Genomic DNA, 111541 nt, shown 5'->3' on the forward strand with positions numbered 1-111541 from the left:
CCCCGTCTGGGCCGCCACCCAGACCGTCACGCTGTCCGTACCGGGCATGACCTGCTCCGCCTGCCCGATCACTGTCAAGAAGGCGATTTCCAAGGTCGAAGGCGTCAGCAAAGTTGACGTGACTTTCGAGACACGCCAAGCGGTCGTCACCTTCGACGATGCCAAGACCAGCGTGCAGAAGCTGACCAAGGCAACCGCAGACGCGGGCTATCCGTCCAGCGTCAAGCAGTGAGTCACTGAAAACGGCACCGCAGCACAACGGACGTCATTGTCTGGCGCCACAAACGATAAAGGATCTGTTGCATGACCCATCTAAAAATCACCGGCATGACTTGCGACTCGTGCGCGGCGCACGTCAAGGAAGCGCTGGAAAAAGTGCCAGGCGTGCAGTCGGCGCTGGTGTCCTATCCGAAGGGCACAGCGCAACTCGCCATCGTGCCGGGCACATCGCCGGACGCGCTGACTGCCGCCGTGGCCGGACTGGGCTACAAGGCAACGCTAGCCGATGCGCCACTGGCGGACAACCGCGTCGGACTGCTCGACAAGGTGCGGGGATGGATGGCCGCCGCCGAAAAGCACAGTGGCAACGAGCCCCCGGTGCAGGTAGCGGTCATTGGCAGCGGTGGAGCCGCGATGGCGGCGGCGCTGAAAGCCGTCGAGCAAGGCGCGCAGGTCACGCTGATCGAGCGCGGCACCATCGGCGGCACCTGCGTCAATGTCGGCTGTGTGCCGTCCAAGATCATGATCCGCGCCGCCCACATCGCCCATCTGCGCCGGGAAAGCCCGTTCGATGGCGGTATTGCGGCAACTGTGCCTACGATTGACCGCAGTAAGCTGCTGGCCCAGCAGCAGGCCCGCGTCGACGAACTGCGGCACGCCAAGTACGAAGGCATCCTGGGCGGTAATCCGGCCATCACCGTTGTGCACGGTGAGGCGCGCTTCAAGGACGACCAGAGCCTTACCGTCCGTTTGAACGAGGGTGGCGAGCGCGTCGTGATGTTCGACCGCTGCCTGGTCGCCACGGGTGCCAGCCCGGCGGTCCCGCCGATTCCGGGCTTGAAAGAGTCACCCTACTGGACTTCCACCGAGGCCCTGGCGAGCGACACCATTCCCGAACGCCTTGCCGTAATCGGCTCGTCGGTGGTGGCGCTGGAGCTGGCGCAAGCCTTTGCCCGGCTGGGCAGCAAGGTCACGGTCCTGGCGCGCAATACCTTGTTCTTCCGTGAAGACCCGGCCATCGGCGAGGCGGTGACAGCCGCTTTCCGTGCCGAGGGCATCGAGGTGCTGGAGCACACGCAAGCCAGCCAGGTCGCCCATATGGACGGTGAATTCGTGCTGACCACCACGCACGGTGAATTGCGCGCCGACAAACTGCTGGTTGCCACCGGTCGGACACCGAACACGCGCAGCCTCGCGCTGGACGCAGCGGGGGTCACTGTCAATGCGCAAGGTGCCATCGCCATCGACCAAGGCATGCGCACGAGCAACCCGAACATCTACGCGGCCGGCGACTGCACCGACCAGCCGCAGTTCGTCTATGTGGCGGCAGCGGCCGGCACCCGTGCCGCGATCAACATGACCGGCGGCGATGCGGCGCTCGACCTGACCGCAATGCCGGCCGTGGTGTTCACCGATCCGCAAGTGGCGACCGTGGGCTACAGCGAGGCGGAAGCCCACCACGACGGGATCGAGACCGACAGCCGCACCTTGACCTTGGACAACGTGCCGCGTGCGCTCGCCAACTTCGACACACGCGGCTTCATCAAGTTGGTTATCGAGGAAGGCAGCCATCGGCTGATCGGCGTACAGGCGGTCGCGCCGGAAGCGGGTGAACTGATCCAGACGGCGGCTCTGGCCATTCGCAACCGCATGACGGTGCAGGAACTGGCCGACCAGTTGTTCCCCTACCTGACGATGGTCGAGGGGTTGAAGCTCGCGGCGCAGACCTTCAACAAGGATGTGAAGCAGCTTTCCTGCTGCGCCGGGTGAGAAAAAGGAGGTGTTCAATGAACGCCTACACGGTGTCCCGGCTGGCTCTTGATGCCGGGGTGAGCGTGCATATCGTGCGCGACTACCTGCTGCGCGGATTGCTGCGCCCGGTGGCGTGCACACCAGGCGGCTACGGCTTGTTCGATGACGCCGCCTTGCAACGGCTGTGCTTCGTGCGGGCGGCCTTCGAGGCGGGCATCGGCCTCGACGCGCTGGCGCGGCTGTGCCGGGCGCTGGATGCGGCGGACGGCGACGAAGCGGCCGCGCAGCTTGCCCTGCTGCGTCAGTTCGTCGAGCGTCGGCGCGAAGCGTTGGCCGATCTGGAAGTGCAGTTGGCCACCCTGCCGACCGAGCCGGCACAGCACGCGGAGAGTCTGCCATGAACAACCCCGAGCGCTTGCCGTCCGAGACGCACAAACCGATCACCGGCTACCTGTGGGGCGGACTGGCTGTGCTGACTTGCCCCTGCCACCTGCCCATCCTCGCTGTCGTGCTGGCCGGCACAACCGCCGGTGCTTTCCTCGGCGAGCATTGGGTCATCGCGGCGCTCGGTTTGACCGGCCTGTTCCTTCTGTCCCTGTCGCGGGCGTTGCGGGCATTCAGGGAAAGAGAATGAGCGCTTTCCGGCCGGATGGATGGACGACGCCGGAACTGGCCCAAGCGGTCGAGCGCGGGCAGCTTGAACTGCACTACCAGCCCGTCGTCGATCTGCGCAGTGGTGGGATTGTCGGCGCGGAAGCCCTGTTGCGCTGGCGTCATCCGACGCTTGGACTATTGCCACCGGGCCAGTTCCTGCCCGTGGTCGAATCGTCCGGCCTGATGCCTGAAATCGGCGCTTGGGTGCTGGGCGAAGCCTGCCGCCAGATGCGTGACTGGCGAATGCTGGCATGGCGACCGTTCCGGCTGGCCGTCAATGTTTCGGCGAGCCAAGTGGGACCGGACTTCGACGGGTGGGTAAAGGGCGTGCTGGCTGATGCCGAGTTGCCCGCCGAGTATCTCGAAATCGAGCTGACCGAATCGGTCGCGTTTGGTGATCCGGCGATCTTCCCCGCCCTGGACGCCTTGCGGCAGATCGGTGTGCGCTTCGCCGCCGATGACTTCGGGACGGGGTATTCCTGTCTGCAACATCTGAAGTGCTGCCCAATCAGCACGCTCAAGATCGACCAATCGTTTGTCGCCGGGCTCGCCAACGACCGCCGCGACCAAACCATCGTGCACACCGTGATTCAGCTTGCGCACGGGCTGGGCATGGATGTGGTGGCTGAAGGCGTGGAAACATCGGCGAGTCTTGATCTATTGCGACAAGCGGACTGCGACACAGGACAAGGCTTCCTGTTCGCGAAGCCAATGCCGGCGGCGGCATTCGCCGTCTTCGTCAGTCAATGGAGGGGTGCCACCATGAATGCAAGTGACTCGACCACCACCAGTTGCTGCGTGTGCTGCAAGGAAATCCCGCTCGATGCCGCCTTCACCCCGGAAGGCGCGGAATACGTCGAGCACTTCTGCGGGTTGGAGTGTTATCAACGCTTCGAAGCGCGTGCCAAGACAGGGAACGAAACCGATGCCGATCCGAACGCGGGGTTTGGGGAGCAATGGAACCAAAAACCAACGTAAGCCCTACCAACGCTTTTCGGTGTCTTCTTCCCAGGCGCCCATCTCGACAAAACAGTTGCGCATGTCGGCCTCCTGGCTGATCTCGGTCAGCAGGTCATGCACGCTCTTGTCCAGCTCATCGTCGCTCCGATACGGAATGGTCAACTCATAGTGGCCGGCATCCAGCCGCTTCATGCCATAGGGCTCCAGGCAGTAGCGCTCAATGTTCTCCGTGGCCCGCTTCCGGCCGCGCACGAACTTGCTGTTATTCACCACCGCGAGGCGCAGGGTGACGGTGGCCACCCGCTCGGCGGCGGGCGGCTCTGCCGGCGACGCGGCCGAAGGCTGCTGGTCGCGTGACCTGGCGCTCTTCTGGTACGCGCCGATCTCGACACCACGGTGGCGCAGGTAGCTGTACAGCGTGCTCTTGGAGATGTGCAGCTTCTCGCCGATCGCGCTGACGCTCAGGCGACCTTCGCGGTAGAGGGTTTCGGCCGCCATGGCGGTGGCCTCAGCCTTGGCTGGCAGGCCCTTGGGACGGCCACCGATCCGGCCACGCGCCCGTGCGGCCGACAGACCCGCCTGAGTCCGCTCGCGGATCAGCTCGCGCTCGAACTCCGCCAGCGAGGCGAACAGGTTGAACACCAGGCGGCCTTGGGCGTGGGTGGTGTCGATGGGGTCATTCAGGCTCTGTAAGCCGACCTTGCGCTCTGCCAGCTCGCCGACCAACTCGACCAGGTGCTTGAGGGAACGCCCAAGGCGATCCAGCTTCCAGATCACCACGGCATCACCCGGCCGCACGTTGGCCAGCAGTTTGTCCAACTCCGGCCGGGCGCTTTTCGCGCCGCTGGCGATGTCTTGGTAGATGCGTTCGCACCCGGCCTGTTTCAGGGCATCGACTTGTAGGTCGGCTTTCTGATCCCGAGTGCTCACTCGCGCATAACCGATCTTCATCAAAAGTACTGTTTACTCGACTACGTTAGTAATAGTTGAACTTTGATTAAGCGTACCAGTTATTTGAACCGTAGCGCGGGGAGCTTAACGAACCGAGCCATTCCTCGATAGAGTTCGGCAAAACCTTCGTTTTGTCGAACCATTGCATCGCCCTTTGTGATTGGCGTATAAACACACAAACACCTATTAGCGGAGAACGCTATGAATACCATTCGCTGGAATGTCGCCGTCTCGGCCGACACCGACCAGTCGCTTCGGATGTTTCTGGCCAGCCAGGGCGGCGGCCGTAAGGGCGACCTGTCGCGCTTCATCGAAGAAGCGGTACGGGCACACATCCTGGAGCTGAGCGCTGAGCAGGCCAAGGCCGCTAACGCCCATCTGAGTGAGGCAGAATTGACCAACGCGGTTGACGAAGCGCTCGACTGGGCACGTAAGCGCTGATGCGGGTCGTGTTGGATACCAACATCCTGTTCAGCGCCCTGATCTCGCCACATGGCGCGCCCGATGCGATCTACCGTGCCTGGCGGGCGGCGCGTTTCGAGGTGGTGACCTCGCGGATGCAACTCGATGAAATTCGTCGAGCCAGCCGCTATCCCAAGCTTCAGGCCATCCTACAGCCCGCCAAGGTGGGCGCCATGATCAATAACCTGCAACGGGCTGTGGTACTGGAGCGCCTGACCATCGAGGTCGAAGCCGATGATCCGGATGACTCGTTTTTGCTGGCCATGGCCTTGGCGGGCGATGCGGACTACCTGGTAACCGGTGATCGCCGCGCCGGCCTGCTGCAACGCGGGCACATCGAACGCACGCGGATCGTCACGCCCGCCGTGTTCTGCGTCGAGGTGCTGTGATCAATGCCGGTCGGTTTTCTGACTCAAGAGCAACGCGACGGTTTTGGCCGCTATGTTGATTCGCCCAGCCGTGAAGAGCTGGAACGTTACTTCCACCTGAGCGATGAAGACCGTGAAGCCATCCAGGTGCTGCGGGGTAACCATAACCGTCTGGGTTATGCCGTTCTGCTGACCACCGTCCGCTTCGTTGGCGTTCTGCCGGACAAGCCCGCCGCCGTGCCGGTGGAAGTCCTGCAGGTGCTTTGCCGACAACTGGCGATTCCAGACCCCGACTGCCTCCAGCGCTATAGCGATCATCGCCGCTGGATACATGCCACCGATATTCAGAACCGCTTTGGCTATCGTCATTTCACCGATCCGGGCATCGGCTTTCGCTTGAGCCGCTGGCTGTATGCCCTCTGCTGGACGGGCACCGACCGGCCGGGAGTGCTGTTTGAGCGAGCCACCTCGTGGCTGTTCACACAGAAAGTCCTCCTGCCTGGTGTGTCTCAACTAGAGCGCTTTATCGCCCAGTTGCGCAGTCGGGTCGAAGAACGCCTCTGGTTTACGCTGGGCCGCAGCGTGACTGAGGAACAGCGATTGCAACTGCAAGACTTGCTGACGGTGGCCGAAGGCAACCGCAGCTCCCGGCTGGATCAATTGCGCTCCGGCCCGGTCATGGTCAGTGGCCCCGCGTTGATTCGGGCACTGCGCCGGCTCGATGACGTGCGCGGCATCGGCATCACCTTGCCGGCGGCGGCGCACATCCCTCCCAGCCGTATCGCCGCCCTGGCCCGCTTCGCCAACACGGCCAAGGTCACCGCGATTAATCGGCTGCCGGCGTCGCGGCGGATGGCGACACTGGTGGCCTTCGCACTCTGCCTGGAGGCGACTGCGCACGACGACGCACTGGAAGTCCTGGAGGCCTTGCTGCGCGACCTGTTCAGCAACGCGGAGAAGGCCGACAAGAAAGCCCGCATGCGCAGCCTGAAAGACCTGGATCGGTCGGCCGCGACGCTCGCCGCCGCGTGCAAGGTCGTGCTGGACAGCTCGATCAGCGATGACAACGTGCGCGCCCGGCTGTTCAACGACCTGCCGAGGACCACCCTGGAAAAGGCCCTGGAAGAGGTCAACGCGCTGATCCGCCCGGTAGATGACGTCTATTTTCTTGCATTGGAAGCGCGCTACCGCAGCGTGCGCCGCTTCCTGCCCGACCTGCTCAAGCACATCCGCTTCGGCTTCAGCCCGGCCGGCAAGGGCGTGGCGGCTAGTCTGGAGTGGCTGCAACTGAACCTGCCGCGCCGGAAGCCAGAGGATGACGCGCCGCAGGAGATCGTGGCCAAGGCTTGGCAGAAGCACATCACCCGCGAAGATGGCTCCCTCGACATGGGTGCCTATGTGTTCTGCACGCTCGATGCGCTGCGCACGGCCCTGCGCCGCCGCGATGTCTTCGTCTCGCCCAGTTGGCGCTATGCCGACCCGCGTCTTGGCCTGCTCGACGGTGCCGAATGGCTGGCGGCGCGACCGATCATCTGCCGGTCACTGGGCCTGACCATCGACGCCAAAACCACCCTGGACGCCTTGTCCGTCGAGCTGGATGCAACCTGGCTGGCAGTAGCCGCGCGCCTGCCCGACAACCCGGCGATTCAACTGAGCGAGAACACCGAGGGCAAGACCGAACTGTCGCTCGGGGCGCTGGACAAGCTGGACGAGCCCTGCTCGTTGCTGCAACTGCGGGCGGCCGTGTCTGACCTGATGCCGCGTGTCGATCTGCCGGAAATCCTCTTGGAAATCGCCGCCCGCACTGGCTTTTCCGAGGCCTTCACCCATGTCTCCGAACGCAATGCACGCGCCGACAACCTGGTCACCAGCCTCTGCGCGGTGCTGTTGGGCGGGGCCTGCAACACCGGCCTGGAGCCCTTGATCCGCACCGACAACCCGGCGCTGCGCCGTGACCGGCTGTCCTGGGTCAGCCAGAATTATATCCGCGACGACACCCTGTCAGCGGCTAACGCCATCCTGGTCGGAGCGCAAAGCCAACTGGAACTGGCCCAAGTCTGGGGTGGCGGCGAGGTCGCCTCCGCCGATGGCATGCGCTTCGTCGTACCGGTGCGCACCGTGCATGCCGGCCCCAATCCGAAGTATTTCGGCACCGGCCGGGGTGTCACCTGGTACAACCTGATTTCCGACCAATTCTCCGGCCTCAACGCCATCACCGTGCCCGGCACGCTGCGCGACAGCCTGGTGTTGCTGGCGGTCGTGCTGGAACAGCAGACCGAGTTGCAGCCGACGCAAATCATGACCGACACCGGGGCCTACAGCGATGTGGTGTTCGGGCTCTTCCGCCTACTTGGCTACCACTTCAGTCCGCGGCTGGCCGATGTCGGCGGTACCCGCTTCTGGCGCACGCGCCCGGACGCGGACTACGGCAAGCTCAACGGGCTGGCCCGCCAGTCGGTCAAACTCGACCTGATCGCCGAGCACTGGGACGACCTGCTGCGCCTGGCCGGCTCGCTCAAACTCGGCCGGGTGCCGGCGACTGGCATCATGCGCACGCTGCAAACGGGAGATAGACCCACCCGGCTGGCCCAGGCGCTGGCCGAATTCGGGCGGATCGAAAAGACTCTGCACACGTTGACCTATATCGACGACGAGTCCAAGCGCCGCGCCACCCTGACCCAGTTGAACCGAGGCGAAGGCCGGCACAGCCTGGCCCGCGCCGTGTTCCACGGCAAACGCGGCGAGCTCCGCCAGCGCTACCGCGAAGGCCAGGAAGACCAGCTCGGTGCTCTGGGCCTGGTGGTGAACATCATCGTGCTGTGGAACACCCTCTACATGACGGCGGCCGTGGAACGGCTCAAGCAGCACGGCTATCCAGTGCTGGAAGAGGATTTGGCCCGGCTATCGCCGCTGATCTACGAGCACATCAACATGCTCGGGCGGTATTCCTTTGCGGTACCGGAAGAAGTTGCGCGCGGCGAGCTGCGGCCACTGCGTAATCCAGACGACGACCTGTGATCCCCCTAAACGCTATGAGCAACACCCAAGCTGCTGCTGGATCGGCGGGCACTTCACCGAGCCGAACGAACAGAAAACGCAGCAATCCCCTGGGTTGGGGCGCAGCAGCGCCTTGCAGTTGCTGCACTCGTAATAGAACTGGCAGGCGTCCGTGGGCATGGTTTCCGGCTTGGCGAAGCCGCAGCGCGGGCAAGTCAGCACGGACTCAAGGACAATGGCGCTCATCGTGACCTCACTTCTGCACTGTGGAGGGGTATCCCGCGTTCGCGGTCGCCTCAGTCAGTGCCTCGGGCTGGGCCTTATCGGGATCGTAGGTGACGGTCGCCGTCTTCTGGTCGAAATTGACCTGGACGTCACTCACGCCGGACACCTTCTCCAGCGACTTCTTGACCGTGATCGGACAGAGTCCGCACGTCATGTTCTGCACGTCGAGCGTGACGGTTTTCGGGGGAGCCGCCAGCGCCACGAAGGGCAAGGCGAAAAGCACGGCGATCAGCAGTTTGCGCATGGTTAATCTCCTTCAGTAGAACAGCGGGGCGAGCCACGGCACGGCCAATAGGCCGAGCAGCAGCACGCTGACGATCCAGAACACGAGTCGCTGTCGCACGAGCGTGCGCGGATCGGCGCAGGGTGTACCTGGCGTACAAACCTGTGGCACCAGGTAGAGCTTGCGGAATGCCAATCCCAGGAACAGTAGAGTCAACCCGATGAAGAGGGGGCGTAGTGGCTCCATCATGGTCAGAGCGCCCACCCACGTACCGCCGACACCGAGTGCCAACAGCACCAGTGGCCCGACACAGCACACCGACGCACCGATGGCGGTCAGCGAACTCGCGACCAGCGAGCCTTTCCCGGTGAGTTGCATCCCCATTCCCATCTCCTGAGCCTGATTGCCTAGGTGCTATTCTAAACTCCGTACCAAAGTACGGAATCAAGGAGAAAGTGATGGCCACAGAGCTGACCATTGGCAAGCTGGCAGACGCCGCCGGGGTGAACGTCGAGACGATCCGCTACTACCAGCGACGCGGGCTGCTGGATGAACCAGCCAAACCCTTGGGTGGCCATCGGCGCTATCCGGTGGACATGGTGAAGCGACTGCGTTTCATCAAGCGGGCTCAGGCGCTGGGTTTCACGCTCTCGGAAGTCGGTGGACTGCTGACGCTGGATGAGTCGTGCGCCTGTGCCGAAACGCGAGCACGGGCTGCACGCAAGCTCGCGTTGATCGAGCAGAAGATGGCCGACTTGGTCGTCATGCAGCAACTGTTAGGCGAACTGGTGCAGCAATGTGATGCGGGAGACGGCGGAACGATCTGCCCGATCATCGAGGCACTGATCAGAGAGTAATGCCTGGCGGGTGAGCTGGAGATCGGAAAGCCCCTTTACGGTGGGATTCAGAGCTTACGTTGGTTTTTGGTTCCATTGCTCCCCAAACCCCAGGTACTGTAAAATAGAAGAGTGAGCACTTGATTTGCTGGTGCTTTCAAACAACGGTGTTGTTTTTTTAACAGCCGAACTGGAAAGGGAGGCTGAGCTGCTCAGTGATCACTTTATCCGTTGGCTGATTTACGCCGGCATGTTCGCTACAGGCACTGAACGACAACGCAGATGGTATGGTCTGTGCGTTCTGACTCGTCAAGGATCGGCCAATGGATCGTTTGTCTAATTTGCTCTCGCGGTTCGGCGTGCGGGCCAATCTGTTCTATGACGGCGACCTATGCGGCTCTGCATCTTACGATGGCGCCGAGCGGCGAGGTTATATCCATCTGCTTCAGGCCGGCAGCGTGACGTTGCTTGGTCCCGATCGCAAGGATTTGCAGCTCACTCGCCCTAGCTTGATTTTTATGCCACGCCCCGCCAAGCATCAATTGTTTGCGGGTGAGTCCGATGGCGCAAAGTTGTTGTGTGCTTCCATGGAGTTTGAGGGCGGAATTGATAATCCTTTGTCGGCTTCATTACCGGACTGTTTGGTGCTCGCACTCGATGATCTGCCCATGCTGGCAGACACGTTGGAGTGGATGTTTGCCGAGGCGGCAAATGTGCATTGTGGAAGGGAAGCCGCGCTTGAGCGCTTATTTGAGCTCCTAATCATTCTGTTGCTCCGTTACCTGCTCGATCATCACCAGTTGCGCACCGGAATGATGGCTGGACTGGCCGACATGCGGCTTGCCCGATCGCTTTTACAGATGCACAACTCCCCGGAACATGCCTGGTCAATAGCAGAGCTGGCCAGTGAGTCAAATATGTCACGCGCTGCGTATGCCGTGCATTTCAAGAGTGTCATCGGACAGACGCCTGCTGATTATTTGTTGAGTTGGCGAGTTAGCCTGGCTCAGAAGCTGATGCGAGAAGGGCGCTCGATTACGCTGATTGCAGCTCAAGTCGGCTACGAAAGTCCTTCGGCGCTGTCTCGCGCATTTAGACGCAAGACGGGGTTGAGCCCTCGTGACTGGTTGAAAGATCTGGCGGGGGAAAATGATGGCAAAAAGGCCTAAGGCATTACTGCCTTAAGCCATTGAAAAAATTATGCATTAATTTTACGTTTTTCCAGTTCAACCAGCGAATGGCCTGCCACAAATATCGAAACAGCAAGCAACCCTAAGTCTTTAAGCAGAAACTGACCTGGCGCAACGGAAATCGCCGGAAACCCTAAACTAGGCTCAATGACGCCCGGAGTGGAAAACATAAAGCTAAGGGTTGTGAAGAACAGGCCTGCAGACAGAGCGCCTCCTACCACGGATAGTTTGGGCGACAGCATGCGGCCTGCGATCAGAGTGCCGATCGAAATCTCTAGTATGCCGAGCAGGCTGGAGAACATGTCGACCGAAAAAATGCTATACACCCATCCCAAAAGCGGGCTGTTGCTCACCAGTGGAACCAGGCCCTCGGCCTCGTAGTGGGTAAATTTCATGCCGCCGAACCAGAAGTAAATAATAGCGAGAGCCAAGTACGCGCCATAGATACCTAGCCCCATAGTTTTGGTTCCAAGCGTTAAGTGGGCCTGTACGCTGGACTTCGAGTTTTCAATGCCTATGGTTTTCATGTCTGAGCTTCCAGTAGTGAGTGAGAGTGTGTTGGCTGCCGAACGCCGTATGCGTTGGCGATGAGATTATTATGGCTGGCATCTCTAATCAAGAGGCATCAGAAAGTATTGATTTCAGTGCAGATCGTCTTGGGCGGTGCAATTCGCGATGAAGGGATCGCCGTGGAGAGCGATGAGTGCACTATTTCGATAAAGGAGTCGTTTTACATAGGTCGATGAAGCGCGTTGCGGCATCGCCTACTGTCATTTCTCAAATCTGACTATGGGGCTTGGGGCGAAGGGCGGCACTGACTAGGCTTAGAACAGCTACCAACTAGCCGCGCGGCCGCGATGCACAAAGAATGGTAACTGAGCCGTGAGTGCGGTGGGCGCCCGCATTTATTTCCAAACCCTACAGATACATCGATCTTCGACTTCAACCGGGCAGATAGCTGTTGCAGCAAGCCTATCAATCGACTTTGACGTGTTAAAGAGGATAGGTTTTCCAGGGTTGGGGAACAGCCAATGTCATCAACCTAAGCTGCAGCCCTGCCCAAGGCAAGCCCCCCGAAGCAGCCAGCCGCCATGGCCGTCGGGCGATGACCAGGCCTCTGCCGCTCAATCAGGCGGTCTAGCTGGGCTGGCGGTGATGTGATCATCGTCTGTTCCGGCTGTCTAGGCGAGATTTCTCGTTCTCCGGACGAGCCTATGCCGACCGCTTGTGACCAGCTTTTTTGCACGGAGGTTGGGCGGTGGTGTTTCTTCAGCGCGTCGGTTTGTAGCCCTCACAACCTCGGCTGGCTGCGCGTTTGCGTTGGCGCGCAAAGCTACGGCCTGAGCGTACGGCACTGAGGCTTTTAGCCATCAAGGCCAGCACATTGCTCAGCCCCTGAGCACAGTGCCGCACCAGCAGCTCGACCAGGGTATTTTTGAGCCGTGACACGCCTTGGGTGAAGTTGACTTTCCATCGCAGCTTGCGACCTTTGTGGCGCTGTTCGATGACCGGCTGTAGCAGGTGCTGCATCAACAGCGCCAGGTTCTTCAACAGTTGAGCGGCATGAAAGTCCTGCTTTACAGCGGTCACGCTGCGGCCGCTGAAGTTGTCCAGCGTCAGGGTTTGTTTGAGGCGACGGAAATCGGTTTCGATGCCCCAGCGGCGGTGGTAAAGCTCGGCAAACACCTCAGCGGGAAAGGCTTCTCGATCCAGCAGCGAGGTCAGCAATACTTCGCTTTCGCCGTTGGCCAACTCGACCCGGATCAGTCTCAGCTCGATCTGGCTGGCAGGATCAACGCCAGCCTCGGAGCAGAACAGACGTGCTTCAGGATGGTTGGCCACGAAAAGCTGTGTGTCTTCAACTTGGCCAGAGTGTAGAAACGCTTTGACCTGGGCGTTATAGCCACAGGGCAGGCGCATCAGAAAGTGCCGCTGTTGCTGCGCGAACAGCGCGAATAACCAGTGCCCAGGGTAACCACGGTCAAACAGCGTCAGGCTGTCAGCCGGCAGGTGCTCAAGGTGCAGATGGGCACAGTCGCGCTCGCCGACGGTCAGGGGCACGATCAGGCTATGCAAGGTTTGACCGTCAGCGACTTCGTAGAGTGTGGACAAGCGAGCCATGGGAAAGCCAGAGTGACTGCCAAAGAAGGTCGCCATGGTCGACTCCAGGGGTAAATGCACGGTCGAGCCATCCACCGCGAGCACCCTCAGCCCACGCCACTTCTGACGCAGCCCGAAGCAGTCAATTTGTTGCTGCAGGAGGCGATTGAGACTTTCAAATACCTCGGGGTTGAGCTTTTTGCGCGCTTTGCAGAAGGCCTGCGCAGTGACCATTTGCGTCTCAGTCGACGCCTGATTGAGTACGCGATAGAACTGATCGAGTTCGGTTTGCAGGGCCGTGCGCGGCTGATTGAGCAGGAACAGGACGAGGTTCTTGAAGGTGAGCTGGCGTCGGCGGGTAAAGTCTTGAGGATTCTGGCGGTGGGCGGCGATGAAGGCGGGACAATCGAGCGGGCTGGTTATTTTTTGTACAATTTTCAAGCCAGGGTTTGGCTGGCGGTGTCAAGCGATGCGGTATAGGTAGTCAAAAGGGCTTCTCCCATGCACTGATTTGAGCGCTAATTATATGATATTTATGGATAATTTCCAAAGTTGATGACATTGGGGGAACAGCATGCCCTGCAGAACGACACACGTCACTTTTGTTAAATTAATAAGCTAGCTACCTATTGGGCATAACCTTGCAATTTGCTTCAATTTACGCACATGCACTTGCGACCTCAAAATGCAACGTAAGCCCCGAATATCTCCATTATTGTCGCCGCCAGCCTTAGTTACAGCTGCTATGATGAATGAGATCGAAAACTGAAATCCCCCACTAGAATTGTTGACTGGAGTCAAAATGAATAAAAAGCGGCCGGTTAATCTTGATATTCGAACCATTCAGCTTCCTCTCACGGCGCTTACATCGATTCTGCACCGGATTTCAGGAATTATGCTCTTTATTTTTCTGGGACTGATACTGTATATGCTGAGCAAATCGTTGGAGTCAGAAAAGGGTTTTAATGAAGTCAAGGAGATTTTTTCTTCACCTTTCGGCAAAGTTAGTTTCTGGTTGGTATACTCTTCATTTATTTATCATCTCGTAGCCGGAATTCGACACCTAGTTATGGATGTGGGTGTTGGTCATACTTTGAAAGGCAGCAATCGCGCCTCTACTATTGTTTTAGTAGTGTCGGGTGTTTTAATGGTTGCTGGCGCCGTATGGATTTGGTAGCTGTGGAGTCGTAATGCGTATTTACAAGGACTAAAAGCGTCCTTTAAAGCTAACTTACGAAAGTATTTATAATCGACGGTTCACGCTTAAACGGTTGAATCCTTTCGGGCTTCCGAATAGCTGTTAGCTGAAAGCTATCATGAGCTAAGTTTTCTGTGCATCATCAAATGTGTTAATGGGAGCGCCATAGTACTAGGTACAAATATGGCTCTAGGACAATGTTAGATGTTTTGGATTTTGAGGCGGATCGCTCTTATCGAAGATCGTCTAATTCGCTCTGAAGCGCAGGTTTTTTGAAACTATCACCTGGTTGGCACACTGTGCGAATCAACATCAGATATGAGAAAGCCAATCAGGTGAACACTACCCTCGAGGGCTCATCTGTCCAGTTAAAGCCTCGAGTCTTTCTGGGTGCGCAAAAGACAAGAAGGTTATATGGGAAAATTATGAGGCCTGGATACCATGCGTCATGGGCGTGCCGATGCTGTGAGTGACAGAGCGAGAAGCAAGTGAAAGTCCCTGAAGTAGGGGCGGGATGCGCCCGAGTGGCATTTTTTGTCTTAAGGTAGATCGCGTAGCTGTTCTTCAGAATAATCTTCAGAGCGTTGACGACAGCCATCGCTGTGCATTCCTCAAGAATAGAATGTGTCGGAAGGGTGGCGTCATTGGTGTTAGTCATCGCTTAGGATTTCTCAATCTGGCTTACACGGGCGCCTGTACCGATATCCCCGCGGATGGCGACGTATCGATGTTGAATTCCTCGCCAGACGAAGTGCAATGAGCTGCGGCTATAGGCTTGCGCAGCCTTAGATAGCCGGCCGTCGCAGGCGCGCCGGTTGGCCGGGATCTTCTTCTGCCCGTCAGGTGTCCGGTCGGAACTCCAGCACGAACGCTACGACCTTTTCGGCGGACATTTCGCACGGCTTCAACAATGTCCTATCTGATGTAACGCGGAAGAGGTTGAAGCTGACAATGTCAGTCCCGTCCAACTCCCTGGCGAACAGACTGTTGCGACGTCCGTCCCCAGATCGCCGGACGATCAAGCTGAAACGCCGGCCTTCATAAGTCCCTTCTCTGTATCCCTCCGCAAGCTTCGCGAAAGCGGCATCGAACTCGGAATGCTCCATGTCATCCATCCTTATTGATAGAACAGAGGCGCGGCGGGTGCGAGACCGCCAGTGCCGGGTCGCGCTAAGGTGCCGGGCAGATTCCTGCAGCCGACGAGGCCCGGGGTGGGCAGGATAATTGAGATGTCGGCGCCCGCATGGCTATCAGCGAAGTCGTCCGTCCAGTCTGCTAGGCAACGTCCACGCCTTTCCAGAAAGCGATGTAATCCCGGATACCCTCGGCATCCGGAGTGGGGGCGGGATAGGTCCAAGCGGCGTTCACGTTGAGCGCGTCACCCGCGCGAACATGAAAGAAGCGCGCGGCGCCTTTGATCGGACAGACAGATGTGTGCGGGCTCATCTCAAGCAGGCTCAGGTCGACTCCTGACGGTGGGAAGTAGTGATTTCCCTCGACGATGACTGTTTCGTCGCTTGTGGCGATAGTAGTGTCTTTCCAGATGGCTGAGACCAACGGACTCTCCTTTTGTATTCATCAACCGGCGAAGGCTCGCGGGCTGGCTGCCCCAAGCCGCACCTCCTCAGGTGGCAGGCGGGTTGCGCCCGAGAAGTTTGTCGAGCTCGCCTCTGACATCGAGCGCGAATAGCTCATCGGAGCCACCGATAAGGGTGCCATTGATGAAGATCTGCGGCACGGAGCTTCGCCCCGACGCTTCCGCCATGGCCTGCCGGTGAGCCGGATCCGCCTCAATATCGAGCTCCTTCCATCGCACGCCCTTTTCCTTGAGGAGCGCCTTCGCTCGGCGGCAGAACGGGCACCAATTCGTGGTGTACAGCAATACATCAGTTGTCATATTGCATCTCCGGCAGTTGCACGCGGATCGCTGTCATGGCGTTGATCTCCAATTCGCGGCGTTCAAAGATGGCGACTGCACCTTGGCCGACATCGGAGCAGATGCTGACGATTGGCCGCTATCCAGGCGACATGGCCCAAAGTGCTTTCACCGCCAGGCAGAGGCCGCACGCGCCTCCTGTAGCGCCGAGCCGATGCTCTAAGGTAACCGAGCCTCGATTGGGACGGAAGCGGTCCCGCTCGAATCGCCCATCATGCTGGTCGAGCATATCAGGACGACGGATAGTGCAGGAACTTTCAAATTGAGCTTGATGTCGAGCCAGGTATCGCGAGCGAAGGCGTTCTAGAGGCCGGGGGGTACGAAGACTGTGTTCGGCAAAACGGTTCACGTTGATCGCCAAAGCTTCCCAGGGCGCACGTCTACGATCGGCGCGACGTGAGATAGCTCGCGCCGCTAGCCCCCGTAGCGCTCCGTCTTGATGATGGAGGCGTCCAAGCCCGCCAGCAGCGCGCTATCGGTTGCGATGTTGACGAATCCGTTAGACCCGCAGACGAACACTTGCGTCGGCTTTCCCTGAAGCCTGGTTAGAATTTCTTGGACCATCATGCCGTCGATCCGTCGCGCAAAGTCCGATGCGCGAACCGGTTTCTCGCGCGTAATCGCGAGCGCCAGGACGAACGCCGGATCGCTGATTTCGATGCAATGAAGTTCTTCTGAGAAGAGAACGTCCTCGGCGGTTCGTGCGGACAGGAGCAACGCTGTCGGAACGGCTTGGGCCAATGCGCGGCGCTGCCGGATCATTGCCATCAACGGCACGAGGCCGGAGCCTCCCCCGATCAACAGAACCGGATCTATGGCAGGCTCAGGCCAAAGGAAATGGCCACCGAGCGGACCGCGAACTTCGATTTCGTCACCAATCGCCGCGATGTCGTGAAAAAACGGCGAAACTTCGGCATCCGGCATGCGCTCGATAGCTATCTCGACGATCGGGGTCGAAACTGCCGATGACGCGATCGAGTAGCTGCGCATTGCACTGTAGCCGTCGGGCGCGGTCAGCCGGATATCGACGTGCTGACCTGCGGTGTGCGCGAACGGCTTGCTCAACCGAAGGAAGAAGCTCTTGATACTCGGTGTTTGCTGGATGATGTCGTCGATCACGCATGATTGCCACGAACGGACTTGCGCTTCGTTTTCAGTCATGGGTGTATCGTTGTTCGCGCCACGGATCGCCGTAGATGTGATAGCCGTGCAGCTCCCAAAAGCCGGCCTCGTCACGCGTCGTGAATTGCAGCGCATTCACCCATTTGGCGGATTTCCAGAAGTAAAGGTGCGGCACTAGAAGACGCGCCGGCCCCCCATGATCGCGGGAAAGTGGCTTGCCCGCATAACTGAGGGCGACCATCGCTTTCCCGGAAAGCAGATCCGTCAGAGGGACGTTTGTCGAATAATTATCGTAGCAGTGCGCCAAGACGAAATCGGTAGGCCGATCAAGCTCTGCATCTGCAAGGATGTCTTCAATGAGTACACCCTCCCAAACGGTATCCAGTTTGGACCAAGAGGTGACGCAGTGAATATCCTTTGTCACCTGGGTCTTTGGTAGAGTGTTGAATTCGCCCCAATTCCACGTTTTGACGGGCTTCGGACCAATTTTGACTGTGAATTTCCAGTCGGAGGGCTCTACCCTCGGCGTAGGGCCGGCCGACAGAACAGGGAAATCCTCCACCAGATGCTGACCTGGCGGAATCCGATCGGACTGGTCGCCTGAACCGCGACCGGTGAAACCTCTGGTGACCATAGTGACCCCTCTTGCTCGATACGGCAGACCGAAGCCGGCCTTCATTTCAGTACTCTGCGTAAAGCATTTGCCCGCACATCCGCCGAATAAGCCAATCGACTAAAAATCAGATACAGATGCTCTATCATCGTAAAAAATCGCGTATCGAACATAGCGTCAGGCCAGCATGATTCCCAATACCCAATGGCTATAGGGTAGATAACCCCAAGGCTGCGTACGCTGATCTGCGGTATGCGGAGCGGAAGTTGCAGGTTCGCTCTCAAACGGATGGGCAGCGTGCAAAGCTCAAGGCTCACCAGCGCATGGTTGCCCAGTTCGCGCTCGCCGGCAGCTTGAGTATATTAAGGACGAAATGTCGATCTGATCTATTCTGGCTTCAGGAAATAGGGAAAATAAGGTCGGACGTTCGCGCACCGTCGCGACGCGCGATCATCCACTAAGCTTCTGTATCGGGGTTGGAGGATCAGATGAACGAGATCGAACGACAAGCGCCTGAGCTGCGGGTGCAAAAATGGATTGGCAAAGATGGGGAAAGTATCGCGCCGTTCAAACTGTCAGATATCGGGCCCGGCCCGAAAATCTTGTTTGCCTTCCAGCATTGGTGCCAAGGTTGCCATTTGCATGGGTTTCCGACGCTACAAAAGTTGCATGCAGCGTTGAGCTCAAAAGACGTGGGGTTCGCAGTGATCCAGACCGTCTTCGAAGGAACGCATGAGAATACCTTCGAGAAGTTGCGCGTGAACCAGCTCAAGTATGAGCTTCCTATCGTTTTCGGTCACGACGAGCAACCGACCGGCTCGCCGTTTCCAACCTTCATGGAAGACTACCGCACACGAGGAACTCCGTGGTTTACGGTTATCGACGCTGGCGGTAGCATTGTTTTCTCGGACTTCCATCTCGACGCGGAGCGACTAGTGAAGCAACTTGAGCAAGGTTAATCGTTGGAAGGTGGGCAATCATCCTGATTGCCACCCATCCCCTGATGCCCACTACAGGCGTTGCGCGCTGTAACTCTGTTGATCAGCGTGCGAAAACCCGGATCCGGATAGGAGGAGCGTCAACGATTGAATCAATCCGTTGGGAGAGGGCGGCTCCGCTCCGTCAGCTCGGCAATAGATAACCCATTCTCGCCGAGCAACTCTCTGATCCGATCGACGATATGAGCCCCTAGCGCCGCTGTCTTGGTCCCCCCCACAGATTCCCAAGATGCGAGTTCACACGCCGATACCTCGTGGTCAGCGCCGAAGTGCTTCTGTCGGTATGTCACCGCCGCCCTTCAATGATAAAGGCGCGGTAACGGGAACCGGCAAAGCGATGAGCAGCGATGGTTTGGTAGGCGGGACTGTCATACCAGTCGCGAGCGGCCTGCATCGTCGGGAAACGCAAGATTACGGCCCCTTCGATGGGCGGCCCCTCCAAATGCTGGATCGCGCCATAAGCGGCGAGAAAGGTAACGTCGTGACCATCGAACGATGGTCCGACGCCTGCAGAATAGGTTGCGAGTGCATGTGGGTCGCTGGTTTCTTCCCGCGTAAAGACGACGAACGCTTCCATCATTAGGCCTCTCAAAGGTTGGATCTGTTGGCCATTACCACCGGTGATGGCCTCACAGTCGTCAGGCTGGCAACTGGAACCCGATTTTCATGAGTGCCTCGACGCACGCATCCTGATCCTGCTGATAGTTGCCTCCGGAGATGCCTATGCCGCCGATCAACTTCCCATCCTCCAGAATCGGATAACCGCCGCCGACAGCGACCATCCGAGGGCGATAGGCTAGCGGCGCCACTTTTGGATCGTTGGTCACATAGTCGTTCCAGACATGGGTCGGGAACCCAAACGAGGCGGAACTCCAGGCCTTGTCGATGGCAACATCGACGGTAAGGAACGGCGCATCGTCGGTGCGCTCGAACGCGCGCAGGTTACCGGTGGCGTCGACGACGGCGACGGCAGCCGGGATGCCGATGGCACGGGCCGCAGCGAGCGCCGCGTCGATGAGGGCGACTGCGGTTTCGCGGTTGATCGAGGCGGTGGCAATAGATTTGGTCATGGGATTCTCATCGCTGGGGCATAACCCGTTCGGCTTTTTGAGGTTGGACAAGATGTTTGGCGATCGCGGTCGTTAGAAGCCTTCGAGGACGATCTTGCCTTTAGCCGCGCCACTTTCGATCAGTGCATGCACCGTCTTCAGATTGGCGGCATTGATCGGCGACAGTCGCCGGGTCAGCGTCGTGCGGATTTTGCCGTCGTCAACCAGCGCTGCCATCGCATCCAGAATCTCGCCCTGCTCATTCATGTCGGGCGTGCCGTAGATCGACCGCGTGAACATCAGCTCGTGGTGGATCGACACCGCCTTGCGCTTGAAAACCATGATATCGAATGCCTTGGGATCGTCGATCAGTCCGAACCGTCCTTGTGGGGCGATCAGTTCGGCGATGTCGGCGACATGTTGCTCGGTATGTGTGGTCGAAAAGACGAAAGCGGGAGCACCGATGCCGAGTTCGGCGATCTGTGGCGCGAGCGGACGAGAATGGTCGATGACGTGGTGAGCTCCAAGCCCTCTTACCCACTCTTGGGTTTCCGGTCGAGAGGCTGTGGCGATGACGGTGAGGTCCGTGCGCTGTCGCGCGATCTGGACGGCGATCGACCCAACCCCGCCCGCGCCACCGATGATGAGGATCGCCTCCGCCGCACCGGGTACGGGCTTCGCCACGTCCAGGCGGTCGAACATCGCCTCCCAGGCCGTCAACGTCGTCAGCGGCAGCGCCGCCGCTTCCGCCCAGGAGAGCGACGCAGGTTTGTGACCGACAATCCGGGCGTCGACGAGATGGAACTCCGCATTGGTACCGGGCCGTGTGATCGATCCGGCATAATAGACCTCGTCGCCTAACTCGAACTGCGTGACGTCGGGGCCGACCTCGCGCACAATCCCGGCGGCATCCCATCCCAGCACCTTCCAATCGCCATCTGCCGGCGGCGTGCTGTTGCGGACCTTGTAGTCGACCGGGTTGACCGAGACGGCCTTCACCTCAACCAGGATATCGTATCCTGCAGCGACAGGCCGAGGCAGATTGATGTCGACCAGCGCGGCATCCGCGGCGATGGGTCCCGGAACCTTGTAACCAATGGCTTTCATAAATGTCTCCAGCTTGCTTGATCGGATGACGCGAATGCTCGTTAGTCAACTTCTTCTACATTGAGGTCCCGACTCTTGAACTGGGTCGCGGTAGCAGATTTCATCGAACACGTCGATCAACAGGCCCTTATGCTCGGTCGCCGGATCGGTGATCGCGTAGAGGGTGGAGGCGTTATCGCCATCATCACCGCTTCCGAGGCGAAACGCCGCGTCGACGCAGATGCCGCACGGACCGATGGTTGATCCTGGCTCGAGATCGACGAGATTGCTGTCCTTGACGCGCTATTCGCGGTCTTAGCCCTTGGCGATGAAGGACTGAACTGCTTGTAGAGCGTCGGTCAGCTGCTATGTCATGGACGCACCTTCATCTTGAGTTGGATTGGACAAGCTTCCGTATAAGGCCCGCTGTAACCGTCAGATGACGGCGAAGAAAACGATGGGCAGTATTCACAGCCACTTAGCCTTCTTGAAGCGCACAAATAGGAAAACGCACGATATCGCTATCACTCCGAGCACGACAAAGTATCCGTAGGCCGTGTCCAGCTCCGGCATGTGCTTAAAGTTCATGCCGTATATTCCAGCGATCGCCGTCGGGACTGCCAGTATTGCCGCCCAGGCCGCGAGCTGGCGGGTGACCACACCGATCCTTTGCGCTTCCAGAAGGCTGCTGGCCTCAAAGACCGTGGACAGGACAAGCAGGAGGCCGTCGACCATGGACTGCACGCGGTGGACATGGTCCGCGACGTCGTGGAAATATGGTGTCATTTCGGCGCTGATGCAGGGAAAGTGGCCGCGAACGAGCTTTCGCACCAGCTCGGCCATAGCCCTGAGCGTGCGCTGGAACCGCGTGAGTTCGGACCTTAGTTCGAAGATTCGCGCCACCTCTTCTGGCCCGAGGAAATCGTGCAGCGACCGTCGCTCCATCGCCAGGACGTCGTCCTCGATCATTTCGAAGATGGGCAGATACTGGTCGACCACGCGATGCAAGATCGCGTGCAGCACATAGTCGACACCCTTGCCGAACTGCGTCGGCGATGCCTCGAGTTGCTCCCGAAGTTTGCCCAGCGCTCCGGCATTGCCGTGCCGCACGGTGATAAGGTGATTGTGACCGGTGAAGATCGCCATCTTGCCGTAGCTGATCCGGTCGCCGACCAGCTCGGCGGTCTGCGCGACGACGTACAACTCATCGTTGTAGACCTCGAGCTTGGGCGGGCACAGCGGGTGCATCGCGTTGTCGATCGCCAACGGATGAAGATTATATGTCCTTTGGATCGCGAGTAGTTCCTCGGGGGTGGGTTCGCTAAGCGCGATCCAGCAGAAGCCCGAGCGACTCTCGCCCAACTTGACGTGCTCATCGAGCGCGATTTCGCGAACTCGCTTGCCTTCGTTGTAATAATAGGCGGCGATGATGCTCATGCTGGCCTCGCGGGAATGTGGAGGCCACGCTGGACGGCCGGTCGAGCCAGCCCGCGTCCAAGCCATGCGCGGACGTTCGAAAAGCTGCTGAGGCCAAGGATGTCACCCGCAGCGTAGAATTCCACCAGCGCATTCACCCAGCCGAGCGTCGCGATGTCCGCGATCGAATAGTCGTCGACGATCCAGTCGCGGCCTTCCAGCCGGCGATCCAGAATCCCCAGCAGACGCGTGGATTCGTCGATAAAGCGCTGTTGCGGCCGCTTGTCCTCATAGTCCTTGCCGCCAAATCGCAGGAAGAAGCCGAGCTGACCGAACATCGGCCCGATGGCCGACATCTGAAAGAACACCCACGCTAGGGTCTCGTAACGCTGGCCTGGTTCGGTGGAGATGAACTGACCCGTCTTGTCGGCCAGATAGAGGAGGATCGCACCGGATTCCCATAAGGCGATGGGTCTACCGTCAGGGCCAGCCGGATCGATGATCGCCGGTATGCGTCCGTTCGGGTTCAGCGACACGAACGCCGGATCCTTCGACTCGTTGTTCGAGATGTCGATCAGGTGGGGCTCGTACGCCAGGCCAGTCTCCTCAAGCATGATCGAGACCTTGACGCCATTGGGCGTAGGGGCTGCGTAGAGTTGCAGGCGATCGGGATGAGATGCCGGCCAGCGCTGCGTGATCGGAAAGGACGAGAGGTCTGGCATAAATCTGCGATCCTGGTGTTGCGATGGCGACTGACTGGAACGAGCCGTCACTCTGAAGTAGGGTTCGATGACCGCGTCGCTGAACGACGCGGTCACGAAGATTGCGGACCGGACCGGCGCAGTGGCAACGGCAGTGAAGCCTATTCCGCCGCGGTCCCGGCCGCTGGCTGTACGTCGTCAACCTTTTGGCGCTTCGGAAGCACCCAGCCGGGACGGACGAAGTGGCAGGTGTAGCCGCCCGGGCGCTTCTCCAGATAATCCTGGTGATCGGGCTCGGCCTCCCAGAACTCGCCGACCGGCTGGACCTCGGTCACCACTTTGCCATCCCACAGCCCCGAGGCATCCACATCGGCGATCGTATCCTCGGCGACGCGCTTCTGCTCCTCGTCGACATAATAGATGCCCGACCGGTAGGAGAGCCCACGATCATTGCCCTGGCGGTTCAGCGTCGTCGGATCGTGGATCTGGAAGAAGAATTCCAGGATGTTCCGGTAGCTCGTCACTGTCGGGTCGAAGACAATCTCGATCCCCTCGGCATGCGTGCCGTGATTACGATACGTGGCGTTCGGAATATCGCCGCCCGTGTAACCCACACGGGTCGAGATGATGCCGGGCCGCTTGCGGATCAGATCCTGCATGCCCCAGAAACATCCTCCTGCGAGAACAGCGCGCTGATGCATGTTAAGCCTCCTCTACTTGATCGAGATATTCACCGTATCCCTCGGACTCCATCTCGTCGCGCGGGATGAAGCGAAGGGACGCTGAGTTGATGCAGTACCGCAGACCGCCGCGGTCGGAAGGACCATCGGGGAACACATGGCCGAGATGACTGTCTGCGTGTACTGACCTGACCTCCGTCCGGACCATGCCGTGTGCGCTGTCCCGCACCTCGTTCACGTTTGCCGAAACGATCGGCTTGGTGAAGCTGGGCCAGCCAGTACCCGAATCGAACTTGTCCGTCGAAGCGAACAGTGGCTCTCCCGACACTATGTCGACGTAGATGCCAGGCTCCTTGTTGTCGTTGTACTCGCCCGTGAAGGGCCTTTCGGTGCCCGCCTCCTGGGTAATTCGGTGTTGCTCGGGAGTCAGGTGGTCGATTGCTGTCTGTGACTTTTCAAACTTCATTACAGTCTCCAATACTTATCTAGAGGGCCAGGCACGCTACCGCTAATTTTTTATGTCTCCTGATTTGCTCCTACAATGGTAGTGGGATGGCAAACGAGGTTTTACTAAGTGTTGGAAAATTAGAGATTTAAATTTCGCGTCTATTAATTCTAGCGCAACTGAGTGGTTAAGCAAGTACGTAATCAGTAAATATTAAAAAAATAACACAAAAGCACGATTATATAATACAGTGTCAGTGTTTTATGATAATCAACAACGCCTGTTTAGATGCTGGTAGATGCGAATTTTTTGGCGTACAGTCAAAATTTTCTGATGGTTGCTTAGTGTGTTGGCGCTGATGGAAAATTGACCCACCCTGCCGATTGAAATTTGACCCAGGGCGGATTGCTGATTTTGTTACCAGCAACTGTGGATAAGTCTACCAGCGCAGCTGCTGTTGCCCCCACTCCTTCGCTAGCCCAGTTCAGTTGTTTAAGACCTGCCACACGCAGCCATGTAGCAGGCCGTCGTCGCCATGAAATCAGAACGGCTCATCGTCCTCCGGTTCCTGGCCGCCCTTACGCTTTCGCTCCCGTGATTTGATCTTGGCCTGGGCCGCCAAGCTACTGTGTTGCAGGCGATAGGACTCGTTACCGGTTTCGACGATGTGGCAGTGGTGGGTCAGCCGATCCAGCAGGGCGGTGGTCATCTTGGCGTCGCCGAACACGCTCGACCATTCGGCGAAGCTCAGGTTGGTGGTGATCACCACGCTGGTGTGTTCGTACAGCTTGGACAGCAGGTGAAACAGCAACGCACCGCCAGCCTGGCTGAACGGCAGATAACCCAGTTCGTCGAGGATGACCAGATCCATGCGCAGCAGTGCCTGGGCGATCCGCCCGGCTTTGCCGTCGTGTTTTTCGCGCTCCAGCAGATTGACCAGATCGACCGTGGAGTAGAAGCGCACGCGCTTACCGTGCCGGGTGATGCCGGACACGGCCAGCGCGGTGGCTAGGTGGGTTTTACCGGTGCCTGGCCCACCGATCAGCACCACGTTCTGCGCGGTGTCGGTAAAGGCCAGGCTGGCCAGCTCGCTGATCAGGCGTGCGTCGGCGCTAGAGGCGTTGAAATCGAAGCTGGCCAGATCGCGGTGCATCGGCAGCTTGGCCATGTTCATCTGGTGGCTCACCGAGCGCATGGCGCGATCTGTGTGCTCTTGTTCCAGCAGGTGTTCGAGCAGCCACTTGGATGAGGCTGTGTTCGACTCACCCTGTGCAGTTAACTCCGCCCAGGCCGTGGCCATGCCGTGCAGGCGCAGTTCCTTGAGTTCCGCCATCAAATCACGCATGACCGATCTCCTTGGTCTGGCCACGCAGGCGGTCGTAGCGCGCCGTGTTGGCGACGGGGGCTTCCTTGAGCGACAAGTGGGTTTCGACGCTGGGCGGCGGTTCGGATGCTGTCAGCCGTGCCACGACATTGAGGATGTGTTCGGCGCTCAGGCTGCCGCTCTCCAGTACCAGCTCAACGGCTACCAGCACGGCATCGAGTCCGGCGACCGGTACGGCAGCCAGGACTTGCGCCATGATCCGGTCACCGCCGGCATGACGCCCCAGACCGTGCTTAAGCTGACGCAGCGGCGCTGGCAGATCAGTAAAGGGCGCTCCGTTGCGCAGCGCGCCGGGCTTGCGCTCAATCAGCGGGATGTAGTGCTGCCAGTCGTAGCTGACCTGTTCGCGATCCAGCAAGCGCGCATGGCTGGCAATCAGCGCATCATCGGCCACCACCTCGATGCGGGTCGGATACAAACGGCTGCTGACCCACTTACCCGCGTACTCACACGGCACCGAGTAACGGTTGCGCCCGACACTGACCAGGCAGGTGCTGGAGACCCGCGCAGGCCGCTCGACGTAACCGTCGAAGGCCGCGGGCATAGGCATCAGTTCGGCGCGCTCCAACTCCAGTACCTCGGCCACACTGAGCCCGCTGTATTGAGGGTGCGTCAGCTCGTTCCAAAGCGCGCGGCAGCGCTGGCCCAGCCAGGCATTGAGTTCCTCGAAGGAGTGAAACTGGCAGTCCTGGGCGTCTAGCCAGATACGCCTGCGGCTGTCTTGCACGTTCTTTTCAACGATGCCCTTTTCCCAACCAGCGGCGACGTTGCAGAAGTCCGGATCGAACAGGTAATGCGCGCACATCACCGCAAAGCGCGCATTCACCGCCCGGCCTTTGCCCTTATTGACCTTGTCGACGGCGGTCTTCATGTTGTCGTAGATGCCCCGGCGCGGCACGCCGCCCAAGGAGCCGAACGAGCGTGTATGGGCGTCAAATAACATCTCATGGCCCTGGCTCGGATACGCCACAAGCCAGAACGCACGGCTGGCACACAGCTTCAGATGTGCCACCTGCATACGCCGGTAAATGCCGCCGACCAGCAAGCCTTCCTCGCTCCAGTCAAACTGAAACGCCTCGCCAAGAGCAAAGGTCAGCGGCACAAAGGCCTGCGACGCCTTGCCCTGTCCCCCTCGCCAGGCACGGATAAACGCGGTGAGCTGGCTGTAGCCACCGTCATAACCTTCGGCTTTGATTTGCGCCAACAGCGCCTTGGCACTGCGCCGCTGTTGCTTGGGCCGCAGCGAATCGGCTTTTAGCGCCTGCTCCAGCGTGGCGTGAAAAGGGCTGAGTTTGTTGAAGATCGCGCGGCGTTGGTAGACCGGCGGCTTGGCCTCAGGTGCTCTGACCCACTTGCGAATCGTGTTGCGCGCCAACCCGGTGCGCTTGGCTATCTCATGCAGCGACAGCTTGTCGCGGAAATACATCCGGCGAATTTTGCCCATCATTTCCATACTGATCACCCTGTGTTCTCCTGCTCAAAAATTGAGCAGAAGCAGTTGAACACCTGGGTCAGTTTTCAGTCGGCAGAACAGCCTCTACTGGGTCAGTTTTCGGTCAGCGGCAACAGCCTTGCTGCTCAATAGTAAGCGGCGGGCGAACAACGGCATGGGGCTGTTCCAGGGGCACGGGGTTGGCCAGCCACAGGGCCACATAACCGGCCACCAGGGCGGAAGCGAGGGAGACGGAGAGGTAGCGAAGGATCATGGGCATGGTCGAACTCCTTTCGAGGGGGCCGGCTGTCCTAGCTGGCTATCCATATTGAATGCGGCAACTGACTTTAGGCTAGGCCCAGCATTATTTCACGCAGGTAATTCAAATCGCGATCATGGCCGCCAGGCCACGCCACGGAACGGAACGGGCAGCAGGGACCGCTAATAAACGTCCGGATACACTTTTGGGTAGTGAGTTCAGTCTGAACAGAGTGCTGGTTTGAGAAAGCTACTGCGCTCCGATGTGGTTTGCCTCAGGCGTGATAACGTCACAATGATTTTTGACAGTAAAGGACTGATGTCATGACCGGCTCAAAGAAGTTGCGTAGCGCTGGGGATTTTCCGAACAAATCGGTCGTGGAGTACGCGACGGTCCGAGTCGAGATACCCCACCGTCTTATCCCGTCGAATCTTAGTAATCCCCACTATAGAGATGAGGACATCGTTGCCGGGCTCTATGCGAGCCCTACCGGTCGCCTCTCGTACAAGACGCTCTACCTGGATAGCGTCGAGCTAGCTGAGCGATTTGTAGCTTACCTCCGGCAGCTCTTTCAGAACCGACCCTATGCCAATGACTTCTCCCTCAAGATTGAAGTGATTACAACCACCCAGAAGGTCACTGCAACCAAAGGTAGGGCCAAGCATTCTGCCGCAGTAGCTGAAACGCTCCAGAAAACTCAGTTCTGACAAAGTCGCCTGAACCGGACACAGCAACGCATAGATCGTATGGAGCGCCGTCGAGCAAGGGGCAAGCTAGGTAAACGGAGGGCCGCTATTAATGAATCGCCCCGGGTTTTGTGGAGGCCGTTCCGTTTAAGTCAGGCCGCCATGGCCTGATCTGCTTGTTGCTGGTGGAAGTTTGCCTCAGCCTCCGCGGGCGGGATATATCCGATTGAGCTCAGCAAGCGTTGGTGGTTGTACCAGTGCACCCATTTCAAAGTCGCCATCTCAACAGCTTCGCGGCTCTTCCATGATTGACGGTAAATCAGCTCGGCCTTGTACAGCCCGTTGATGGTTTCGGCCAAGGCGTTGTCGTAGCTATCGCCCTTGCTGCCAACTGAGGGTTTCCGGGCGATAGGACCGGGGGGAAAGCCTGAGTGTCACAGCCTGTGCACTGGTAGCCATAGGTGTCCACTACTGCCAACAGCTTGAGGTCTTCGGCCTCAACAATTTCCTTGGTCACACAGTCACGAGCGTTATCCACGGCGACTACTTCTCCATCGAGTTGGGGGTGTTAGCCTTGTTCAACCCCCAGCATACTGTTCGAAATATAGGGAGCAAGATGATGAGCGATGAGCTTTATGTTTCCGTCGATGTCGAGACTTCGGGGCCGGTGCCAGGCATCTATAGCCTGCTTTCCATCGGCGCTTGCGTCGTCTCAGAGCCCGCTCAGTCAATCTATCTCGAGCTCCAGCCAGACGGCCTACAACACGATCCGGAGGCTGTCGCCGTAACTGGCCTTGACCTCACCAGGCTCGAAAACGAAGGGCTAGCCCCAAAGACGGCGATGCTCAAGCTGAAGCAATGGTTGAACCAGGTATGTTCGGCAGATCAGAAAGTCGTTTTCGTGGGGCTGAATGCCCCGTTTGACTGGTCGTTCATCAACTACTACTTCCAAAAATATTCTGGGACGAACCCCTTTGGGTTCACCGCACTCGACATCAAGGCGTATTACATGGGGGCTACCGGATGCCGCTGGGGGGAAACTAAATCCTCTCAAATGACCGCTCGTTTCAAACCCCAAAGCGCTCCCAACCATAACGCGTTAGACGACGCACGATTTCAGGGGGAGCTTTTCGCTCTCATGCTGGAAGAGGCACGTAACCGCTAACCGGGCCAACTGCCCCGGATGGCCTCAACATAACGCCCATCCCTAAAAGACCAAGCCTTTATGCCTTCGTGGCTGCTGGAGTTGCCCACGATGATTGCTAGCGGGTGCGGCAGCTGTTGGGTGTAGTACGCAGCGAACCTGGAAAAACTCCCGATATCAGTGGGGGAGATCATAGGAATACTTTGCGGGTGCGTATGCCAGTACCCCACCAGGCGGAGACCTGTGGCGTTAGCCTGCTCAATTTCCTTTCGACAGCGACGAGCATTCAAATCCAGCCAGGTCCTACCAGCCCGATCATCTTTATGAGGAGGAGTTGCCAAGGCCAGTACCAATCCGGCAGCGCCTGAAGGGTCAACGAATAGCTGGCCTCCACGCTCTACATCAAAGTGCTTCTGTCTGTAGCTCTCCAGCAGGCTCGCAACCTCCTGCGATACCAACAGAGAAGTGTTTAGCCCGGGCCAGGTCCATTGCCAGGCGATCGCCGTCATTTACTTCTCTCCGATATTTCCGGCCAATCGCGCTCCAGCAGGGCCTGCTGCATTCCGGCAGGTAGCTCAGGCCCGAGATAGTTACCTCCCAGCGTAACCACGTCATCAGGTCGATTGATGCTGCTGACCCAGCTCGGGCTACCGATGTTGCCATTCAACGCTCGTAATGCAGCTTGAGAAACCATCGAAGCAATGTTCACCATCCCAAGTGAGCCTCCCGGGATGAAACTCTCCCCGCAGGCGGGAAGGGCGACGACCCCTCCTTCCGGCCACTCGGTGAACTTGTGCTTAAAATCACCGTTGTCTGTGAATAGGCCTCGAGCATCAAATGCACCAGATGGCGCAAGGAGCACATGCCCCACCTGTGTATGAGGTTCACTCCAAGCCTGGAGTAAACCCCAGGAGGTGCCATTTGACTTGGCCCCCCACAGCGCCACCTCCGACTGCCAGTCTGCGGTAGTAACCACTACCAGATCCGCTTTATCAAAAACCTCGGGATTCTTGTACATCACCACTTCGGCGAAGGTGGCGAACGCCGCGACATCCGTGGTGGGCAGGTCTTTGCGAATTCTTTCCTGAAGCGCTTCGGCCTTGGGGAGACCAAGGTCATCGGCACCGAGCACATGTCTGCCAAGATTTGCCGAGACCAAGTGATCCGGGTCAATGAGTGTCAGATGACCAACCCCCGAACGCGCCAACTGTAGGGCAACGGTGCTACCCAATGAGCCTACCCCAACGCAAACGACGCGAGCTCCTTCTAGCTTCTGCGCCACGCCACTGAGGTCACGGGACAAAATCTCCGTCCTATCCAGCACATCCAGCGTCGTTGCTCGGATCAGAACTGGGGGATGATTGACTACAACTGCAGGCCGGCGCCGCGCTGATCGCAGGTAAAACCTCGATCCTCGATCCAGCCGTGGGCCGTATGCGCGAACGTTCAGGCAGTAGATTGGGGCGCTGGCATCCCCGGGTAGCTCCAAAGCGATCCAGCGGTTGGGCAGTGAGCCACGCTCATTGAACCAAGCCACCAGCTGCGTTCTGTCATTAGGAGCAAGATGCGGCAAAAGCCATGTGAGCAGTAGCTCCGGGGCGGGAAGACGCAGGTCCGGATAGCTCCGAAGCTTTGCGTAGAAACCTGGGGCCTCCGGTGCTCGCATCCTTGGAGATCGGCCAATCGTCCGCCGGTAGTGTCTTTTCAGGGATGCCAAATCCGGGGCGAGCCAGACTGTTTCCTGGCCAGATGGTAACGTTTGTCGAGGATCGCTAAGGGCATACAGCTTCGAGGCAGCTTGAGGGCGATCCAAAAGGATAAGGTTTTGTAGAGATTGCCCTTGCTGCCTAGACCAGTACGATGTGATTTCGCGACGAAATTCGGCATCCCGGGTAGCCGCACATGAACCCATGCGGGACAAATTCACGATCTTGGCTAACCGCGCCAAGCTATCCGACACCACATACTCAGGGGTGCCCATCACTGGGCGCTCCTGGAAACCATGCAGGCAGAGCCCGACTTCCATAGCGTGAGGCCATACAAGCCATGGCGAGGGCTCGACTGTAAGCCTCAACCCACCGCGGGGGAAATTCTTGGGAAAGCTGATGCGTAGCCGCCGCTCCGTGCCCGTATAGTCAACTGGCAGAGGAAAGTAGTAGCTCGCAGCTTCACCGGTCCGAGGGACCGCAGGCTGAAGCAGTGCGTGTGCGGCATCTTCGCCAAGAGCACCCCGTAGCGCGGCTATACCGCGCTGCAGAGACGTATCCGTCTGATCAACCAAGACGCCCAACTGGCTTCACATCCTCTTGAGAGCTCGCAGTCCCGCTCGCGCCGCCAAACATGGTGCCCATTAACGTGGCGTTTCGGGTGGTGCCATCAGGCCGGCCAGGCATCGTCCAGTTGGGCGGAATTTCGCTATTCACTGCCGAAATGAAGGTAGGGCCAATGCCGAAGTTTTCGTTCACTGCCTTGGCAAACGCCTCTGCGGACTCGAAGCTTTCAAGTCCCAGCGAGACCGATACGCTGGCATTCTCGTGCCACTCCTGGAATGCCCGGCGGTAGCGATGTCCATCGAGCGGTCTATTCCATTTTTCAGCGAAGTTTTCGCCGCTATCTGCCGGGTTGCAAACCTGGCATTCGTTGCCCCGGTACTTAACGTGATCCGGCATCCTTCGAACGATTTCGAGGATGGCATCTAGCGGCCTCAGCGGCGTCGACTGGGACTCTTTCGCCACATCAAGGTAGGCGTGGGTAGCGAGAGTGGTGATGACTGCCGAAATCGGACGATGATCCGTATTTTTGGTGCGGATGGCCCACTCATCCCGATGTCGCTTCAGCAGCTTGATCGTTGCCCGAAGTGGGTCTTGATCGAGATAGTCCTGATACTGCGGCAGCGGATCCTGAGTGGCGGCATCAAAAGCGCGCTGGCTTTTCGCGACAGCCATATGTTCCGCCAAGGAGATGGTTTGCGTTGACGCGACCTGCAACCATTTTGAGTACGGGATCGGGCTGCTCGCCTTCCACCCAGTCTCCCGATCCGGTACTTCAAGCTTACCTTCGCCATTGCCTTGAGAATTCCCATTGATGGCACGCGCTGGCGTGACATCGATGTGGAATCCGGGGTTTTCGTCCGCATAGACGATCCGGATGCCCCGGCGTAGTTGCTTGATTTCCTCCTGGACACGGCTGCCAGCCTTGAAGCGTTCCTCAATGGCATCCAGAACCTCTCGAGCTCCAGCATCCTGGGCATGAGGGAGCCAAATAATGGCGTCCGCGTCGATGGTGTCCAGATCCTCTGGGGCGCCAGAAACGGGCTTGATCGTTGTCTTCAGGCGCATGGAGCCTTGGACAAAAATGTGCGCCTCCGCCAGTAGTGGATTGTCGGAAGCGTTGAGGATCTTCTCAAGCTGGGAGTATCGGTCGTTGATCTTCTCGTACTGCGCTTCGGACAGTGAGATCTCCTTCGCGGCGCGGAGCAGAAAGTGCTCCCAGCTTCCGCGCTTGGTCTGTTCATTGCTCATGGACATCAACGAACCTCCTGGGCTTGGTGGCCCAACTGTAGTGTTGGCGTGAACCTGTTTTGGTTGTCTTTATCTCGATCGAAAATCAGGTAAGCGTGTTGGTGTTGCGTAGTAAGCAAGGCCCCGAACTCAATTGCCAAAGCAGCGGGAATCGCCGCAAACACATGGATTGTGTCTGCAGTCATGGCCTCAAGCCGGCTCAAGTGCGTTTGTAGAGCGTCGCGAAACGCGTGTATCACACGACGGTTCTGAACCATCGCATAGCTGGGCACTGGGATGCTCAGCTCAGCGATACGCGCACCAGGTAGTGCCTCTTCGACATCGCGAGTTGGGACTTGCGCGGAGATAGACAACACCAGAGCCAGCGGGCCTTCTCCATCCGAGGGCGGGGTGAACACAAACTCGGGAGGTTCGGCTGACTGGTCAGGCCAACGTAGTTGGTGTTCGCGGTTGAACGAGAAAAGCAGGCGCTTGGATCGATCACCTAAGGACTGCCCCAGCATGATCAGCGCTGGGATGTCTGCCACGCCCACTACGGCCAGCGCTGGAACATCACCATAGGCTCCTCCGCGGCGCTTTAGCTGCTGCTCTAATTCGTGCTGAATGTTGTCCTTAATGCTCTGCCAATAGTGGGCATCCCTGCCACGATGGCTCGGGGCCGGAAAAGTGATCTTGATGGGATGATCGAATGCAGTCAGTCCCTCTGAGGACATTGCCACCAACAGATCACGAACGGGGATGTCGTTGTTCGTTGCGAAATGCTGGCTTTGGACAATTACTGGAATCGCTCTTCCACCATCAGGAGTGGTCGCCGCCAGCCGAACTCGCTCCAGGTACGCTTGGTGCAGGCCGCTGAGATCGCTTTCTGGATATCCCTCAGCATCCCGATCAATTTTGTCATGGCAGCCAGGGCAGAGAAGCATAAGATTGGCTGGGTCGTTGGTGAGCGACGCAGCCTTGGCTTCGTCATGGTCAGATCGACCCCGTGGGCCCTTTGGGCTAGCTGGCAGGATGTGGGCTACCTCGCCCCATTTCATGGGCTTACCTGCACGGTAGTCATACATGAGGTCGGTACCGCACAGCTCACAATGGCCTGCAGCCTGAGTCCACACGACACGCTTCGTCACGTCGTCAGTGTCATAGCGGCCGGTGGCAGCATTGGCTTTTTCTTGTTTTCCCACGAGGCCTCCTAGAAACATCAGAACCACTAATGCGTACTGGCTCTTTGAGATCAGGTGAGGTCGCTAAATCGGAATTCAAGGTCGGGGAAGCGAAGCGGCTAAAATAAAATTTCGGCGCTACCAGCCGTTGGTTGCTAGCTGTTACCACACGCGTCTGATAGACATCTCCAGTATTTCGCTCGGTTCAGCAACTAGTTCTGGACAGGTGCCGTGATGACCGCGAAAGGGAGAGTGATGGCCTCGAGGTGAGTCACCCTTCTTAGATACCTAAAAGCCTCAACGGTGGTATTTGGCCGGCTCCTGACCTCCGTCATTCGCAGCCCCCGGCCAGTAGCAGACGTCCTAACCAAATGCTCTGTTGGAGAACACCGCTAGTTTTCTCTCACCAGCGCGGTGAATTGCCCTGAGGTAAATCAGCTCCAGCAGGGGCTGGGCGTTCTGTGCCAGATAGGGCCACGAAGCATGCTGGTCAAATTCGATGCAAGTGACTGGTCAGGTCGAATGCAAATGAGCGGGAAAGTCTGTCCAATTACCCAGCGAGAAAAGCCCGTTCGCCTTTCTAGTGCTACGTAGGCTCTACTGTCGCAGCATCCTCTTGCCGCTCCATAGAGTCAGAACTGATCTTGATACGAGCATTGAAGCCAGGATACGCAGTGCTAACGTCGTCGAGGATGGAGTTGACCAATTGCAATCCGTCATCAAGCGTTGGTTCGAGCTTCCGATGGAAAGGTAGTGGAACACGATGGAAACGGTGCAACGGATTCAGGCAGTGAGTGAAGTTGCTGTCTCGCATGGCGCCCCACTGTCCATGAACGAAGCCTGAAGCCCAGCCGTAGTACCGGTCATAATCTTCCTTGGTGCCTGACTCCTCTGCCAGTTTTCGAAGATCTTTGCCACACCAATGGCCTAGATCGATCTCGACGTATTCTTGGAAGTAGTCTTCATTCGCCAGGCGTTCCAGGGTTTCCAGGGTTACGAATCGAGGCCTTTCGCCTGTCATCTCCTCGTGCTTGAGCAATGCGAGCTTTGCCTGGCCGGCGCCATAGGATCGGAACTTCTTCCACATGGCGTCATCGCCGCACCGAACCAAAAATGCCAACGAAATCCTGCACTCTGTAAGCGCACGAAGCAGGAGCCTGCCGGCAATGCCTTCGTTCAATGGGCCTGAACTCATTTCCGCAAAACAGGACAGCGCGAAAAAGCCGAAACCAAAGACGCCGTCCTGCTTAGGGTCTATCCCAGAAGTGCTTAGAGTTGTAAACCAGTGTTCAAGTAAAGCTTTCCGGACCTCAACGAGCCCCAGCCGGACAGCCTGAAGATCATTTGAGGGCTTTTCTCTGGGCAGCAACGGAGCAGGAGTGCAACCCGTTTGTTGCAGCATGTCGGTCCAAAATGACTCAGACCATGAGCTTTGACCCAGATGAGTGAACGTCATCTCCATGGCCCTGATAGAGGGGCGAACGCTCCTCATATCTCCGCGATTTGGATACTCAACAATCTCTAGAAGGTGCTCCTCAAAACCTGCGGGGAACAGCATTTCTCCCAAGGCGATTTTGAACAGAATGCTGACCCAGCGAACGTCTGTTGCTTCTTGAGACTGGTGGTCGAAGGTCTTTTGAACAGCCTGCCCAAGTGTCTGCCAGTCATCTTCGATTGGTTCGCTACCAAGTGCAGCTTTCCACCAGGTAATACCTGGAAGGTTTTCCAGAAGGAGTAGGGGGCGTAGGGCCTGAGCACCTGCGTGGCACCGCAATACTCGGCCAACGAGCGCTTCAAAAAGCTCACGCGGTTGAGCGGGAAGATGGGTGTGTCTCAGCGTCCAACCTGTCGCCTGCTCCCGTTCGTCTTTGCGATAGCGAAGACCTAACGCGGCAATGTCACGGAATGCCTCAAGCGCCTGATCCCTGGGGATGACTGTGATCACGAGGCTGGCCCATAGCATCTCGGGTAGACGGTCATTGACCCAAGATGAAAAGCTCACCCCCTCTAGCTGCAGCATTGGGGGCACGAGAGCTTTACCGACCCTTTTGTGGCCGGCGAGCGGTGTCGTGATCTTGCCTGAACGACTCTTCTTCTTTTTCTTGGTCATTTGCCGTTCCTACTCTCGGGTCTGGTTGGCTCTCGCAACGTTGCGGGTGACGATTGTGAGACGAAGCATGCCTACAGCTGGGGCGGGTCAGAACTCGGTTTTCTAATCTTCCATTTCGAACTCGAGTGCCTTTAGCACGCCGATGAGAGCCTGGTCGCAGCCTTCTGCAAGATGGAAAAAATGAGCTCGAAAATTACCGTGGGTAGTACGGGCCTCGCGAATTGCGACCTCCTTTTTCTCATGGGTCGCGTGTCCTCGGATCTCATTGCGAAGCTCATGGAGCTTTTTCATAGGAGCCAGCAGTTGTTTGGCAGCCTCCTCACTCAGAGTGCTTCCAAGCAGAATTTCATGAAGAAGCTTCAGCGAGCGCCACACAGGCTCTATTTCTCGCCCTTTTTCTTGGGCGATCTTTCGCAGAGGCTTATCCAGGAAGCCCTCCACCAGCAATTGGTCGAGCGCCAATATTTCATCTCCCCATTCTTTCGGGGAGTCGGTAGCCGGGGCCAGTACGCTATCCATCAGTGCATCGCCTCTCCGGTTCCACCATTCCGGGCAGGCCTTATCCAGTGCTCTCACCTTATTTCTTAAAGAATTTAAGGGGTCGTAGGTCGTACACCACTGCCCCTCTATATCCGTCCGATGGGCTCGTGCCGAGATGGATGACTTCGGCCATTCGTTGAATGCCTTCCAGTAGTTTTGCTCTGCAATAGGAAGCTTGGCGAGGTCGCCGATGTAAACGTGGACTTGGCCTGCCTCATTTATGTCGTATGACTTGATGTGCCAAGCTCCGCGGCAGGAGATGCTTCGGTCTTCGAGCGTGTATTTTTCTGGGTCGGCCTTGAAGCGCTGGAGAACCTCAGGCCTAAAGAATGCGGGAGAGATTTGCCACGGCAGGTCGCTTTGCTCGAAGTAGCTGACGATATGAAGCGGGCTAGCGGATGTCTCGACATTGCGATCATTTTTGCGGTCGTAAATTTTGAAAACTGCATACTCCCGGTCAGGGGCACCTTCAAAATCCCTGCGCCACGCCTCTTCCTGTTCAGCCAGGGTTGTTCGTGAGCGCACAACCATAGCGCCGTGCATGAAGCTGGCACGAGCGGCTGAACCGCCATGGTAAAAAAGATCCTCCCCATCGCGATGGTAGCGGCTTACGTCATTCCAGCCGCTGAAGCTACCGCGAACGGTCCGCGTGAAGTCAAACTTGATAACCAGCGCTAGATCCGCGACTGCCATGTATGTGTCCAGATCTTTGCGAAGGATCGTTACGACTTCTCTACCTTCCAACTGCTCATCGATTGGAAGCGTCAAAACCCGTATCACATCCTCGATATCCCCGTTGCCGTCTAGGCGACAGTAGGCATTCCGCTCGGGGATATAGTGAATGTCCAGGCAGTGGACGAGTTTCTGGCTGACTTCAATTGGAGCCGGACCTTTGTGCACGCCCGAAAGATATCGCCTTGTGACGAGCGTCTCGCCGCCAGAGAGGGCTGATACCCGGTCATTCGGAAATGGTGGCTCTAGGTATACGCGGTAACCTTCAGCCGCGTTCCAAGACTTTTGAATCTTCCAAGCTGCATCAGTGCAAAGCGACGTATTCTGAAGCGCGCCTCCGTCAACCGGTGTGACGTTAACGGTTGGTACGAGAGCTCCGACGATCAATACCGCGGGAGCGGATGCATAGATGACGATCTCATCAGCATTCGCATTCGCGACCAGGTACTGCGAGGCTTGTTCAGCATCCACGTACCAATGATCATCTGGATTCATTGGCGCGGTCGCGAGCGCAATTAGGTCCTTGGCTTCAAATCGGCGCATCTTCCCTCTCGCACTACCATTGGTTCGGTGGAGCTTAATCTCCGCTCCGGCACTATACAGGTCAATCCCATAAAGGTTCGCAAGGCACCTTGGCTAACCACGCTCTACTCTCCAAAGCCAATAGGCTCACGCACAGTCGACAGGCTTTGTCACATGCTGCCGTGTGAGGGTTGATGAGAGCGACCGCTAGTGGCCCAGGCTGTGTAAAAACGTTGGCATCGACCTTGCTGTGATTTGATGGATTCGAAATCAGCGGGGGCGCCAATGAAGCGTTTTATCCAGGGAGAGCATCGAGGCCAAAGCGCGCTGCTTCCCGAGAGCCTGGATGACTACGTGGCGGACACCAACCCGGTGCGGGTGGTCGATGTTTTCGTCGATGAACTCAACCTTGGCCAGTTGGGTTTCGAGGGCGTCGTCCCGGCTGAAACAGGTCGCCCCGCTTACCATCCTGCCGACCTGCTGAAGATCTACATCTACGGCTATCTCAATCGCATCCAGTCCAGCCGCCGTCTCGAACGCGAGGCTCACACATCGGTGTCTAGGGGTTGACTTAATGGATAAGGACAGGCTGCATCTACTGCTATGCGCGGCCCAGCCATGCCTACTGGGACCTCTCGCCGGGGATCGATTTCGAGACCCGGCTGATCGCCAAGAGCAACGTCGCCAGCGCGCTGGAGCAGGAACTGAGCAAGCCCGGCTATCGCTGCGCGCCGATCAACCTGGGCGCCAATACCGACCCCTACCAGCCGCTGGAACGCGAACGCCGCCTGACCCGCCAGGTGCTGGAGGTGCTGCTGCGCTTCCGTCATCCGCTGACCATCGTCACCAAGGGCTCGCTGATCCTTCGCGACCTCGACCTGCTGCGCCAGCTGGCCGAGCAGAACCTGGTGGCGGTGATGATCAGCCTGACCACCCTCGACGACGAGCTCAAGCGCATTCTCGAACCGCGCGCGGCGGCGCCGTCGGCGCGGCTGCGGGCGATCCGCACGCTCAGCGGCAACGGCATCCCGGTGGGCGTGCTCTGCTCGCCGATGATCCCGATGGTCAACGACATGGAGCTGGAGCGCCTGCTCCAGGCGGCACGGGACGCCGGCGCGCGCAGCGCCGCGTACATGCTCCTGCGCCTGCCGCGCGAAGTCGGCCCGCTGTTCGAGGAATGGCTGGCGGCGCACTACCCGCAACGCGCCGAGCATGTGATGAGCCTGGTCCGCCAATGCCGTGGCGGCGAGGTCTACGACAGCCGCTTCGGCCACCGCTTTCGCGGCCAGGGGCCGTTCGCCGACCTGTTGGCGCAGCGTTTCGCGGTGGCGCTGAAGCGCCTCGGGCTGGACCGGCGCACGGGATTCGGGCTGGATTGCAGCCGGTTCGCCGTGCCGGGGGCGCAGATGGCGCTGTTCTAGCGTTTTCCCCGACGAGCAGGATTCGGGTAGGGCGAGTATCGGCGGATTACCCACCCATCAACGACAACGGCGACCCGGAGGTCGCCGTCGCGTTCTGCCGTAGCGAGGCCGATCAGGCCTTGGCGCAGCTCGGCGGCGCCCAGTCGCCCATGTCCGGGCTGTTGCAGACTTCCCGGATCATGCCCTGGCCCTGGGAGGCCACCTTGTTGCCTTCGCTTTGCGCGTCCTGGGCCTTGCGGATGGTCTGCTCGGTGGCGACCGCTTCCTTCGGCACCTTGGGATTGCTGCCGGTCTTGGGCTTGTTGCCGCCTTTCGTAGTGCTGGCGCGGTTCTCGGCCTCGGCGACCTTGGTCACCTCGGCGCGCGGTACGCCGACCTGCTGCAGGTCTTTCTCGTAGGCCTGGGTGTAGTTGCTGATGTTCTCGCCGGCGCGGCCGTTGGCGGCGACCAGCAGGGCGTTGGTCTCCTGCAGGCCGCTGACGATCTCGGCCAGGCGCTTGCGCCCTTCGGCCTCGTTGATCGACTTGTTCTTGCGGCCGTCGAGCAGGGCCTTGAACTGGCTCTGGTAGCAGCTCTGCGCCGACTTGGCGTAGGCCACGCTGCGGTTGATCTCGACGGTGCTGCGGTCGACGTCGGTGCCGTAGGAGCCGATGCGCGCGCGGTCGTCGCTGATCTGCTTCTGCTTCTCCATGTAGTAGCCCGCCGCGCCGCCGGCCAGGGCGCCACCGGCCGCGGCGAGGGCGGCATTGCGGCCACGGTTCTCGTCGCTGGCCAGGCCGCCGGCCAGGCCGCCCAGCAGGCCGCCGGTGATGGCGCCGGTGATGGCCGAGTTGCGCACCGCGTTATCGGTGCTGCGCAGGTGTCCCACCGGCTCGTAGCAGGACGGGTAGTACTCCGCGCGGGTGGTCTGGGCGACCGAGCCTACGCCGCTGCTGGCGCAGCCGCTGAGCAGCACGCCGCTGGCGGTCAACAGGCAGAGCGCGTAGCGCGCCGAGGTGATCAAACGGTTTTCGCTGGGTTGGCTCATTGCATCTCACTCCTGGTTTGACGAACCGTCCGGCTGCCGAGAGGTGCCGGACGGAGCTCCTTCAACGCCCGCTGGACGCGAGCAATTCCTTCAATACCGCCTCCGGCTCGGCCCGGTGCTGCTGGCGATAATCTCCGACGTGTTTGACGAACAGGGTCGCGCGCTTGACCAGGCTCTTGCCCAGAACCGGGTTGCGATTGAGTTCTTCCTGGATGCGCTGGAACTGCGCCTGGATCACCGCGTCGGTGTAACGGGTGCCGGTGGCGAGGTTGTCGATGTAGATGGCCAATGCGCCGTCGAGGGCGCTGCGCCCGTTGGCGATGGCGCCGGCATAGAGTTGGGCGGTCGCCTGATCCCTGGCTGCCACGGCTTTCTCCCTGTCCTTCTTGAGGTTGGTCAGGCGTATGTTGTAGTTGTTGATCGTCTCGGCGACCAGTGCCGCCGACTGTATCAGGTTTCCGGCGGCTTCTTCGCGCTGCCGGGCGATCAACGAAACGTTACGCTTGAGTTCCTCGTTTATCTGGGCCAACTGCGCCTGCATCTGCGGGTCGCGGGTGGCGGCAATGATTCCGTCCAATTGCTTGGTGGGATCTTGAGCGTCATCGATGGCATCGGTCAATGCCGCTAGTCGGCCTTCCTTCTGCCATTGGGCGAACAGCTCGGGATAGCGCGAGCGCGGCGCGGACAGCGCGCCGATGGCGACGCGGAAACCGGTGGTCGCGTTGCGCTGTTCGCTGCCGTCGGCGGCGAACAGCGGATATTCGCGGCGCATCCCGGTGAATAGAGTCATCTCGCCTTCGAGATAGTTCCCGCCCTTCACCACGAAACCGCCATAGGTGCCCTGCCGGCGACCGGCGTGGACCAGCTGGAAGGACTCCTGGACCATCTCCGCGGCGTTGCCGATCACGTCGTACAGGCCCAGCGGGTTCGGCCGCTTCATCCCCACCGGCAGCAGCCGCGCGGCCTGGCCGGTGCCGCCGGCGACCTGGTTGTACACCGCCCAGTCGGCCAGCGGGCCTTCCTGGTCGCTGCCCTCGACCTTGCGCGGGAACAGCCGGCCTTCCAGCTCCTGGCGGCTGACCGCCTGGCCGCCGCGCGCGGCGAACTCCCACTCGACCTCGGTGGGCAGACGGACGAAACCGGTGCCGCCGTCCTCGGGATTCTTGCCACGGCCGCTGACCGGCAGCAGGTCCGGGTGGTTCTTCAGCAGCCAGGCGCTGTACACCGCGCCGAAGCGTTCGGCGTCGAAGCGCGAGAGGTCGACCTTGGGCAGGCGCGCGGCCATTCCGCTCGGCACGTCGCAGGCCGGCGCCTCGCCCTGGCCGGAGAGCGCGGCGGCCTGGCTCATCACCGCGGCGTACTGGCGGGCGGTCACCTCGTACTTGCCGATGAAGTACAGCATCGGCTTCAGCGGGGTGCCGGCGGCGGGCTTCGGCAGGCTGGCGGAGAGCTTCTGCTGCCAGGCCGGGGCCAGGTCGGCGAGACTGAACTGGCCGTTCACGTAGTCGCGCCGGTAGCCGGAGATGAACGATTGCTGGTAGCCGGCCTCGCCTTCGTTGAAGGCGTAGCCGAGATTGACCTCGCGATCGTCGAGGGCGCCCTCGGCGAGCACGTAGACGTGCCGGAAGACCATCTCGCCGCCGCACGGCAGCGGCAGGGCGACGTCGTCGGCCAGCGGCCTGGGATTGTCCGGCGGGTCGCCTTCGGCCCAGGCCGGCGCGGCGAACCCCAGGCAGGCGCCGAGGGCGAGCGGAAGAATGGCTTTCTCAAACATCGCGTAATCCCTCTGCGGCTTCGATCCGCGCCGCGCGCCAGCCGCCGCTGGCGGCGGCCAGCACGCTGCACAGCAGCGTGGCGAGCAGCGCCGCCAGGAAGTGGCTGGGCAGCAGGCGGCAGACGAACTCGCCGCTCTGGTTGTCGAACAGGTGGTTCAGCGCGCCGGCCGCGGCGGCGTACAGCAGCCCGGCGAGAAGCAGTCCGAAGAGAGCGCTGAACAGCGCCAGGAGCATGACGAAGCCGACCAGCGCGGCGGTCGGGAAGCCCAGCAGGCGCAGCACCGCCAGGGCGCGGCGCTTGCGCTCGACGGCGGCCAGGCTGCTGGCGGCGATGGCGGCGAAGGCGCCGCCGATGGCCAGCGCGGCGACGATCCAGAACACCAGTCCGAGGTTGCGGCTGAGGCTGCGCACCTGGGCGATGGCCTCGGCCTGGGTGGCCACTTCCACACCGCTGGCGACGAAATGCCGGCGCAGCCCTTCCACCGCGTCGAGGTCGCGGGCATACAGGCGGAAGCCCGGGTAGATGCGTTCGCGCGGTGCTCCGCCGGCCTTCCCCGGCCAGCCGTAGGCGGGCACGGCGCGTCCGTCGCGGTAATCCTCGGCGGCTTCCAGCAGGGCCAGCGGGGCGAACAGCGCGTCGCGGGCGAAGCGTTCCTGCGGCAGCACCGCCAGTACTTCCAGCTCCAGGCGCTGGCTCTGTGCCTGGCCGTCCATGCGTCGGCCGATGCGCGCGACGATGCGCTCGCCAGGCTGGGCGCCGAGCTTTTCCGCGGCGCCGTGGCTGAGCACCACGCGGGTCGGCCGGTCGGGTTGCGGCAGGCCGGCCAGCAGCGGGTCGCCGGCGGCGCTGGGAATCATCTCGACACTGAGGACGGTCTCGCCGCCACCGCTGAGGTCGGCGCTGGCGGCGATCTGCCGGGTGCGCGGCACGGCGAAGGCGACGTCCGCGCGTGCGGCCAGGGCGGCGATGTCCTCGGCGCGGTAGCGGGCGCCGCCGACCGGAATGATCTCGCGCACCGAAGGCGCGCGTTCCAGGCGTTCGGTGAGGGTGCCGACCAGGCCGTACTTGAGGCCGAACAGCACCAGCAGTGGAGTGATCACCGCCGCCAGGGCGAAGATCGCGCAGAGCGACAGGCGCGCCTCGCCGCGATAGTCGGCCCAGGCCAGCGAGAGCAGCAGGCCGGCGCGCATCAGCCGGCATCCTCGAGGCAGGCGCCGACGCTGTCGTCGGCCTCGCGTTGCCAGCGGATGGCCAGGACCTCCAGGCCGGCGGCGCGGGCCAGGCGCTCGTCGTGGGTGGCGACCACGGTGCAGGCGCCGCGCTCGCGGGCCTGCTCCACCAGCAGGCGCATCACCCGTTCGGCGTTCAGCGGGTCGAGCGCCGCGGTCGGTTCGTCGGCCAGCAACAGGCGCGGCGCATGCACCAGGGCGCGGGCGATGGCGACCCGCTGGCGCTGGCCGACCGACAGCGCCGCCGGTTTCTTGTCCAGCTGGTCGCCGATTTCCAGTCGCTCGGCCAGCGTCTGCACGCGCTCGGCGGACGGGGCGCCGAGCAACGCGCAGGGCAGTCCGATGTTGCGCCGCACATCGAGGAACTCGAGCAACCCGCCGCTTTGCAGGACGTAGCCGCAGTGCTGCCGGCGCAGCGTCGCCAAGCGGTCCTGGCGGCCGTCGCGCCAGAGCGCGGCGATGTCCTGGGGGCGCTCCCCGGCGAGGAATTCGAAGCGCCCGCCCGGGTCCGGCGCCAGGGCCAGCGCCAGCAGGTCGAGCAGGGTGCTCTTGCCGCAGCCGCTGGGGCCGACGATGGCCAGTTGGCGACCCGCGCGCAATTCCAGCGCCGGCACCCGCAGGCGGTAGCGCTGGCGGCCGGCGCCGTGGCTGCGGGCGACCTCATGCAGGCGCAGGATCATGGCAGGGTCGACAGCGGCACGCGGTACAGCGCGTCGCCGGCGTCGGCGTCGCCGAACCGGACCCAGTTGGCGACGTCGTTGTGGAAGGTTTCGTAGAGGCGGATCTTCGACTCCAGCTCGTCGATGAAGTCCTGCTGCTCGGCGACGCTCAGCGACAACCAGAGGTCCTGGGTCATGTTCAGCGACTTGCTGCGGTACGGCAGGCCTTCCAGGTATTCGCCGAGCACGCCGCTCTGCGCCAGGTTGCTGCCCTTCACCAGCTGCGCCGGGTCGCGGCTCATGTAGGCGCTGGCGCTGGCGATCTCCTGGAAGAAGTCCTTGGGCGAGGTCTGGGTGCGCTTGGCCGCGTCGACGATCAGTTTCAGCGACTGTTGCAATTCGTTGAGTTGCAGCTTGCTCAGCAGCACGCAGACCTGGAACGCCGGCAGCGCCGGGTTGGTCAGGTCGCGGTCGGCGGTCCAGGCGGTGACGACCTGCGGCGCGCGCACCGGGTCGCGGCGGCCGAGGAATTCCATCTGCATGGCGTAGCCGATGGCCGCCGACTTGCTCGCCACGCTCGGCGCGGCGTCGAAGCGCGGCGCCTGCGGCTTGCGGTTGCCGGCGTCGTGGACCAGGTCGGCGAACACCGTGCCGATCTCCTTCACCGTGTTGCCGAAGGCGTTCACCTCACCGCCGGCCACCGGGATGTAGAGGTCGGCGATCTTCGGGTTGGCGTCGGCGGTGAGGCTGCGGTACTGCTGCTCGGCGTAGCCGTGGTTGTTCTTCCCGGCCGGGGTGCGCAGGTGCAGGGCATAGATCTTCACGCCCTTGCGCAGCGCCGCCTGGCGGACCTCGGCCTCGTTCATCTGGGTGCGCCCGAGGGGGTCGTTCTTGCGCAGCGCGCCGGCGTCGGTGACCAGCAGCACCACGCGCCCGGCATAGGGCGACCAGTCCATTTCGTCGACCGCCTGCATGATCCCGGCGAAGGCGTCCTCGTTGAACGAGTGGCTGGAGACGTCGGTGGCGCGCACCTGGCTGCTCAGCTCGGCGAAGCGCTGTGCGTCGTTGCCCGGTTGCAGCGGCACCAGGGTCTTGCTGACGTATTCCAGGCCGGGGGTCTTGTCGGTGTTGTTGCGGAAGCCGACCAGGCCGAAGCTGACCTTGTCCAGGTCGCCGCGCTCGCCGATCTGCCGCTGCAGGCCATCGATCACCTCGCGCACGCGGTCGATGTAGGGCTGCATCGACACCGAGGTGTCCACCACCAGGACGATGCCGGTGCGGAAGGTGTCGCTCGCCGCGCCGCTGGCGCCGCCCTGCCCGGCCTGGCCCGGCGCCTGGGGTGCCGCGGCGCTGCCGCCGGGGTCGATCGAGGCGACCTCCAGCAACTGCGCCGGCTGGCCGTCGGCGTCGAAGCTCTCCTTCGAATCGAAGATCGGCAGCAGGTAGAACTGGTCCTGGGGGATCGCCCGGTCGTTGGGCTCGACCGCGACCACCTGCGGATCGCCCTCGTGGTCCACCGCCTGGGTCAGGGTGTCGCGCGCCGCGCGGGTATCGCCGAGCAGGCGCTCGACCTGCTCGGCGCTGTTGAGGAACATCACCGGCGCGCGGCCGGAGCGTTCGGTGAACTTCAGCACCAGGCTCTGCTTCCAGTCGCTCACCGCGCTGGCCGGCAGCCAGCCGTCGCCCGCGCCGTTGCTCGAGGCGCCGACGCGCAGCCAGGGGCTGCCGCCGACCTGCTTGCGGGCGTACACGTAGAGCACCGAGAAGGCCGGCACCGCGCCGGCCCGGGGCGGGCCGCCAGCCTCGGCGGAGATGGCCGCGCCGGGCTTGGTCAGGACGCGCTGGAACAGGGTCTTCTTGCCCGGCATCAGCAGCGGACGCTCGCCGCCGTCCTGTTCGGCGTCGGCCATCGGAGTCTGCTGCGGCGGCTTGTCCGTCGGCGTCTGTCCCAGCGGCGCTGGATCGGCAGCGTTCGGCGCGTCGCCCGAGCCCAGCAGCCACCAGGCGCCGCCGCCGATCGCCAGGAGCACGGCGGCCGCGGCGGCGGCGATCAGCGGCGTGCGGCTGCCGCCGGCACGTGGCTTCGCCGGCGGCAACGGAGGCGGCGGGGGCGATGGCGGTTTCGCCGCTTGCGACGGCGGAGGTGGAGGCGGCGTGGCGCCGCCGGCGCTGGGCGTGACCGGCGGCAACTGGATCGACACCGGTTGCAGGCCGCCGAGGTCGGCGGGCGGCATGGGCGCGGGCCCGGCCGGCGGCGGGTCGGTCGCTCGCGGCGAGCCCTGCGGCGTCGCCAGCGGACGGATCTGGGTGGCTTCCAGGGCGCTCGGCGCCAGGCGGTCGAGGGCGGCGATCAGCGCGCCGGCGGTGGGGAAGCGCTCGGCCGGGTCCTTGGCCAGCAACTGGCGCAGGATGTCCTGGTAGCGGCCCTGCTCGATCGGCAGTTCCGGCAGCGGCTCGGTGAGGTGGGCCAGGGCGGTGGAGAGCGAATCCTTGCCGTTGTAGGGCAGCTTGCCGGTGAGGATCTCGTAGAGCACCACGCCCAGCGCGTAGAGGTCGGCGCGGCCGTCGATCTCCTGGCCACGGGCCTGCTCCGGGCTCATGTAGCTGGGGGTGCCGACGGCGAAGCCGACCTGGGTGAACTGGGTATTGTCCTCGATCGACTTGGCGATGCCGAAGTCCGAGAGCACCGCGGTGCCGTCGGCGCGGAACAGGATGTTGGCCGGCTTCACGTCGCGATGCACCAGGCCCTGGGAGTGCGCGTAGCCGAGCGCGGCGGCCACCTGCCGCACGTAGGCCAGGCCCAGCTCAGGATCGAGGCCCTGCTGGATACGCTCCTTGAGCGTGCCGTTGGGCAGGTACTCCATGGCCATGTAGTAGCAGCTGCCGACGTTGCCGATGTCGTGGATGGTCACCGTGTTCGGGTGCGACAGCCGCGCCAGGGTCCGACCTTCGCGCAGGAAGCGTTCGGCGAAGCTCGGGTCGGCGGCCAGCGCCGCGGCCATGACCTTGAGCGCCACCTTGCGTTGCAGCGAGCGCTGGGTGGCCAGGTAGACCGTGGCCATGGCGCCTTCGCCCAGTTCGCGTTCGATGTCGAAACCCGGAAGTTCTATGTCCATGTCCGTCTCAGAAGGCCCTGACCACCAGGGCCGTGATGTTGTCCGGGGCGCCGCGGGTCAGGCCCAGGTGGACCAGGCTGCGCACCACCGCGTAGGGATCGCTGTGGCCGAGCACGTCGCGCAGTTCGCTGTCGTCGGCGGTCTTGTTGAGGCCGTCGCTGCAGAGCAGGAAGCTGTCGCCGGGCAGCACGTGCAGCGCGGCTTCCGAGAGCTCCAGTCGCTCGTGCACGCCGACCGCGCGGGTGACCACGTTGGCGCGCGGATGGTGGCGCGCCTCGTCCTCGCTGATCAGGTCGTTGTCGAGCAGTTCCTGGACGTAGCTGTGGTCCCGCGAGATGGCTTCCAGCACGCCGCCGCGCAGGCGGTACAGGCGGCTGTCGCCGGCCCACAGGCAGCTCGCCTGGTTGCCGCGCGCGGCGAGCAGCACCAGGGTGCTGCCCATCACGCTGACGCCGCGCAGGCCGGCCTCCTGGCGGACCCGCTCGTTGACCTGGGCCAGGCCGGTGCGCAACGCGCCGACGTAGGCCGGTAGCGAGGAGGCGGCGGGGATGCGCCGCAGGGTGTCGACGATCAGGCTGCTGACGAAGTCGCCGGCGGCGTGGCCGCCCATGCCGTCGGCGACCACCCAGAGCCCGGACTCGGGGGCGTCGAGGCTGGCGTCCTCGTTGACCTTGCGGACCATGCCGACGTGGCTGTAGCTGGCCGATCTGTAGTAGCTGACTGAGTTGGGCACCATCAGTTGTCCTTAACCGGGTATGCCGGGAAAGAGCGGGATCACCTCGCCCTCGCCGGTGAGAAATCGTCCGAACGCCGGCGCCGGCGGCAGTCCCTGGTAGCGCATCAGGCCTGCGGAAATCCGCGCCGAGCCGCGGCCCCACCAGTGGCTGGCGCCGTCGCAGGCGTGCTGGGCCAGGGCGGCGAGGCGCTGTGCCGGGGTCGCCGCCTCGCTGCGCAGCAGGTTGCCGCTGATCAGCGACTGCTCGATGCGCGGGCCGCAGGGCGGCGCCGGGAGCTGCGCCACCGCCTGCTCGAAGGCTTCGACCTCGGCTTCCGGTTCGAGGGTGGAGAGCAGCAGGCCCTCGACCTGCTCGAACCAGCCGTCGTCGCCGCCGACCAGCGCGCCGAGGTCGGCGTTCGCCGGCAGCAGGCAGGCCACGGTGAGCGGGAAGTAGCGGCCGACCCGGTCGATGCTCGGCATCACCACTCCGGCCACCGCATCGTCGCCGAGCAGGCCGGGGGCGATGGCGAAGCGCCACAGCGGGCTGGTCAGGTAGGCGTCGAGCCAGGCCGCGCCGAGTTCGTCCTGGCTGGCGCGCATGCCGCTGGCCAGCCAGGCGTCCCAGGGCTCGACGAAGGTGTTCGGCAGGCCGCGGCTGACGAAGTCGCCGCGGCCGGCCAGCTTGCCGTAGAAACCGACGCTGTTCAAAGGCGCTCCGGGAGGCTGAAACCGGACACGACCCGGCTCTTGAAGGGGTTGAAGGCGCTGCTGGCGCGCAGTTCGCAGGCGATGCTGGAGCCGTCGATGCGCAGCCGCAGGGTGAAGCGGTCCGGCGAGTTGCCGCGCTCCAGGTCCGACTGGTCGAGCAGGCGGAACCAGGCCCAGGGGCCTTCCAGGGTCAGCCCGGAGCGGCCGCTGCTGGGCGCCGGCGTCACGGTCAGGCGGACCACGCCGAGGCCGTTGGCGCTCGGCCACTGCATCGCCACCGGGCGGCTCGGGCCGTGGTCGTAGGTCAGTTGCTGGCCGTCGAGGTCGAGGATGAACTGGCTGATCGCCGCGTCCATGGTCACCGGCTTGAGCTCGAAGCGCACCGTCGGTTGCATGCCGCCGGAGCGGAAGAAGGCGTCGCGGATCGCCGCCGCGCGCTGGAAGGTGTGCAGCACGCCGGGGTTGATGCCGAGCTTCTGCGCCGCGCCGGGCTGCCAGCGCCAGGTGCTGGCGGAGGTGTCGACGTAGGGTTGCAGGTACTGGCGGAAGTAGCTGTCCATCACCCCGCCGGCCCCGAAGAAGTGGCCGAAGTCCTCCAGGGTGGCGTCGCGCGAGCTGCCGGCGGCGATCGGGTAGCGCCCGGCCAGGGATTGCCGGTAGACGCTGACCACGTCGCTGATCCACGCCGCGTTGAGCTGGTTGCGCACGCTGCCCATCATGCTGCTGGTGGTGGAGTTGACCACCTTCTTCACCAGGCCCTGGACCACCGGCGGCTGGCGCTCGGCGCTCAGGGCCACGCGCGAGGCGGCGGCGGCCACCTGGTTCTTGGCGTCGCCGAGCAGCGAGTCGCCGCTGGCTCCGGCCATGGCGCTGACCTGTACGTAGAGGGTGTTCATGTCCTCCAGCAGGCTGTCGATCGGCGCTGGCTCGTTGCCGCCCTCGCCCTTGCTGACCAGGCTGTTGAGTTCGGCGAAGTGCGCGCTGATCGGGTCGCTGTCGGCCTGTTGCGGCTGTTCGCGGACGCCCTCCTCTTCCTGGCCGACCAGCGAGCCGAGGCGCTGCTTGAGCTTGTCCACGGTGCCGTCGGCGGCCTTCTTCACCTGCGCGGCGACCAGCCGGTCGCCTTTCTGCAGGTCGGTCTCGCGGGCCACCGCCTCGAGCAGCTTGCGGAACGGCGAGGTCGGTCCGGAAAGGATGCGCAGCACGTCGGCGGCCTGGGTGACGTTGGTGATCGGCACCACGGTGAGGTCGGCGAGCAGGTCGTCCCACTGCCGCAGGTAGTCCTGGAAGTACAGGCGACGCACGTCGAGGGCCAGGTTGGCGGCGTCGCCGGCATCGTTCAGGTCGCGCCCGAGCACCCACTGTTCCTCGGCGATGGTGCCGGCCTGGCTGAGGCTGGCGGTGAGGAACACCTCGCGGTAGCCGCGGTAGGTGAAGAAGCCGCTGAGCGGGTCGGTGAGCGGCTTGCCGCTCTTGCGCGCGAACACCAGCGGCGCGTCGCGGCCGGCGGCGTCGCTGATGCGGAAGTCGGGCACGTCCTTGGGCAGCCTCTGCCGCTTGACCCGGTCGTAGACCCGCTGCGCCACCGGCAGTTGCTGCAACTGGCGGCGCAGGTCCTCGACCAGGTCCTGGTCCAGGCGCGCCGACGGCGGCCGCCGCTCGAGCAACGCGTCGAGGTGCGCGTGCAGCGCCTGGCGCTGTTCCGGCGAGAGGTCGCGCGGCAGGTTGCGTTCCCAGTCGAGGCTGATCCAGGCCTTGATGAAGTCGGCGTCGTAGTGGTCGGGGCTACCGAGCATCAGGTAGGCCTTCAGGCCCTCGTAGAGGAAGTCGCTGCTGCCGCCGGAGCGCAGCTGTTCCTCGATGCGGGTCACCAGGCGCGGGGCGAACACCGCGATCAGCAGCTTGCGGTAGACGCTGGCGGACTCCTCGCCGAGCATGTCGCCCTGGTACAGCCCGTAGCCTTCGGCCCAGCCCGGCGCGTCGTTGGCGAGGTTCTGCACCGCGTTGAGCTGCGGCAGCACGGCGAGCACGTCGCGCTGCGCCGGACTCAGCGACTCGATGCCGCGCGCCAGCGGGTCGACGCGCTGGTCGACCGCGGCGATGTAGCTCTGGTTGGCGCGGTAGCTGGCGATCCATACCGCCGTCACCGCCAGCACCACCAGCGCGGTGGCGCTCAGCGCGCCGATGGTCAGCCACTTGCGGCGGCGCTCGACCTTCGGGTTGGTGCCGACCAGCCCGCGCTCGCCGAACGCCACTTCGCGGAACAGCCGCTCGATGAAGTAGCTGCGCCCGGTGCCGGTCTGCCGCGCCAGGTGCTGGCGGTCGAGGTTCATCGACTGCGCCATGCTGCCGATCAGGCGGTCGATCGGGCTGCCTTCCTGGGTTCCGCTGGTGAAGTACAGGCCGCGCAACAGCGGGCGTTCCTCGTAGGGGTTGGGCTTGAACACGCCATTGAGGAACTCGCCGAGGCACTCGCGCAGGGCGGCGAACTGCTGCGGGAAGCCGTAGACCAGGTCGCGCCGCGCCGGGTCGCGTTCCTGCTGCAGGCGCTCGACCAGGCGCGCGGTGAGGCGCTGCTCGAGCAGCGCGAACTCGCTGGCGAAACCCGCCAGCGGGCCTTCCGCGCTCTTGCCGTCGTCGAGGGCGAAGGTCATTCCCCAGACCTGGGCGCGCTCCTCGCGGTTCAGGCTGTCGAAGAACTCCATGAAGCCCGGCACCAGGTCGAACTTGGTCAGCATCACGTAGATCGGGAAGCGCACGCCGAGCTGCTGGTACAGCTCCTGGATCCGCGCGCGGATCGCCTGGGCGTGGGCGGCGCGCTCGGCGTCGCTGCCCAGCAGCAGGTCGGAGAGGCTGATGGCGATGAACGCGCCATCGATGGGACGGCGCTTGCGCTGGGTCTTGAGCAGGTCGAGGAAGCCCAGCCAGGCGGCCTTGTCCACCTGGGCGTGGCTGTCCTGGGTGGTATAGCGGCCGGCGGTGTCCAGCAGCACCGCTTCGTCGGTGAACCACCAGTCGCAGTTGCGCGTGCCGCCGACCCCGCGGATCGCCCCGGCGCCCATCTGCGCGGCGAGCGGGAAGTCCAGGCCGGAGTTCATCAGCGCGGTGGTCTTGCCCGAACCGGGCGGGCCGATGATCACGTACCAGGGCAGCTCGTACAGGTTGCGCCGCTCGCTGCCGCCCAGCTTGGCCCGCTTGAGCAGGGCCAGGGCCTCGTCCATGCGTTGCTTGAGGGTCGCCAGCTCTTCGGCGGTGGCGACGCTGGCGGCGTCCGGCGCGCTGACCTCGGCGAGACTCTGCATGACCTTCGCCGCGTTGCGCCGGGCCTGCACGATGCGCAGCACGCGGAAGCCGATCCAGACCAGGAACAGCAGGGCGATCAGCACCCAGCGGCTGGTCGCCGAGGCCAGCGGCTCGTAGTTGCCCAGGCGCAGCAGCGGGCCGAGGAACCAGATGACCAGGCTCAGAGCGAGCAGGCCGAGCACCGGCACCACCCAGCGCGTGAAGAAGTTGAGGAAGCCTTTCATTGCGCACCCTCCGCGAATACGGTGATTTCCACCCGGCGGTTGCGTGCGCGGCCTTCGGCGCTGGCATTGGTCGCCACCGGCTCGGTGTCGCTGCGCCCTTCGGCGGTGAAGCGGCCGGCTTCGCCGGTGGTCGCGCCGAGCAGGTCGGCGACCTCCTGGGCGCGGGCCTGGGACAGTTTCCAGTTGGACGGGTAGCGCAGCGTGGCGATCGGCCGGTTGTCGCTATGGCCGGTGACCAGCACCTGGCCCTTGACCTTGCGCAGGGCGTCGGCGATGCGCAGCAGCAGCGGCTGGAACTCGTCGCGCACGCTGGCGCTGGCGCTGGCGAACAGCTCGTCGCCGCGGATGGTCACCACCGAGCGATCGACGGCGTCTTCCACCGCCACCCGCTGGGCCTTGATGTCCTCGGCGAGGAAGCGCGCCAGGCGCGGCCGCTCGATCACCCGCGGCTGGATCGCCGGGCGGTCGATGGCCTGTACCGGGATCTCGCCGATGGCGTGGATGCGCCTGAACACCGGCTCGGCGTCGGCGGCCAGCTTCATCCGCAGGCCGAACAGCAGGGCCAGCAGCAGGGCCAGGCCGATGGCGATGCCGACCCACGGCGGCAGGTATTGCGAAAGGCGGTCGCGCATCACGCTGAGGCCGCGCCAGTGCGGCGACAGCTCGCGCTCGTATTCGCCGCGGGTGCTGCGGATCACCGCCGCGGTGCGCTCGCGCAGTGTCTCCAGCTGGCTGCGGCCGTCGTGCATGACCCGGTAGCGGCCTTCGAAGCCGAGGCTGGTGCACAGGTACAGCAGCTCCAGCAGATGCAGGCGCTGGTGCGGGTTCTGCAGGCAGTGCTCGAGCAGCTGGAAGACCTTCTCGCCGCCCCAGGCCTCGTTGTGCAGGGTGATCAACAGGCTCTGCTTGCCCCAGTCGCTGGCGCTGCCCCAGGGCGTGCTGAGCACCGCTTCGTCGAGGGCGGTGCAGAGCACGTAGCGCGCCAGCATCACTTCGTCCGCGGCGACCCCGGCCTGGCGCGCCTTCTCCTCGAACTGGCGCAGGTAGCCGAGCAGCTGTGCGCGCAGGCTGGCCGGCGCCGGGTGGGCGATGGTGCTGCGCAGGCGGGTGAGCATCGCCAGCAGCGGGCCGGCGGCCTGCTCCAGCGGGTTGAGGCCGTCGCCCCGGCTGGCCAGCGGTGCCAGGCTGGCCATCGGCGGCGGCGTGTAGGGGTCGCCGGCGCGGGGGCCGCTGGCCGGTTCCGGCGCGCGACCGCCGGGGCGCGGCATGATCATGGTGCGGTCGTCGGGCGGGCTTCCGTTGCCACCGCCGGCCGGGGTGCCGAAGGGATCGTCGATGGGGGACATCGTTGCTTATCCTCGAATGGCCCAGAAGGCCAGGTTCAGCCCGGGGAACTGGCCGGCGATGTGGAAGGCGAAGCCGCCGGAGTGCGTCAGCTGCTTCCAGTGCGCGCTGCCGCGGTCCAGTTCGAAATAGGTGGAGCCGGCGTGGTAGGGGATCTGCCGCGGCGCCACCGGCATCGGCAGCAGGCCGATGCCCGGCAGCTGCAGGTTGACCAGGTCGCGGATGTGTTCCACCGAGCCGACCTTGGCCTGCTGCGGGAAGTGCCCGCGCAGGGTCTCGCCGGGCACGTCGGCGCGCACCACCAGGATGAAGCTGGCGTTGTCGATCAGGTTGCGGTCGCTGAGCATGGCGACATGCACACCGTAGGCCTTCTCGACGATCGGGATGGCGATCGCCTTGGCGTCGATCACCGTCGCCAGCGCCTGGCGCAGGGCGAGCATCACCGGGGCGAAGCTGGCGGCCAGGTCGTCGTGGTTGTACACCGGGTACTCCTCGGGACGCCGCTGGCTGGCGGTGAAGGTGCAGAACTCGCCGGCCAGGGCCACCAGCTCGCGGTACAGCTCCTGCGGGTGCAGCGGGCGCACGCGGGACAGGTGGCCGGTGAGCGCCTCGGCGCGGTTGACCAGTTGCAGCAGCAGGAAATCGGCGATCTCCGAGGCGCCACCGGCGCTGGAGGCCACCACCCGTCCGGCGAGGGCCTCGCCGCGCTGGTGGAGCAGGCCCAGCAGTTCCTTGGCGAAGGACGCCAGGGGCGGCGCGGCGGCGATATCGAGTACCGGCGGCAGGTAGTCCTCGTCCAGGCTCAGGGCCTGGTCGGCGCGCTTCTCGCGGACCCGCGCGATGCCCAGCGCGGCGTACTCGCCGAGGCCGTCGCGCTCGGTCAGCAGGCGGAACGCCTGGCTGCCCAGGGCCACCGGCGCGCGGCTCTCGAAGGCGGCGTTGTCGTCGCGCACTTCCTGCACCTGGCTGACGTAGCGGGCGCCGCCGAGGGCCTCGCCCTCCTCCGCCGTGTCGCGGGTGCCGACCCGTTTCAGCGGCAGGCCGAGGTAGACGATGCCGTCGCGCAGGCTTTCCTCGACGTTCAGCGGTGCCGGCGCCGGGTCGTCGGCGGGGATGTTGAACGGCGTACCGTCCGGCAGCACGCCGCGGGCGCTGAGCACGGCGAGCTTGCCCTGGGTCAGCAGGGCGTCGTCCAGCTTCAGTTCGGAGAAGCCCCAGCCACCCGCCAGGAGCGAGCGGCAGCGGCCATCCACCAGGGTTTCCAGGTAGCGGTCGTGCTGCTGGAAATGTTGCGGCCGCAGGAACATGCCTTCGGACCACACCACGCGGTTATTCCAGGACATAGGGAACTCCGGAGGTTCAGGGCGCGGGACGCGCGACGATGCCGATGGCCTGCGCGCCGAGCGTGACGTCGAGATGGCTGGTGCGTTGCCCCGGGATGTCCAGGACCTGGCGCCAGGTGGCGCGGTCGAGGTCGCGGTAGGCGGCGACGAAGCCGAGCTGGCGGGTCTGCTCGTCGAGGGTGCGCTCGATGCGCCGCTCCTCGCCCGGACGCAGGAGGAACTCGTCCTGCTCCACCAGGTCGCCGCCGAGCGTGGACGGCGCGTTGTCGGTGAGAGCGAAGTAGTCGGCGCGGCCGAACGCGGTGTCCTTCTTCAGCTCGTACAGCCGCAGGCGCAGCGGCGCCGCCTGGCCGGCGGCGGACGGGTTGAGGTTGGGCGCGGCGTGGAGCCAGATCACCACCCGCGTCGGCGGGGTTTCCGGCGGGCTGGACGAGCAGGCGGCGAGCAGCAGCCCGAACAGCGCGATCATCAGTTTCTGCATGGTGTCGTCCTCATTGACGTTGTTTCTCCTGGTGTTCGTCGGCGTCAGGAACGCCGTAGTCGAGCGCTGTGTTCCTCGTAGGCGCGGCTGAATTCGCGGCCGAACAGCTCTTGGAAGTCATCCTCCGCCTCGCGCAGGATCTTCGCGTACAGCTCGGTGAAGCTTTCCCAGTTCTGTGCCTGGCGGGCCCCCGGCAGCAGGCCGGAGAGCCCGGCCGGCTTGCCGAAGCGGGCTTCCAGCGCGGCCGGTTCGAAGCGTGCCAGCAGGTGGCGGATGGCCGCCTGCACGCCGGCCATCACTGCCAGCTGGTGCGCCTTGAGATCCTCGAAGCTGTCGGCCACCGCGCGGTCCGGCGCCATGAACGCCTGGTTGTCGCGGCGCAGCAGGAGCAGCATGGCTTCGTCGACGTTCGGCGCGAATTTCAGCGGGTTGTTCTGCACCGGCTGGATCATGGTCTGCGCCATGCGGAACTCGCCCTTCAGGCTGGCCCGCGCACGCAGCACGTCGACCAGCCCTTCCACCAGGCCGCGATAGCTGCGGCCGATGGCTTCCATCTGCGCCTCGGCGCCGGCCGGGTCGACCTTCAGCTGGGTCATCCCGGCGCCGCGCAGGAACGCCTGCAGCAGGTCGGCGCCGGCCGTGGGGGCGGCGCTTGCCGGCGGCGTCGGCGGCGCCACGCTCGCTGGCTGTGGCTGTGGCTGTGGCTGTGGCTGTGGCTGTGGCTGTGGCTGTGGCTGTGGCTGTGGCTGTGGCTGTGGCTGTGGCGGCTGCTGGGTGATCCCGGGGTCGGCGAAGGGCATCGCCAGGGGTGCCGGCTCCGGCGTCGGCAGCGGCGTGGCGAGGGGTTCCGTTGCAGGCGCCGGGCCCGCAGCGGGCGTATTGCCGAGCAGCTCGGCGAACGGGTCCCAGTCGGCCGGAATCAGCGGCGCACCGCCAGCGGGCGCTGGCGCCGGAGTGATCGCGGGCGGTGGCGGGATCACCGGTTCCGGCGGACGGAAGTCGTGCTGTTCGGCCGGCACGTGGTCCGGGCGCGGTGCCGCGCCGGGCGGCGGCGGGGTGAGGAAGTCGAACAGGTCGGGCCTGGTATCCAGCGGCGAGCCGCCCTGGAAATGCGCCGCCACCGCCGGGTGCGGGGTGGCCGCCGGCTCGGGAAATGCCGGCGCCGTGGCGGCGTTCTGCCGGCTCATCAGCGCATCGAAGCTGGTGAATGGATCGGTCTGCGGGTTGCCGCTGCCGGGCAGGGCGATGTCGTGGCCGAGCTGGACGAGGATGTCGTACTCGCCGAGGCGGACGGTCTCGCCGTCCTGCAGCGGTTCGCTGTTGCCGCGGCGCAGGCGATGTCCGGCGTTGACCAGCAGCACGCCGTTGGTGCTGGTATCGGTGAGGTAGTACACCCCGTCGCGGTTGAGGATGGTGCAGTGGCGGCTGGAGACCAGGCGCTCCGGGTCCGGCAGGACCCAGTCGTTGTCCGGGCCCCGACCGATGGTCAGCTGTCCCTGGTCCAGTACCTTTTCCGAACACTGACCGGGGGTCAGCTTGTGGTAGCTGGTGATGGTCAATCGCAGCGGCATTGCTACTCCTTGCATTGCCAGCGCCCGGCTCTTCCAGGCGCCCACCCTCGTGCCCGAGGGGTTTCGGTTCGCATCCAGGCTGGCCCGATGGCTTTCCGGCGTTTCGTCGCCTCGGGAAGACACATCGGGTTGTACCGGATTATAAAAGACTAATCCTACGTCTTTAAAAGATTTGTCCGATCTGCGGTGTCATGCAACTAGTGGCCTTGTGCCTTCCTTGACAAGCATTGCGGCATGCCACAAGAATTTTGCCAACCTTTCGAGTCATCCGATATTCATCAATGGCTCCTACAAGATCCGACGGAGTGGATCTTACAAGCGAAGGTGAGGGCCGCGTAGCGGCTCCGATGATAGGGAGATCGTCACCGTGCTGGATGTACCCGTTTTGCTGGCCGCCGTAGCCCCGGACTCGCCCTGTGGCGAGGACCTGGAGTACGACGCCGCCTTCCTCGAGCTCGAACGCATCGCCCAGGGCCAGCCCGAGCGGCAGATGGGCGACGCCGTGTTGCCCGCCGAACCGCCGGAGTGGCCGCGCGTGCGCGCGCTGGCCTGCGAGCTGTTCGGCCGCAGCAAGGACCTGCGGGTGGCCAACCTGCTGCTGCAGAGCAATGTCGCCCTCGACGGCCTGGACGGGCTCGCCGAGGGCCTGTTGCTGGTCCGCGAACTGCTCGACCAGTACTGGGACGGGGTCTATCCGCTGCTCGACGCCGATGACGACAACGACCCCACCTTCCGCATCAACGCCCTCACCGGCCTGGTCGCCGAGCCGCTGCTGCAACTGGTCTGGGCGATCCCGCTGGTGCGCTCGCGGGCGTTCGGCCCGGTCAACCTGCGCGCCGCGCTGAACGCCGCCGGCCTGCAACGCTTCGCCAGCGAGACCCTGAGCCCCGAGCAGATCGCCGGCGCCTTCGCCGATGCCGACGCCGATGCGCTGGCCGCCACCCGGCGCGCCCTGGAAGGCGCCCAGGAACATGCCCTGGCCATCGAGGGCGGTGTCGCCGAACGGGTCGGCTCGGCCCAGGGCCTCGACCTCGCCCCCCTTCGCCAACTGCTTCGCCAGGCCCTCCAGGTGTTCGACCTGTACGGCCCGCAGGGCGCCGGCGCATCCGTCGTGCCGGGCGCCGAAGCGGCCCCCGCCGAAGAGCCCGGCGCAGCGCCTGTCGCCGCCGCCGTGCCGGCAGCGCGCGCCAGCGGCGAGATCGGCAACCGCGAGGATGTCCTGCGCCAGCTCGACCGCCTGCTCGAGTATTACGTTCGCCACGAGCCATCGAGCCCGGTGCCGGTGCTGCTCAAGCGCGCCAAGACGCTGGTGACGGCGGACTTCGCCGAAATCGTGAGAAATCTCATCCCCGATGGGATCACTCAGTTCGAAACCCTGCGGGGCCCGGAGAACGAGTAACGCCTAGCGGCCGTCCGGGCCAACGCTGCAAGCCGCCGGGGCGATTCCGCCGGCGCTAACAACCGCCGTCGCGCGAGGGAGAAACGAGATGGGAAGCACTACCAGCAGTCAGAAGTTCATCGCCAGGAACCGGGCGCCACGCGTGCAGATCGAGTACGACGTGGAGCTGTACGGCGCCGAGAAGAAGGTCCAACTGCCCTTCGTCATGGGCGTGATGGCGGACCTCGCCGGCAAGCCCGCCGAGCCCCAGGCGGCGGTCGCCGACCGCAAGTTCCTGGAGATCGACGCGGACAACTTCGACGCCCGGCTCAAGGCGATGAAGCCGCGGGTGGCCTTCAACGTGCCGAACGTGCTGACCGGCGAAGGCAACCTGAGCCTGGACATCACCTTCGAGAGCATGGACGACTTCAGCCCCGCCGCGGTGGCGCGCAAGGTCGACTCGCTGAACAAGCTGCTCGAGGCGCGCACCCAGCTGGCCAACCTGCTGACCTACATGGACGGCAAGACCGGCGCCGAGGACATGATCATGAAGGCGATCAAGGACCCGGCCCTGTTGCAGGCCCTGGCCAGCGCACCGAAGCCCAAAGACGACGAGCCGCAGGCGTAAGAGGATTCCAGCATGGCCGAATTGAGCACCGAGAACCTGGCCCAGGGCCAGACCACCACCGAGCAGACCAGCGAGTTCGCCAGCCTGCTGCTGCAGGAATTCAAGCCCAAGACCGAGCGCGCCCGCGAGGCGGTGGAAACCGCCGTGCGTACCCTCGCCGAACACGCCCTGGAGCAGACCAGCCTGATCTCCAACGACGCGATCAAGTCGATCGAGTCGATCATCGCGGCGATCGACGCCAAGCTCACCGCGCAGGTCAACCTGATCATGCACCACGCCGACTTCCAGCAGCTGGAAAGCGCCTGGCGCGGCCTGCACTACCTGGTCAACAACACCGAGACCGACGAGCAACTGAAGATCCGTGTGCTGAACATCTCCAAGCCGGAGCTGCACAAGACCCTGAAGAAGTTCAAGGGCACCACCTGGGACCAGAGCCCGATCTTCAAGAAGCTCTACGAGGAGGAATACGGCCAGTTCGGCGGCGAGCCCTACGGCTGCCTGGTCGGCGACTACTATTTCGACCAGTCGCCGCCGGACGTCGAGCTGCTCGGCGAGATGGCGAAGATCTCCGCCGCGATGCACGCGCCGTTCATCTCCGCCGCCTCGCCGACGGTGATGGGCATGGGTTCCTGGCAGGAACTGTCCAACCCGCGCGACCTGACCAAGATCTTCACCACCCCGGAATACGCCGGCTGGCGCTCGCTGCGCGAGTCCGAGGACTCCCGCTACATCGGCCTGACCATGCCGCGCTTCCTGGCGCGCCTGCCGTACGGGGCGAAGACCGACCCGGTGGAAGAGTTCGCCTTCGAGGAAGAGACCGACGGCGCCGACAGCAGCAAGTACGCCTGGGCCAACTCGGCCTACGCCATGGCGGTCAACATCAACCGTTCCTTCAAGCTCTACGGCTGGTGTTCGCGGATCCGCGGCGTCGAGTCCGGGGGCGAGGTGCAGGGCCTGCCGGCGCACACCTTCCCCACCGACGACGGCGGCGTGGACATGAAATGCCCGACCGAGATCGCCATTTCCGACCGTCGCGAGGCGGAGCTGGCGAAGAACGGCTTCATGCCGCTGCTGCACAAGAAGAACACCGACTTCGCCGCCTTCATCGGCGCGCAGTCGCTGCAGAAACCCGCCGAGTACGACGATCCGGACGCCAGCGCCAACGCCAACCTGGCGGCGCGCCTGCCCTACCTGTTCGCCACCTGCCGCTTCGCCCACTACCTGAAGTGCATCGTTCGCGACAAGATCGGCTCGTTCAAGGAGAAGGACGAGATGCAGCGCTGGCTGCAGGACTGGATCCTCAACTATGTCGACGGCGACCCGGCTCACTCCACCGAGACCACCAAGGCCCAGCACCCGCTGGCGGCGGCCGAGGTGGTGGTGGAGGAAGTCGAAGGCAACCCGGGTTACTACAACTCGAAGTTCTTCCTTCGCCCGCACTACCAGCTCGAGGGACTGACTGTATCGCTACGCCTGGTATCCAAGCTGCCTTCGGCCAAAGAGGCCTGAGGCGTTCAACGACAGCGCCTGCCATGGTGGCGGGCGCTTGCATAGCGTAGTGGCGCGAGCCACACGGGAGGAAAGATGGCTGTTGATATGTTCATCAAGATCGGCGACGTCAAGGGTGAGTCCAAGGACAAGACTCACGCCGAGGAAATCGACGTGCTGGCATGGAGCTGGGGCATGTCCCAGTCCGGGTCGATGCACATGGGCGGTGGCGGCGGCGCCGGCAAGGTCAACGTGCAGGACCTGTCGTTCACCAAGTATATCGACAAGTCCACGCCCAACCTGATGATGGCCTGCTCCAGCGGCAAGCACTATCCGCAGGCGAAGCTGACCATCCGCAAGGCCGGCGGCGAGAACCAGGTCGAGTACCTGATCATCACCCTGAAGGAAGTCCTGGTGTCCTCGGTGAGCACCGGCGGCAGCGGCGGCGAAGACCGCCTGACCGAGAACGTGACCCTGAACTTCGCCCAGGTCCAGGTCGACTACCAGCCGCAGAAGGCCGATGGCGCGAAGGACGGCGGTCCGATCAAGTACGGCTGGAACATTCGCCAGAACGTACAGGCCTGATGCGCCGGCCACCGGTCATGGCCTGGCCGCGCCAGGCCTTGGCCGGTGCGCCCGCCTGACCTCCCGCGTGAGGTACCCAATTGCACCGGGTCGGGCGCCGTGTCCGACCCTTCACTCGTTCCGGGCGCCTGGGCTCCCGGCTACAGGGAAGTAACGCGATGATCGCCGAAGAACTGTTGCGTGCCGGGCGCCTGGACGACGCGCTGAAAGCCTTGCAGGAGCAGGTGCGCAGCCAGCCGTCGAACGCCACCCTGCGGATCTTCCTGTTCCAGCTGCTGGCGGTGATGGGCCAGTGGACGCGGGCGCTGAACCAGCTCAAGGTGGTCGGCGAACTGGACGCCTCGGCACTGCCGATGGTGCAGACCTACTCCACCGCCATCGAGTGCGAGGCGTTGCGCCGCGAGGTGTTCGCCGGGCGCCTGACCCCGGTGATCCTCGGCCAGCCGGCGGAATGGATCGCGCCGCTGCTGCAGGCCCTGAGCCTGGACGCCGAGGGCCATGGCGAAGCCGCCCAGGGCTTGCGCGAGCAGGCTTTCGACGCGGCGCCGGCGGTGCCCGGGCGGATCGGCGAGACGCCCTTCGCCTGGCTGGCCGACGCCGACACCCGGCTCGGCCCGGTACTCGAGGTGATCGTCAACGGCCGCTATGCCTGGCTGCCGATGAGCAACCTGCGCAGCCTCCAGGTCGAGGCGCCGAGCGACCTGCGCGACCTGGTCTGGCTGCCGGCCGAACTGACCCTGGCCAACGGCGGCGCCACCGTCGCGCTGTTGCCGGCGCGCTACGCGGAAACCGTCGAGCACGGCGATGACGCCGCGCGCCTCGGGCGCAAGACCGAGTGGCTGGAGAGCGGCCTGCCGCTCGGCCAGCGGCTGTTCGTCACCGACGCCGGCGAAACCGCGCTGTTCGACCTGCGCCGCCTGGACTTCGAGGCGACGGACGCCTGACATGGCCGAGCTGACCCTCCAGGAGCGCCTGCAGCCGTCGCTGCTCGACCGCCTCACCGACGACGAACCGGGCAACCTGAAGGAAGCCGCGGAGCGCCGCGTGCTGACCCTGAGCCAGCTGAAGGCCTCGGTGCTGCGCGACCTGGCGTGGCTGTTCAACACCACCTCGCTGTTCGACCACGACCTGGCGGCGCGCATGCCGGCCGGCAACTCGGTGCTCAACTACGGGCTGCCGGCGCTGGCCGGGCACACCGCGTCGAGCGTCGACGTGCATGCCATCGAGGCGTTGCTCACCGAGACCATCGCCACCTTCGAGCCGCGCATCATCCGTTCTTCGCTGCGAGTGCGCGCGCAACTGCTGCCCGGAGAGATGGACCACAACGCCCTGAGCTTCGAGATCGAGGGCGATCTCTGGGCCGAGCCAGCGCCGCTGCGCCTGCTGCTGACCACCAACCTGGACCTGGAGACCGGCCACGTGCGGGTCGCCCAGGGCGAGCGGAGGCGTGCATGAACCCGCGCCTGCTCGAGTACTACAACCAGGAACTGCAACACATCCGCGAAAGCGCCGCGGAGTTCGCCGAGGAATTCCCGAAGATCGCCGGGCGCCTGTCGCTGTCCGGCTTCGAGTGCGCCGACCCCTATGTCGAGCGCCTGCTGGAAGGCTTCGCCTATCTCACCGCGCGGGTCCAGCTGAAGCTCGACGCGGAATACCCGACCTTCACCCACAACCTGCTGGAAATCGCCTATCCGCACTACCTGGCGCCGACCCCCTCGATGACCGTGGTGCAGTTGCGCCCGGACCCCAACGAAGGCGCCCTGAGCAGCGGTTTCAGCGTCGAGCGCGGGGCCTCCCTGCGTGGCCAGCTCGGCCCCGAGGACCAGACCGCCTGCGAGTACCGCACCGCGCACCCGGTGACCCTGTGGCCGCTGGAAGTGGTCCAGGCCGACTACTTCGGCAACCCGGCCGCGGTGCTCGGGCGTCTCGCCGCCAGCGAGCCGCGGGCCAAGGCCGGCCTGCGCATCCGCCTGCGCAGCGGCGCCGGCATTCCGTTCCACAGCCTGTCGCTGGACGCCCTGCCGCTCTACCTGCACGGGGCCGACGAACAGCCCTATCGTCTCTACGAGCAGTTGCTCGGCAACGCCTGCGCGGTGTTCGTCCGCGCCCCGGACAACGCCTGGGTCGAGCGCCTGCCGGCGAGCAGCCTGCGGCCGCGCGGCTTCGACGACGAGGACGCGCTGCTGCCGGTGGTGCCGCGGGCGTTCCAGGGCTACCGCCTGCTGCAGGAATACTTCGCCCTGCCGGCGCGCTTCCTGTTCGTCGAGTTCTCCGGGCTGAATCGCGCCCTGCGTCGCTGCGCCGGCGAGGAACTGGAGCTGATCGTGCTGTTCGGCAAGCACGACGCGCGCCTGGAGGGCACGGTGGACGCCGAGCAACTGGTGCCGTTCTGCACCCCGGCGATCAACCTGTTCCCGCGTCGCTGCGACCGCATCCACCTGTCCGACCGGGTCAACGAGCACCATGTGATCGTCGACCGCACCCGGCCGCTGGACTTCGAGGTGCATTCGCTGCAGCAGGTCAGCGGCCACGGCAGCGGTCCGGAGCAACCCTTCCAGCCGTTCTACGCGGTGCGCGATCCGGCGCGCTACGGCCGCGAGCAGGCCTACTTCAGCGTGCGCCGCGAACCGCGCGTGCTGTCCAGCAAGCAGCGGCGCAAGGGCCCACGTTCGACCTATGTCGGCAGCGAGACCTTCGTCGCCCTGGTCGACGCCAGCCAGGCGCCCTATCGCCACGACCTGCGCCAGCTCGGCATCGCCGCGCTGTGCACCAACCGCGACCTGCCGCTGTTCATGCCGATCGGCGCGCACAGGAGCGACTTCACCCTGGAGGACAGCGCGCCGGTCATGCAGGTGCGCTGCCTCGCCGGACCGAGCCGGCCGCGCGCCAGCCGTGCCCACGATGCCAGCGCCTGGCGGCTGATCAGCCAGCTGTCGCTGAACTACCTGTCGCTGGCCGAGCGCGGCCAGGGCGCCGCCGCTCTGCGCGAACTGCTGCGGCTCTACGGCGACAGCGGCGATCCGGCGCTGCAGTTGCAGATCGAGGGCCTGCGCGAGGTCAGCAGCAAGCCCTGCACGCGGCGCCTGCCGATGCCCGGGCCGATCGTCTTCGGCCGCGGCCTGGAGATTACCCTGGACTTCGACGAGAACGCGTTCCGCGGTACCGGGGTGTTCCTCCTCGGCGCGGTGTTCGAGCGCTTCCTGGCACGCTACGTGTCGATCAACAGCTTTACCGAGACGGTGCTGCGCACCGGCGAACGGGGCGAGGTGATGAGATGGCAGGCGAAGCCGGGCAGCCGTCCGAACCTCTGAGCCTGCTCGCCGGGATGGCGGCGGCGCCCTGGGACTACGACTTCTTCCAGGCGCTGCGGCGCATCGAGTGCGAGTCGCCGCAACTGCCGCGCCTCGGGCATTCGGTGCGGCTGGCGGACGATCCGCTGCGCCTCGGGCAGAAGCCCGACTGCACCTTCGCGCCCTCGACCCTGGCCTCGGTGAGCCAGGCCGGCGCCGACGCGGTGCCGCGCCTGGACCAGTTCTTCTTCGGCCTCACCGGGCCCAACGGGCCGCTACCGCTGCACCTCACCGAATACGCCCGGGAACGCCAGCGCAACGTCAACGATGCGACCTTCAAGCGCTTCATGGACGTCTTCCACCACCGCCTGCTGACCCTGTTCTACCGGGCCTGGGCGGAGGCGCGACCGGAGATCAGCCACGACCGGATCGACGACGACTACTGGTCGGCACGCCTCGCCGCGCTGTCCGGGCGCGGCATGCCGAGCCTGCGCGCTCGCGAGCCGCTGGCGGACACCGCGCGCTACTACTACACCGGCCACCTCGCCGCGCAGACCCGCTACCCGGACGGCCTGCGGGTGATCCTCGCGGAGTATTTCGAGGTCCCGGTGGCGGTCGAGGAGTACGTCGGCCAGTGGCTGGAGCTGCCCGAGCGCAGCCGCCTCGGCGTCGACTCGACGAGCCTGGGCATGGACGTCTGCCTGGGCACCCACGTCTGGGATCGCCAGCACAAGTTCCGCCTGCGCCTGGGGCCGCTGGACCTCGATCAGTACCAGCGCTTCCTGCCCGACGGCGACCACTTCGTCGAGCTGGCCGCCTGGGTCGCCGAATACCTGGGCGAGGAGCTGGACTGGGACGTCAACCTGGTCCTGCAACGCCAGGAAATACCCCCGCTGGGCCTGCAGGGCGGCGGGCGGCTCGGTTTCAACACCTGGCTGGGCGATCCCGGCCAGGATGCCAGGGATCTACTGCTGGCCCGCCAGTACGCCACTGCGCGGCCGCATGAGCACAAGGAGAAGGAACATGAGTGAGATCAGTCGCGTTGCGCTGTTCGGCAAGCTGAACAGCCTGGCCTACAAGGCCATCGAGGCCGCCACGGTATTCTGCAAGCTGCGCGGCAATCCCTATGTCGAGCTGGTGCACTGGTTCCACCAGATCCTCCAGTTGCCGGACTCGGACCTGCACCAGATCGTCCGCCAGTCCGGGATCGACCCGGCGCGCCTGGCCAAGGACCTGACCGAGGCCCTCGACCGCCTGCCGCGCGGCTCGACCTCGATCACCGACCTGTCCTCCCATGTCGAGGAGGCGGTGGAGCGCGGCTGGGTCTACGGCAGCCTGATGTTCGGCGAGAGCCAGGTGCGCACCGGCTACCTGGTGATCGGCATCCTCAAGACGCCGAGCCTGCGCCATGCCCTCACCGGGCTGTCGGCGGAATTCGCCAAGCTCAAGGTCGAGGCGCTCACCGAGCGCTTCGACGAGTACGTCGGCGCCTCGCCGGAGAACGGCCTGTCGGCCAGCGACGGCTTCAACGCCGGCGCCGCCCCGGGCGAGGCCAGCGGCGCCATGGCGCCGAGCGCGATGGGCAGGCAGGAGGCGCTCAAGCGCTTCACCGTGGACCTCACCGAGCAGGCCCGCAGCGGCAAGCTCGATCCCATCGTCGGGCGTGACGAGGAGATCCGCCAACTGGTGGACATCCTCATGCGCCGCCGGCAGAACAACCCGATCCTCACCGGCGAGGCCGGCGTCGGCAAGACCGCGGTGGTGGAAGGCTTCGCCCTGCGCATCGTCGCCGGCGACGTCCCGCCGGCGCTGAAGGACGTCGAACTGCGCGCCCTCGACGTCGGCCTGCTGCAGGCCGGGGCGAGCATGAAGGGCGAGTTCGAGCAGCGCCTGCGCCAGGTGATCGAGGACGTGCAGAGTTCCGAGAAGCCGATCATCCTGTTCATCGACGAAGCCCACACCCTGGTCGGCGCCGGTGGCGCGGCCGGCACCGGCGACGCCGCCAACCTGCTCAAGCCGGCGCTGGCGCGCGGCACCCTGCGCACCGTGGCGGCGACCACCTGGGCCGAGTACAAGAAGCACATCGAGAAAGACCCGGCGCTGACCCGGCGCTTCCAGGTGGTGCAGGTGGACGAGCCGTCCGAGCACAAGGCGATCCTGATGATGCGCGGCGTCGCCTCGACCATGGAGCAGCACCACCAGGTGCAGATCCTCGACGAGGCGCTGGAGGCGGCGGTCCGGCTGTCGCACCGCTACATCCCGGCGCGCCAGCTGCCGGACAAGTCGGTGAGCCTGCTGGATACCGCCTGCGCGCGCACCGCCATCAGCCTGCACGCGGTGCCGGCCGAGGTCGACGACAGCCGCCGGCGCATCGAGGCGCTGGAAACCGAACTGGCGATCATCCGCCGCGAGAGCGCCATCGGCGTCGCCACCGGCGAACGCCAGCGCAACGCCGAGACCCTGCTGGCCGAGGAGCGCGAGCGCCTGGCCGGCCTGGAGCGGCGCTGGGCCGAGGAAAAACGCCTGGTCGACGAACTGCTGGAGACCCGTGCCCGCCTGCGCGCCGCCGCCGAGGCGGTGGACGCCGGCGGCACGCCGCTGGGCGAGGGCGAGGCGCGTCTCGACGAGGAGCAGCGCCAGGCGCTGCATGCGCGGCTGGCGGAACTGCAGGCGCAACTGAGCGCGTTGCAGGGCGAGGAACCGCTGATCCTGCCGACCGTGGACTACCAGGCAGTGGCCTCGGTGGTCGCCGACTGGACCGGGATTCCGGTCGGGCGCATGGCGCGCAACGAGATCGAGACCGTGCTCAATCTCGACAGCCACCTGAAGAAACGCATCATCGGCCAGGACCACGCGCTGGAGATGATCGCCAAGCGCATCCAGACCTCCCGCGCCGGCCTCGACAACCCGAGCAAGCCGATCGGCGTGTTCATGCTCGCCGGCACCTCCGGGGTGGGCAAGACCGAGACCGCGCTGGCGCTGGCCGAGGCCATGTACGGCGGCGAGCAGAACGTCATCACCATCAACATGAGCGAGTTCCAGGAAGCCCACACCGTCTCCACCCTCAAGGGCGCCCCGCCCGGCTACATCGGCTACGGCGAAGGCGGCGTGCTGACCGAGGCGGTGCGCCGCAAGCCCTACAGCGTGGTGCTGCTGGACGAAGTGGAGAAGGCCCACCCGGACGTCCACGAGATCTTCTTCCAGGTCTTCGACAAGGGCGTGATGGAGGACGGCGAAGGCCGGCTGATCGACTTCAAGAACACCCTGATCCTGCTCACCACCAACGCCGGCACCGAGATGATCGCCAGCCTCTGCGCCGATCCGGAACTGATGCCCGAGCCGGAAGCCATCGCCAAGTCGCTGCGCGAGCCGCTGCTGAAAATCTTCCCGCCGGCGCTGCTCGGCCGCCTGGTGACCATCCCCTACTACCCGCTCAGCGACGACATGCTCAAGGCCATCTCGCGCCTGCAACTGGGGCGGATCAAGAAGCGCGTGGAGGCGACCCACAAGGTGCCGTTCGAGTTCGACGAGGGCGTCGTCGACCTGATCGTCTCGCGCTGCACCGAGACCGAGAGCGGCGGGCGGATGATCGACGCTATCCTCACCAACACGCTGCTGCCGGACATGAGCCGCGAGTTCCTCACCCGCATGCTCGAAGGCAAGCCGTTGGCCGGGGTGCGCATCAGCAGCCGCGACAACCAGTTCCACTACGACTTCGCCACGGCCGACTGAGCGCCATCGAGACCAGCAGTAGAGAGGAGCGTCGATGGGATTGATGCAACTGACCCGCCTGGTCCAGGTGGATTGCCCGCTGGGGGCGGACGTGCTGCTGTTGCAGCGCATGGAGGGCCGCGAGGAACTGGGGCGGCTGTTCGCCTACGAGCTGCACCTGGTCTCGGAGAACCCCAACCTGCCGCTGGAACAGTTGCTCGGCAAGCCGATGAGCCTCTCGCTGGAGCTGCCCGGCGGCGGCCGGCGCTTCTTCCACGGCATCGTCGCGCGCTGCAGCCAGGTGGCCGGGCACGGCCAGTTCGCCGGCTACCAGGCCACCCTGCGGCCCTGGCCGTGGCTGCTGACGCGGACCTCGGACTGCCGGATCTTCCAGAACCAGAGCGTGCCGGAGATCATCAGGCAGGTATTCCGCGACCTCGGCTTTTCCGATTTCGAGGATGCCCTCACGCGCCCCTACCGCGAGTGGGAATACTGCGTGCAGTACCGCGAGAGCAGCTTCGACTTCGTCAGCCGGCTGATGGAACAGGAGGGCATCTACTACTGGTTCCGCCATGAGCAGAAGCGCCACATCCTGGTGCTCTCCGACGCCTACGGCGCGCATCGCAGCCCGGGTGGCTACGCCAGCGTGCCGTACTACCCGCCGACCCTCGGCCATCGCGAGCGCGACCACTTCTTCGACTGGCAGATGGCACGCGAGGTCCAGCCTGGTTCGCTGACCCTCAACGACTACGACTTCCAGCGCCCCGGCGCGCGCCTGGAGGTGCGTTCGAACATCGCCCGGCCGCACGCGGCGGCCGACTACCCGCTGTACGACTATCCCGGCGAGTACGTGCAGAGCCAGGACGGCGAGCAGTACGCGCGCAACCGCATCGAGGCGCTCCAGGCGCAGCACGAGCGCGTGCGCCTGCGCGGCGTGGTGCGCGGCCTCGGCGCCGGGCACCTGTTCCGCCTGAGCGGTTATCCGCGCGAAGACCAGAACCGCGAGTACCTGGTGGTCGGCGCCGAATACCGGGTGGTCCAGGAGCTCTACGAAACCGGCAGCGGCGGCGCCGGCTCGCAGTTCGAGAGCGAGCTGGACTGCATCGACGCCAGCCAGTCGTTCCGTCTCTTGCCGCAGACTCCGGTGCCGGTGGTGCGCGGTCCGCAGACCGCGGTGGTGGTCGGGCCCAAGGGCGAGGAGATCTGGACCGACCAGTACGGCCGGGTCAAGGTGCACTTCCACTGGGATCGCCACGACCAGTCGAACGAGAACAGCTCCTGCTGGATCCGCGTGTCCCAGGCCTGGGCCGGGAAGAACTGGGGTTCGATGCAGATCCCGCGGATCGGCCAGGAAGTGATCGTCAGCTTCCTCGAAGGCGACCCGGACCGGCCGATCATCACCGGGCGGGTCTACAACGCCGAGCAGACGGTGCCCTACGAGCTGCCGGCGAACGCCACCCAGAGCGGGATGAAGAGCCGTTCGAGCAAGGGCGGCACGCCGGCCAACTTCAACGAGATCCGCATGGAGGACAAGAAGGGCGCCGAGCAGTTGTACATCCATGCCGAACGCAACCAGGACAACCTGGTGGAGAACGACGCCTCGCTGATCGTCGGCCACGACCGCAACAAGAGCGTCGGCAACGACGAACTGGCGCGCATCGGCCACAACCGCACCCGCGCGGTGAAGCTCAACGACACCCTGCTGGTGGGCGGGGCGAAGAGCGATAGCGTCAGCGGCACCTACCTGATCGAGGCCGGCGCGCAGATCCGCCTGGTCTGCGGCAAGAGCGTGGTGGAGTTCAACGCCGACGGCACCATCAACATCTCCGGCAGCGCCTTCAACCTCTACGCCAGCGGCAACGGCAACATCGACACCGGCGGCCGCCTCGACCTCAATTCCGGCGGCGCCAGCGAGGTCGACGCCAACGGCAAGGGCGTGCAGGGCACCATCGACGGCCAGGTGCAGGCGATGTTCCCGCCGCCGCCGAAGGCCTGAGACGGCTCAGCGGAGGGGAAAGCCGCGTTGGTATTCCCCGCGGCTGGCCAGGTGGGCCTGGAAATTCATCGTTCGCTTCTCGCTGGTCTGGTCGATCTTCAGGCCGCGTGCGCTGCGCACGGCGACCTAGTGGGCAGCCTTGAGCGCTTCGGCGAGCTCGACGTCGGTCTCGTCGAATTCCTTCACGGCGATCGCGCCGATCCCGATCCGGTGCAGCGCGGCGCGGTTCGGTTGATGCCCGAGCGGCACCATCGTCGGCGCCTCATGGATTGTCGGGAACGAAATCCGGCCCGCCGAGCTTGTCGCGTACCGTCGTGGACGTGCGCAGGAGAGGCCCCCACAGGCCGTTGCTGCTGTTCCAGGCCGCGCCGGCCCAGCGGGTGTCGCGGATCAGCTCGTCCTTGTTCGCCTCGAGCTGCCGCTTCAGCGCGACCGCGACGGCGCCGAGGTCGACCTCGAACAGATCACCGTAGGGGCCCTGCGGATTCGCGCGTTTCTTCGACAGGCAGAAGCGGTAGTACCAGATCCAGTTCTGGGCGACGTAGATCGCCCGGTTGCGATCGGGATAGGTGGCGAGGATCTTCAGCAGCGCGGCGACGAAGCGGAAGGGCAAGTCCGGATCGCGGGTGGCGCGCCAGTACGGCATCAGCAACTGGTCGAACGCCTGGCTGACGTTCTGCGGCTCCTCGTTGTCGCTGCGGGCCTCGAGGAAGTAGAAAGGTTCGCCGACGAGGAAGCGATCCAGCTCGTCGTTGGCCAATGCCAGGGTCAGAACGTTGTCCGGGTTCATGCTCATTGGATTCTCGCGATGTCGTGGGTCGACATCAGTACGTTTACATCGTTTCCATGGGGGATCGCCACATTGTCCAGAACCGCTTCGCGCATGCCGCCCGGGTGGGTGAGGCCGCCGGGCCGCCACAGCGAGTTGACCCCGCCCTCGTTGCCGGTCGGCATCAGCACCTTCGGGTTCTCCAGGTTCAGCATGTAGATCTCCTTGCCGGCCAGCGAGCCTGGATCGTACCCCAGCGCCGACTCCAGCACGGAGACGTCGCCGGTGCGCTTGTACTCGGCGACCACGGAGTTCAGGTCGGACTTGGCCATGACGAACTTGTTCGGGTTGAACGAGGTGTAGTTCGGGTTGGCGATGTCGTCGGTGGTGAAAAGGAAGGCGCCGCCCTCTTCCTTGAACACCTTCAGGTGCTTGTCGATATAGGACTTCTTCAGGTACTCGCTGGGAGGCGGCCGCTTGCCCTTGGCCAGGCCCAGGATATCCGCTTCGGTCCTGCCGCGCTTGTAGGCGGGCGTGCGTACCTCGCCGGCCGCCGAGGCCCGGCCGAGCCGGGCCATCTTCGGCCCGAAGCCCAGCAATGCCATCCCCGCCACGCCCTGGAACAGATCGCGGTAACCGGGACCGAGGCGATCGCCAAGGTCGCCGAGCAGGGCCATGCCGCCCATCATCAGCCCGCCGATGGCGACGAAACCGGCCAGCGCCGCGACCCCGGCCATCGCCGCCAGCAGCAGGCCGCCGGCAAGGGCCGCCAGGCCCAGCGCCTCGAGTCCGGTGTGCAGCCATTCCTCCAGGTCGAGGACGAAGGCCACCCGCTCGGTGGGGCCGCCGATGAAGGTGTCCTGGCTGCCGGTCTTGATGTGCGCGCCGCAGACCATCTTGCTCTGCAAGCGCGCGGCGGGCTTGCCGTTGATGTACACGGTGGCGCTGCCCTCGGCGATGATCACCGGGAACGGCCACAGCGGATGGTTCAGCGGCAGGCCGCTGCAGGTGGCGGAGACGTCGTCGCCGGCGCGCATCGCGTTGCGGCTGTTCACGTAGACATTGAAGCTGCCGCGTATGAGCACCCCGGTGGTGGGTTCGGGCAGCTCGAAGATAGTGGTCAGGCCCTTGACGATCTGGAACATCGACAGCCCGCCGGCGGCGATCGAGCCGGCCAGGATCACCGCGGCCAGGCCGCCGGTGGCGGCAGTGGCGGCGACCACGGCGGCGCCGATCAGGGCTCCGGCCACGGCCCCGGCGACCATCGCGGCGACACCGAAGCCGTGGGCGATCTCGTCGCCCAGGCGGGCGGCGGCTTGCGCATCCATGCGTTGGCGCTCGAATCAGTGGCCGGCGGGGCGCGGAACCAGGGTCTGCATCGCCTGCTTCCAGGCCGGCTCGTGGTGCGGCAGGTCCCCGGGGGTGGTGGTCAGGGTGGTGATCAGCACCGCCGGGCGGCGCTCGATGAACACCTGGCGCAGCATCAGGTCGCGGCCTTCGCGCTGCCACTGGTAGTCGAGGAGCACGGCGGCGTGGCCGTGGATGTTGATGTCCCAGCGCTTGTGCAGCTTGAAGCCGGGTAATTGTTTCTCGGCGTTCTCCAGCTGGCGCGCGACGTAGTCGGCGAAGGGCGCGTCGCCCTGGCTGGCGTCGCGGCTGATGACGAAGCTGGCTTCGCGGGCGGGGCCGCTGGCGGGGAGCTTGAAGATGTTGATGCTCTGGTCCTGCCAGGCATCGGGAATCTCGAGATCGGCTTCGTGGAGGCGATAGAGCGTCACCGTGTTAACCCCTTCCCTAGGATTCTGAGTGCGTCGTTGCTGGACAAAATCTTTACGGAATGTTGCCTGGGAATCAAGGTTTTCCTGTGCGGCTTCGCCGCTCGATGATGGCCCTGTGCCTGTTCGCCGCCGGTCGGGGCACTCGTCGGAATCTGTGCCACGCATCTCCCTTCCCACTCCATCAGCGCCTATGCTGCGTGGGTGACGCCGTCCGAACGGCGCCAGTGATGGACGTGGATCAAGGATGATTTCATGGCACTTGCGCAACAGACCCGCCTGGTCCGGGTGGACAGTCCGCTCGGTGCGGATGTCCTGCAACTGCAGCGAATGGAGGGTCGCGAAGAACTCGGCCGGCCGTTCGCCTACGAGCTGGAACTGATCTCGGAAGACCCCGACCTGCAGCTCGACGGCCTGCTGGGCAAGCCGGCCAGCCTGGCGCTGGAGCTGCACGATGGCAGCCGGCGCCACTTCCACGGCATCGTCGCCGCCTGCAGCCAGGGTTCCGGCAATGGCCAGTTCGCCAGTTACCAGGTCACCCTGCGGCCCTGGCTGTGGCTGCTCACGCGCACCTCCGACTGCCGTATCTTCCAGAACCAGAAGGTCCCGGACATCATCAAGCAGGTGTTCCGCGACCTCGGCTTCTCCGACTTCGAGGATGCCCTGAGTCGCTCCTATCGCGAATGGGAATACTGCGTGCAGTACCGCGAGACCAGCTTCGATTTCGTCAGCCGGCTGATGGAGCAGGAGGGCATCTACTACTGGTTCCGCCACGAGCAGAGCCGTCACATCCTGGTGCTCTCCGACGCCTATGGCGCGCACCGGAGCCCGCCGGGCTACGCCAGCGTGCCCTACTACCCGCCGACCCTGGAGCAGCGCGAGCGCGACCACTTCTACGACTGGCACATGGCGCGCGAGGTGCAGTCCGGCTCGCTGAGCCTCAACGACTACGACTTCCAGCGCCCCGGCGCGCGCCTGGAAGTGCGCTCGAACATCGCCCGTTCGCATGCGGCGGCCGACTACCCGCTGTACGACTACCCCGGCGAGTACGTGCAGAGCCAGGACGGCGAGCAGTATGCGCGGACCCGCATCGAGGCGTTGCAGGCGCGTTACGAGCGGGTGCGCCTGCGCGGCCGCGCCCGTGGCCTGGGTTCCGGCCATCTGTTCAAGCTCAGCGGCTACCCGCGCGAGGACCAGAATCGCGAGTACCTGGTGGTCGGCGCCGAGTATCGGGTGGTCCAGGAACTCTACGAGACCGGCGGCGGCGGGGTCGGCGCACAGTTCGAGAGCGAGCTGGATTGCATCGATGGCGGCCAGGCCTACCGCCCCTTGCCGACCACCCCGTTGCCGATCGTCCGCGGCCCGCAGACCGCGGTGGTGGTCGGGCCCAAGGGCGAGGAGATCTGGACCGATCAGTACGGCCGGGTCAAGGTGCACTTCCACTGGGACCGCCACGACCAGTCGAACGAGAACAGCTCCTGCTGGATGCGCGTGTCCCAGGCCTGGGCCGGGAAGAACTGGGGCTCGATCCAGATCCCGCGGATCGGCCAGGAGGTAATCGTCAGCTTCCTCGAAGGCGACCCGGACCGGCCGATCATCACCGGGCGGGTCTACAACGCCGAGCAGACGGTGCCCTACGAGCTGCCGGCGAACGCCACCCAGAGCGGGATGAAGAGCCGCTCGAGCAAGGGCGGCACGCCGGCCAACTTCAACGAGATCCGCATGGAGGACAAGAAGGGCGCCGAGCAGTTGTTCATCCACGCGGAGAAGAACCAGGACATCGAGGTCGAGAACGACGAGACCCACTGGGTCGGCCACGATCGCAGCAAGACCATCGACCACGACGAAACCGTGCACGTGAAGCACGATCGCACCGAGACCGTGGACAACAACGAGACCCTCACCATCGGCGTCGATCGCACCGAGAAGGTCGGCAACAACGAGAAGATCAGCATCGGCGCGAACCGCACCGAGGACGTCGGCAGCAACGAGACCATCAGCATCGGCGTCGACCGCACCGAGAAGGTCGGCAGCAACGAGAAGATCAGCATCGGCGCCAATCGCACCGAGGATGTCGGCAACGACGAGACCATCAGCATCGGCGCCAACCGCAGCGAGTCGGTGGGCAACAACGAGACGATCAGCATCGGCGCCGACCGTAGCGAATCGGTGGGCGCCAACGAGAGCATCGATATCGGCGGCAACCAGAGCACGAGCATCGGCAAGAACGAGTCGCGCAGCGTCGGCCAGGGCCGCGATACCTCGGTGGGCAAGGACGATAGCCTGGACGTGGGCAAGAGCTTCACGCTCAATGCCGGCGACTCGATCACTCTGGTCACCGGCGCTGCCAGCATCCGCATGAAGAAGGACGGCAGCATCGTCATCAGCGGCAAGAACATCACCATCGACGGTTCCGGGGCGATCAACATCAAGGCCGACAAGAACGTGGTGATGAAGGGTCGCAAGATTCTCCAGAACTGAAGCGGCGCAGAGCCAGGGAGTGCAGCGCATGAGTGTCGAGATCCATCTACCGGGGCCCGCGTCGGCCCTCCCCGCCCGCCTCGACGGCGTGGTCATCGGCATCCTCCTCGACGTGCCGGACGCCGCCGCGCCGGTGGTCGCCTATCCCGGCTGTCCGAACGAGCACGGCCTGGCGGCGGCCACCACCACCCAGCTCGGTCGCGCCGACATCGGCGCCCAGGTAGCGTTGATGTTCGTCGCCGGCGACCCGCGCCAGCCCCTGCTGATCGGGCGTATCCAGCGCCTGCCGCAGGAAGCGTCCGCGCAGCTGGACGGCGAACGCCTGGAGTTCAGCGCCGAGCGCGAGATCGTCCTGCGCTGCGGCAAGGCCAGCATCACCCTGACCCGTGCCGGCAAGGTGATCATCCGTGGCGCCTACCTTTCCAGCCGCTCCACCGGGGTCAACCGGATCAAGGGCGGCTCGGTGCAGATCAACTGAACGCGGCGGGCCCGACATGGAACTGTTGAATGCCACCCCGCTCGCCGCCGCCTACAACCAGGGGCTCGACGCCGCAGGCCGGGAGTCGCTGGTGGTGATCGCCAAGGGCAGCTTCGACCTGCCGCTGGACGGCCGCGAGGCGCGCCTGCTGGATGAGCAGCAGGCGCTGCTGATGATGGACGAGTTCTTCGGCGAGCCGGGGCTTTCCGCGCCGCGCCGGGAGTGCGACTTCGTCCCCTTCAAGCCGTTCTGCGATGTGCTGGTGCTGGGTAGCGCCCAGGCGCCCGGCGGGCGGCCGGTACAGCAGTTGACCGCGGGCATCCGCGTCGGCCGGGTCGGCAAGGCGTTGACGGTGCATGGGCCGCGCCAGTGGGAGCCGGGATTGCTCGGTGCCGGTGCGGGCGTCGCGCAGCCGTTCCAGCGCCAGGACATTTCCTATGCCAGCGCCTTCGGCGGCAGCCACGCCTCGCCGGACAACCCCGGTTTCATGGATTGCTACATGGCCAATCCGGCCGGACGCGGCTGGTTCCCGCGCAGCGCCGACACCGCCGAGATCGTCGGCACGCCGATGCCGGCCACGGAAAAGCCCGGCGAGCCGGTGGACAGTCCCCACGGCCGCTTCACGCCGATGGCGCTCGGCCCGCTGGGTCGCCACTGGCAGGCCCGGGTCGGCTTCGCCGGCCGCTACGACGAGACCTGGCTGGCCGAACAGTTCCCGTTCCTGCCCGCCGACTTCGACGAGCGTTACTTCCAGTCCGCGCCGTCCGACCAGTGGACCGACTACTTGCGCGGCGGCGAGGAAGTCCTGCTGCTCAACCTCACCGGCGAGGAACGCGCGGCCTTCCGCGTGCCGCGCAGGGAGGTGCCGGTGACCTTCTTCCTGAAGAAGGGTGGCCACGAGACCGCGCAGGCGCGGATCGATACCCTGCTGGTGGACTGCGACGCCCGTCGCGTGGAAATCACCTGGCGCATCCGCCGGCCGTTGAGGCGCAACCTGTTCGAGATCGCCCAGGTGCTGGTAGGCACCATGTCGAGCGCCTGGTGGCGTGCCCGCGAGCTGGGCAAGGACTACCATCCCTCGCTCGCCGCGCTGGTACGCAGCCGCCAGGCCGAGGAGGACGAGGCATGAGCCAGCCCCTGAGCATCGTCGCTTCCGGCATGGTCAGCGCGGTCGGCCTCAGCGCGCCGGCCAGTTGCGCGGCGATCCGCTGCGCCCTGGACAACTTCCAGGAGACCCGTTTCATCGATCAGGGCGGCGAGTGGCTGCTTGCCGCCAGCGTGCCGCTGGAGCAGCCCTGGCGCGGCCGCGCCAAGCTGCTGAAGATGGCCGCGCGAGCCATCGACGAGGCCTTGCGCGGCCAGCCCGGTCTCGATTGCGCGGAGCTGCCGCTGCTGCTCTGCGTAGCCGAGGGCGATCGTCCCGGACGCTGCGCGGGGCTCGACGAGTCCTTCCTGCGCGACCTGGAAAACGAGCTGGGACGACGCTTCCACCCCTCCTCGGCGCTTATCGCCCGTGGCCGGGTCGGTGGTGCGGTGGCCCTGCTCAACGCGCGCAAGCTGGTCCAGGGCGGTTGTCGGCAGGTCCTGCTGGCCGGCGTCGACTCCTTCCTCAACGGGCCGACCCTGGCGGCCTACGAAGCGCGCGAGCGGCTGCTGAGCAGCCAGAACTCCAACGGCTTCATTCCCGGCGAAGGCGCTGCCGCCGTGCTGGTCGCCGCGCCGCTCCACGAGGAGGCGCCGCAGCTGCTCTGCATCGGCCTCGGCTTCGGCCTCGAGAAGGCCACGGTGGAGAGCGAGGACCTGCCGCTACGCGCCGACGGCCTGACCCAGGCTGTGCGCGCCGCCCTCGCCGAGGCTGGCTGCGGCCTGGAGCAGATGGACTACCGGCTCACCGATATTTCCGGCGAGCAGTACTACTTCAAGGAAGCCTCGCTGACCCTGAGCCGCAACCTGCGCGTGCTCAAGCCGAAGTTCGACCTCTGGCACCCCGCCGACTGCATCGGCGAATGCGGCGCCGCCATCGGCCCGGCGTTGCTCGCCGTGGCCCTGGCCGCCTCGCGCAAGGGCTACGGCGACGGGCCGAACGTGTTCTGCCACCTGGGCAACGACGCCGGCGAACGCGCCGCCGCGCTGCTCAGCTATCGACGGGTGAGGGCTGCCTGATGGCCAACGAGGTGTACGCCAACGACATGGAGATCTCCTGCAAGGCGGCGAGCGGCAAGTCCATCGCGGCCTTCCCGGACGTCTGCTTCACCCCGCCGCAGGCGCCGCCGACGCCGATGGGGGTGCCGATCCCCTATCCCAATACGGGTTTGGCAAAGGACACGACCAAGGGAACCCGGACCGTTCGGATCACCCGCAAGGAAGTGATGCTGAAGAACAAGAGCTACTTCAAGACCAGCTATGGCGATGAAGCCGGGCGGGCGCCGAAGAAGGGGGTCATTACCAGCAAGATCAAGGGCAAGGTGTACTTCACCTCCTGGTCGATGAACGTGAAGTTCGAGAGCAAGAACGTTGTCCGGCACATGGATCTGACGACTCACAATCACGGTTCCCAACCGGGAAATACCATGACCTGGACCTATGCCGACCGCATGGCCTACGCCAAGGGCCTGAGTCAGTGCGACGATGAGAGGACGCGTGCCAAGGATGCTTGTGGAGACACCAGCAAGAAGGTGGTCTGCCCGGATATCTCCGCCTTGAAAAAGGCATCCGCTGCTCGTGCCGCCGCCAAGAAAAAAGCCGGTGACAAGTTCAAGGACAATGCCGATTACCAGAGTCGGCATCAGGAGGTGCAACGCGAATTTTCCGCCTTGGCCGAAAAGATCAATAACGACCCCTGCCAGAAGGCCTTGCGCTGTTTCCTGGCCCCTTACAGGCCGAACCGCTGCTGCCCTGGGCAGACCGGCGACCACTTGGTTGACGCTGCCTCGTTCGGCCCGCGCAAAGGGAAGAAAATAACCGGCTGGAGCAAGTACCAGACCAACAAGGCGCCTTGTATCTGCGCCGAGGGGCCGAACCAGACGACGGCGACGCATGGACAATTGCATACGCGGAGAGGCGTGGTTGCACTGCATGAGCAAGATGACAAGGGAGAATGGCCGAGAGGGCGAGCCACCCAGGTAGGGGCAAAAGCGGCGCGAAAGACTTTTCCGGACTCCAACTGCTCGCAGGAGTGCTTGGAGGCGCAACTGAACAAGTATCACGACACCGCAAAGGATGACGGGACGGAAAAGCCCATCAAGGCGAATGCCTCAATGACCAGTGATGTCGGTGAGAGGGCCGCTGCCCGTGCCGAGATGTTCGAACAAGTAACTCTCAGATAATCAGGAGCAATTCATGGATGCGAATGACCGCCGCTTCAGTGGGTTCAGTCTGAGTACCGGCGTACTTCGGTATTCAGATCTGGCCTATCTGCTGGCTACCAGCGATGAGGATATCCAAGAGGGGTTGGTTGGCACCCTCCTGTTCACTATCGACCGTGGTACGCCGGGAGCTGCGAGCCTGGACTGGCTGGCCTGCTCGGGTACGGTCTGCCATCTTCCGAGTGAGCGTTATGTTGCGCTGGGCGTCCAGGGCCAGGTGCGGGTAATGGGAGGTGGCTCCCAGAGCGATGAGTCGATTTCGAACAGCGGTAGGGATCCTCGTTCGAGAGGACCGTTGAGGGAAGTGAGAGGCGTCGCCAGGGGGCGCGCTTATGCCGTGGGCACTTGTCGTCAGGCTTATGTTCGTGAAGATGAAGGGGTATGGCGTTGCATCGATCAGACTGCCCAGGGCGGAGATGTAGCGCTAACCGACACCAGCTTCGAATCCATCGATGGCTTCAGCGAACAGGAAATCTATACGGTTGGCTGGGAGGGAGAAATCTGGAGTTACGATGGTTCTGTTTTCACTCAGGCAAGCAGCCCCACCAACCTCGCCTTGTACAAGGTGCGTTGCGCTGGCGACGGTTACGCCTATGCCTGTGGACAACTGGGCACCTTGTTGCGTGGTCGCGGCGACAAGTGGGAAATCATCGAGCATGAGTCCACTCGGGAGGACCTCTGGGGCATGGAATACTTCGACGGCCACCTTTACGTTTCCTCGACGCACTTCGTCTATCGGCTGGTGGACGGACGCTTGGAGCGAGTGGACTTTGGCGATGATGTCCCAGCCTCCTGCTATCACCTGAGCGCGGCAGACGGAATCATGTGGTCGGTCGGAGCGAAAGATGTCATGGAGTTCGACGGACAATCCTGGAAGCGGATTCTCGAGATTCAGTGATCAACGAAGCGATGCCGAGAATGAGCCTGCCAATCGTCTCTATGCTCGATCAGCACGCCGAGGAAGCCGCCTTCCTCGCCCTGCTCCGCGACTACGCCGTGTGCGCGCCGCACTACGACCTGGAAGAGCTCGCCGAACTCGACCAGCGCATCGAGGCGCACCTGGATGGCCTGTCCATCGCCGGCCAGGCTGGATACGAAGCGCTGTTCGAGCAACTCGATGCGCATGCCCAGGGCGAGGCGTTCGCCCTCGCGGCGCTGGCCATGCAGGCTGGCGACGAGGCGGTGATCGGGCGGATGCGCGCCTGCCTGGCGGAGTCTAGGGAAGCCCGGCGCGGTTTCGCCGCCGCCCTCGGCTGGCTCGACTGGGAGCGCGTGCAGCCCTGGGTCGAGCGCCTGCTGGCCTCGCCGGAACCACTGTTCCGCAGCCTCGGCCTGGCCGCGTGCGGCATGCACCGGCAGGATCCGGGGCCGGCGCTGCTGTCCGCCCTCGGCCATGCCGACCCGGCGGTGCTGGCGCGCGCCGCGCGCACCGCCGGCGAGCTGCGTCGGCGCGACCTGATGGCGGATATCCGCGCCTACCGCGCTCACGACGACCCGAGCCTGTGCTTCTGGGCCAACTGGGCCACCGCGCAGATGGGCGACGAGGAGGCGTTGGGGCCATTGCGTGCGTTCGCCGGGCAGCCCGGCCCGTTCCAGCTGCCGGCGACCATGGTGCTGCTCGCCTGGCAGCCGCGCGATACCAGCATGGCCTGGATTCGCCAACTGATGCAGGCGGCGGAGACGCGGCGGATCGGCATCCAGGCCACCGGCCTGTTCGGCGATCCGGTGGCGGTGCCGTGGCTGATCCAGCAGATGCGCGACGAAAGCCTGGCGCGGGTCGCCGGCGAGGCCTTCAGCCTGATCACTGGCGCTGACCTGGCGTTGCTCGACCTGGAGCTGGAGGTTCTGCCCGACCACGACCCTGGCCCCAACGACGATCCCGACGACGAGAACGTGGCCCTCGACGACGACGAGAACCTTACCTGGCCGGAGGCGGAGCGAGTCTCCGCCTGGTGGCGGGACAACGGCGCGCGCTTCGTCGCAGGGCGCGCCTACCTGCTCGGCGAACCGCTGGGCGAGGCGCGTTGCCGCGAGGTCCTGCGCGACGGCCAGCAACGCCAGCGGATGGCCGCGGCGTGCCTGCTGGCGCGCTTCGTGCCGGGCCTGCCGCTGTTCCCCACCAGCGCGCCGGTGCGCCGGCAATTGGCCCTGTTCTGATAGCTGGCTGTCGCCGGTAGCGGCGGGTCGGGTGCTACCCCCTCGCACCGGCTTTTCCCATTCGACGATTTTCCCCGCACGAAGCCTGCCGGTTGACTGAAACCTTTCACCTCTTATGCGGGATGAATGGGAATGCCACTCGTTTGCCATGATAGCCTGCCGACATCGTCTGGAAATATCGTGAAAAAAGCTTACAAAGTGCGAGATAGAGGCTTCTTTTAATTTATGGTTAAGCTTCTGGCATTAGCGTTGAGTACCGGAAGTGACCGAACGGTCACGAAGGTTGCTCTGCGTTTGTTGTGCCTTTTTCCTATGGGGAAAGCGTCGGCAGACGTGGGAAAATTCAATCGATCCACTCATCGAGGTTCTGAACCATGCCAGACCGTATGCGGGGCGTTAAGACCGACTCACAGGAACAGGAAAGCGCGGACGACGCGCTGAAACGGATCGTCGATGGGTTCCAGCACTTCCGCCGGGAGGTCTTCCCGGAGCAGCAGGAACTGTTCAAGAAGCTCGCCAAGAGCCAGCGGCCGCGGGCCATGTTCATCACCTGCGCGGACTCGCGCATCGTCCCCGAACTGATCACCCAGAGTTCCCCCGGCGACCTGTTCGTCACCCGCAACGTCGGCAACGTGGTGCCGCCCTACGGGCAGATGAACGGCGGCGTCTCCACCGCCATCGAGTACGCCGTGCTGGCGCTGGGCGTGCACCACATCATCGTCTGCGGCCACTCCGATTGCGGCGCGATGCGCGCGGTGCTCGACCCGCAGACGCTGGAGCGCATGCCGACGGTCAAGGCCTGGCTGCGCCATGCCGAAGTGGCGCGCACGGTGGTGGCGGACAACTGCGACTGCGGCGCCAACCACGACACCCTCGGGGTGCTCACCGAAGAGAACGTGGTGGCGCAGCTCGACCACCTGCGCACGCACCCCTCGGTGGCCTCGCGCCTGGCCAGCGGGCAGCTGTTCATCCATGGCTGGGTGTACGACATCGAGAGCGCGCAGATCCGCGCCTATGACGCCAAGCAGGGCCGCTTCCTGCCGCTCGACGGCGAACACCCGGTGCCGATGGCCACGCCCGCGCCGCGCTACCTGAACCAATGACAGCGGCGGCCGTGCGGGCCGCCGGATAACAACAGCGTTTTCGCGTCACCTTTCGCCGTTCCTGCCATGGACGACCTCTGGGAAGCCCCGTTCCGGGGCTGAACGGGTCGCTATTACAAGAAAAACACACTGCGCACACACAACCGGTGCCGGGTCCGCCCCGGCGTCGCTCCCTCGTCGTGGAAAAAAATTCGCAGGAGAACTGTGCCATGCATGTTTCAAAGGTGTTTCCGTCCCTCCGGGACACGTTGCCACGGGACCTGATGGCCTCCGTGGTGGTGTTCCTCGTCGCCCTGCCGCTGTGCATGGGCATCGCCATCGCCTCCGGGATGCCGCCGGCCAAGGGCCTGCTCACCGGCATCGTCGGTGGCCTGGTGGTCGGCTTCCTGGCCGGCTCGCCGCTACAGGTCAGCGGCCCGGCGGCCGGCCTCGCGGTGCTGGTCTTCGAACTGGTGCGTACCTACGGGGTGGCCATGCTCGGGCCGATCCTGCTGCTGGCCGGGGCGATCCAGCTGGTGGCCGGGCGCCTGCGCCTGGGCTGCTGGTTCCGGGTCACCTCGCCGGCGGTGGTATACGGGATGCTCGCCGGCATCGGCATCCTCATCGTCCTTTCGCAATTGCACGTGATGCTCGATCTGGCGCCCAAGGCCTCCGGCCTCGACAACCTGCTGGCGTTCCCCCAGGCGGCATTCGCCGCGCTCGGCTCGCTGGGCATGGACAGCGGTCTCGACGCGGCGCTGCTCGGGCTGGGCACCATCGCCGTGATGTGGGGCTGGGACAAGCTGCGTCCGCAACGCCTGCGCTTTCTTCCCGGGGCGCTGCTCGGGGTGAGCCTGGCGACCCTGGCCAGCCTCTGGCTGGCGCTCGACGTGCGCCGGGTGGAGGTGCCGGCCAACCTCGGCGAGGCCATCGACTGGCTACGCCCGGCCGACCTGCTGGCCCTGGCCGATCCCTCCCTGCTGCTGGCGGCGGTGGTGGTGGCCTTCATCGCCAGTGCGGAAACCCTGCTCTCGGCGGCCGCGGTGGACCGCCTGCACGACGGCCCGCGCTCGGACATGGACCGCGAGCTGTCCGCCCAGGGCGTCGGCAACATGCTCTGCGGCCTGCTCGGCGCGCTGCCGATGACCGGGGTGATCGTGCGCAGCTCGGCCAACGTCAACGCCGGCGCGCGGACCCGCGCCTCGGCGATCTTCCATGGCCTCTGGCTGCTGGCCTTCGTCCTCCTGCTCGGCAGCCTGCTGCGGCAGATCCCGGTGGCGAGCCTGGCCGGGGTGCTGGTCTACACCGGGATCAAGCTGGTCGACTTCAAGGCCCTGGGCAACCTCGGTCGCTACGGGCGGATGCCGATGCTGGTGTATGCCGCCACCGCCCTGGCGATCGTCTTCACCGACCTGCTGACCGGCGTGCTGGTGGGCTTCGCCCTGACCCTGCTGAAGCTGGTGCTGAAGGCCGCGCGGCTGAAGATCGTCCTGCGCTACACCGGCGAGCACGAGGCCGAGCTGCGCCTGAGCGGCGCCGCGACCTTCCTCAAGGTGCCGGCGCTGTCGCGGATGCTCGACCAGGTGAAGCCGGGCACCACCCTGCACGTACCGATGGACAACCTCAGCTACGTCGATCACGCCTGCATGGAGCTGCTCGAGGACTGGGGGCGGATGGCGCCGGTGCAGGGTTCGCGCCTGGTGATCGAGCCGCGCGCGCTGAAACGGCGCCTGGAGGGTCGCCTGCGCAGCAACGCCGGGCTGGGCGGCGCGCGCAGCGGCGGAGCGGTCAGCCCAGGCTGAGTTCCACGCCGAGCTGCCTGGACAGGCACGGCCACTGCTGCCAGGCGGCGACCACCCGCGGGTTCTTCAGGTTCTCGCGGTAGGCGCGGGCCGACTCGGCGTCGAAGGTGTCGGCGTCGAGCATGTGCTCCAGCGCGTGGCGGACGGCCTCATCGAGCTGGTTGGCGAAGGGCTCGCCGATCAGTTGGTGGGCCACCAGGTTGGCCACGGTGGTGTCCAGCGGGATCAGCGCCTGACCGAAATGGGCGATGTAGCGGTCGTTCACTTCCTCCACCAGGCGGTGCGCCAGGTAGGCCTCGTCGAGCAGCGCGTCGAGGCCGTCGTGGCCGGCCAGCAGCGCCGGCGGGGTGAGGAAGAACTGTTCGGCGACCTTCAGCACCGGCTTGATCCGGTCCTCTATGCCGGCCTCGCGGGCCACGCTGTTGGCGGCGTCGAGCAGGTCCGGTACCTGTTCGACATAGGCGTGGACGAAGCGGGTGAGGATGTCTTCCGTGTTCTCTCCTTGCGGCCGGATGGTGCGGTGCAGGTGGGGCAGGCGGCTGGCTATCAGATCAGCCAGGTAACCGTGGCGGGCTTCGCTGAGGTGCGCCTGCTGGATGAGCTCGCGGAGGGCGGCGGTGTTCATGGGTTCTCCCATACAACGGGGATGGTGAGGAAGAGGTGAAACATAGCCGGCGGCGCGCGCCGGCTAAGACGCGATTGTCATAATCGTCCGATGGTTATGCGAGGATGATATATCAGGCGGCCACTATTCGCCTGCAAAGCCACGCCGCCCGCGGCTTTTAGAGAATAATCGGCACTTTCCAGCGACGTTTTTACGCTGCGTTGTTATGTCGCAGCCGCTGTCTATACTCCCACTCGAATGCTGAACCTGATGAACCCGGCCTGCCTTGCTGTGTGCCGAGGTGAGACGGTCAAAGTTCGCTGTCTTGGCGGTCCACCCCTTGGCCGTTGGCGTCTGCCGGCGGGATAAAAACAACGATAAGGGGAACCCGAATGCTGCGACATCCACGAGTCTGGATGGGCTTCCTTTTGCTCTCGGCGATCAGCCAGGCGAACGCCGCCTGGACGGTCAACATGGCCCCGGGCGCTACCGAGGTGAGTCGGTCCGTCTTCGACCTGCACATGACCATCTTCTGGATCTGCGTGGTGATCGGCGTGCTGGTCTTCGGCGCGATGTTCTGGTCGATGATCGTCCACCGCCGCTCCACCGGCCAGCAGCCGGCGCACTTCCACGAGAGCACCACGGTGGAGATTCTCTGGACGGTGGTGCCGTTCGTGATCCTGGTGGTGATGGCGGTGCCCGCCACCCGCACCCTGATCCACATCTACGACACCTCCGAGCCGGAGCTGGACGTGCAGGTCACCGGCTATCAGTGGAAGTGGCAGTACAAGTACCTGGGCCAGGATGTGGAGTACTTCAGCAACCTGGCCACCCCGCAGGAGCAGATCCGCAACCAGCAGGCGAAGGACGAGCACTACCTGCTGGAAGTGGACGAGCCGCTGGTGCTGCCGGTGGGCACCAAGGTGCGCTTCCTGATCACCTCCAGCGACGTGATCCATTCCTGGTGGGTGCCGGCCTTCGCGGTCAAGCGCGACGCCATCCCCGGCTTCGTCAACGAGGCCTGGACCAAGGTCGACGAGCCCGGCATCTACCGTGGCCAGTGCGCCGAGCTGTGCGGCAAGGACCACGGCTTCATGCCGATCGTGGTCGACGTCAAGCCCAAGGCCGAGTTCGACCAGTGGCTGGCCAAGCGCAAGGAAGAGGCGGCCAAGGTCAAGGAACTGACCAGCAAGGAGTGGACCAAGGAAGAACTGGTCGCCCGCGGCGACAAGGTCTACCACACCATCTGCGCCGCCTGTCACCAGGCCGAGGGCCAGGGCATGCCGCCGATGTTCCCGGCGCTGAAGGGCTCCAAGGTGGTCACCGGGCCGAAGGAACATCACCTGGAAGTGGTCTTCAACGGCGTGGCCGGCACCGCCATGGCGGCCTTCGGCAAGCAGCTCAACGAGGTCGACCTGGCCGCGGTGATCACCTACGAGCGCAACGCCTGGGGCAACGACGACGGCGACATGGTCACCCCCAAAGACGTCGTCGCCTACAAGCAGAAACAACAATAGGAGACCGCCATGAGTGCTGTGATCGATACGCCCGACCACCATGCCGGCGACCACCACCACGGGCCGGCCAAGGGCCTGATGCGCTGGGTGCTGACCACCAACCACAAGGACATCGGCACCCTCTACCTGTGGTTCAGCTTCATGATGTTCCTGCTCGGCGGCTCGATGGCCATGGTGATCCGCGCCGAGCTGTTCCAGCCCGGGCTGCAGATCGTCGAGCCGGCGTTCTTCAACCAGATGACCACCATGCACGGCCTGATCATGGTCTTCGGCGCGGTGATGCCGGCCTTCGTCGGCCTGGCCAACTGGATGATCCCGCTGATGATCGGCGCGCCGGACATGGCCCTGCCACGGATGAACAACTTCAGCTTCTGGCTGCTCCCGGCGGCCTTCGGCCTGCTGGTCAGCACCCTGTTCATGCCCGGCGGCGGCCCCAACTTCGGCTGGACCTTCTACGCGCCGCTGTCGACCACCTTCGCCCCGCACAGCGTGACCTTCTTCATCTTCGCCATCCACCTGGCCGGGATCAGCTCGATCATGGGCGCGATCAACGTGATCGCCACCATCCTCAACCTGCGTGCGCCGGGCATGACCCTGATGAAGATGCCGCTGTTCGTCTGGACCTGGCTGATCACCGCGTTCCTGCTGATCGCGGTGATGCCGGTGCTGGCCGGGGTGGTGACCATGATGCTGATGGACATCCATTTCGGCACCAGCTTCTTCAGCGCCGCCGGCGGCGGCGACCCGGTGCTGTTCCAGCACGTGTTCTGGTTCTTCGGCCACCCCGAGGTGTACATCATGATCCTGCCCGCCTTCGGCGCGGTCAGCGCGATCATCCCGACCTTCGCGCGCAAGCCGCTGTTCGGCTACACCTCGATGGTCTACGCCACCGCCAGCATCGCCTTCCTCTCCTTCGTGGTCTGGGCGCACCACATGTTCGTGGTCGGCATCCCGGTCACCGGCGAGCTGTTCTTCATGTACGCCACCATGCTGATCGCCGTGCCCACCGGGGTGAAGGTGTTCAACTGGGTGACCACCATGTGGGAGGGCTCGCTGACCTTCGAGACGCCGATGCTGTTCGCCGTGGCCTTCGTCATCCTGTTCACCATCGGCGGCTTCTCCGGCCTGATGCTGGCGATCGCCCCGGCGGACTTCCAGTACCACGACACCTACTTCGTGGTCGCCCACTTCCACTACGTGCTGGTGCCCGGCGCGATCTTCGGCATCTTCGCCTCGGCCTACTACTGGCTGCCGAAGTGGACCGGCCACATGTACGACGAGACCCTCGGCAAGCTGCACTTCTGGATGAGCTTCGTCGGCATGAACCTGGCGTTCTTCCCGATGCACTTCGTCGGCCTCGCCGGCATGCCGCGACGGATCCCGGACTACAACCTGCAGTTCGCCGACTTCAACATGGTCTCGTCGATCGGCGCCTTCATGTTCGGCACCACCCAGCTGCTGTTCCTGTTCATCGTCATCAAGTGCATCCGCAGCGGCAAGCCGGCCCCGGCCAAGCCCTGGGATGGCGCCGAGGGCCTGGAGTGGAGCATTCCCTCGCCGGCGCCCTACCACACCTTCAGCACCCCGCCCGAGGTCAAGTGAGGAGCGTGCCATGAGCGATGCCAAGGTCGATACCCGCCGCCTGGTCGGCCGCCTGTTGCTGGTGACCGTGCTGATGTTCGCCTTCGGCTTCGCCCTGGTGCCGATCTACGACGTGATGTGCCGGGCCCTGGGGATCAATGGCAAGACCGCCGGCAGCGCCTACAGCGGCGAGCAGCAGGTGGACGTGGGGCGCGAGGTGAAGGTGCAGTTCATGACCTCGAACAACATCGACATGGTCTGGGAGTTCCGCTCCGCCGGCGACCAACTGGTGGTGCACCCCGGCGCGGTGAACCAGATGGTGTTCTACGCGCGCAACCCGAGCGACAAGCCGATGACCGCCCAGGCCATCCCGAGCATCGCCCCGGCCGAGGCCGCCGCCTACTTCCACAAGACCGAATGCTTCTGTTTCACCCAGCAGGTGCTGCAACCCGGCGAGAGCATCGAGATGCCGGTGCGCTTCATCGTCGACCGCGATCTGCCCAAGGATGTGCGGCACGTGACGCTGGCCTACACCCTCTTCGATATCACTGCGCGCAATCCGCCCGTACCGGTTGCGGGACGATAGGGAGAACGATATGGCAAGCCACGAACACTATTACGTCCCCGCCCAGAGCAAGTGGCCGATCATCGCCAGCATCGGCCTGCTGGTGACGGTGTTCGGCCTGGGTACCTGGTTCAACGACCTCACCGCCGGGCACGAGGAGTCCCACGGCCCGTGGATCTTCTTCGTCGGCGGGCTGATCATCGCCTACATGCTGTTCGGCTGGTTCGGCAACGTCATCCGCGAAAGCCGCGCCGGGCTCTATAGCGCGCAGATGGACCGCTCGTTCCGCTGGGGCATGAGCTGGTTCATCTTCTCCGAGGTGATGTTCTTCGCCGCCTTCTTCGGCGCGCTTTTCTATGTCCGCCACTTCGCCGGTCCCTGGCTCGGCGGCGAGGGTGCCAAGGGCGTGGCGCACATGCTCTGGCCGAACTTCCAGTACAGCTGGCCGCTGCTGCAGACGCCGGACCCGAAGCTGTTCCCGCCGCCGAGCGCGGTGATCGAGCCGTGGAAGCTGCCGCTGATCAACACCATCCTGCTGGTCACCTCCAGCTTCACCGTGACCTTCGCCCACCACGCCCTGAAGAAGAACAGGCGCGGCCCGCTCAAGGCCTGGCTGGCGCTGACCGTGCTGCTGGGGATCGCCTTCCTGATCCTGCAGGCCGAGGAATACGTGCACGCCTACAACGAGCTGGGCCTGACCCTCGGTGCCGGCATCTACGGCTCGACCTTCTTCATGCTCACCGGCTTCCACGGCGCCCACGTGACCCTCGGCGCGCTGATCCTCGGCATCATGCTGATCCGCATCCTGCGCGGTCACTTCGATGCCGAGCACCATTTCGGCTTCGAGGCCGCCAGCTGGTACTGGCATTTCGTCGACGTGGTCTGGATCGGCCTGTTCATCTTCGTCTACGTGATCTGACCGCCACCGGAGGAATCAGAAATGCCAGGGCGCGTGGCTGTTCAGCTCGCCGCTGTAGAAGCCCCAGGCGATCAGCGCCAGGGTCGCCGCGGCGAGCACCACGCGCACGGTCAGCGAGTTGACCACGCGGGAACCATGACCCTGGTCGCGGACCAGGAAGAACAGGCCACTGAACAGGCTCACCAGGGTAGCCAGCAGTAGCAGGACGATCGCCACTTTCAACATGGTGGGACTCCGGCGATGGGGGGATTCATGCAGTATAGCCAGCGCCTCGCGGAGGCCGGACGCAACGACAGACGCAGCATGCGCGGCGCGTTCCGCCCCGGCCTGCTGCCGACCCTGGTGGTCCTCGGCCTGCTGCCGGTGCTGCTCTGGCTGGGTACCTGGCAACTGCAGCGGGCCGACGAGAAGCGCGCCCTGCTGGCCAGCTACGAGGCCCGGCGCGACGCCGATCCGCTGTCGCCCGGGCAGCTAGAGGACTTGCGCGACCCGGCGTACGTCCGCGTGCGCCTGCACGGCCGCTTCGACGAGCGGCATACGCTGCTGCTGGACAACCGCCTGCGCAACGGCCAGGCCGGGGTGGAGGTGCTGCAACCCTTCTACGACCAGGCCAGCGGCCTCTGGTTGCTGGTCAACCGCGGCTGGGTGCCCTGGAGCGACCGGCGTTCGCCGCCGACGCTGGAAACTCCGGATCGCGTCCTCCTGCTCGACGCCTGGACCTACCTGCCGCCACCCGGCGGCCTGCACCTGGCCGACGCGCCGGCCGTCGGCTGGCCGCGCCTGGTGACCCAACTGGAGATCCCCGCGCTGTGGCGGGACTTCGGTCGCGCCGGGTTGCCCTGGGAAATCCGCCTGGAGCCGGGCGACGGCAGCTTCGACACCGACTGGCCGCTGGTCTCGATGCCGCCGGAGCGGCACACCGGCTACGCCGCGCAGTGGTTCGCCCTGGCGGCGGCCCTGCTCGCCCTCTACCTCTACCTCGGCGTGCGCCGCGCACGGGAGAAAAACCATGAGTCTCGCGATTCCGATGCCTGAACGTCCGCGCCGCGCCCGTGGCCGCCTGCAACTGCTGGCGATCATCGGCCTGGTGGTGGGGCCGATGCTGCTCGCCAGCGCCATGTACAAATGGAATTTCTGGGTGCCGCAGGGGCGCAGCTACAGCGGCGCGCTGATCGGCAACGGCCAGACCCCCGCCGACCTCGGCGTGCAGGGACGCAGCCAGGGCGAGCCGTGGCAACTGCTGGTGACCGCGCCGGGCACTTGCGGCGAGGACTGCCAGCAACTGGTCTACCTGGCCCGCCAGGTCAACATCGCCCTCGGCCGCGAAGCCTCGCGCGCCGGCCACGCCCTGGCCGCCAGCGGCGAGCTGCCGGCGGACTTCGCCAACCTGGTGAAACTGGACTACCCGCGCCTGCAGCGCTACGGCCTGGACCCGGCGCTGTACGACAAGGCCGGCGGCGGCGAGCGGCCGCTGCTGTGGGTGGTCGACCCGCACGGCAACCTGGTGCTGCGCTACGACGCCAAGGCCAACGGCAAGAAGCTGCTGAAGGACGTGCAACTGCTGCTCAAGCTCTCGCATATCGGTTGATCGGCGTGGCCGGCGCGGTTCCCGGCCCGATGAGGACAGAACGACAAGAAAAAGGGGCCCGCGAATGTCAGGCGCAACCCGCAAACCCGGTTTCACCGTCGCCGTGCTGGCGACCCTGCTGGCCGCCGTGGTGGTCCTGCTCGGCGCCTATACCCGGCTGACCCACGCCGGCCTCGGCTGTCCGGACTGGCCAGGCTGCTATGGCTTCGTCCACGTGCCGCTGAGCGAGGCGCAACTGGCCCACGCCGAGCTGCACTTCCCCGACGCCCCGGTGGAGGCGCAGAAGGGCTGGAACGAGATGATCCACCGCTATTTCGCCGGCGCCCTCGGCCTGCTCATCCTTGGCCTGGCGTTGCATGCGCTGGTCCGCCGCGGGCGCGACGGCCAACCGCTGAAGCTGCCGCTGCTGCTGCTCGCGGTGGTGATCGCGCAGGCCGCCTTCGGCATGTGGACGGTGACCCTCAAGCTCTGGCCGCAGGTGGTCACCGCCCATCTGCTCGGCGGCTTCACCACCCTGGCGCTGCTCTTTCTCCTCGCCCTGCGCCTCTCCGGACGCTTCGCGGCGCGGCGCTACCCGGCGGCGACCCGCGGACTGGCGGGGCTGGCCCTGCTCCTGGTGATCGGCCAGATCACCCTCGGCGGCTGGGTCAGCAGCAACTACGCGGCGGTGGCCTGCATCGACCTGCCCACCTGCCATGGCGAGTGGTGGCCGCGGATGGACTTCGCCAACGGCTTCCACCTGACCCAGCACATCGGCCCCAACTACCTCGGCGGCCAGCTCGACAGCGACGCGCGCACGGCGATCCACATGACCCACCGGATCGGCGCGCTGTGCGTGACCCTGGTCCTCCTGCTGCTCGCCTGGCGCCTGCAGCGCAGCGGCCTGGTCTGGCCGACTGCGCTGATGCTGCTCGGCCTGTCGCTGCAGATCGGCCTGGGCATCAGCAACGTGCTGCTGCACCTGCCGCTGCCGGTGGCGGTGGCGCACAACGGCGGTGGCGCTCTGCTGCTGCTCAGCCTGGTGCTGGTCAACTATCGCCTGCGCGCGCCGGCCAGCGTCCGCGCGCCGGCACCGTCGCCGCAGCGCGTGCGCCGCACGCTGCCGCCGGCGCAAGGTTCGCGGCTGAAGGCCGCCTGACAGACAGAAGGATGGAGGTAAGGATATGGCCACCGTCATCGATCGCCACAGCCAGCCGACCTGGCGCGACTTCCTCGAACTGACCAAGCCCAAGGTCGTGGTGCTGATGCTGATCACCTCGCTGATCGGCATGCTGCTCGCCACCAAGGCGCCGCTGGATGGCTTCGTGCCCTGGCAGGTGCTGATCTTCGGCAACCTCGGCATCGGCCTTTGTGCCGGCGCGGCGGCGGCGGTCAACCACGTGGTGGACCGCCGCATCGACTCGATCATGGCGCGGACCCACAAGCGACCGCTGGCCGAGGGTCGAGTGTCGCCGAGCATGGCGCTGGGCTTCGCGCTGCTCCTGGCGCTGGCCGGGATGGCCGTGCTGCTGGCCTTCACCAACCCGCTGACGGCCTGGCTGACCCTCGCCTCGCTGCTCGGCTACGCGGCGCTCTACACCGGCTTCCTGAAGCGCGCCACGCCGCAGAACATCGTCATCGGCGGGCTCGCCGGGGCGGCGCCGCCGCTGCTCGGCTGGGTCGCCATCACCGGCCACCTGAGCGCCGAGCCGCTGTTGCTGGTACTGATCATCTTCGCCTGGACCCCACCGCACTTCTGGGCGCTCTGCATCCACCGCAAGGACGAATACGCCAAGGCCGACATCCCGATGCTGCCGGTGACCCACGGCGAGCGCTACACCAAGCTGCACATCCTGCTCTACACCCTGGTGCTGTTCGCGGTGAGCCTGATGCCGTTCGTCATCCACATGAGCGGGCTGGTCTACCTGCTCTGCGCCCTGGCCCTGGGCGCACGCTTCCTCGACTGGGCCTGGGCGCTCTACTGTGACAGCCGGCCACATGCGGCGATAAGGACCTTCAAGTACTCTATCGTCTACCTGTTCCTGCTGTTCATGGCGCTGCTGGTGGACCACTATCTGCCGCTGAAGCTGCTTCTCTGATCCCACTCTAGAGCCTTGCCCACCCATGACTCGAGTCAACAAGACCGCCCTCGTCCTCGCCGCCCTGGTCGCCCTGGTCCTCGGCCTCACCGTGCACAAGGTGCTCACCGCCCAGCGCCAGGCCGACCCCACGGTACTGCTCGATGCCGGCATCGTGATCCTGCCGCAGACGCGCAAGGTACCGGCGCTGGAGTTCACCAACCAGGACGGCCAGGCGGTCGGCACCGACAGCCTCAAGGGGCGCTGGCACCTGCTGTTCTTCGGCTACACCTTCTGCCCCGACGTCTGCCCGACCACCCTCGCCCAGCTCCGCGAACTGCAGGGCAAGCTGCCGCAGGAGGTGCGCGACGACCTGCAGGTGGTATTCGTCAGCGTCGACCCGAACCGCGACACGCCGCAACAGATCAAGCAATACCTGGGTTACTTCAATGCCGGCTTCCAGGGCCTCACCGGTACCCCGGAGAACATCCAGAAGCTGGCCAACGCCTTGAGCATCCCCTATATCCCCGCCGACACCAGCAAGCCCAACTACACCGTCGATCACAGCGGCAACCTGGTGATCATCGGCCCGGACGGCGAGCAGCACGGCTTCATCCGCGCGCCGCTGAACAACGCCAAGCTGGAAGCCCAGCTGCCCGGCGTGCTCAAGCCGCAGGCCTGACCCTCCCCGCCCCGTCCAGGGGCGACCCGCCTCAGGCGCGGCGCATGCCGATATGCGGGATGTCGTCTTCCAGGTAGACCTCGGTGACCGGGACGAAGCCGTAGCGGCCATAGTAGGCCTGCAGGTGGGCCTGGGCCGAGAGGTACACCGGGGTGTCCAGCCAGAGCCGCTCCGCCGCCTGCAGCGCGCGTTCCATCAACTGGTGGCCGAGCCCCTGGCCGCGCGCGGCCGAGGAGCTGACCACCCGGCCGATCACCACCTGGCCCTCATGGCGAACCGGGTCGAGCAGGCGCAGGTAGGCCAGCAACTGGCCGTCGCGCCAGGCCATCAGGTGATGGGTGTCGCCGACCAGGTCGAGGCCGTCGACCTCCTGATAGGGGCATTTCTGTTCCACCACGAAGACCTCGGTGCGCAATTGCAGCAGCGCGTAGAGCTCCTTCAGGGTGAGGTCGGCGTGGTGCTTGCAGGTCCAGTCGAGCGACATGGTCGGGATTCCGGAGCAGAGGACAGGAACGCGGTTATGCCATGGGCGGCGGGCCGCTGGAAAGGCGTGGCGGGTCGGTTTCGTTTCAGAACCCACGCGGCTATCCTGTGGCGAACGGCTGGAGGTGTCTCATGCGTTGGGAAGAACTGAGCGAACAACCCTGTTCGCTGGCGCGGGTACTGGCGATCGTCGGCGATCGCTGGACCCTGCTGGTATTGCGCGACTGCTTCCTGGGCATTCGCCGTTTCGACGACTTCGAGCGCAGTCTCGGCGTGACCCGTCACGTCCTCGCCGACCGCCTCAAGCGCCTGGTGGAGGCGGAGATCCTGGCCAAGTCGCCCTACCAGGAGAAGCCGCTGCGCGAGGAATATCGCCTGACCGAGAAAGGGATGGAGCTCTATCCGACGATCCTCTCCCTGGTGAACTGGGGCGACCGCCACCTCGCCGGCGTCGAGGGCCCGCCGCTGGAGCACGTGCACAAGCGGTGCGGTCAGCACATGCATGGGGTGCTGGTCTGTTCCGAATGCGGCGAGCCATTGCATGCGCGGGACGTGACGGTGCGCGAGGGGCTGTTCTGGCGTGGGCGCCTGTTACGGCGGGGTTGACCGATACACCGTTTGCCTGGGGTGGCCTGCCATCGCCCCGGGTTGCCCCGCGCGGTTTCCTCTGCTTTCAGGGAAAGGATCGAGGCTGCGCCGGCCATTCGGCAACTCGCGTTTCCTGGCCGGTCCGGTGAATCGGCGGATAACGCCGTTGGCGTTATCCGCCCTACTGGGGTGAAGCGCCATCGTTCCAAGCCCCTCCGCACGGACCCCACTTCCCTTCAAGGCCGGGAAGGGCAAACCAATCGTAGCGCAGGCAGAGTCCCCACTCTCGGTAGTTGACAAGTTCCTTTAAAGAACCAACTATCCATCAATATAAGTTCTAAAAAAGAACTATAAGAGGGAGGCCTGTGCAATGACCCAACGCAAAGCGGTTCTGGTAATGGGCGCCGGCGACGCCACCGGTGGCGCCATCGCCCGGCGGTTCGCCCGCGAGGGCTACGTGGCCTGCGTCGCCCGGCGCAACGCGGAGAAGCTGGAGCCGCTGGTGCAGGCCATCCGCGACCAAGGCGGCGAGGCCCTGGCCTGCGCTTGCGACGCGCGCCAGGAGCAGCAGGTGATCGATCTCTTCGCCCGCATCGAGCGCGAGGTCGGGCCGCTGGAGGCGGTGATCTTCAACGTCGGCGCCAACGTCTGGTTCCCGATCACCGAAACCACCGAACGGGTCTACCGCAAGGTCTGGGAAATGGCCGCCTTCGGCGGCTTCCTTAGCGGCCGCGAGGCGGCGCGGGTTATGCTGCCGCGACAGCGCGGGACGATCATCTTCACCGGAGCCACCGCCTCGCTGCGCGGCCGCGCGCACTTCGCCGCGTTCTCCGGCGCCAAGTTCGCCCTGCGCGCCCTGGCCCAGAGCATGGCGCGCGAGCTGGGGCCCAAGGGCATCCACGTCGCCCATCCGATCATCGACGGCGCCATCGACACCGACTTCATCCGCGAAACCCTGCCCGAGCTGTACAAGCGCAAGGAGCAGGACGGCATCCTCGATCCCGAGCACATCGCCGAGACCTACTGGCAGATCCATTGCCAGCCACGCGATTGCTGGGTGCACGAGCTGGACCTGCGCCCCTGGACGGAAACCTTCTGATCACCGCCACGGAAAGAGCCACGCATGAACAAACAGATCGAGTTCTTCTTCGACGTCGGCAGTCCCACCACCTACCTGGCCTGGACCCAACTGCCACGCATCGCCGCCGAACGCGGCGCGACCATCGCCTGGCGGCCGATGCTGCTGGGCGGCGTGTTCAAGGCCACCGGCAACCATTCGCCGATCGAGGTGCCGGCCAAGGGGCGCTACACCCTCCACGACCTGGCGCGCCATGCGCAACGCTACGGCGTGCCACTGGCCTTCAACCCGGCCTTCCCGATCAACACCCTGACGCTGATGCGCGGCGCCCAGGGCTACCTCGGCGGCGAAGGCTTCCATCCCTACCTGAAAGCGGTGTTCGAAGCGTTGTGGGTACGACAGCAGAACCTCGGCAAGCCCGAGGTGGTCGCCCAGGTGCTGGCGGAGGCCGGGTTCGACCCGGATGAGTTCCTCCGCCTGGTTGGCGACGAGCAGGTCAAGGAGGGGCTCAAGGCGACCACCGAAGAGGCGGTGCGGCGCGGCGTCTTCGGCGCGCCCAGCTTCTTCGTCGGCGACCAGTTGTTCTTCGGCCAGGATCGCCTCGATTTCGTCGCCGAGGCCCTCGCCGGCTGACCTCCTCTTCCTCGCGGCGAGCCGCTCTGGCCCGCCGCCTTGCGCCATCCGAGCGCCCTTCTCCCGGCTGCGGCCCGCGCGTGCCGTGGATCCTGGCCATTCGTCGCGCTCGCCGTTGGTGGCTTGTCAGGCCGGCTTCTTTGCGTATAGGCTGAACTGGTCAGACCGGTAATACCACAATAAAAATGCCTTCATCGCCCGCCTCCGCGAGGCCCGATGGAAGCGCCGAATGGAGACTCCTGCGATGTTCATCAAGCGCTGTTCCCGCTCGATATTCCTGCAAGTCGTGATTGGCCTGGTGATAGGCGTCCTGTGCGGAGTCGGCATTCCCGACCTGGCCGTGCAGATGAAGCCGCTGGGCGACGGATTCATCAAGCTGATCAAGATGCTCATCGCACTGATCGTCTTCTGCGTGGTGGTCAACGGCATTTCCGGCGCCGGCGACCTGAAGAAGGTCGGCCGCATCGGCCTGAAGTCGGTGATCTACTTCGAGATCCTCACCACCATCGCCCTGGTCCTCGGCCTGGTGGTGGCCTACAGCCTGGGCCTGGGCAGCGGCGCCAACATCCATCTCAACGAGCTGCCCGCCGGCGACATCGCCTTGTACACCGGGCGCACCCAGGAAATCCACGGCCCGGTGGCGTTCCTCATGGGCTTGATCCCGACCTCGGTGTTCAGCGCCTTCGCCGAGAACGACATCCTCCAGGTCCTGCTGTTCTCCGTGCTGTTCGGCAGCGCCCTGAACCTGGTCGGCGAGCAGGCCAGCGGGGTGGCCCGCCTGATCAACGAATTCAGCCATATCGTGTTCCGCATCATGGGCATGATCGTGCGCCTGGCGCCGCTCGGCGTGTTCGGCGCGGTGGCCTTCACCACCGCCCGCTACGGCGTCGACTCGCTCAGCCACCTGGGCGCGCTGGTGCTGGTGTTCTACGCCACCTGCCTGGTCTTCGTCATGGCCGTGCTCGGCAGCGTGCTGCGCCTTTCCGGGGTGCGCATGCTGCCGTTCCTGCGCTACTTCCGCGAGGAACTGCTGATCGTGATGGGCACCGCTTCCTCCGACGCGGTGCTGCCGCAGGTGATGCGCAAGCTCGAGCACATGGGTATCCGCAGTTCCACGGTGGGGCTGGTGATTCCCACCGGCTACTCGTTCAACCTCGACGGTTTCTCGATCTACCTGACCCTGGCGGTGGTATTCATCGCCCACGTCACCGGCACGCCGCTGGCGATGACCGACCTGCTCACCATCCTGCTGGTGTCGCTGGTGACCTCCAAGGGCGCCCATGGCATTCCCGGCTCGGCCCTGGTGATCCTCGCCGCGACCCTCACCGCGGTGCCGGCGATCCCGGTGGCCGGGCTGGTGCTGGTGCTATCGGTGGACTGGTTCATGGGCATCGGCCGCGCGCTGACCAACCTGATCGGCAATTGCGTGGCCACGGTGACCATCGCCCGCTGGGAAAACGACATCGACCTGCCGCGCGCCCAGGCCATACTCGACGGGCGCCTGGAGGCACCGACCAGGACCGGCGGTGAGCCGCTCGAGCGCGGCGTGGTGGCCGGCGAAGGCAAGCTGCAGGGCTGAGGCCGCGGCATGATGGGAAGTCAGATTCGCACGTAAAAGGGAGGCGACATGTTTTCTTCGTCCAAGCTGGTCAACGCGGTCGCCCAGCGCCTGCTCGACACCATCGAGCAGGGCCGTTGGGTCGCCGGCCAGATGCTGCCCGGCCAGCGCGAGCTGGCGGAGCAGATGGAAATCAGCCGGCCGAGCCTGCGCGAGGCGATCATGGTCCTGGAGACCCTCGGCGTGGTCCGTTCGATGCCGGGCAAGGGCGTGATGGTCCTCGAGCGCAGCGAGCCGCTGCGCGAGGTCGCGGCACCCGGCGAGGCCACCATGGAGGACGTCCTGCAACTGCGCTACGCGCTGGAGCCGTTCATCGTCGGCATCGTCGCGCAGAGCGCCGGCGCCGCCGAGATCAGCGAGCTGCGGCTGTTGCTGCTGGACCTGCGCGAGGCGGTCGAGGACGGCGCCGCGCAGGCCGTGGTGGAGGCCTACACGGCCTTCCACCGGCGCCTGGTCAAGCTGACCTCGAACCCGATCTTCCTCAGCGTATCCGAGCAGATCGGCAGCGCCCTGGAGCGCAGCGACAACCTGGTGCGGCGGCAGCCGGAATATGCCGAGGAGATCCTCCAGGAGCACGAGGCGATCCTCCGCGCGATCCGCCAGCATGACAGCGAGCGGGCGAGCCAGGCGATGCGCCAGCACATCCTCAACGAAGGCGCGCGGCTGAACATCGACCTGCGCCTGCCGCAGGGCTGAGCGCCCGCGCCACGTCTCCAACCTGGTTCCGCCGCGGTGGCCGGACGGTTCTCGTCCGGGGCCCGCGACGGCCCACAAGCATGACTCGACAGGTGTGATCATGGTCGGATTCGAAGCACGTACCCCGCAGGGCGCCGCGCTGCGCCCCACCAGCCATTTCGTCTACGAAAGCATCTACACGGCGATCCTGGAAAAGCGCCTGGCGCCGGCCGCCAAGCTGAGCAAGGAAACCCTCGGACAGATCTTCCGGGTCAGCAACGGCACCATCCAGCGCGCCCTCACCCGCCTCGCCGAGGACGGCGCGGTGGTGATGGCGCCGAAGGAGGTCGCCAGTGTCGCCCGCCCGGACGAGCGCCAGGCGCGGCAGGTGCTGGAGGCCCGCCTGTTGGTGGAGAGCGAGGTGCTGCGCCAGCTGCGCAAGGGGGTGGACGCGACCACCCTGGACGAGCTGCGGGCGCTGGTCGACGAGGAACAGGCCTGTCTCGAGGCGCGCGACAGCGCCGGGGTGATCCGGCTCGCCGGGCGCTTCCATCTGCGCCTCGCCGAATGCACCGAGAATCCGCTGCTGCTTGGCTTCGTTCGCGGCCTGGTGGCGCGTGCCTCGCTGGACATCGCGTTGAACAAGGGCGCGGTCTACAGTGTCGAGGCCTGCGTCGCCCAGCGTGGCCTGCTCGATGCACTGGAGGCTGGCGACAGCGTGGCGGCCACTGAGCTGATGGACGAGTACCTGCGCGGCCTGTTCGCCCGCATGCGCTTCCTGCCACCGCCCACCACCGACCTGCGCAAGGCGTTCGGCATGAGCGCCCGTCGGCAGGACAAGCGCCAGGAGGCCTGATTCCCACCCTCCTCCGCCTACCATATCTGGCAGGCGGGGGTGGCTGTTCGCCCTCCCGTGGTTGAACAGATCGGGGATGGCTCCGTGCTGGTCGGCGTAGCCAAGGGTCCGTTGCGAGCGCCCGGTCCTGTCCGTATGTCTGCAGGAACCTGTGAGCGCATGGTCAATGGAGATCGACATGGCATACGCAGAATGGATCGCAGTGAAGGTCGTTGTATCCAACTCCATCGGTACGGCGGGCATCCGCAACGCCACCCTGCAATGGGGCATGTTCTGCCGCTGCTCGAACAGGGACGACGAAATCTCGGCCGAGAAAGACAGCAGCATGAACGTGCAGGCCGGCAGCCCGCAGTGGATCGCTTCCTGCGGACGGGAGAACGCCGCGTCCGGTACCCGGGGCTGCTTCGACTGCCACGACGGCAACACCAAGATGGGTACCTTCAGCTGGGATGATCCCCGGAAATCCGGCGCCACTCAAACCCGGCACTTCACGCCGGCGTCGCAGAACTACGCCGGTATCAGCAGCGGCGGCAACGCCACCGGAGCGGCATCGGCGAGGTCACCCTGACCCTCGGCCGCTTCTCCTGACGGCACCTGGAGCCGGCCGGCGATCCGCCGGTCAGCTCCGCCGCCCCTACCCCGTAGCGAATGCCCGCCGCAGCGCTTCGATGGCGACCTTCACCTTGGCAGGCTGGGCATCACGCCGCGGTGTCACCGCATGGATCCCCAGGTCCGGTAACTTCCACTCCGGCAAAAGCCGCTGCAGGCGACCTGCGTCCAGGGCCTCACGGACCTCCGGCAACGGCTGGCAGGACACGCCCAGCCCATCCAGGGTGAACTGGCGCACCGCGAGCATGCCGTTGGCCGCGACCCGTGGTTCCAGGCGCAGCTTGCAGACTTCGCCATCGGCGCCGGTGAGGGTCAGGAGGTTGAACTGACTGGCGGTGTTCAGGGCGATCCAGTCGAGCTCGAGCAACTGTTCCGGGCGTTTCAGCGGCGCGCGTTGGCGCAGGTAGCCCGGCGCCGCGCAGAGGATGTGGTTCCAGTCGCCGAGATGGCGCGCCACCAGGCTGGAGTCGGCGAGATTGCCGACGCGGATCGCCAGGTCGATGCGCTCGGCGACCAGATCGATGCGTTCGTCCTGGAAGAACAGCTGCAGGCGCAGCTGGCGGTGATCCTCCAGCAACGGTTTCAGCGCCTGGGTGATCAGCGAGCCGGACAGCCCCACCGGTGCCGCCAGGCGCAACTCGCCAACCGGCGCATCGCGCCATTCGCCAAGCCGTCGCTCGGCCTCCTCGGCGATCGCCAGCATCTGCGCGCAACTGCGATAGAACGCCTCGCCGGCTTCGGTCAGGGTCAGCCGGCGGGTGGTGCGATGCAGCAAAGTAACCTGGGCGCGGCTCTCCAGCCTGCGGATCTGCTGGCTGACTGCCGAAGGGGTCAGGCCCAGGCTCTCCGCTGCGGCCGCCATCGAGCCCTTGTCCACCACAGTGGCGAAGATCGCCATGCCTTTCAGCGAATCCATGCCGGTTCCTCCTTATGGGTACCTCCGCCAGGGAAAAAGCGCCGGAAAAAGCGCGAGAAAGCGTGCCCAGCGGCGAAGGCGTCGACTTTCGGAAAATGCGGACGCAGATAGGAGCGAAGAACAAGTCAATTAAAGAACTGATCAGCTAACCGGGGTCGCAAGTCAATCATTCTCATTGGGTTGGTCGAAAAATGTCCATTATTTGTTAATTATGAATGTTTCGCCCGAAGTAAAGACATTCGTATAAGTCAAGATAAATATTCGTTTTGAAACATCTTGTAACCGTGTGACCACTTTCAGGGGGTAATTTCGACCCTGTCGATGCGCAAAATCTGGATTTCCTTGCCTTTTACCCGAAATGGGGCGCTGAACGGCCAGCGCTCCAGCGCCAGGGTGCGTACGCCTGGCACCTCGCTGGGTCGCCCCGCCCCCTGGTTGGCCACCTCCTGTAGCGGTTTCACCTGCTCGACGATGTCCTGGACGGCTTTCAGCGCTTTCTCCGGGCCGATCAGCACCACGTAGTGGTCATAGATGGCGTCCAGGTCGGCGGCCGCCTTGCGGGTCCACTTCAGGCTCATTGCAGCCCCCAGCGCTTCTCGATCTCGGTGTGTTCCAGCAGGCGACCGGCATTGGCATCGGCCAAGCCTTCATCGATGGCAGCGACCTGCCACTGCTGCCTTTCCAGGTACTGCGCGAGCGCCTGCCGCAGGTGGTAGGGGCGGTCGCGGTGGGTGGCGCGGGCCAGTTCGTCGAGGGCCGCGACCAGGGCATCATCGGCGCGGAACGAGACTACGGTGCTCATTTTCTGATCAGCTTCGTTTTCGATGTATACGGTGTTTACAGTGAAAACGAATGTATACGAAAGCGATCGGGCGAGCAAATGCCAGGCTGTTTCGTCCGACGAAAAAACCTTTATCGATCAGTGGCTTGGATTAGGAGCCCGCCCCGAGCGGGGCGGGCGGAAGGGCGGCGCGGGATTACCAGGCCTGATTGAAGTGGAAGCCCTGCCTGGGCGAGAAGCGGGTGTTGACGAGCTTGTAGCCTTCCTCGCCGCGCGGCTTGACCAGCGAGACCTGGCCGACCTGCGGTTGGGTGATCTGTTGCAGGGTGGTCAGGCTGGCCTGCTTGAGCACCTCGGGGTTCTTCGCCCAGTCCTTCACTCCGCGTGGCCTGACCTCGACGGTGACGAGCCAGCCCTTTTCCACGGCCGGGCCGTGGTCGTCGGGCTTGGCGGGGTCTACCGAACGGACGCTGACGTCGAAGCCGCTGCTGTAGCAGAAGGCCTTCGACTCGGGCTTGTAGTCCTCGCGGCCGGCGGGCGTGAGGGCGTAGGTATCGCCGTCGCGTTGCAGCAAGCCGACGCCGACCAGGGCGTCGTAGACCGCGGCGTTGCCTTTCGCCGGGCCGGGGCCGGAGAAGCTGTCGGAGAGCGTCACCGGGAACGCCTTGAACAGGGTGGAGCTGGCGCAGGCGGGTTTGTCGAAGCCGCGCTCGGTGAGCAGGCGGGCGATCTCCTCGCTGGACGGAGCCGGATCCGAGCAGGCGGCGAGGAACAGTGGGAGGGCGGCGACGAGGCCGCGCAGAACGCGTGTAGGCATGGGCATGTCCTTTGTCCATTGGCGCAGCCGGATCGGCTGCGCGGCGAATTCTAGCGGCTGTGGCACCATGGGCGCACATTCGACCCAAGGAGGAGAACCCATGCGCCTGCCTGCGAACCTCGGCCGCCTGCTGCCGGCCCTGTGCCTGGGCGTCCTGTTGAGCGCCTGCAGCACCTTCGGCCAGCGCGATCCGTTGCGTATCGACCTGGTCGGCCTGGAACCCCTGCCGGGGCAAGGCATGGAAATGCGCTTCATGGTCAAGCTGCGGGTACAGAACCCCAACGACGAGCCGATCGAATACAACGGCATCGCCCTCGACCTCGACGTCAACGGCCAGCCCCTGGCCAGCGGCGTCAGCGACCAGGCCGGCGAGGTGCCGCGCTTCGGCGAGCGGGTGGTGAGTGTGCCGCTGACCGTCTCCGCCTTTTCCGCCTTCCGCCAGGCCTGGGGCCTGAGCAACAACGCTCCGACCCAGGGCATGCCCTACGTGGTGAAGGGCAAGCTCGCCGGAGGCCTGTTCGGCACCGTGCGCTTCAGCGAAAAGGGCACCCTCGACTTCCCCGGGCCGGCCGTCGGCGTGCCGAAGACCAAGGGGCTCTGAGGCGGTTCGGCAGGGCAGGGAGAAACCCTATATAATCTGCGGTTTTCGTCCCCCTGCTGAAGAGAGAATGCCGTGAGCACGCTGCCGCCCTGTCCCCAATGCAATTCCGAATACACCTACGAGGATGGCGCGCTGCTGGTCTGCCCTGAGTGCGCCCATGAATGGTCGCCGAACGAGGCCGCTACGGCGTCCGACGATGGCAAGGTGATCAAGGACTCGGTGGGCAACGTCCTCCAGGACGGCGATACCATCACCGTGATCAAGGACCTGAAGGTGAAGGGCTCCTCGCTGGTGGTGAAGGTCGGCACCAAGGTGAAGAACATCCGCCTGGTGGACGGTGACCACGACATCGATTGCAAGATCGACGGCATTGGCGCGATGAAGTTGAAATCTGAATTCGTCAGGAAGGTCTGAGACGACCTCTTGCCTGAAGAAGCCCGGCCATTGGCCGGGCTTTTCTTTGGAGGGCTGTCCGGGTTCTCTCTCCATGGGGAGGAGGGGCCGGGCCGGGTGGCGCCACCCCGGTGGTGGGCTCAGACCCGCGCCGTCTTCCCGGCGTAGTCCTCGCCGAGGCGCGGCTTGCGTCGCGCGTTGAGCAGCCCGAGGCAGACGGTGAAGATCGTCAGCAGGGCAGTGGCGAACACCTCGTGGCGATGCTCCGGCATGACCAGCATGATGCTCAGCGCGGCGACGATGAACAGGATCACCGCCCAGGTCAGCCAGGGATACAGCCACATGCGGAACTCGATGGGCTGGCCGCTGGCCTGCAATTGCTTGCGCATGCGCAGCTGGGCCACGGCGATCACCAGGTACACCAATAGCGCCACGGCGCCGGAGCTGGCGAGGAGGAAGGTGAAGACCTTCTCCGGCGCGAAGTAGTTGACGATGGTGGTGAGGAAGCCCACCGCGGTGCTGGCCAGCACCGCCGGGCGCGGTACGTGGGCGGTGTTGGTCAGCTTGAGCACGCTCGGGGCGTCGCCGCGCCTGGCCAGGGAGAAGACCATCCGCGACGAGGTGTAGATCGCCGAGTTCAGGCAGCTGGCCACGGCGACCAGTACCACCAGGTCGACGATCAGCTTGGCGTGCGGGATGTCCAGCAGCTCCAGGGCGCGCTGGTAGGAGCCGACCTGGATCAGCAGCGGGTCGTTCCACGGCACGATGGAGATCACGATGAAGATCGACACCAGGTAGAACAGGCCGATCCGCCAGATCACCGAGTTGGTGGCGCGGGTGATCTGCTTCGCCGGGTCCTTGGACTCGGCGGCGGCGATGGTGACGATCTCGGTGCCCATGAAGCTGAACATGGTCGTCAGCAGGGCGCCGAGCACCGCGCCGTAGCCGTTCGGCACGAAGCCGCCGTGGCTCGCCATCAGGCTGGACAGGCCGCTGACCTCACGCTCCGGCAGGCCGCCGACGATGGCCACCGCGCCGAGCACGATGAAGGCGATGATGGCGATCACCTTGAGCAGCGCGAACCAGAACTCGAACTCGCCGTAGCGGGCCACGCTGAACAGGTTGGTGACGGTGAGCAGGAAGGTCACCGCGAGGGCGAAGATCCAGGTGTCGATGGCCGGGAACCAGGCGTTGAGGATGGCCGCGGCGGCGATCGCTTCGAGTGGGATCACCAGCACCCAGAACCACCAGTAGAGCCAGCCGATGGTGAAACCGGCCCAGCGGCCGATGGAGCGGTCGGCGTAGGTGGAGAAGGAACCGGTGTCGGGGGAGGCGACCGCCATTTCCCCGAGCATGCGCATGACCAGCACCACCAGGGTGCCGGCGATCAGGTAGGCGAGCAGGGCGGCCGGGCCGGCGGCGGCGATGGCATGGCCGGAGCCGACGAACAGGCCGGCGCCGATCACCCCGGCGATCGACAGCATGGTGACGTGGCGTTGTTTCAGGCCGGGCGCGAGCGAGGCGTTGCGCTTGTCCGGCAGTTGTGAAGCCAGTACGACTTTGGACATCGTTGAGACCCTTTAATTGTTCTTGGGCAAGGTCTGGGCCGCCTTGTGGGCGACGCCATGGGCGCGGCCGTGGGTGAGGTTTCACGGCGGTGGAACGTAGCGGACTCCCGATTGCGGAAAAAGAAAAAAGGCATGGTCGTCACCGACCATGCCTGTCGTCGTCAGCCTTCAGAGGCTGGGGAAGGCGAATTGCGAGGCCTCGTGGCTGGCCCGCTGCGGCCAGCGCTGGGTGATGGCCTTGCGCCGGGTGTAGAAGCGCACGCCATCCGGGCCGTAGGCGTGGAGGTCGCCGAACAGCGAGCGCTTCCAGCCGCCGAAGCTGTGGTAGGCCACCGGCACCGGCAGCGGGACGTTGACGCCGACCATGCCGACCTCGATCTCGTCGCAGAACAGGCGGGCGGCCTCACCGTCGCGGGTGAAGATGCAGGTGCCGTTGCCGTATTCGTGGTCGTTGATCAGTTGCATGGCCTCTTCCAGGCTGTTGACGCGAACCACGCACAGCACCGGGCCGAAGATCTCTTCCTTGTAGATGGTCATTTCCGGGGTCACCCGGTCGAACAGGCTGCCGCCGAGGAAGAAGCCGTTCTCGTGGCCGGCGACCTGGTAGCCACGGCCGTCGACCACCAGCTCCGCGCCCTGGGCCACGCCGCTGTCGATGTAGCCGGTGACCTTGGCCTGCGCGGCGGCAGTGACCAGCGGGCCCATGTCGAGACCGCAGGAAGTGCCGGCACCGATCTTCAGCGCCTTGATCTGCGGCACCAGCTTGGCGATCAGCGCGTCGGCCACCTGGTCGCCGACGCATACCGCCACCGAGATCGCCATGCAGCGCTCGCCGCAGGAGCCGTAGGCGGCACCCATCAGCGCGCTGACGGCGTTGTCGAGGTCGGCGTCGGGCATCAGCACCGCATGGTTCTTCGCGCCGCCCAGGGCCTGCACGCGCTTGCCGCGCTTGGTGCCCTCGGCATAGATGTATTCGGCGATCGGGGTCGAGCCGACGAAGCTGATGGCCTTCACTTCCGGCGCCTGGATCAGGCCGTCCACGGCGTCCTTGTCGCCGTGCACCACGTTGAGCACGCCCTTCGGCAGGCCGGCTTCGTGGAACAGCTCGGCGATCAGCAGGGTGGAGCTGGGGTCGCGCTCGGAGGGCTTGAGGATGAAGGTGTTGCCGCAGGCGATGGCCAGCGGGTACATCCACAGCGGCACCATCGCCGGGAAGTTGAACGGGGTGATCCCGGCGACCACGCCGATCGGCTGGAAGTCGCTCCAGGCGTCGATGTTCGGGCCGACGTTGCGGCTGTACTCGCCCTTGAGGATTTCCGGGGCGGCGCAGGCGTACTCGACGTTCTCGATGCCGCGCTTGAGCTCGCCGGCGGCGTCTTCCAGGGTCTTGCCGTGTTCTTCGCTGATCAGCTTGGAAATCCGCGCCTCGTTCTGTTCCAGCAGCTGCTTGAAGCGGTACAGCACCTGCGCACGCTTGGCCGGCGGGGTGTTGCGCCAGGCCGGGAAGGCGGCCTTGGCGGCGTCGATGGCCTTCTGCAGGGTCTTGCCATCGGCCAGCGGCACCTTGTGGATGGCTTCGCCGGTGGAGGGGTTGAAGACGTCGGCGCTGCGGCCGCTGTCGGCGACCAGTTCGCCGTTGATCAGGTGTTGGAGCATGCCCATCTTGTTTTCTCTTCTCGCTAGGGGTGATGAAAGGGCCGTGGCCCTTTCCCTTTACCCGCTCCCTGGGGAGCGGGTGCGGATCATTTGATCTCGGTCTCGATGAAGACCACTTCGTGCGCGCTGGCATTGACCACGTTGTGTTCCACGCCGGCCTTGCGGAAATAGGCCTGGCCGGCGACCAGTGGCGCGTGGCGGTCGCCCTCGGCGGTTTCCAGCAGCAGCGTGCCATCGGTCATCGGCACCACCACGTAGTCGTGGCCGTGGCGGTGGCGCCCGGTTTCCGCGCCGGGGGCGAAACGCCATTCGGTCACGATCACCTCGGCGTTGTCCACCTGCACGGTGGGTACGGCTTGCGGGCGGCCGCTCATCAGGCGATGCCGTCGAGCGCTTCGCCGACCGCGTCGAACAGGCGGTCCAGCTCTTCCGGCCTGGCGTTGAAGGTCGGGCCGAACTGCAGGGTATCGCCGCCGAAGCGCACGTAGAACCCCTGTTGCCAGAGCTTCATGCCGGCCTCGAACGGACGCACGGTCGGATCGCCGTCGCGCGGGGCGATCTGGATCGCGCCGGCCAGGCCGCAATTGCGGATGTCGATGACGTTCTTCGCGCCTTGCAGGCCGTGCAGGACCTTCTCGAAGTGCGGCGCCAGCTCGGCGGACTGCTGCACCAGGTTGTCGCGGGCCAGGATGTCCAGCGCGGCGAGGCCGGCGGCGCAGGCCACCGGGTGCGCGGAGTAGGTGTAGCCGTGGCTGAATTCAACCGCGTGCTCGGGCAGCGCCTGGTTCATGAAGGTGTCGTAGATCTCGCTGCTGGCGATCACCGCGCCCATCGGCACGGCGCCGTTGGTGACCTGCTTGGCGACGTTCATCAGGTCCGGGGTGACGCCGAAGTATTCGGCGCCGCTGTAGGTGCCCAGGCGGCCGAAGGCGGTGATCACTTCGTCGAAGATCAGCAGGATGTTGTGCTGGTCGCAGATCTCGCGCAGGCGCTGCAGGTAGCCGACCGGCGGCACCAGCACGCCGGCGGAGCCGGACATCGGCTCGACGATCACCGCGGCGATGTTCGAGGCGTCGTGCAGTTCGATCAGCTTGAGCAGTTCGTTGGCCAGTTCGACCCCGCCGGTCTGGGCCATCCCGCGGGTGAACGCCATGCCCGGTTGCAGGGTGTGCGGCAGGTGGTCGACATCCATCAACTGGCCGAACATCTTGCGGTTGCCGCCGATCCCGCCGAGGCTGGTGCCGGCGACGTTGACCCCGTGGTAGCCGCGGGCGCGGCCGATCAGCTTGGTCTTCTGCGGCTGGCCCTTCAGGCGCCAGTAGGCGCGGGCCATCTTGATCGACGTGTCGGCGCATTCGGAGCCGGAACCGGTGAAGAACACGTGGTTCAGTTCGCCGGGCAGCAGCTGGGCGATCTTCTCGGCCAACTGGAAGGACAGCGGGTGGCCGTACTGGAAGCCCGGCGAGTAGTCGAGGGTGCCGAGCTGGCGAGCCACCGCCTCCTGGATTTCCTTGCGCGAGTGGCCGGCGCCGCAGGTCCACAGGCCGGACAGGCTGTCGTAGACCTTGCGGCCCTTGTCGTCGGTCAGCCAGCTGCCTTCGGCGGCGACGATGATCCGCGGGTCCTTCTGGAAGTTGCGGTTGGCGGAGAAGGGCATCCAGTGGGCGCGCAGGTTGAGTTCGCTGGAAACCGGCGGGGCCACGTTGAGCGGCTGGTTCATCGTTCGATCCTCGGGCTTTCTTGTTGGAGGGTTCCGCGCACGCGGCGGCGGAGCGTTTGGATCAAGCTTGGCCCTGACGAAAGGTTAGATAAAGCTTATTCTTCTCACGTTTGGTTTCGACTGGGTAAAACAATAATGGGCAAATCCCGCAACCCTTCGCTCGGCCAGGTCAGCGATTTCGATATCCGCCTGTTGCGCATCTTCAAGACCATCGTCGAGTGCGGCAGCTTCTCCGCCGCCGAGAGCACCCTGGGCCTCAGCCGCTCGGCGATCAGCCTGCACATGGGCGACCTGGAGAAGCGCCTGGGCATGCGCCTGTGCCAGCGCGGCCGCGCCGGCTTCGCCCTGACCGACGAGGGCCGCGAGGTCTATCGCGCGACCCAGACCCTGCTGGCGGCGCTGGAGGGCTTTCGCGCCGAGGTCAACGACCTGCACCAGCACCTGCGCGGCGAGCTCAACATCGGCATCATCAACAACCTGGTGACCCTGCCGCAGATGCGCATCACCCACGCCCTCAGCACGCTCAAGGGACAGGGGCCACAGGTGCGGATCAACATCGGCATGACCACTCCCAACGAGATCGAGCTGGGCGTGCTCGACGGTCACCTGCATGTCGGCGTGGTGCCGTTGATCAGCCCGCTCTCGGGCCTGGAGTACCTGCCGCTGTACGACGAGCACGCGCAGCTCTATTGCAGCCGCGGCCACCCGCTGTTCGAGCGCGCCGACGGCGACATCGCGGTGGACCAGGTGCTCGCCGCCGACGCCGTGGCGCCCAGCTACCGCCTGCCCGCCGAAGCCCAGGCGCGCCACCAGGAGCTGAACAACAGCGCCAGCGCCTCGGATCGTGAGGGCATGGCGTTCCTGATCCTGACCGGCAACTTCATCGGCTACCTGCCGTCGCACTACGCCGCCGACTGGGTCGCCGCCGGGATGCTCCGCCCATTGCTGCCGGAGCGCTTCCACTACGCCATCGCGCTGACCATCGTGACCCGCAAGGGCCGCCGGCCGAACCTGGTGCTGGAGCGGTTCCTGGAGGCGGTGGCGGTGTCATGAGGATCTGGCTGGAGTGATGCCGGCAGATTGGCGCGGTATGCGCCCTTTGCTCATCCGGGCGAGGGGCGGTGGAGGAGCGCCAGGCCGATCCAGCGTGGGTGAGGCTCACCCCTTCGCATGGCGCCGCTCCCCCAGCACCCAGGTTGCCGCCACCGCGCGGTCGTCGCCCAGGGTGTTGAGCACGAACAGGGTATCGGCCAGTCCGCGCGCATGCTCCATGCGCTGGGCGATCATCGGCGTGGCGGCGAGGTCGAGGGCGACGAAGTCGGCCTCGCGGCCGGGCAGGAAATTGCCGATCAGGCCGTCCAGGCCGAGCGTCCTGGCGCCGCCGAGGGTGGCCAGGTAGAGAGCCTGGAACGGATCGAGACTGGCGCCGCGCAATTGCTGGATCTTGTAGGCGTCGGCGAGGTTGGCCAGCAGCGACAGGCTGGTGCCGCCGCCGAGGTCGCTGCCGATGCCGACACGGATGCCGTACTGCTGGGCGCGGCCAAGATCGAACAGGCCGGAACCCATGAACAGGTTGGAGCTGGGGCAGTGCGCCAGCGCCGCGTTCTTGTGCGCCAGGCAGCGGCACTCGCGTTCGGACAGGTGGATGCCGTGGGCGAACACGCTGCGTTCACCGACCAGCCCGGCACGGTGATAGACGTCGAGGTAGTCCTGGGCCTGGGGAAACAGCTCGCCGACCCAGGCGACTTCCTTGAGATTCTCCGAGAGATGGCTGTGCAGGTAGACGCCGGGATACTCGTCCAGCAGGCGCGCCGCCGCGGCCAACTGCCCGGGCGAGGAGGTCGGCGCGAAGCGCGGGGTGACCGCGTACTGCAGGCGCCCGTTGCCGTGCCAGCGCTCGATCAGCGCGCGGCTCTCGGCGTAGCCGCTGGCCGCGGTATCGCAGAGTGCCGGCGGGGCGTTGCGGTCCATCAGCACCTTGCCGGCGATCATCCGCAGGCGGCGCTTCTGCGCGGCCTGGAAGAAAGCTTCGGCGGACACCGCATGGACAGTGCCGAATACCAGCGCGGTGGTGGTGCCATGGCGCAGCAGTTCGTCGAGGAACAGCTCGGCCTGGACGGTGGCATAACCGGCATCGGCGAAGCGCTGCTCGGCGGGATAGGTGTGGGCCTCCAGCCAGTCCAGCAGCTGGGTGCCGTAGGAGGCGACCACCCCGAGCTGCGGATAGTGCACATGGCAGTCGACGAAGCCGGGCAGCAGCAAGCGTCCCGGATGCTCCTCCAGCGCCAGGCCGGCGGGCAGCCGTGGCAGCAGGTAGGCGGCGTGGTCGAGGGCACGTACCTGGCCGTGCTCGATCCACAGCAGGCCGTCGTCGAAATACTCCCAGGCCTTGTCGCCGAGCTTCGCCGGGTCGCCGAGGAAATGCAGGATGCGCCCGCGGTGGGCCGAGCTGCTCATCGCGCGTGCGCCATGACCGGAACACAGGGCAAGCGGGGGGACGAAGTTGCCAGCCGATACCGCATCGTTCATCTCCTCTGCCGCAGGAAAGGGCTTTCGCCTCTTTTAGTCCGGAAAATCGGTGGAAATATCCCGCCCTTGGCGCGCGATGCCCCGCCGGAGGTATCGGCGAAGAACGCCAGCGGAGTCTTCATCGGCTCCCCGGCTTTGTCATTATGCGCTGTGCGCATGCTGTGGATAAGTCTGTGTGCAGACTTTCTGCGAAGGGCCGGGCGAGCCGTCGCGGGCAGCGTGCTTCCGGCCTCCGGCAGGTAGTCCGCGCAAAGTGCTTCGGCACCATGGAAACGCCTTGCGAAATGCCCGGCCGGCGACCGGCCCTTCTGTGGGTTTGTCTGTGGAAAAGCTGTTCGCATTAGCCACTGAAAAAGTTGCATCGCTGGCTGGCGGAAAGGCTTCAGGCGGGGCCGCAGGATTTCTCCTGGCCGGCGAAAAACCCAGGGAAAGGGCGATGTGGGAGGCGCCACAATGGTGCGTCGCCAGACTGTGGACAGCGCAGCCGTGCATGGCCGCGCCGAGCATACCCCCGTCGATCACCGCGGACTTCGCTGAAAAGCCGGGAAACCCAGTGTTCACGGGCCAGCGGACGCTGAAAGGGAACATCCTCGAGGCATTTTCGCGGACGCTCTCGATCGGCGCGATTCCTGTGGAAAAGCTGTTGGCAAACTGTGCTGTATGCATGCCGCCGGGTCTCCTCCGGGGATTCAGCCGAGCGCTGGTCTCGTCGGCGGGCGGTATTCCGCCGTACTCCCCTGAGCGGCTGTTGAAGGCTTGTTGATAAGTCTGTTGGCAAAGTGTTGGAAAAAATGTCTCGCCGGGTCGCGTTCATGGCCTGCCGGGTTGGCTGTTTTCTGTCCACCACGGTAGTCGTGAAATTCGCCGGGAC

At 64.6% G+C, this 111541-nt stretch carries 109 protein-coding genes and 3 pseudogenes (1 of these 112 cut by a window edge); 56 read left to right on the forward strand and 56 right to left on the reverse strand.

Annotated features, from left to right (window positions below; translation table 11 throughout):
- The 5 genes from merP (PSPA7_RS00480) to PSPA7_RS00500 form a co-directional block, all read left to right on the forward strand.
- On the forward strand, positions 1–232 hold the 3' portion of the coding sequence (gene merP, locus PSPA7_RS00480; RefSeq protein WP_003131987.1) for a mercury resistance system periplasmic binding protein MerP. Its footprint begins 44 nt before the window's first position; 232 of the gene's 276 nt are visible here — the last part of the coding sequence; its start codon lies beyond the left edge, outside the window; it ends in the stop codon at positions 230–232.
- A 71-nt stretch (positions 233–303) separates the two neighbouring features.
- Positions 304–1989, forward strand: coding sequence for a mercury(II) reductase (gene merA, locus PSPA7_RS00485; protein WP_003158917.1), 1686 nt, complete (start codon positions 304–306; stop codon positions 1987–1989).
- 17 nt (positions 1990–2006) lie between these two features.
- Positions 2007–2372: a mercury resistance co-regulator MerD gene (gene merD, locus PSPA7_RS00490; RefSeq protein ID WP_000995360.1), complete on the forward strand. Its 366-nt coding sequence runs from the start codon at positions 2007–2009 to the stop codon at positions 2370–2372.
- Positions 2369–2605 carry a broad-spectrum mercury transporter MerE gene (merE, locus tag PSPA7_RS00495; protein ID WP_003132004.1) on the forward strand — a complete coding sequence of 79 codons (237 nt, stop codon included), beginning with the start codon at positions 2369–2371 and terminating at the stop codon, positions 2603–2605. Before merD ends, merE begins: the two co-directional genes overlap by 4 nt.
- The gene (locus PSPA7_RS00500) at positions 2602–3603 is read left to right on the forward strand and encodes a DUF3330 domain-containing protein (protein ID WP_011979107.1); all 1002 of its coding nucleotides are present in this window, start codon (positions 2602–2604) and stop codon (positions 3601–3603) included. The genes merE and PSPA7_RS00500 overlap by 4 nt, the downstream gene beginning before the upstream one ends.
- A 3-nt stretch (positions 3604–3606) precedes the next feature.
- On the opposite strand, the gene PSPA7_RS00505 is transcribed toward PSPA7_RS00500, so the two are convergent.
- Positions 3607–4536, reverse strand: a complete 930-nt coding sequence (locus tag PSPA7_RS00505) for a recombinase family protein (RefSeq protein ID WP_003150544.1) — start codon at positions 4534–4536, stop codon at positions 3607–3609.
- 201 nt (positions 4537–4737) lie between these two features.
- Between PSPA7_RS00505 and PSPA7_RS00510 the strand changes: the two genes are divergently transcribed.
- Genes PSPA7_RS00510 through PSPA7_RS00520 form a run of 3 tightly spaced genes read left to right on the forward strand, consistent with a single transcriptional unit; the run spans position 4738 to position 8384 of the window.
- Positions 4738–4977, forward strand: coding sequence for a ribbon-helix-helix domain-containing protein (locus PSPA7_RS00510; RefSeq protein WP_003089107.1), 240 nt, complete (start codon positions 4738–4740; stop codon positions 4975–4977).
- A complete protein-coding gene (locus tag PSPA7_RS00515; RefSeq protein ID WP_003150546.1) occupies positions 4977–5387 on the forward strand; it encodes a putative toxin-antitoxin system toxin component, PIN family in 411 nt (136 codons plus the stop codon). The genes PSPA7_RS00510 and PSPA7_RS00515 overlap by 1 nt, the downstream gene beginning before the upstream one ends.
- 3 nt (positions 5388–5390) lie before the next feature.
- Positions 5391–8384, forward strand: a complete 2994-nt coding sequence (locus tag PSPA7_RS00520) for a Tn3 family transposase (protein ID WP_003299771.1) — start codon at positions 5391–5393, stop codon at positions 8382–8384.
- A 12-nt stretch (positions 8385–8396) separates the two neighbouring features.
- On the opposite strand, the gene PSPA7_RS30585 is transcribed toward PSPA7_RS00520, so the two are convergent.
- From PSPA7_RS30585 to PSPA7_RS00530, 3 genes are read right to left on the reverse strand one after another with little or no spacing between them, the layout of a single operon-like run.
- Positions 8397–8609: a GDCCVxC domain-containing (seleno)protein gene (locus PSPA7_RS30585; RefSeq protein ID WP_003089113.1), complete on the reverse strand. Its 213-nt coding sequence runs from the start codon at positions 8607–8609 to the stop codon at positions 8397–8399.
- Positions 8610–8616: 7 nt separating this feature from the next.
- A complete protein-coding gene (gene merP, locus PSPA7_RS00525) occupies positions 8617–8892 on the reverse strand; it encodes a mercury resistance system periplasmic binding protein MerP (protein ID WP_003150552.1) in 276 nt (91 codons plus the stop codon).
- Between the two features lie 12 nt (positions 8893–8904).
- Positions 8905–9255, reverse strand: coding sequence for a mercuric transporter MerT family protein (locus PSPA7_RS00530; protein WP_003089115.1), 351 nt, complete (start codon positions 9253–9255; stop codon positions 8905–8907).
- A 74-nt stretch (positions 9256–9329) separates the two neighbouring features.
- On the opposite strand from PSPA7_RS00530, the gene merR reads away from it, so the two are divergent.
- Positions 9330–9728 carry a mercury resistance transcriptional regulator MerR gene (gene merR / locus PSPA7_RS00535; RefSeq protein ID WP_003089120.1) on the forward strand — a complete coding sequence of 133 codons (399 nt, stop codon included), beginning with the start codon at positions 9330–9332 and terminating at the stop codon, positions 9726–9728.
- A gap of 302 nt (positions 9729–10030) precedes the next feature.
- Positions 10031–10876 carry an AraC family transcriptional regulator gene (locus tag PSPA7_RS00540; RefSeq protein ID WP_003464995.1) on the forward strand — a complete coding sequence of 282 codons (846 nt, stop codon included), beginning with the start codon at positions 10031–10033 and terminating at the stop codon, positions 10874–10876.
- Positions 10877–10905: 29 nt separating this feature from the next.
- On the opposite strand, the gene PSPA7_RS00545 is transcribed toward PSPA7_RS00540, so the two are convergent.
- Both PSPA7_RS00545 and PSPA7_RS00550 read right to left on the reverse strand, forming a co-directional pair.
- Positions 10906–11424: a YkgB family protein gene (locus PSPA7_RS00545; protein ID WP_003464991.1), complete on the reverse strand. Its 519-nt coding sequence runs from the start codon at positions 11422–11424 to the stop codon at positions 10906–10908.
- A gap of 742 nt (positions 11425–12166) precedes the next feature.
- Positions 12167–13438: an IS4-like element ISPa1635 family transposase gene (locus PSPA7_RS00550; RefSeq protein ID WP_004423958.1), complete on the reverse strand. Its 1272-nt coding sequence runs from the start codon at positions 13436–13438 to the stop codon at positions 12167–12169.
- A gap of 361 nt (positions 13439–13799) precedes the next feature.
- Here PSPA7_RS00550 and sdhC point away from each other — a divergent pair, with 361 nt between their 5' ends.
- The gene (gene sdhC / locus PSPA7_RS30590; RefSeq protein ID WP_005005993.1) at positions 13800–14174 is read left to right on the forward strand and encodes a succinate dehydrogenase, cytochrome b556 subunit; all 375 of its coding nucleotides are present in this window, start codon (positions 13800–13802) and stop codon (positions 14172–14174) included.
- Positions 14175–15034: 860 nt separating this feature from the next.
- Here the strand turns inward: sdhC and PSPA7_RS00560 are convergent.
- The 5 genes from PSPA7_RS00560 to PSPA7_RS00580 form a co-directional block, all read right to left on the reverse strand.
- Entirely contained in the window at positions 15035–15301 is a 267-nt protein-coding gene (locus tag PSPA7_RS00560; RefSeq protein ID WP_003464988.1) for a hypothetical protein, read from the reverse strand.
- Positions 15302–15470: 169 nt separating this feature from the next.
- Positions 15471–15752 (reverse strand): DUF427 domain-containing protein, encoded by a 282-nt coding sequence (locus tag PSPA7_RS00565; RefSeq protein WP_003464986.1) that lies wholly within the window; start codon positions 15750–15752, stop codon positions 15471–15473.
- 67 nt (positions 15753–15819) lie between these two features.
- On the reverse strand, positions 15820–16092 hold the full coding sequence (gene grxC / locus PSPA7_RS00570; protein WP_005005995.1) for a glutaredoxin 3: 273 nt from the start codon (positions 16090–16092) through the stop codon (positions 15820–15822).
- A 453-nt stretch (positions 16093–16545) separates the two neighbouring features.
- Positions 16546–17292 carry a ferredoxin reductase gene (locus PSPA7_RS00575; protein WP_002118292.1) on the reverse strand — a complete coding sequence of 249 codons (747 nt, stop codon included), beginning with the start codon at positions 17290–17292 and terminating at the stop codon, positions 16546–16548.
- The gene (locus PSPA7_RS00580; protein WP_002118288.1) at positions 17285–17932 is read right to left on the reverse strand and encodes a sulfite oxidase-like oxidoreductase; all 648 of its coding nucleotides are present in this window, start codon (positions 17930–17932) and stop codon (positions 17285–17287) included. The genes PSPA7_RS00575 and PSPA7_RS00580 overlap by 8 nt, the downstream gene beginning before the upstream one ends.
- Positions 17933–18354: 422 nt before the next feature.
- On the opposite strand from PSPA7_RS00580, the gene PSPA7_RS00585 reads away from it, so the two are divergent.
- Positions 18355–18825 (forward strand): TlpA family protein disulfide reductase, encoded by a 471-nt coding sequence (locus tag PSPA7_RS00585; protein WP_003464979.1) that lies wholly within the window; start codon positions 18355–18357, stop codon positions 18823–18825.
- A gap of 325 nt (positions 18826–19150) precedes the next feature.
- Here the strand turns inward: PSPA7_RS00585 and PSPA7_RS00590 are convergent, their stop codons facing one another.
- The 3 genes from PSPA7_RS00590 to PSPA7_RS00600 all read right to left on the reverse strand — a co-directional run bounded on the left by PSPA7_RS00590 (position 19151) and on the right by PSPA7_RS00600 (position 21020).
- The gene (locus tag PSPA7_RS00590) at positions 19151–19441 is read right to left on the reverse strand and encodes a DUF1330 domain-containing protein (protein ID WP_023109439.1); all 291 of its coding nucleotides are present in this window, start codon (positions 19439–19441) and stop codon (positions 19151–19153) included.
- A gap of 61 nt (positions 19442–19502) precedes the next feature.
- A complete protein-coding gene (locus tag PSPA7_RS00595) occupies positions 19503–19934 on the reverse strand; it encodes a GlcG/HbpS family heme-binding protein (RefSeq protein WP_005006001.1) in 432 nt (143 codons plus the stop codon).
- 72 nt (positions 19935–20006) lie between these two features.
- Entirely contained in the window at positions 20007–21020 is a 1014-nt protein-coding gene (locus PSPA7_RS00600; RefSeq protein ID WP_002118279.1) for a zinc-binding alcohol dehydrogenase family protein, read from the reverse strand.
- A gap of 75 nt (positions 21021–21095) precedes the next feature.
- On the opposite strand from PSPA7_RS00600, the gene PSPA7_RS32315 reads away from it, so the two are divergent.
- Positions 21096–21263 carry a hypothetical protein gene (locus PSPA7_RS32315; RefSeq protein ID WP_016487060.1) on the forward strand — a complete coding sequence of 56 codons (168 nt, stop codon included), beginning with the start codon at positions 21096–21098 and terminating at the stop codon, positions 21261–21263.
- Positions 21264–21467: 204 nt separating this feature from the next.
- Here the strand turns inward: PSPA7_RS32315 and PSPA7_RS00605 are convergent, their stop codons facing one another.
- From PSPA7_RS00605 to PSPA7_RS32320, 7 genes are all read right to left on the reverse strand, one after another.
- Positions 21468–22436, reverse strand: a complete 969-nt coding sequence (locus PSPA7_RS00605; RefSeq protein WP_011979111.1) for a magnesium and cobalt transport protein CorA — start codon at positions 22434–22436, stop codon at positions 21468–21470.
- Positions 22433–23137 carry a glutathione S-transferase N-terminal domain-containing protein gene (locus tag PSPA7_RS00610; protein ID WP_003464969.1) on the reverse strand — a complete coding sequence of 235 codons (705 nt, stop codon included), beginning with the start codon at positions 23135–23137 and terminating at the stop codon, positions 22433–22435. The genes PSPA7_RS00605 and PSPA7_RS00610 overlap by 4 nt, the downstream gene beginning before the upstream one ends.
- 140 nt (positions 23138–23277) lie before the next feature.
- Entirely contained in the window at positions 23278–23817 is a 540-nt protein-coding gene (msrA, locus tag PSPA7_RS00615; protein WP_003464967.1) for a peptide-methionine (S)-S-oxide reductase MsrA, read from the reverse strand.
- Between the two features lies 1 nt (position 23818).
- Positions 23819–24262: a peptide-methionine (R)-S-oxide reductase MsrB gene (msrB, locus tag PSPA7_RS00620; protein WP_003464965.1), complete on the reverse strand. Its 444-nt coding sequence runs from the start codon at positions 24260–24262 to the stop codon at positions 23819–23821.
- 520 nt (positions 24263–24782) lie between these two features.
- Positions 24783–25586, reverse strand: coding sequence for an IS21-like element ISPst3 family helper ATPase IstB (istB, locus tag PSPA7_RS00625; RefSeq protein ID WP_011911830.1), 804 nt, complete (start codon positions 25584–25586; stop codon positions 24783–24785).
- Positions 25579–27078, reverse strand: a complete 1500-nt coding sequence (gene istA / locus PSPA7_RS00630; RefSeq protein WP_116826081.1) for an IS21 family transposase — start codon at positions 27076–27078, stop codon at positions 25579–25581. The genes istB and istA overlap by 8 nt, the downstream gene beginning before the upstream one ends.
- Before the next feature lie 103 nt (positions 27079–27181).
- Positions 27182–27337, reverse strand: coding sequence for a hypothetical protein (locus tag PSPA7_RS32320; protein ID WP_011979114.1), 156 nt, complete (start codon positions 27335–27337; stop codon positions 27182–27184).
- A gap of 302 nt (positions 27338–27639) precedes the next feature.
- On the opposite strand from PSPA7_RS32320, the gene PSPA7_RS00635 reads away from it, so the two are divergent.
- Positions 27640–28023 (forward strand): hypothetical protein, encoded by a 384-nt coding sequence (locus tag PSPA7_RS00635; RefSeq protein ID WP_034037815.1) that lies wholly within the window; start codon positions 27640–27642, stop codon positions 28021–28023.
- Between the two features lie 131 nt (positions 28024–28154).
- Here PSPA7_RS00635 and PSPA7_RS00640 read toward each other — a convergent pair.
- A pseudogene (locus tag PSPA7_RS00640) lies at positions 28155–28403 on the reverse strand (integrase core domain-containing protein); the annotation flags it as partial.
- A gap of 215 nt (positions 28404–28618) precedes the next feature.
- Between PSPA7_RS00640 and PSPA7_RS00645 the strand changes: the two are divergent.
- Complete coding sequence (locus PSPA7_RS00645; protein WP_031314431.1) at positions 28619–29167, forward strand: 3'-5' exonuclease; 549 nt, start codon at positions 28619–28621, stop codon at positions 29165–29167.
- On the opposite strand, the gene PSPA7_RS30605 is transcribed toward PSPA7_RS00645, so the two are convergent.
- The 6 genes from PSPA7_RS30605 to PSPA7_RS00670 all read right to left on the reverse strand — a co-directional run bounded on the left by PSPA7_RS30605 (position 29164) and on the right by PSPA7_RS00670 (position 37752).
- Complete coding sequence (locus tag PSPA7_RS30605; RefSeq protein ID WP_023628724.1) at positions 29164–29655, reverse strand: Mov34/MPN/PAD-1 family protein; 492 nt, start codon at positions 29653–29655, stop codon at positions 29164–29166. The two genes, PSPA7_RS00645 and PSPA7_RS30605, sit on opposite strands and share 4 nt — an antisense overlap.
- Positions 29652–31127 carry a ThiF family adenylyltransferase gene (locus PSPA7_RS00650; protein WP_200903763.1) on the reverse strand — a complete coding sequence of 492 codons (1476 nt, stop codon included), beginning with the start codon at positions 31125–31127 and terminating at the stop codon, positions 29652–29654. Before PSPA7_RS00650 ends, PSPA7_RS30605 begins: the two co-directional genes overlap by 4 nt.
- Positions 31128–31419: 292 nt before the next feature.
- Positions 31420–32673, reverse strand: coding sequence for a nucleotidyltransferase domain-containing protein (locus tag PSPA7_RS00655; RefSeq protein ID WP_011979117.1), 1254 nt, complete (start codon positions 32671–32673; stop codon positions 31420–31422).
- On the reverse strand, positions 32673–33848 hold the full coding sequence (locus PSPA7_RS00660) for an HNH endonuclease (protein ID WP_034037831.1): 1176 nt from the start codon (positions 33846–33848) through the stop codon (positions 32673–32675). Before PSPA7_RS00660 ends, PSPA7_RS00655 begins: the two co-directional genes overlap by 1 nt.
- A gap of 565 nt (positions 33849–34413) precedes the next feature.
- Entirely contained in the window at positions 34414–35937 is a 1524-nt protein-coding gene (locus tag PSPA7_RS00665) for a DUF5677 domain-containing protein (protein WP_011979119.1), read from the reverse strand.
- Positions 35938–36039: 102 nt separating this feature from the next.
- The gene (locus tag PSPA7_RS00670) at positions 36040–37752 is read right to left on the reverse strand and encodes a hypothetical protein (RefSeq protein WP_003150565.1); all 1713 of its coding nucleotides are present in this window, start codon (positions 37750–37752) and stop codon (positions 36040–36042) included.
- A 264-nt stretch (positions 37753–38016) separates the two neighbouring features.
- On the opposite strand from PSPA7_RS00670, the pseudogene PSPA7_RS30610 reads away from it, so the two are divergent.
- Both PSPA7_RS30610 and PSPA7_RS00680 read left to right on the forward strand, forming a co-directional pair.
- Positions 38017–38289, forward strand: a pseudogene (locus tag PSPA7_RS30610) (transposase); the annotation flags it as partial.
- 29 nt (positions 38290–38318) lie between these two features.
- Positions 38319–39152 (forward strand): annotated as a pseudogene (locus PSPA7_RS00680) (PA0069 family radical SAM protein); the annotation flags it as partial.
- 112 nt (positions 39153–39264) lie between these two features.
- Here PSPA7_RS00680 and tagQ read toward each other — a convergent pair.
- From tagQ to tagH, 12 genes are all read right to left on the reverse strand, one after another.
- Positions 39265–40179 (reverse strand): type VI secretion system-associated lipoprotein TagQ, encoded by a 915-nt coding sequence (gene tagQ / locus PSPA7_RS00685; RefSeq protein WP_011979121.1) that lies wholly within the window; start codon positions 40177–40179, stop codon positions 39265–39267.
- Positions 40180–40240: 61 nt separating this feature from the next.
- Positions 40241–41953: a type VI secretion system-associated regulator TagR gene (tagR, locus tag PSPA7_RS00690; protein WP_011979122.1), complete on the reverse strand. Its 1713-nt coding sequence runs from the start codon at positions 41951–41953 to the stop codon at positions 40241–40243.
- Positions 41946–43145 (reverse strand): type IV secretion associated ABC transporter permease TagS, encoded by a 1200-nt coding sequence (gene tagS / locus PSPA7_RS00695; protein ID WP_011979123.1) that lies wholly within the window; start codon positions 43143–43145, stop codon positions 41946–41948. Before tagS ends, tagR begins: the two co-directional genes overlap by 8 nt.
- The gene (tagT, locus tag PSPA7_RS00700; protein WP_011979124.1) at positions 43145–43864 is read right to left on the reverse strand and encodes a type IV secretion associated ABC transporter ATP-binding protein TagT; all 720 of its coding nucleotides are present in this window, start codon (positions 43862–43864) and stop codon (positions 43145–43147) included. Before tagT ends, tagS begins: the two co-directional genes overlap by 1 nt.
- A complete protein-coding gene (gene ppkA, locus PSPA7_RS00705; RefSeq protein ID WP_011979125.1) occupies positions 43861–46959 on the reverse strand; it encodes a serine/threonine protein kinase PpkA in 3099 nt (1032 codons plus the stop codon). The genes tagT and ppkA overlap by 4 nt, the downstream gene beginning before the upstream one ends.
- 7 nt (positions 46960–46966) lie before the next feature.
- Positions 46967–47695, reverse strand: coding sequence for a serine/threonine phosphatase PppA (gene pppA, locus PSPA7_RS00710; protein WP_003157819.1), 729 nt, complete (start codon positions 47693–47695; stop codon positions 46967–46969).
- A 9-nt stretch (positions 47696–47704) separates the two neighbouring features.
- On the reverse strand, positions 47705–48385 hold the full coding sequence (gene tagF, locus PSPA7_RS00715; RefSeq protein WP_011979126.1) for a type VI secretion system-associated protein TagF: 681 nt from the start codon (positions 48383–48385) through the stop codon (positions 47705–47707).
- Positions 48382–51912 carry a type VI secretion system membrane subunit TssM gene (gene tssM, locus PSPA7_RS00720; RefSeq protein ID WP_011979127.1) on the reverse strand — a complete coding sequence of 1177 codons (3531 nt, stop codon included), beginning with the start codon at positions 51910–51912 and terminating at the stop codon, positions 48382–48384. Before tssM ends, tagF begins: the two co-directional genes overlap by 4 nt.
- Complete coding sequence (locus tag PSPA7_RS00725) at positions 51909–53258, reverse strand: DotU family type VI secretion system protein (protein ID WP_011979128.1); 1350 nt, start codon at positions 53256–53258, stop codon at positions 51909–51911. Before PSPA7_RS00725 ends, tssM begins: the two co-directional genes overlap by 4 nt.
- Positions 53259–53264: 6 nt before the next feature.
- Positions 53265–54599, reverse strand: coding sequence for a type VI secretion system baseplate subunit TssK (gene tssK, locus PSPA7_RS00730; protein WP_011979129.1), 1335 nt, complete (start codon positions 54597–54599; stop codon positions 53265–53267).
- A gap of 16 nt (positions 54600–54615) precedes the next feature.
- On the reverse strand, positions 54616–55080 hold the full coding sequence (gene tssJ / locus PSPA7_RS00735; RefSeq protein ID WP_011979130.1) for a type VI secretion system lipoprotein TssJ: 465 nt from the start codon (positions 55078–55080) through the stop codon (positions 54616–54618).
- A 44-nt stretch (positions 55081–55124) separates the two neighbouring features.
- Positions 55125–56651: a type VI secretion system-associated FHA domain protein TagH gene (tagH, locus tag PSPA7_RS00740; RefSeq protein WP_011979131.1), complete on the reverse strand. Its 1527-nt coding sequence runs from the start codon at positions 56649–56651 to the stop codon at positions 55125–55127.
- A gap of 367 nt (positions 56652–57018) precedes the next feature.
- Between tagH and tssA the strand changes: the two genes are divergently transcribed.
- The 10 genes from tssA to vgrG1a all read left to right on the forward strand — a co-directional run bounded on the left by tssA (position 57019) and on the right by vgrG1a (position 69727).
- Positions 57019–58050, forward strand: coding sequence for a type VI secretion system protein TssA (gene tssA / locus PSPA7_RS00745; RefSeq protein ID WP_011979133.1), 1032 nt, complete (start codon positions 57019–57021; stop codon positions 58048–58050).
- A gap of 88 nt (positions 58051–58138) precedes the next feature.
- The gene (gene tssB / locus PSPA7_RS00750; RefSeq protein WP_011979134.1) at positions 58139–58657 is read left to right on the forward strand and encodes a type VI secretion system contractile sheath small subunit; all 519 of its coding nucleotides are present in this window, start codon (positions 58139–58141) and stop codon (positions 58655–58657) included.
- Between the two features lie 12 nt (positions 58658–58669).
- On the forward strand, positions 58670–60166 hold the full coding sequence (gene tssC / locus PSPA7_RS00755; RefSeq protein ID WP_003151425.1) for a type VI secretion system contractile sheath large subunit: 1497 nt from the start codon (positions 58670–58672) through the stop codon (positions 60164–60166).
- 75 nt (positions 60167–60241) lie between these two features.
- Positions 60242–60730 (forward strand): type VI secretion system receptor/chaperone Hcp, encoded by a 489-nt coding sequence (gene hcp / locus PSPA7_RS00760; protein WP_003151423.1) that lies wholly within the window; start codon positions 60242–60244, stop codon positions 60728–60730.
- 158 nt (positions 60731–60888) lie between these two features.
- The gene (tagJ, locus tag PSPA7_RS00765) at positions 60889–61674 is read left to right on the forward strand and encodes a type VI secretion system accessory protein TagJ (RefSeq protein WP_011979135.1); all 786 of its coding nucleotides are present in this window, start codon (positions 60889–60891) and stop codon (positions 61672–61674) included.
- 1 nt (position 61675) lies between these two features.
- Complete coding sequence (tssE, locus tag PSPA7_RS00770) at positions 61676–62185, forward strand: type VI secretion system baseplate subunit TssE (protein ID WP_003151421.1); 510 nt, start codon at positions 61676–61678, stop codon at positions 62183–62185.
- Positions 62182–64041, forward strand: a complete 1860-nt coding sequence (tssF, locus tag PSPA7_RS00775) for a type VI secretion system baseplate subunit TssF (RefSeq protein ID WP_011979136.1) — start codon at positions 62182–62184, stop codon at positions 64039–64041. The genes tssE and tssF overlap by 4 nt, the downstream gene beginning before the upstream one ends.
- The gene (gene tssG, locus PSPA7_RS00780) at positions 64005–65051 is read left to right on the forward strand and encodes a type VI secretion system baseplate subunit TssG (RefSeq protein WP_011979137.1); all 1047 of its coding nucleotides are present in this window, start codon (positions 64005–64007) and stop codon (positions 65049–65051) included. Before tssF ends, tssG begins: the two co-directional genes overlap by 37 nt.
- The gene (gene tssH, locus PSPA7_RS00785; RefSeq protein WP_011979138.1) at positions 65044–67752 is read left to right on the forward strand and encodes a type VI secretion system ATPase TssH; all 2709 of its coding nucleotides are present in this window, start codon (positions 65044–65046) and stop codon (positions 67750–67752) included. Before tssG ends, tssH begins: the two co-directional genes overlap by 8 nt.
- Before the next feature lie 43 nt (positions 67753–67795).
- Positions 67796–69727: a type VI secretion system spike protein VgrG1a gene (gene vgrG1a, locus PSPA7_RS00790; protein WP_079262221.1), complete on the forward strand. Its 1932-nt coding sequence runs from the start codon at positions 67796–67798 to the stop codon at positions 69725–69727.
- 126 nt (positions 69728–69853) lie between these two features.
- Here the strand turns inward: vgrG1a and PSPA7_RS32325 are convergent, their stop codons facing one another.
- Genes PSPA7_RS32325 through eagT6 form a run of 4 tightly spaced genes read right to left on the reverse strand, consistent with a single transcriptional unit; the run spans position 69854 to position 72274 of the window.
- The gene (locus PSPA7_RS32325) at positions 69854–69979 is read right to left on the reverse strand and encodes an immunity protein Tsi6 family protein (protein WP_011979141.1); all 126 of its coding nucleotides are present in this window, start codon (positions 69977–69979) and stop codon (positions 69854–69856) included.
- Positions 69980–69989: 10 nt separating this feature from the next.
- The gene (locus tag PSPA7_RS00800; protein WP_011979142.1) at positions 69990–70523 is read right to left on the reverse strand and encodes a hypothetical protein; all 534 of its coding nucleotides are present in this window, start codon (positions 70521–70523) and stop codon (positions 69990–69992) included.
- Positions 70520–71824 carry a PAAR domain-containing protein gene (locus PSPA7_RS00805; protein ID WP_011979143.1) on the reverse strand — a complete coding sequence of 435 codons (1305 nt, stop codon included), beginning with the start codon at positions 71822–71824 and terminating at the stop codon, positions 70520–70522. Before PSPA7_RS00805 ends, PSPA7_RS00800 begins: the two co-directional genes overlap by 4 nt.
- Before the next feature lie 15 nt (positions 71825–71839).
- Complete coding sequence (gene eagT6 / locus PSPA7_RS00810) at positions 71840–72274, reverse strand: type VI secretion system effector EagT6 (RefSeq protein ID WP_011979144.1); 435 nt, start codon at positions 72272–72274, stop codon at positions 71840–71842.
- Between the two features lie 252 nt (positions 72275–72526).
- Here eagT6 and vgrG1b point away from each other — a divergent pair, with 252 nt between their 5' ends.
- The 9 genes from vgrG1b (at position 72527) to PSPA7_RS00855 (ending at position 83636) form a co-directional block, all read left to right on the forward strand.
- Complete coding sequence (gene vgrG1b / locus PSPA7_RS00815; protein WP_011979145.1) at positions 72527–74752, forward strand: type VI secretion system spike protein VgrG1b; 2226 nt, start codon at positions 72527–72529, stop codon at positions 74750–74752.
- 28 nt (positions 74753–74780) lie between these two features.
- Positions 74781–75230, forward strand: a complete 450-nt coding sequence (locus PSPA7_RS00820; RefSeq protein ID WP_003155766.1) for a DUF6484 domain-containing protein — start codon at positions 74781–74783, stop codon at positions 75228–75230.
- Positions 75231–75246: 16 nt separating this feature from the next.
- The gene (locus tag PSPA7_RS00825; RefSeq protein ID WP_011979146.1) at positions 75247–76359 is read left to right on the forward strand and encodes a DUF2169 family type VI secretion system accessory protein; all 1113 of its coding nucleotides are present in this window, start codon (positions 75247–75249) and stop codon (positions 76357–76359) included.
- Entirely contained in the window at positions 76356–77393 is a 1038-nt protein-coding gene (locus tag PSPA7_RS00830) for a 3-oxoacyl-ACP synthase (protein WP_011979147.1), read from the forward strand. Before PSPA7_RS00825 ends, PSPA7_RS00830 begins: the two co-directional genes overlap by 4 nt.
- Positions 77393–78556: a PAAR-like domain-containing protein gene (locus tag PSPA7_RS00835; protein ID WP_011979148.1), complete on the forward strand. Its 1164-nt coding sequence runs from the start codon at positions 77393–77395 to the stop codon at positions 78554–78556. The genes PSPA7_RS00830 and PSPA7_RS00835 overlap by 1 nt, the downstream gene beginning before the upstream one ends.
- A 13-nt stretch (positions 78557–78569) precedes the next feature.
- Positions 78570–79493, forward strand: coding sequence for a hypothetical protein (locus PSPA7_RS00840; protein WP_033998069.1), 924 nt, complete (start codon positions 78570–78572; stop codon positions 79491–79493).
- An 11-nt stretch (positions 79494–79504) separates the two neighbouring features.
- Positions 79505–80752 (forward strand): TIGR02270 family protein, encoded by a 1248-nt coding sequence (locus PSPA7_RS00845; RefSeq protein WP_041025444.1) that lies wholly within the window; start codon positions 79505–79507, stop codon positions 80750–80752.
- 374 nt (positions 80753–81126) lie between these two features.
- Positions 81127–81855 carry a carbonic anhydrase gene (locus PSPA7_RS00850; RefSeq protein WP_011979151.1) on the forward strand — a complete coding sequence of 243 codons (729 nt, stop codon included), beginning with the start codon at positions 81127–81129 and terminating at the stop codon, positions 81853–81855.
- A 209-nt stretch (positions 81856–82064) separates the two neighbouring features.
- Positions 82065–83636, forward strand: a complete 1572-nt coding sequence (locus tag PSPA7_RS00855) for a SulP family inorganic anion transporter (RefSeq protein WP_011979152.1) — start codon at positions 82065–82067, stop codon at positions 83634–83636.
- On the opposite strand, the gene PSPA7_RS00860 is transcribed toward PSPA7_RS00855, so the two are convergent.
- A complete protein-coding gene (locus PSPA7_RS00860; RefSeq protein ID WP_011979153.1) occupies positions 83623–84261 on the reverse strand; it encodes a hypothetical protein in 639 nt (212 codons plus the stop codon). The genes PSPA7_RS00855 and PSPA7_RS00860 overlap by 14 nt on opposite strands.
- 371 nt (positions 84262–84632) lie before the next feature.
- On the opposite strand from PSPA7_RS00860, the gene coxB reads away from it, so the two are divergent.
- From coxB to PSPA7_RS00880, 4 genes are read left to right on the forward strand one after another with little or no spacing between them, the layout of a single operon-like run.
- Positions 84633–85757 carry a cytochrome c oxidase subunit II gene (coxB, locus tag PSPA7_RS00865; protein WP_003157689.1) on the forward strand — a complete coding sequence of 375 codons (1125 nt, stop codon included), beginning with the start codon at positions 84633–84635 and terminating at the stop codon, positions 85755–85757.
- 9 nt (positions 85758–85766) lie between these two features.
- A complete protein-coding gene (ctaD, locus tag PSPA7_RS00870; protein ID WP_003157690.1) occupies positions 85767–87359 on the forward strand; it encodes a cytochrome c oxidase subunit I in 1593 nt (530 codons plus the stop codon).
- Positions 87360–87369: 10 nt separating this feature from the next.
- A complete protein-coding gene (locus PSPA7_RS00875) occupies positions 87370–87924 on the forward strand; it encodes a cytochrome c oxidase assembly protein (protein ID WP_003157691.1) in 555 nt (184 codons plus the stop codon).
- A gap of 10 nt (positions 87925–87934) precedes the next feature.
- Positions 87935–88822, forward strand: a complete 888-nt coding sequence (locus tag PSPA7_RS00880) for a cytochrome c oxidase subunit 3 (protein ID WP_003157692.1) — start codon at positions 87935–87937, stop codon at positions 88820–88822.
- Between the two features lie 15 nt (positions 88823–88837).
- Here the strand turns inward: PSPA7_RS00880 and PSPA7_RS00885 are convergent, their stop codons facing one another.
- Positions 88838–89047, reverse strand: a complete 210-nt coding sequence (locus PSPA7_RS00885; RefSeq protein WP_011979156.1) for a twin transmembrane helix small protein — start codon at positions 89045–89047, stop codon at positions 88838–88840.
- Between the two features lie 15 nt (positions 89048–89062).
- On the opposite strand from PSPA7_RS00885, the gene PSPA7_RS00890 reads away from it, so the two are divergent.
- From PSPA7_RS00890 to senC, 5 genes are all read left to right on the forward strand, one after another.
- On the forward strand, positions 89063–89857 hold the full coding sequence (locus PSPA7_RS00890; protein WP_023443439.1) for an SURF1 family protein: 795 nt from the start codon (positions 89063–89065) through the stop codon (positions 89855–89857).
- Entirely contained in the window at positions 89832–90410 is a 579-nt protein-coding gene (locus PSPA7_RS00895) for a PA_0111/PP_0108 family redox-active disulfide protein (protein WP_011979158.1), read from the forward strand. Before PSPA7_RS00890 ends, PSPA7_RS00895 begins: the two co-directional genes overlap by 26 nt.
- 64 nt (positions 90411–90474) lie before the next feature.
- A complete protein-coding gene (locus PSPA7_RS00900) occupies positions 90475–91548 on the forward strand; it encodes a COX15/CtaA family protein (protein ID WP_011979159.1) in 1074 nt (357 codons plus the stop codon).
- 25 nt (positions 91549–91573) lie between these two features.
- Positions 91574–92488 (forward strand): heme o synthase, encoded by a 915-nt coding sequence (gene cyoE / locus PSPA7_RS00905; protein WP_011979160.1) that lies wholly within the window; start codon positions 91574–91576, stop codon positions 92486–92488.
- Positions 92489–92513: 25 nt separating this feature from the next.
- Positions 92514–93149 (forward strand): cytochrome c oxidase copper chaperone SenC, encoded by a 636-nt coding sequence (gene senC, locus PSPA7_RS00910; protein WP_003156077.1) that lies wholly within the window; start codon positions 92514–92516, stop codon positions 93147–93149.
- 31 nt (positions 93150–93180) lie between these two features.
- On the opposite strand, the gene PSPA7_RS00915 is transcribed toward senC, so the two are convergent.
- Complete coding sequence (locus tag PSPA7_RS00915; RefSeq protein WP_003156078.1) at positions 93181–93633, reverse strand: GNAT family N-acetyltransferase; 453 nt, start codon at positions 93631–93633, stop codon at positions 93181–93183.
- Positions 93634–93764: 131 nt separating this feature from the next.
- On the opposite strand from PSPA7_RS00915, the gene PSPA7_RS00920 reads away from it, so the two are divergent.
- From PSPA7_RS00920 to PSPA7_RS00950, 7 genes are all read left to right on the forward strand, one after another.
- Complete coding sequence (locus PSPA7_RS00920; RefSeq protein WP_003156080.1) at positions 93765–94238, forward strand: winged helix-turn-helix transcriptional regulator; 474 nt, start codon at positions 93765–93767, stop codon at positions 94236–94238.
- Between the two features lie 352 nt (positions 94239–94590).
- Positions 94591–95319, forward strand: a complete 729-nt coding sequence (locus tag PSPA7_RS00925; RefSeq protein ID WP_011979161.1) for an SDR family oxidoreductase — start codon at positions 94591–94593, stop codon at positions 95317–95319.
- 24 nt (positions 95320–95343) lie between these two features.
- On the forward strand, positions 95344–95931 hold the full coding sequence (locus tag PSPA7_RS00930) for a 2-hydroxychromene-2-carboxylate isomerase (RefSeq protein ID WP_003156084.1): 588 nt from the start codon (positions 95344–95346) through the stop codon (positions 95929–95931).
- 229 nt (positions 95932–96160) lie between these two features.
- On the forward strand, positions 96161–97510 hold the full coding sequence (locus PSPA7_RS00935) for a C4-dicarboxylate transporter DctA (protein WP_079262148.1): 1350 nt from the start codon (positions 96161–96163) through the stop codon (positions 97508–97510).
- 48 nt (positions 97511–97558) lie between these two features.
- On the forward strand, positions 97559–98245 hold the full coding sequence (locus PSPA7_RS00940) for a FadR/GntR family transcriptional regulator (protein ID WP_011979163.1): 687 nt from the start codon (positions 97559–97561) through the stop codon (positions 98243–98245).
- 100 nt (positions 98246–98345) lie between these two features.
- Positions 98346–99080, forward strand: a complete 735-nt coding sequence (locus PSPA7_RS00945) for a GntR family transcriptional regulator (protein ID WP_011979164.1) — start codon at positions 98346–98348, stop codon at positions 99078–99080.
- A gap of 178 nt (positions 99081–99258) precedes the next feature.
- The gene (locus PSPA7_RS00950; RefSeq protein WP_228380085.1) at positions 99259–99648 is read left to right on the forward strand and encodes an aegerolysin family protein; all 390 of its coding nucleotides are present in this window, start codon (positions 99259–99261) and stop codon (positions 99646–99648) included.
- 66 nt (positions 99649–99714) lie between these two features.
- On the opposite strand, the gene PSPA7_RS00955 is transcribed toward PSPA7_RS00950, so the two are convergent.
- The 4 genes from PSPA7_RS00955 to PSPA7_RS00970 form a co-directional block, all read right to left on the reverse strand.
- The gene (locus PSPA7_RS00955) at positions 99715–100605 is read right to left on the reverse strand and encodes a LysR family transcriptional regulator (RefSeq protein ID WP_011979166.1); all 891 of its coding nucleotides are present in this window, start codon (positions 100603–100605) and stop codon (positions 99715–99717) included.
- Positions 100606–100901: 296 nt separating this feature from the next.
- On the reverse strand, positions 100902–101183 hold the full coding sequence (gene parE / locus PSPA7_RS00960; protein WP_003156094.1) for a type II toxin-antitoxin system toxin ParE: 282 nt from the start codon (positions 101181–101183) through the stop codon (positions 100902–100904).
- Positions 101180–101407: a CopG family ribbon-helix-helix protein gene (locus PSPA7_RS00965; protein WP_003083775.1), complete on the reverse strand. Its 228-nt coding sequence runs from the start codon at positions 101405–101407 to the stop codon at positions 101180–101182. The genes parE and PSPA7_RS00965 overlap by 4 nt, the downstream gene beginning before the upstream one ends.
- A 175-nt stretch (positions 101408–101582) precedes the next feature.
- The gene (locus PSPA7_RS00970) at positions 101583–102203 is read right to left on the reverse strand and encodes an SEN1982 family lipoprotein (protein WP_011979168.1); all 621 of its coding nucleotides are present in this window, start codon (positions 102201–102203) and stop codon (positions 101583–101585) included.
- 100 nt (positions 102204–102303) lie between these two features.
- Between PSPA7_RS00970 and PSPA7_RS00975 the strand changes: the two genes are divergently transcribed.
- Both PSPA7_RS00975 and PSPA7_RS00980 read left to right on the forward strand, forming a co-directional pair.
- Positions 102304–102804: an LEA/WHy family protein gene (locus PSPA7_RS00975; RefSeq protein ID WP_011979169.1), complete on the forward strand. Its 501-nt coding sequence runs from the start codon at positions 102304–102306 to the stop codon at positions 102802–102804.
- A 72-nt stretch (positions 102805–102876) separates the two neighbouring features.
- Positions 102877–103218 (forward strand): zinc ribbon domain-containing protein YjdM, encoded by a 342-nt coding sequence (locus tag PSPA7_RS00980; RefSeq protein ID WP_003101229.1) that lies wholly within the window; start codon positions 102877–102879, stop codon positions 103216–103218.
- A gap of 119 nt (positions 103219–103337) precedes the next feature.
- On the opposite strand, the gene gabP is transcribed toward PSPA7_RS00980, so the two are convergent.
- The 4 genes from gabP to bauA all read right to left on the reverse strand — a co-directional run bounded on the left by gabP (position 103338) and on the right by bauA (position 108141).
- Positions 103338–104765, reverse strand: coding sequence for a GABA permease (gene gabP, locus PSPA7_RS00985; protein ID WP_011979170.1), 1428 nt, complete (start codon positions 104763–104765; stop codon positions 103338–103340).
- Between the two features lie 168 nt (positions 104766–104933).
- Positions 104934–106427, reverse strand: a complete 1494-nt coding sequence (locus PSPA7_RS00990; protein WP_011979171.1) for a CoA-acylating methylmalonate-semialdehyde dehydrogenase — start codon at positions 106425–106427, stop codon at positions 104934–104936.
- Between the two features lie 80 nt (positions 106428–106507).
- The gene (bauB, locus tag PSPA7_RS00995; protein WP_003156101.1) at positions 106508–106795 is read right to left on the reverse strand and encodes a beta-alanine degradation protein BauB; all 288 of its coding nucleotides are present in this window, start codon (positions 106793–106795) and stop codon (positions 106508–106510) included.
- On the reverse strand, positions 106795–108141 hold the full coding sequence (gene bauA, locus PSPA7_RS01000; RefSeq protein WP_003156103.1) for a beta-alanine--pyruvate aminotransferase: 1347 nt from the start codon (positions 108139–108141) through the stop codon (positions 106795–106797). The genes bauB and bauA overlap by 1 nt, the downstream gene beginning before the upstream one ends.
- 135 nt (positions 108142–108276) lie before the next feature.
- Between bauA and bauR the strand changes: the two genes are divergently transcribed.
- On the forward strand, positions 108277–109194 hold the full coding sequence (gene bauR / locus PSPA7_RS01005; protein WP_011979172.1) for an HTH-type transcriptional activator BauR: 918 nt from the start codon (positions 108277–108279) through the stop codon (positions 109192–109194).
- Positions 109195–109299: 105 nt separating this feature from the next.
- Here bauR and guaD read toward each other — a convergent pair whose 3' ends face one another.
- Positions 109300–110670 carry a guanine deaminase gene (guaD, locus tag PSPA7_RS01010; RefSeq protein WP_079262149.1) on the reverse strand — a complete coding sequence of 457 codons (1371 nt, stop codon included), beginning with the start codon at positions 110668–110670 and terminating at the stop codon, positions 109300–109302.
- Positions 110671–110992: 322 nt separating this feature from the next.
- Between guaD and PSPA7_RS32330 the strand changes: the two genes are divergently transcribed.
- Positions 110993–111433, forward strand: coding sequence for a hypothetical protein (locus tag PSPA7_RS32330; protein ID WP_161440567.1), 441 nt, complete (start codon positions 110993–110995; stop codon positions 111431–111433).
- Positions 111434–111541 lie beyond the last annotated feature (108 nt).

This window comes from Pseudomonas paraeruginosa PA7 (assembly GCF_000017205.1).
Classification (GTDB): Bacteria; Pseudomonadota; Gammaproteobacteria; order Pseudomonadales; family Pseudomonadaceae; genus Pseudomonas; species Pseudomonas paraeruginosa.

Bases quoted from the DNA above. Each gene is read 5' to 3' on its own strand.
- tssG (WP_011979137.1), top strand. From the start codon at position 64,005: ATGGCAGGCGAAGCCGGGCAGCCGTCCGAACCTCTGAGCCTGCTCGCC.
- PSPA7_RS00855 (WP_011979152.1), top strand. From the start codon at position 82,065: ATGCATGTTTCAAAGGTGTTTCCGTCCCTCCGGGACACGTTGCCACGG.
- PSPA7_RS00950 (WP_228380085.1), top strand. From the start codon at position 99,259: ATGGCATACGCAGAATGGATCGCAGTGAAGGTCGTTGTATCCAACTCC.
- cyoE (WP_011979160.1), top strand. From the start codon at position 91,574: ATGGCCACCGTCATCGATCGCCACAGCCAGCCGACCTGGCGCGACTTC.
- msrA (WP_003464967.1), bottom strand. From the start codon at position 23,817: ATGCATCAGCGCGCTGTTCTCGCAGGAGGATGTTTCTGGGGCATGCAG.
- PSPA7_RS00645 (WP_031314431.1), top strand. From the start codon at position 28,619: ATGATGAGCGATGAGCTTTATGTTTCCGTCGATGTCGAGACTTCGGGG.
- merD (WP_000995360.1), top strand. From the start codon at position 2,007: ATGAACGCCTACACGGTGTCCCGGCTGGCTCTTGATGCCGGGGTGAGC.
- tagH (WP_011979131.1), bottom strand. From the start codon at position 56,651: ATGCCGCTGCGATTGACCATCACCAGCTACCACAAGCTGACCCCCGGT.
- tagR (WP_011979122.1), bottom strand. From the start codon at position 41,953: ATGTTTGAGAAAGCCATTCTTCCGCTCGCCCTCGGCGCCTGCCTGGGG.
- bauA (WP_003156103.1), bottom strand. From the start codon at position 108,141: ATGAACCAGCCGCTCAACGTGGCCCCGCCGGTTTCCAGCGAACTCAAC.
- PSPA7_RS00605 (WP_011979111.1), bottom strand. From the start codon at position 22,436: ATGAGCATCATCGCCGCCTATTATTACAACGAAGGCAAGCGAGTTCGC.
- merE (WP_003132004.1), top strand. From the start codon at position 2,369: ATGAACAACCCCGAGCGCTTGCCGTCCGAGACGCACAAACCGATCACC.
- PSPA7_RS00725 (WP_011979128.1), bottom strand. From the start codon at position 53,258: ATGTCCCCCATCGACGATCCCTTCGGCACCCCGGCCGGCGGTGGCAAC.
- PSPA7_RS00800 (WP_011979142.1), bottom strand. From the start codon at position 70,523: ATGAGCATGAACCCGGACAACGTTCTGACCCTGGCATTGGCCAACGAC.
- pppA (WP_003157819.1), bottom strand. From the start codon at position 47,695: ATGGTGCCCAACTCAGTCAGCTACTACAGATCGGCCAGCTACAGCCAC.
- tssK (WP_011979129.1), bottom strand. From the start codon at position 54,599: ATGTCCTGGAATAACCGCGTGGTGTGGTCCGAAGGCATGTTCCTGCGG.
- tssB (WP_011979134.1), top strand. From the start codon at position 58,139: ATGGGAAGCACTACCAGCAGTCAGAAGTTCATCGCCAGGAACCGGGCG.
- PSPA7_RS00895 (WP_011979158.1), top strand. From the start codon at position 89,832: ATGAGTCTCGCGATTCCGATGCCTGAACGTCCGCGCCGCGCCCGTGGC.
- PSPA7_RS00600 (WP_002118279.1), bottom strand. From the start codon at position 21,020: ATGAAAGCCATTGGTTACAAGGTTCCGGGACCCATCGCCGCGGATGCC.
- tssH (WP_011979138.1), top strand. From the start codon at position 65,044: ATGAGTGAGATCAGTCGCGTTGCGCTGTTCGGCAAGCTGAACAGCCTG.
- PSPA7_RS00635 (WP_034037815.1), top strand. From the start codon at position 27,640: ATGACCGGCTCAAAGAAGTTGCGTAGCGCTGGGGATTTTCCGAACAAA.
- gabP (WP_011979170.1), bottom strand. From the start codon at position 104,765: ATGTCCAAAGTCGTACTGGCTTCACAACTGCCGGACAAGCGCAACGCC.
- PSPA7_RS30605 (WP_023628724.1), bottom strand. From the start codon at position 29,655: ATGACGGCGATCGCCTGGCAATGGACCTGGCCCGGGCTAAACACTTCT.
- PSPA7_RS00970 (WP_011979168.1), bottom strand. From the start codon at position 102,203: ATGCCTACACGCGTTCTGCGCGGCCTCGTCGCCGCCCTCCCACTGTTC.
- tssM (WP_011979127.1), bottom strand. From the start codon at position 51,912: ATGAAAGGCTTCCTCAACTTCTTCACGCGCTGGGTGGTGCCGGTGCTC.
- PSPA7_RS00670 (WP_003150565.1), bottom strand. From the start codon at position 37,752: ATGCGCCGATTTGAAGCCAAGGACCTAATTGCGCTCGCGACCGCGCCA.
- PSPA7_RS00820 (WP_003155766.1), top strand. From the start codon at position 74,781: ATGAGTGTCGAGATCCATCTACCGGGGCCCGCGTCGGCCCTCCCCGCC.
- PSPA7_RS00845 (WP_041025444.1), top strand. From the start codon at position 79,505: ATGCCGAGAATGAGCCTGCCAATCGTCTCTATGCTCGATCAGCACGCC.
- istA (WP_116826081.1), bottom strand. From the start codon at position 27,078: ATGGAAATGATGGGCAAAATTCGCCGGATGTATTTCCGCGACAAGCTG.
- PSPA7_RS00975 (WP_011979169.1), top strand. From the start codon at position 102,304: ATGCGCCTGCCTGCGAACCTCGGCCGCCTGCTGCCGGCCCTGTGCCTG.
- PSPA7_RS00955 (WP_011979166.1), bottom strand. From the start codon at position 100,605: ATGGATTCGCTGAAAGGCATGGCGATCTTCGCCACTGTGGTGGACAAG.
- tssE (WP_003151421.1), top strand. From the start codon at position 61,676: ATGGCCGAGCTGACCCTCCAGGAGCGCCTGCAGCCGTCGCTGCTCGAC.
- guaD (WP_079262149.1), bottom strand. From the start codon at position 110,670: ATGAACGATGCGGTATCGGCTGGCAACTTCGTCCCCCCGCTTGCCCTG.
- PSPA7_RS00530 (WP_003089115.1), bottom strand. From the start codon at position 9,255: ATGGGGATGCAACTCACCGGGAAAGGCTCGCTGGTCGCGAGTTCGCTG.
- PSPA7_RS00665 (WP_011979119.1), bottom strand. From the start codon at position 35,937: ATGACCAAGAAAAAGAAGAAGAGTCGTTCAGGCAAGATCACGACACCG.
- PSPA7_RS32320 (WP_011979114.1), bottom strand. From the start codon at position 27,337: ATGCCCATGATCCTTCGCTACCTCTCCGTCTCCCTCGCTTCCGCCCTG.
- PSPA7_RS00575 (WP_002118292.1), bottom strand. From the start codon at position 17,292: ATGACTGAAAACGAAGCGCAAGTCCGTTCGTGGCAATCATGCGTGATC.
- PSPA7_RS00890 (WP_023443439.1), top strand. From the start codon at position 89,063: ATGGGGGGATTCATGCAGTATAGCCAGCGCCTCGCGGAGGCCGGACGC.
- PSPA7_RS00540 (WP_003464995.1), top strand. From the start codon at position 10,031: ATGGATCGTTTGTCTAATTTGCTCTCGCGGTTCGGCGTGCGGGCCAAT.
- PSPA7_RS00990 (WP_011979171.1), bottom strand. From the start codon at position 106,427: ATGGGCATGCTCCAACACCTGATCAACGGCGAACTGGTCGCCGACAGC.
- merR (WP_003089120.1), top strand. From the start codon at position 9,330: ATGGCCACAGAGCTGACCATTGGCAAGCTGGCAGACGCCGCCGGGGTG.
- PSPA7_RS30585 (WP_003089113.1), bottom strand. From the start codon at position 8,609: ATGAGCGCCATTGTCCTTGAGTCCGTGCTGACTTGCCCGCGCTGCGGC.
- PSPA7_RS00560 (WP_003464988.1), bottom strand. From the start codon at position 15,301: ATGGAGCATTCCGAGTTCGATGCCGCTTTCGCGAAGCTTGCGGAGGGA.
- grxC (WP_005005995.1), bottom strand. From the start codon at position 16,092: ATGACAACTGATGTATTGCTGTACACCACGAATTGGTGCCCGTTCTGC.
- PSPA7_RS00925 (WP_011979161.1), top strand. From the start codon at position 94,591: ATGACCCAACGCAAAGCGGTTCTGGTAATGGGCGCCGGCGACGCCACC.
- bauR (WP_011979172.1), top strand. From the start codon at position 108,277: ATGGGCAAATCCCGCAACCCTTCGCTCGGCCAGGTCAGCGATTTCGAT.
- PSPA7_RS00515 (WP_003150546.1), top strand. From the start codon at position 4,977: ATGCGGGTCGTGTTGGATACCAACATCCTGTTCAGCGCCCTGATCTCG.
- ctaD (WP_003157690.1), top strand. From the start codon at position 85,767: ATGAGTGCTGTGATCGATACGCCCGACCACCATGCCGGCGACCACCAC.
- PSPA7_RS00825 (WP_011979146.1), top strand. From the start codon at position 75,247: ATGGAACTGTTGAATGCCACCCCGCTCGCCGCCGCCTACAACCAGGGG.
- PSPA7_RS00830 (WP_011979147.1), top strand. From the start codon at position 76,356: ATGAGCCAGCCCCTGAGCATCGTCGCTTCCGGCATGGTCAGCGCGGTC.
- senC (WP_003156077.1), top strand. From the start codon at position 92,514: ATGACTCGAGTCAACAAGACCGCCCTCGTCCTCGCCGCCCTGGTCGCC.
- merA (WP_003158917.1), top strand. From the start codon at position 304: ATGACCCATCTAAAAATCACCGGCATGACTTGCGACTCGTGCGCGGCG.
- bauB (WP_003156101.1), bottom strand. From the start codon at position 106,795: ATGAGCGGCCGCCCGCAAGCCGTACCCACCGTGCAGGTGGACAACGCC.
- hcp (WP_003151423.1), top strand. From the start codon at position 60,242: ATGGCTGTTGATATGTTCATCAAGATCGGCGACGTCAAGGGTGAGTCC.
- PSPA7_RS00500 (WP_011979107.1), top strand. From the start codon at position 2,602: ATGAGCGCTTTCCGGCCGGATGGATGGACGACGCCGGAACTGGCCCAA.
- PSPA7_RS00590 (WP_023109439.1), bottom strand. From the start codon at position 19,441: ATGGAAGCGTTCGTCGTCTTTACGCGGGAAGAAACCAGCGACCCACAT.
- PSPA7_RS00915 (WP_003156078.1), bottom strand. From the start codon at position 93,633: ATGTCGCTCGACTGGACCTGCAAGCACCACGCCGACCTCACCCTGAAG.
- tagT (WP_011979124.1), bottom strand. From the start codon at position 43,864: ATGATCCTGCGCCTGCATGAGGTCGCCCGCAGCCACGGCGCCGGCCGC.
- PSPA7_RS00650 (WP_200903763.1), bottom strand. From the start codon at position 31,127: ATGGGCACCCCTGAGTATGTGGTGTCGGATAGCTTGGCGCGGTTAGCC.
- PSPA7_RS00920 (WP_003156080.1), top strand. From the start codon at position 93,765: ATGCGTTGGGAAGAACTGAGCGAACAACCCTGTTCGCTGGCGCGGGTA.
- PSPA7_RS00935 (WP_079262148.1), top strand. From the start codon at position 96,161: ATGGAGACTCCTGCGATGTTCATCAAGCGCTGTTCCCGCTCGATATTC.
- sdhC (WP_005005993.1), top strand. From the start codon at position 13,800: ATGAATAAAAAGCGGCCGGTTAATCTTGATATTCGAACCATTCAGCTT.
- ppkA (WP_011979125.1), bottom strand. From the start codon at position 46,959: ATGGACATAGAACTTCCGGGTTTCGACATCGAACGCGAACTGGGCGAA.
- PSPA7_RS00585 (WP_003464979.1), top strand. From the start codon at position 18,355: ATGAACGAGATCGAACGACAAGCGCCTGAGCTGCGGGTGCAAAAATGG.
- PSPA7_RS00520 (WP_003299771.1), top strand. From the start codon at position 5,391: ATGCCGGTCGGTTTTCTGACTCAAGAGCAACGCGACGGTTTTGGCCGC.
- PSPA7_RS00505 (WP_003150544.1), bottom strand. From the start codon at position 4,536: ATGAAGATCGGTTATGCGCGAGTGAGCACTCGGGATCAGAAAGCCGAC.
- PSPA7_RS32325 (WP_011979141.1), bottom strand. From the start codon at position 69,979: ATGGTGCCGCTCGGGCATCAACCGAACCGCGCCGCGCTGCACCGGATC.
- istB (WP_011911830.1), bottom strand. From the start codon at position 25,586: ATGCGTGATTTGATGGCGGAACTCAAGGAACTGCGCCTGCACGGCATG.
- tagQ (WP_011979121.1), bottom strand. From the start codon at position 40,179: ATGAGCCAACCCAGCGAAAACCGTTTGATCACCTCGGCGCGCTACGCG.
- PSPA7_RS00880 (WP_003157692.1), top strand. From the start codon at position 87,935: ATGGCAAGCCACGAACACTATTACGTCCCCGCCCAGAGCAAGTGGCCG.
- tssJ (WP_011979130.1), bottom strand. From the start codon at position 55,080: ATGCAGAAACTGATGATCGCGCTGTTCGGGCTGCTGCTCGCCGCCTGC.
- PSPA7_RS00850 (WP_011979151.1), top strand. From the start codon at position 81,127: ATGCCAGACCGTATGCGGGGCGTTAAGACCGACTCACAGGAACAGGAA.
- PSPA7_RS00610 (WP_003464969.1), bottom strand. From the start codon at position 23,137: ATGCCAGACCTCTCGTCCTTTCCGATCACGCAGCGCTGGCCGGCATCT.
- vgrG1a (WP_079262221.1), top strand. From the start codon at position 67,796: ATGCAACTGACCCGCCTGGTCCAGGTGGATTGCCCGCTGGGGGCGGAC.
- coxB (WP_003157689.1), top strand. From the start codon at position 84,633: ATGCTGCGACATCCACGAGTCTGGATGGGCTTCCTTTTGCTCTCGGCG.
- tssF (WP_011979136.1), top strand. From the start codon at position 62,182: ATGAACCCGCGCCTGCTCGAGTACTACAACCAGGAACTGCAACACATC.
- PSPA7_RS00875 (WP_003157691.1), top strand. From the start codon at position 87,370: ATGAGCGATGCCAAGGTCGATACCCGCCGCCTGGTCGGCCGCCTGTTG.
- msrB (WP_003464965.1), bottom strand. From the start codon at position 24,262: ATGAAGTTTGAAAAGTCACAGACAGCAATCGACCACCTGACTCCCGAG.
- PSPA7_RS00840 (WP_033998069.1), top strand. From the start codon at position 78,570: ATGGATGCGAATGACCGCCGCTTCAGTGGGTTCAGTCTGAGTACCGGC.
- PSPA7_RS00580 (WP_002118288.1), bottom strand. From the start codon at position 17,932: ATGAAGGCCGGCTTCGGTCTGCCGTATCGAGCAAGAGGGGTCACTATG.
- merP (WP_003150552.1), bottom strand. From the start codon at position 8,892: ATGCGCAAACTGCTGATCGCCGTGCTTTTCGCCTTGCCCTTCGTGGCG.
- tssC (WP_003151425.1), top strand. From the start codon at position 58,670: ATGGCCGAATTGAGCACCGAGAACCTGGCCCAGGGCCAGACCACCACC.
- PSPA7_RS00655 (WP_011979117.1), bottom strand. From the start codon at position 32,673: ATGTCCATGAGCAATGAACAGACCAAGCGCGGAAGCTGGGAGCACTTT.
- PSPA7_RS00885 (WP_011979156.1), bottom strand. From the start codon at position 89,047: ATGTTGAAAGTGGCGATCGTCCTGCTACTGCTGGCTACCCTGGTGAGC.
- PSPA7_RS00835 (WP_011979148.1), top strand. From the start codon at position 77,393: ATGGCCAACGAGGTGTACGCCAACGACATGGAGATCTCCTGCAAGGCG.
- PSPA7_RS00900 (WP_011979159.1), top strand. From the start codon at position 90,475: ATGTCAGGCGCAACCCGCAAACCCGGTTTCACCGTCGCCGTGCTGGCG.
- parE (WP_003156094.1), bottom strand. From the start codon at position 101,183: ATGAGCCTGAAGTGGACCCGCAAGGCGGCCGCCGACCTGGACGCCATC.
- PSPA7_RS00805 (WP_011979143.1), bottom strand. From the start codon at position 71,824: ATGGATGCGCAAGCCGCCGCCCGCCTGGGCGACGAGATCGCCCACGGC.
- tagJ (WP_011979135.1), top strand. From the start codon at position 60,889: ATGATCGCCGAAGAACTGTTGCGTGCCGGGCGCCTGGACGACGCGCTG.
- PSPA7_RS00940 (WP_011979163.1), top strand. From the start codon at position 97,559: ATGTTTTCTTCGTCCAAGCTGGTCAACGCGGTCGCCCAGCGCCTGCTC.
- PSPA7_RS00930 (WP_003156084.1), top strand. From the start codon at position 95,344: ATGAACAAACAGATCGAGTTCTTCTTCGACGTCGGCAGTCCCACCACC.
- PSPA7_RS00595 (WP_005006001.1), bottom strand. From the start codon at position 19,934: ATGACCAAATCTATTGCCACCGCCTCGATCAACCGCGAAACCGCAGTC.
- PSPA7_RS00945 (WP_011979164.1), top strand. From the start codon at position 98,346: ATGGTCGGATTCGAAGCACGTACCCCGCAGGGCGCCGCGCTGCGCCCC.
- PSPA7_RS00510 (WP_003089107.1), top strand. From the start codon at position 4,738: ATGAATACCATTCGCTGGAATGTCGCCGTCTCGGCCGACACCGACCAG.
- PSPA7_RS00860 (WP_011979153.1), bottom strand. From the start codon at position 84,261: ATGAACACCGCCGCCCTCCGCGAGCTCATCCAGCAGGCGCACCTCAGC.
- vgrG1b (WP_011979145.1), top strand. From the start codon at position 72,527: ATGGCACTTGCGCAACAGACCCGCCTGGTCCGGGTGGACAGTCCGCTC.
- PSPA7_RS00965 (WP_003083775.1), bottom strand. From the start codon at position 101,407: ATGAGCACCGTAGTCTCGTTCCGCGCCGATGATGCCCTGGTCGCGGCC.
- tagS (WP_011979123.1), bottom strand. From the start codon at position 43,145: ATGCGCGCCGGCCTGCTGCTCTCGCTGGCCTGGGCCGACTATCGCGGC.
- PSPA7_RS00545 (WP_003464991.1), bottom strand. From the start codon at position 11,424: ATGAAAACCATAGGCATTGAAAACTCGAAGTCCAGCGTACAGGCCCAC.